The organism is Shewanella sp. WE21 (genome assembly GCF_002966515.1).
GTDB classification, from domain to species: domain Bacteria; phylum Pseudomonadota; class Gammaproteobacteria; order Enterobacterales; family Shewanellaceae; genus Shewanella; species Shewanella oncorhynchi.
Genome location: NZ_CP023019.1, coordinates 3,863,986 through 3,979,328, shown reverse-complemented (window position 1 = coordinate 3,979,328; position 115,343 = coordinate 3,863,986). Strand labels below are relative to the sequence as shown.

Annotated in this window: 92 protein-coding genes, 12 tRNA genes and 2 pseudogenes (2 of these 106 only partly in view); 36 read left to right on the top strand and 70 right to left on the bottom strand. The window is 44.1% G+C overall.

What is annotated here, in order from left to right:
• The 7 genes from CKQ84_RS17695 to dapA all read right to left on the bottom strand — a co-directional run.
• Window positions 1–561, bottom strand: the 5' portion of a protein-coding gene (locus CKQ84_RS17695; RefSeq protein ID WP_028759654.1) for a tetratricopeptide repeat protein. 303 nt of this gene lie to the left of the window's left edge; only the first 561 of its 864 coding nucleotides appear in the window; its start codon is at window positions 559–561; the stop codon falls past the left edge of the window.
• 184 nt (window positions 562–745) lie between these two features.
• On the bottom strand, window positions 746–2,659 hold the full coding sequence (htpG, locus tag CKQ84_RS17690; RefSeq protein ID WP_028759653.1) for a molecular chaperone HtpG: 1,914 nt from the start codon (window positions 2,657–2,659) through the stop codon (window positions 746–748).
• Between the two features lie 181 nt (window positions 2,660–2,840).
• Window positions 2,841–5,936, bottom strand: coding sequence for an efflux RND transporter permease subunit (locus tag CKQ84_RS17685; RefSeq protein WP_028759652.1), 3,096 nt, complete (start codon window positions 5,934–5,936; stop codon window positions 2,841–2,843).
• Window positions 5,933–7,015, bottom strand: coding sequence for an efflux RND transporter periplasmic adaptor subunit (locus tag CKQ84_RS17680; protein WP_105252218.1), 1,083 nt, complete (start codon window positions 7,013–7,015; stop codon window positions 5,933–5,935). Before CKQ84_RS17680 ends, CKQ84_RS17685 begins: the two co-directional genes overlap by 4 nt.
• 256 nt (window positions 7,016–7,271) lie before the next feature.
• Window positions 7,272–8,030, bottom strand: a complete 759-nt coding sequence (locus CKQ84_RS17675; protein ID WP_011071076.1) for an IS5-like element ISSod6 family transposase — start codon at window positions 8,028–8,030, stop codon at window positions 7,272–7,274.
• A 234-nt stretch (window positions 8,031–8,264) separates the two neighbouring features.
• Entirely contained in the window at window positions 8,265–9,362 is a 1,098-nt protein-coding gene (gene bamC, locus CKQ84_RS17670; protein ID WP_105252217.1) for an outer membrane protein assembly factor BamC, read from the bottom strand.
• A gap of 3 nt (window positions 9,363–9,365) precedes the next feature.
• Entirely contained in the window at window positions 9,366–10,250 is an 885-nt protein-coding gene (dapA, locus tag CKQ84_RS17665; protein WP_028759649.1) for a 4-hydroxy-tetrahydrodipicolinate synthase, read from the bottom strand.
• Window positions 10,251–10,422: 172 nt separating this feature from the next.
• Between dapA and CKQ84_RS17660 the strand changes: the two genes are divergently transcribed.
• Window positions 10,423–10,974 (top strand): glycine cleavage system protein R, encoded by a 552-nt coding sequence (locus CKQ84_RS17660; protein WP_028759648.1) that lies wholly within the window; start codon window positions 10,423–10,425, stop codon window positions 10,972–10,974.
• A 3-nt stretch (window positions 10,975–10,977) separates the two neighbouring features.
• Window positions 10,978–11,445, top strand: coding sequence for a thioredoxin-dependent thiol peroxidase (gene bcp, locus CKQ84_RS17655; protein ID WP_028759647.1), 468 nt, complete (start codon window positions 10,978–10,980; stop codon window positions 11,443–11,445).
• 245 nt (window positions 11,446–11,690) lie between these two features.
• Here the strand turns inward: bcp and CKQ84_RS17650 are convergent, their stop codons facing one another.
• Window positions 11,691–12,308, bottom strand: coding sequence for a LysE/ArgO family amino acid transporter (locus CKQ84_RS17650; RefSeq protein WP_028759646.1), 618 nt, complete (start codon window positions 12,306–12,308; stop codon window positions 11,691–11,693).
• 125 nt (window positions 12,309–12,433) lie between these two features.
• Here CKQ84_RS17650 and CKQ84_RS17645 point away from each other — a divergent pair, with 125 nt between their 5' ends.
• The gene (locus CKQ84_RS17645) at window positions 12,434–13,369 is read left to right on the top strand and encodes a LysR family transcriptional regulator ArgP (RefSeq protein ID WP_028759645.1); all 936 of its coding nucleotides are present in this window, start codon (window positions 12,434–12,436) and stop codon (window positions 13,367–13,369) included.
• A 208-nt stretch (window positions 13,370–13,577) separates the two neighbouring features.
• Here CKQ84_RS17645 and htpX read toward each other — a convergent pair whose 3' ends face one another.
• Complete coding sequence (htpX, locus tag CKQ84_RS17640; RefSeq protein WP_006082065.1) at window positions 13,578–14,441, bottom strand: protease HtpX; 864 nt, start codon at window positions 14,439–14,441, stop codon at window positions 13,578–13,580.
• Window positions 14,442–14,877: 436 nt separating this feature from the next.
• On the opposite strand from htpX, the gene pepE reads away from it, so the two are divergent.
• Both pepE and CKQ84_RS17630 read left to right on the top strand, forming a co-directional pair.
• The gene (gene pepE, locus CKQ84_RS17635; protein WP_105252216.1) at window positions 14,878–15,591 is read left to right on the top strand and encodes a dipeptidase PepE; all 714 of its coding nucleotides are present in this window, start codon (window positions 14,878–14,880) and stop codon (window positions 15,589–15,591) included.
• Between the two features lie 452 nt (window positions 15,592–16,043).
• Complete coding sequence (locus CKQ84_RS17630) at window positions 16,044–17,627, top strand: glucan biosynthesis protein G (protein WP_049821685.1); 1,584 nt, start codon at window positions 16,044–16,046, stop codon at window positions 17,625–17,627.
• A 465-nt stretch (window positions 17,628–18,092) separates the two neighbouring features.
• On the opposite strand, the gene CKQ84_RS17625 is transcribed toward CKQ84_RS17630, so the two are convergent.
• From CKQ84_RS17625 to CKQ84_RS17575, 11 genes are all read right to left on the bottom strand, one after another.
• Window positions 18,093–18,179, bottom strand: a tRNA-Leu gene (locus CKQ84_RS17625).
• Window positions 18,180–18,316: 137 nt separating this feature from the next.
• Window positions 18,317–18,403: transfer RNA gene (locus CKQ84_RS17620), tRNA-Leu, on the bottom strand.
• A gap of 49 nt (window positions 18,404–18,452) precedes the next feature.
• Window positions 18,453–18,526: transfer RNA gene (locus tag CKQ84_RS17615), tRNA-Cys, on the bottom strand.
• Window positions 18,527–18,569: 43 nt separating this feature from the next.
• Window positions 18,570–18,645, bottom strand: a tRNA-Gly gene (locus CKQ84_RS17610).
• A 214-nt stretch (window positions 18,646–18,859) separates the two neighbouring features.
• Entirely contained in the window at window positions 18,860–19,408 is a 549-nt protein-coding gene (gene pgsA, locus CKQ84_RS17605) for a CDP-diacylglycerol--glycerol-3-phosphate 3-phosphatidyltransferase (RefSeq protein ID WP_028759642.1), read from the bottom strand.
• A 47-nt stretch (window positions 19,409–19,455) separates the two neighbouring features.
• The gene (uvrC, locus tag CKQ84_RS17600) at window positions 19,456–21,285 is read right to left on the bottom strand and encodes an excinuclease ABC subunit UvrC (protein ID WP_105252215.1); all 1,830 of its coding nucleotides are present in this window, start codon (window positions 21,283–21,285) and stop codon (window positions 19,456–19,458) included.
• Window positions 21,286–21,388: 103 nt separating this feature from the next.
• The gene (gene uvrY / locus CKQ84_RS17595; RefSeq protein ID WP_006082070.1) at window positions 21,389–22,033 is read right to left on the bottom strand and encodes a UvrY/SirA/GacA family response regulator transcription factor; all 645 of its coding nucleotides are present in this window, start codon (window positions 22,031–22,033) and stop codon (window positions 21,389–21,391) included.
• 479 nt (window positions 22,034–22,512) lie between these two features.
• Window positions 22,513–22,603 (bottom strand) — tRNA-Ser (locus CKQ84_RS17590).
• A 190-nt stretch (window positions 22,604–22,793) separates the two neighbouring features.
• A tRNA-Ser gene (locus CKQ84_RS17585) sits at window positions 22,794–22,884 on the bottom strand.
• Window positions 22,885–23,062: 178 nt separating this feature from the next.
• Window positions 23,063–25,060, bottom strand: a complete 1,998-nt coding sequence (locus CKQ84_RS17580; protein WP_105252214.1) for a methyl-accepting chemotaxis protein — start codon at window positions 25,058–25,060, stop codon at window positions 23,063–23,065.
• A gap of 545 nt (window positions 25,061–25,605) precedes the next feature.
• Window positions 25,606–25,696, bottom strand: a tRNA-Ser gene (locus tag CKQ84_RS17575).
• A gap of 222 nt (window positions 25,697–25,918) precedes the next feature.
• Between CKQ84_RS17575 and CKQ84_RS17570 the strand changes: the two genes are divergently transcribed.
• Both CKQ84_RS17570 and fabA read left to right on the top strand, forming a co-directional pair.
• Window positions 25,919–27,652, top strand: a complete 1,734-nt coding sequence (locus CKQ84_RS17570; protein ID WP_105253105.1) for an AAA family ATPase — start codon at window positions 25,919–25,921, stop codon at window positions 27,650–27,652.
• A 74-nt stretch (window positions 27,653–27,726) separates the two neighbouring features.
• A complete protein-coding gene (gene fabA, locus CKQ84_RS17565) occupies window positions 27,727–28,242 on the top strand; it encodes a bifunctional 3-hydroxydecanoyl-ACP dehydratase/trans-2-decenoyl-ACP isomerase (protein ID WP_028759638.1) in 516 nt (171 codons plus the stop codon).
• A gap of 122 nt (window positions 28,243–28,364) precedes the next feature.
• Here fabA and rmf read toward each other — a convergent pair whose 3' ends face one another.
• From rmf to rlmKL, 5 genes are all read right to left on the bottom strand, one after another.
• Window positions 28,365–28,541 (bottom strand): ribosome modulation factor, encoded by a 177-nt coding sequence (gene rmf, locus CKQ84_RS17560; RefSeq protein WP_006082074.1) that lies wholly within the window; start codon window positions 28,539–28,541, stop codon window positions 28,365–28,367.
• A gap of 187 nt (window positions 28,542–28,728) precedes the next feature.
• Window positions 28,729–30,561, bottom strand: coding sequence for a DUF3466 family protein (locus CKQ84_RS17555; RefSeq protein ID WP_028759637.1), 1,833 nt, complete (start codon window positions 30,559–30,561; stop codon window positions 28,729–28,731).
• Between the two features lie 28 nt (window positions 30,562–30,589).
• On the bottom strand, window positions 30,590–32,515 hold the full coding sequence (locus CKQ84_RS17550; RefSeq protein ID WP_028759636.1) for an ABC transporter ATP-binding protein: 1,926 nt from the start codon (window positions 32,513–32,515) through the stop codon (window positions 30,590–30,592).
• A gap of 1 nt (window position 32,516) precedes the next feature.
• A complete protein-coding gene (locus CKQ84_RS17545) occupies window positions 32,517–32,771 on the bottom strand; it encodes a glutaredoxin family protein (protein ID WP_028759635.1) in 255 nt (84 codons plus the stop codon).
• Complete coding sequence (gene rlmKL / locus CKQ84_RS17540; protein WP_028759634.1) at window positions 32,764–34,893, bottom strand: bifunctional 23S rRNA (guanine(2069)-N(7))-methyltransferase RlmK/23S rRNA (guanine(2445)-N(2))-methyltransferase RlmL; 2,130 nt, start codon at window positions 34,891–34,893, stop codon at window positions 32,764–32,766. The genes CKQ84_RS17545 and rlmKL overlap by 8 nt, the downstream gene beginning before the upstream one ends.
• A gap of 257 nt (window positions 34,894–35,150) precedes the next feature.
• On the opposite strand from rlmKL, the gene CKQ84_RS17535 reads away from it, so the two are divergent.
• The 5 genes from CKQ84_RS17535 to CKQ84_RS17515 all read left to right on the top strand — a co-directional run bounded on the left by CKQ84_RS17535 (window position 35,151) and on the right by CKQ84_RS17515 (window position 36,033).
• Window positions 35,151–35,227: transfer RNA gene (locus CKQ84_RS17535), tRNA-Met, on the top strand.
• Window positions 35,228–35,268: 41 nt separating this feature from the next.
• Window positions 35,269–35,345: transfer RNA gene (locus CKQ84_RS17530), tRNA-Met, on the top strand.
• Window positions 35,346–35,501: 156 nt separating this feature from the next.
• Window positions 35,502–35,578: transfer RNA gene (locus CKQ84_RS17525), tRNA-Met, on the top strand.
• A 156-nt stretch (window positions 35,579–35,734) separates the two neighbouring features.
• A tRNA-Met gene (locus CKQ84_RS17520) sits at window positions 35,735–35,811 on the top strand.
• Between the two features lie 145 nt (window positions 35,812–35,956).
• Window positions 35,957–36,033: transfer RNA gene (locus CKQ84_RS17515), tRNA-Met, on the top strand.
• A 385-nt stretch (window positions 36,034–36,418) separates the two neighbouring features.
• On the opposite strand, the gene CKQ84_RS17510 is transcribed toward CKQ84_RS17515, so the two are convergent.
• The 11 genes from CKQ84_RS17510 to CKQ84_RS17460 all read right to left on the bottom strand — a co-directional run bounded on the left by CKQ84_RS17510 (window position 36,419) and on the right by CKQ84_RS17460 (window position 46,206).
• Window positions 36,419–36,832, bottom strand: coding sequence for a hypothetical protein (locus CKQ84_RS17510; RefSeq protein ID WP_028759633.1), 414 nt, complete (start codon window positions 36,830–36,832; stop codon window positions 36,419–36,421).
• 233 nt (window positions 36,833–37,065) lie between these two features.
• Window positions 37,066–37,557, bottom strand: a complete 492-nt coding sequence (locus tag CKQ84_RS17505) for a GNAT family N-acetyltransferase (RefSeq protein WP_028759632.1) — start codon at window positions 37,555–37,557, stop codon at window positions 37,066–37,068.
• A gap of 440 nt (window positions 37,558–37,997) precedes the next feature.
• On the bottom strand, window positions 37,998–38,597 hold the full coding sequence (gene recR, locus CKQ84_RS17500) for a recombination mediator RecR (RefSeq protein ID WP_028759631.1): 600 nt from the start codon (window positions 38,595–38,597) through the stop codon (window positions 37,998–38,000).
• A gap of 12 nt (window positions 38,598–38,609) precedes the next feature.
• Window positions 38,610–38,939, bottom strand: coding sequence for a YbaB/EbfC family nucleoid-associated protein (locus CKQ84_RS17495; RefSeq protein ID WP_028759630.1), 330 nt, complete (start codon window positions 38,937–38,939; stop codon window positions 38,610–38,612).
• Window positions 38,940–39,162: 223 nt separating this feature from the next.
• On the bottom strand, window positions 39,163–42,384 hold the full coding sequence (gene dnaX / locus CKQ84_RS17490) for a DNA polymerase III subunit gamma/tau (protein ID WP_028759629.1): 3,222 nt from the start codon (window positions 42,382–42,384) through the stop codon (window positions 39,163–39,165).
• A gap of 118 nt (window positions 42,385–42,502) precedes the next feature.
• Entirely contained in the window at window positions 42,503–43,054 is a 552-nt protein-coding gene (gene apt, locus CKQ84_RS17485; RefSeq protein ID WP_105252212.1) for an adenine phosphoribosyltransferase, read from the bottom strand.
• Between the two features lie 268 nt (window positions 43,055–43,322).
• On the bottom strand, window positions 43,323–43,691 hold the full coding sequence (locus CKQ84_RS17480) for a YbaN family protein (RefSeq protein WP_105252211.1): 369 nt from the start codon (window positions 43,689–43,691) through the stop codon (window positions 43,323–43,325).
• An 81-nt stretch (window positions 43,692–43,772) separates the two neighbouring features.
• Window positions 43,773–43,895, bottom strand: a complete 123-nt coding sequence (locus CKQ84_RS24150; protein WP_006082086.1) for a hypothetical protein — start codon at window positions 43,893–43,895, stop codon at window positions 43,773–43,775.
• 150 nt (window positions 43,896–44,045) lie between these two features.
• The gene (locus tag CKQ84_RS17470) at window positions 44,046–44,792 is read right to left on the bottom strand and encodes a DUF2063 domain-containing protein (protein ID WP_105252210.1); all 747 of its coding nucleotides are present in this window, start codon (window positions 44,790–44,792) and stop codon (window positions 44,046–44,048) included.
• Complete coding sequence (locus CKQ84_RS17465; RefSeq protein ID WP_105252209.1) at window positions 44,792–45,661, bottom strand: DUF692 domain-containing protein; 870 nt, start codon at window positions 45,659–45,661, stop codon at window positions 44,792–44,794. Before CKQ84_RS17465 ends, CKQ84_RS17470 begins: the two co-directional genes overlap by 1 nt.
• Window positions 45,662–45,777: 116 nt before the next feature.
• The gene (locus tag CKQ84_RS17460; protein WP_028759624.1) at window positions 45,778–46,206 is read right to left on the bottom strand and encodes a hypothetical protein; all 429 of its coding nucleotides are present in this window, start codon (window positions 46,204–46,206) and stop codon (window positions 45,778–45,780) included.
• A gap of 267 nt (window positions 46,207–46,473) precedes the next feature.
• Here CKQ84_RS17460 and CKQ84_RS17450 point away from each other — a divergent pair, with 267 nt between their 5' ends.
• Window positions 46,474–47,424 carry a tRNA-dihydrouridine synthase gene (locus CKQ84_RS17450; RefSeq protein WP_105253104.1) on the top strand — a complete coding sequence of 317 codons (951 nt, stop codon included), beginning with the start codon at window positions 46,474–46,476 and terminating at the stop codon, window positions 47,422–47,424.
• A gap of 187 nt (window positions 47,425–47,611) precedes the next feature.
• Window positions 47,612–47,971 (top strand): TraR/DksA C4-type zinc finger protein, encoded by a 360-nt coding sequence (locus CKQ84_RS17445; protein WP_105252207.1) that lies wholly within the window; start codon window positions 47,612–47,614, stop codon window positions 47,969–47,971.
• Between the two features lie 89 nt (window positions 47,972–48,060).
• Here the strand turns inward: CKQ84_RS17445 and CKQ84_RS17440 are convergent, their stop codons facing one another.
• The 4 genes from CKQ84_RS17440 to CKQ84_RS17425 form a co-directional block, all read right to left on the bottom strand.
• Window positions 48,061–50,721, bottom strand: coding sequence for a TonB-dependent receptor (locus tag CKQ84_RS17440; RefSeq protein WP_105252206.1), 2,661 nt, complete (start codon window positions 50,719–50,721; stop codon window positions 48,061–48,063).
• Between the two features lie 421 nt (window positions 50,722–51,142).
• The gene (gene ushA, locus CKQ84_RS17435; protein ID WP_105252205.1) at window positions 51,143–52,861 is read right to left on the bottom strand and encodes a bifunctional UDP-sugar hydrolase/5'-nucleotidase UshA; all 1,719 of its coding nucleotides are present in this window, start codon (window positions 52,859–52,861) and stop codon (window positions 51,143–51,145) included.
• A gap of 363 nt (window positions 52,862–53,224) precedes the next feature.
• Window positions 53,225–53,896 carry an alpha/beta hydrolase gene (locus CKQ84_RS17430; RefSeq protein WP_105252204.1) on the bottom strand — a complete coding sequence of 224 codons (672 nt, stop codon included), beginning with the start codon at window positions 53,894–53,896 and terminating at the stop codon, window positions 53,225–53,227.
• Window positions 53,897–53,988: 92 nt separating this feature from the next.
• The gene (locus CKQ84_RS17425; protein WP_006082094.1) at window positions 53,989–54,216 is read right to left on the bottom strand and encodes a DUF3389 family protein; all 228 of its coding nucleotides are present in this window, start codon (window positions 54,214–54,216) and stop codon (window positions 53,989–53,991) included.
• Window positions 54,217–54,484: 268 nt separating this feature from the next.
• Here CKQ84_RS17425 and CKQ84_RS17420 point away from each other — a divergent pair, with 268 nt between their 5' ends.
• Complete coding sequence (locus tag CKQ84_RS17420; protein WP_105252203.1) at window positions 54,485–56,428, top strand: M1 family metallopeptidase; 1,944 nt, start codon at window positions 54,485–54,487, stop codon at window positions 56,426–56,428.
• Between the two features lie 194 nt (window positions 56,429–56,622).
• Here CKQ84_RS17420 and CKQ84_RS17415 read toward each other — a convergent pair whose 3' ends face one another.
• Together CKQ84_RS17415 and CKQ84_RS17410 are read right to left on the bottom strand one after the other, a co-directional pair.
• Window positions 56,623–57,111 carry a peptidylprolyl isomerase gene (locus CKQ84_RS17415; RefSeq protein WP_105252202.1) on the bottom strand — a complete coding sequence of 163 codons (489 nt, stop codon included), beginning with the start codon at window positions 57,109–57,111 and terminating at the stop codon, window positions 56,623–56,625.
• Window positions 57,112–57,258: 147 nt separating this feature from the next.
• Window positions 57,259–58,563 (bottom strand): lytic murein transglycosylase, encoded by a 1,305-nt coding sequence (locus tag CKQ84_RS17410; RefSeq protein ID WP_173913196.1) that lies wholly within the window; start codon window positions 58,561–58,563, stop codon window positions 57,259–57,261.
• Between the two features lie 419 nt (window positions 58,564–58,982).
• Between CKQ84_RS17410 and CKQ84_RS17405 the strand changes: the two genes are divergently transcribed.
• Together CKQ84_RS17405 and CKQ84_RS17400 are read left to right on the top strand one after the other, a co-directional pair.
• Window positions 58,983–59,342, top strand: a complete 360-nt coding sequence (locus CKQ84_RS17405; protein WP_028759614.1) for a DUF2750 domain-containing protein — start codon at window positions 58,983–58,985, stop codon at window positions 59,340–59,342.
• 51 nt (window positions 59,343–59,393) lie between these two features.
• Window positions 59,394–60,035, top strand: coding sequence for a hypothetical protein (locus CKQ84_RS17400; protein ID WP_105252201.1), 642 nt, complete (start codon window positions 59,394–59,396; stop codon window positions 60,033–60,035).
• Window positions 60,036–60,218: 183 nt separating this feature from the next.
• Here the strand turns inward: CKQ84_RS17400 and CKQ84_RS17395 are convergent, their stop codons facing one another.
• Both CKQ84_RS17395 and CKQ84_RS17390 read right to left on the bottom strand, forming a co-directional pair.
• Window positions 60,219–61,163 carry a chemotaxis protein CheV gene (locus tag CKQ84_RS17395; protein WP_105252200.1) on the bottom strand — a complete coding sequence of 315 codons (945 nt, stop codon included), beginning with the start codon at window positions 61,161–61,163 and terminating at the stop codon, window positions 60,219–60,221.
• Window positions 61,164–61,452: 289 nt separating this feature from the next.
• Complete coding sequence (locus CKQ84_RS17390; RefSeq protein ID WP_105252199.1) at window positions 61,453–62,067, bottom strand: class I SAM-dependent methyltransferase; 615 nt, start codon at window positions 62,065–62,067, stop codon at window positions 61,453–61,455.
• Window positions 62,068–62,168: 101 nt separating this feature from the next.
• Between CKQ84_RS17390 and CKQ84_RS17385 the strand changes: the two genes are divergently transcribed.
• The 5 genes from CKQ84_RS17385 (at window position 62,169) to CKQ84_RS17365 (ending at window position 65,704) form a co-directional block, all read left to right on the top strand.
• Window positions 62,169–62,720: an LON peptidase substrate-binding domain-containing protein gene (locus tag CKQ84_RS17385; protein ID WP_028759610.1), complete on the top strand. Its 552-nt coding sequence runs from the start codon at window positions 62,169–62,171 to the stop codon at window positions 62,718–62,720.
• Window positions 62,721–62,865: 145 nt separating this feature from the next.
• Window positions 62,866–63,528, top strand: coding sequence for a sigma-70 family RNA polymerase sigma factor (locus CKQ84_RS17380; RefSeq protein ID WP_028759609.1), 663 nt, complete (start codon window positions 62,866–62,868; stop codon window positions 63,526–63,528).
• On the top strand, window positions 63,521–64,243 hold the full coding sequence (locus CKQ84_RS17375; protein ID WP_105252198.1) for a ChrR family anti-sigma-E factor: 723 nt from the start codon (window positions 63,521–63,523) through the stop codon (window positions 64,241–64,243). The genes CKQ84_RS17380 and CKQ84_RS17375 overlap by 8 nt, the downstream gene beginning before the upstream one ends.
• Window positions 64,244–64,969: 726 nt before the next feature.
• The gene (locus tag CKQ84_RS17370) at window positions 64,970–65,143 is read left to right on the top strand and encodes a hypothetical protein (protein WP_006082106.1); all 174 of its coding nucleotides are present in this window, start codon (window positions 64,970–64,972) and stop codon (window positions 65,141–65,143) included.
• 300 nt (window positions 65,144–65,443) lie between these two features.
• Window positions 65,444–65,704 (top strand): hypothetical protein, encoded by a 261-nt coding sequence (locus CKQ84_RS17365; protein ID WP_105252197.1) that lies wholly within the window; start codon window positions 65,444–65,446, stop codon window positions 65,702–65,704.
• Between the two features lie 157 nt (window positions 65,705–65,861).
• Here CKQ84_RS17365 and CKQ84_RS17360 read toward each other — a convergent pair whose 3' ends face one another.
• From CKQ84_RS17360 to CKQ84_RS17345, 4 genes are all read right to left on the bottom strand, one after another.
• The gene (locus CKQ84_RS17360; RefSeq protein WP_105252196.1) at window positions 65,862–67,334 is read right to left on the bottom strand and encodes a nicotinate phosphoribosyltransferase; all 1,473 of its coding nucleotides are present in this window, start codon (window positions 67,332–67,334) and stop codon (window positions 65,862–65,864) included.
• 10 nt (window positions 67,335–67,344) lie between these two features.
• The gene (prs, locus tag CKQ84_RS17355) at window positions 67,345–68,232 is read right to left on the bottom strand and encodes a ribose-phosphate diphosphokinase (RefSeq protein ID WP_105252195.1); all 888 of its coding nucleotides are present in this window, start codon (window positions 68,230–68,232) and stop codon (window positions 67,345–67,347) included.
• Window positions 68,233–68,589: 357 nt separating this feature from the next.
• Window positions 68,590–69,303: an NUDIX domain-containing protein gene (locus CKQ84_RS17350; RefSeq protein ID WP_105252194.1), complete on the bottom strand. Its 714-nt coding sequence runs from the start codon at window positions 69,301–69,303 to the stop codon at window positions 68,590–68,592.
• 61 nt (window positions 69,304–69,364) lie between these two features.
• The gene (locus CKQ84_RS17345) at window positions 69,365–70,414 is read right to left on the bottom strand and encodes a pyridoxal-phosphate dependent enzyme (protein WP_105252193.1); all 1,050 of its coding nucleotides are present in this window, start codon (window positions 70,412–70,414) and stop codon (window positions 69,365–69,367) included.
• A gap of 267 nt (window positions 70,415–70,681) precedes the next feature.
• Here CKQ84_RS17345 and CKQ84_RS17340 point away from each other — a divergent pair, with 267 nt between their 5' ends.
• Window positions 70,682–71,089 carry a YccF domain-containing protein gene (locus CKQ84_RS17340; RefSeq protein WP_105252192.1) on the top strand — a complete coding sequence of 136 codons (408 nt, stop codon included), beginning with the start codon at window positions 70,682–70,684 and terminating at the stop codon, window positions 71,087–71,089.
• A 35-nt stretch (window positions 71,090–71,124) separates the two neighbouring features.
• Here CKQ84_RS17340 and CKQ84_RS17335 read toward each other — a convergent pair whose 3' ends face one another.
• From CKQ84_RS17335 to CKQ84_RS17315, 5 genes are all read right to left on the bottom strand, one after another.
• Window positions 71,125–72,015 carry an alpha/beta fold hydrolase gene (locus CKQ84_RS17335; RefSeq protein WP_105252191.1) on the bottom strand — a complete coding sequence of 297 codons (891 nt, stop codon included), beginning with the start codon at window positions 72,013–72,015 and terminating at the stop codon, window positions 71,125–71,127.
• Window positions 72,012–73,052 carry a M14 family metallopeptidase gene (locus CKQ84_RS17330; RefSeq protein WP_105252190.1) on the bottom strand — a complete coding sequence of 347 codons (1,041 nt, stop codon included), beginning with the start codon at window positions 73,050–73,052 and terminating at the stop codon, window positions 72,012–72,014. Before CKQ84_RS17330 ends, CKQ84_RS17335 begins: the two co-directional genes overlap by 4 nt.
• A gap of 165 nt (window positions 73,053–73,217) precedes the next feature.
• Window positions 73,218–73,964, bottom strand: coding sequence for an ABC transporter substrate-binding protein (locus tag CKQ84_RS17325; RefSeq protein ID WP_105252189.1), 747 nt, complete (start codon window positions 73,962–73,964; stop codon window positions 73,218–73,220).
• A gap of 353 nt (window positions 73,965–74,317) precedes the next feature.
• On the bottom strand, window positions 74,318–76,030 hold the full coding sequence (locus tag CKQ84_RS17320) for an AMP-binding protein (RefSeq protein WP_105252188.1): 1,713 nt from the start codon (window positions 76,028–76,030) through the stop codon (window positions 74,318–74,320).
• Window positions 76,031–76,169: 139 nt separating this feature from the next.
• Window positions 76,170–76,550 carry a DUF6508 domain-containing protein gene (locus tag CKQ84_RS17315; RefSeq protein WP_105252187.1) on the bottom strand — a complete coding sequence of 127 codons (381 nt, stop codon included), beginning with the start codon at window positions 76,548–76,550 and terminating at the stop codon, window positions 76,170–76,172.
• Between the two features lie 277 nt (window positions 76,551–76,827).
• Between CKQ84_RS17315 and CKQ84_RS17310 the strand changes: the two genes are divergently transcribed.
• The 3 genes and pseudogenes from CKQ84_RS17310 (at window position 76,828) to CKQ84_RS17300 (ending at window position 79,374) form a co-directional block, all read left to right on the top strand.
• Complete coding sequence (locus CKQ84_RS17310; protein ID WP_105252186.1) at window positions 76,828–77,289, top strand: EVE domain-containing protein; 462 nt, start codon at window positions 76,828–76,830, stop codon at window positions 77,287–77,289.
• A 109-nt stretch (window positions 77,290–77,398) separates the two neighbouring features.
• On the top strand, window positions 77,399–77,737 hold the full coding sequence (locus CKQ84_RS17305; protein WP_105252185.1) for a hypothetical protein: 339 nt from the start codon (window positions 77,399–77,401) through the stop codon (window positions 77,735–77,737).
• A 369-nt stretch (window positions 77,738–78,106) separates the two neighbouring features.
• Window positions 78,107–79,374: pseudogene (locus CKQ84_RS17300) on the top strand (lipopolysaccharide biosynthesis protein).
• Window positions 79,375–79,486: 112 nt separating this feature from the next.
• Here the strand turns inward: CKQ84_RS17300 and CKQ84_RS17295 are convergent.
• Together CKQ84_RS17295 and CKQ84_RS17290 are read right to left on the bottom strand one after the other, a co-directional pair.
• Entirely contained in the window at window positions 79,487–80,281 is a 795-nt protein-coding gene (locus CKQ84_RS17295; RefSeq protein ID WP_105252184.1) for a TIGR00266 family protein, read from the bottom strand.
• Between the two features lie 256 nt (window positions 80,282–80,537).
• A complete protein-coding gene (locus CKQ84_RS17290; RefSeq protein WP_028759592.1) occupies window positions 80,538–81,452 on the bottom strand; it encodes a LysR family transcriptional regulator in 915 nt (304 codons plus the stop codon).
• A 207-nt stretch (window positions 81,453–81,659) separates the two neighbouring features.
• On the opposite strand from CKQ84_RS17290, the gene CKQ84_RS17285 reads away from it, so the two are divergent.
• Together CKQ84_RS17285 and hppD are read left to right on the top strand one after the other, a co-directional pair.
• A complete protein-coding gene (locus CKQ84_RS17285) occupies window positions 81,660–82,820 on the top strand; it encodes a homogentisate 1,2-dioxygenase (protein WP_105252183.1) in 1,161 nt (386 codons plus the stop codon).
• A 76-nt stretch (window positions 82,821–82,896) separates the two neighbouring features.
• The gene (gene hppD / locus CKQ84_RS17280) at window positions 82,897–83,937 is read left to right on the top strand and encodes a 4-hydroxyphenylpyruvate dioxygenase (RefSeq protein WP_105252182.1); all 1,041 of its coding nucleotides are present in this window, start codon (window positions 82,897–82,899) and stop codon (window positions 83,935–83,937) included.
• 124 nt (window positions 83,938–84,061) lie between these two features.
• Here the strand turns inward: hppD and CKQ84_RS17275 are convergent, their stop codons facing one another.
• The 6 genes from CKQ84_RS17275 to CKQ84_RS17250 form a co-directional block, all read right to left on the bottom strand.
• On the bottom strand, window positions 84,062–84,616 hold the full coding sequence (locus CKQ84_RS17275; protein WP_105252181.1) for a sugar O-acetyltransferase: 555 nt from the start codon (window positions 84,614–84,616) through the stop codon (window positions 84,062–84,064).
• 169 nt (window positions 84,617–84,785) lie between these two features.
• Entirely contained in the window at window positions 84,786–85,268 is a 483-nt protein-coding gene (locus CKQ84_RS17270) for an Atu1372/SO_1960 family protein (RefSeq protein ID WP_254053117.1), read from the bottom strand.
• Window positions 85,268–86,257, bottom strand: a complete 990-nt coding sequence (locus CKQ84_RS17265; RefSeq protein ID WP_254053116.1) for a glycine betaine ABC transporter substrate-binding protein — start codon at window positions 86,255–86,257, stop codon at window positions 85,268–85,270. The genes CKQ84_RS17270 and CKQ84_RS17265 overlap by 1 nt, the downstream gene beginning before the upstream one ends.
• Entirely contained in the window at window positions 86,244–86,720 is a 477-nt protein-coding gene (locus CKQ84_RS17260) for a VOC family protein (protein WP_028759587.1), read from the bottom strand. Before CKQ84_RS17260 ends, CKQ84_RS17265 begins: the two co-directional genes overlap by 14 nt.
• A 133-nt stretch (window positions 86,721–86,853) precedes the next feature.
• Entirely contained in the window at window positions 86,854–88,020 is a 1,167-nt protein-coding gene (locus tag CKQ84_RS17255) for a major royal jelly family protein (RefSeq protein ID WP_254053115.1), read from the bottom strand.
• Window positions 88,021–88,031: 11 nt separating this feature from the next.
• Window positions 88,032–88,607 (bottom strand): YbhB/YbcL family Raf kinase inhibitor-like protein, encoded by a 576-nt coding sequence (locus CKQ84_RS17250; protein WP_105252179.1) that lies wholly within the window; start codon window positions 88,605–88,607, stop codon window positions 88,032–88,034.
• Between the two features lie 255 nt (window positions 88,608–88,862).
• Between CKQ84_RS17250 and CKQ84_RS17245 the strand changes: the two genes are divergently transcribed.
• Complete coding sequence (locus tag CKQ84_RS17245) at window positions 88,863–89,345, top strand: hypothetical protein (RefSeq protein ID WP_105252178.1); 483 nt, start codon at window positions 88,863–88,865, stop codon at window positions 89,343–89,345.
• Window positions 89,346–89,570: 225 nt separating this feature from the next.
• Window positions 89,571–90,194, top strand: a complete 624-nt coding sequence (locus CKQ84_RS17240; RefSeq protein ID WP_105252177.1) for a LysE family translocator — start codon at window positions 89,571–89,573, stop codon at window positions 90,192–90,194.
• A 74-nt stretch (window positions 90,195–90,268) separates the two neighbouring features.
• Here CKQ84_RS17240 and CKQ84_RS17235 read toward each other — a convergent pair whose 3' ends face one another.
• Entirely contained in the window at window positions 90,269–91,609 is a 1,341-nt protein-coding gene (locus CKQ84_RS17235; protein ID WP_105252176.1) for a GNAT family N-acetyltransferase, read from the bottom strand.
• A gap of 108 nt (window positions 91,610–91,717) precedes the next feature.
• Between CKQ84_RS17235 and ggt the strand changes: the two genes are divergently transcribed.
• Window positions 91,718–93,457: a gamma-glutamyltransferase gene (gene ggt / locus CKQ84_RS17230; protein ID WP_105252175.1), complete on the top strand. Its 1,740-nt coding sequence runs from the start codon at window positions 91,718–91,720 to the stop codon at window positions 93,455–93,457.
• Window positions 93,458–94,338: 881 nt separating this feature from the next.
• On the opposite strand, the gene CKQ84_RS17225 is transcribed toward ggt, so the two are convergent.
• Both CKQ84_RS17225 and CKQ84_RS17215 read right to left on the bottom strand, forming a co-directional pair.
• Entirely contained in the window at window positions 94,339–95,370 is a 1,032-nt protein-coding gene (locus tag CKQ84_RS17225) for a DUF5677 domain-containing protein (RefSeq protein WP_105252174.1), read from the bottom strand.
• Between the two features lie 667 nt (window positions 95,371–96,037).
• Window positions 96,038–96,239: pseudogene (locus CKQ84_RS17215) on the bottom strand (hypothetical protein); the annotation flags it as partial.
• 253 nt (window positions 96,240–96,492) lie between these two features.
• On the opposite strand from CKQ84_RS17215, the gene CKQ84_RS17210 reads away from it, so the two are divergent.
• Window positions 96,493–98,685: a M3 family metallopeptidase gene (locus CKQ84_RS17210; RefSeq protein ID WP_105252173.1), complete on the top strand. Its 2,193-nt coding sequence runs from the start codon at window positions 96,493–96,495 to the stop codon at window positions 98,683–98,685.
• A gap of 83 nt (window positions 98,686–98,768) precedes the next feature.
• On the opposite strand, the gene CKQ84_RS17205 is transcribed toward CKQ84_RS17210, so the two are convergent.
• The 5 genes from CKQ84_RS17205 to CKQ84_RS17185 form a co-directional block, all read right to left on the bottom strand.
• Window positions 98,769–102,200 (bottom strand): hybrid sensor histidine kinase/response regulator, encoded by a 3,432-nt coding sequence (locus CKQ84_RS17205; RefSeq protein WP_105252172.1) that lies wholly within the window; start codon window positions 102,198–102,200, stop codon window positions 98,769–98,771.
• A gap of 24 nt (window positions 102,201–102,224) precedes the next feature.
• The gene (locus CKQ84_RS17200) at window positions 102,225–102,896 is read right to left on the bottom strand and encodes a response regulator transcription factor (RefSeq protein WP_105252171.1); all 672 of its coding nucleotides are present in this window, start codon (window positions 102,894–102,896) and stop codon (window positions 102,225–102,227) included.
• A 495-nt stretch (window positions 102,897–103,391) separates the two neighbouring features.
• Window positions 103,392–105,998 (bottom strand): fimbria/pilus outer membrane usher protein, encoded by a 2,607-nt coding sequence (locus tag CKQ84_RS17195; protein ID WP_105252170.1) that lies wholly within the window; start codon window positions 105,996–105,998, stop codon window positions 103,392–103,394.
• A 92-nt stretch (window positions 105,999–106,090) separates the two neighbouring features.
• A complete protein-coding gene (locus CKQ84_RS17190) occupies window positions 106,091–106,825 on the bottom strand; it encodes a molecular chaperone (protein WP_105252169.1) in 735 nt (244 codons plus the stop codon).
• A 61-nt stretch (window positions 106,826–106,886) separates the two neighbouring features.
• Window positions 106,887–107,432 carry a fimbrial protein gene (locus CKQ84_RS17185; protein WP_105252168.1) on the bottom strand — a complete coding sequence of 182 codons (546 nt, stop codon included), beginning with the start codon at window positions 107,430–107,432 and terminating at the stop codon, window positions 106,887–106,889.
• 478 nt (window positions 107,433–107,910) lie between these two features.
• On the opposite strand from CKQ84_RS17185, the gene CKQ84_RS17180 reads away from it, so the two are divergent.
• From CKQ84_RS17180 to CKQ84_RS17170, 3 genes are read left to right on the top strand one after another with little or no spacing between them, the layout of a single operon-like run.
• Window positions 107,911–108,972, top strand: coding sequence for an EAL domain-containing protein (locus tag CKQ84_RS17180; RefSeq protein ID WP_105252167.1), 1,062 nt, complete (start codon window positions 107,911–107,913; stop codon window positions 108,970–108,972).
• 59 nt (window positions 108,973–109,031) lie between these two features.
• The gene (locus CKQ84_RS17175; protein WP_105252166.1) at window positions 109,032–110,000 is read left to right on the top strand and encodes a fimbrial protein; all 969 of its coding nucleotides are present in this window, start codon (window positions 109,032–109,034) and stop codon (window positions 109,998–110,000) included.
• 54 nt (window positions 110,001–110,054) lie between these two features.
• On the top strand, window positions 110,055–110,390 hold the full coding sequence (locus CKQ84_RS17170; protein ID WP_105252165.1) for a hypothetical protein: 336 nt from the start codon (window positions 110,055–110,057) through the stop codon (window positions 110,388–110,390).
• Between the two features lie 146 nt (window positions 110,391–110,536).
• Here CKQ84_RS17170 and CKQ84_RS17165 read toward each other — a convergent pair whose 3' ends face one another.
• Window positions 110,537–112,681: a M3 family metallopeptidase gene (locus CKQ84_RS17165; RefSeq protein ID WP_105252164.1), complete on the bottom strand. Its 2,145-nt coding sequence runs from the start codon at window positions 112,679–112,681 to the stop codon at window positions 110,537–110,539.
• 707 nt (window positions 112,682–113,388) lie between these two features.
• On the opposite strand from CKQ84_RS17165, the gene CKQ84_RS17160 reads away from it, so the two are divergent.
• On the top strand, window positions 113,389–115,343 hold the 5' portion of the coding sequence (locus tag CKQ84_RS17160) for a bifunctional 2',3'-cyclic-nucleotide 2'-phosphodiesterase/3'-nucleotidase (protein WP_105252163.1). It continues 91 nt past the right edge of the window; the window shows 1,955 of its 2,046 coding nt (coding positions 1–1,955); it begins with the start codon at window positions 113,389–113,391; the stop codon falls past the right edge of the window.

Here is a 115,343-nt window from a genome sequence, read left to right as displayed (position 1 = left end):
CTGGTAGTAACCATCTTGGTCAGCAAGCCCTACCTTCTCAAGCATGGCTTGTGCTAACACTAATTCGCCCTGCATAAGATACACATCGGCAAGCACTAGACTCACCTCACCCGCTTGATTTGACCCTATATGTGCTTCTTTAAGCAACACAGCCGCTGTAGCAAGATCTTCTGCACTGACTTGACTCAAGGCGAGCAATGCTTTGGCCTGTGCTAACTGTAACTGCCATATAGGCGGCAAATGTTTATCCAGCATAGCTGTGACTTGCGCCGCATCTTGCAGGCCAGCAAAACCATCGACAGGCTGACCTTTATCCAATACTAACGTGGTCGGTAGACTTTGAATGCGAAAGTAATTGGCAATTTCTAATTCGGCTTCACAGTCGACTTTAGCGAGCACGAATCGACCCGCATTTTGCGCGGCAATTTGCTCTAAGGTGTGCAGCATAGCCACACTTTGTTCCTGCGGCTGTGCCCAAAATGCTAACACCACGATCTGTTGCATCGAGGCGTCAACCACTTGCTGAATGTTGTCTTTAGTCAGACTGAGGATATTATCCATAGTATTCCCTTAACGTTTAAGGCCTCAATCATGGGAGGCCTTATTCTTTTAAAACTAAGCGTTAGAACCAAGTCTTAAAATCGAGTCTTACCGCTAACGAATTGAGTGACAGGCTAGGCGCAAACCACTCTTCCTGCACTAGAAACAATATCGGGGCCGTTCAAAGAAGGGCCCCGATAGTCATTTACTTCATGTTAGCCAGTAACATTTGGTTCATCAGCTTGATAAAGGCCGATGGGTCCGCAAGGCTACCTTTTTCAGATAATTGCGCCTGTTGCAGCAGCAGATTTGACCAATCCGCGAAGGCGGCTTCATCTTGAAGATCATTTAAGCGCGATACTAATGGGTGCGCTGGGTTGATCTCAAATGTCGGCTTCACTTCTGGCACAGGTTGACCCGCAGCTTGCATCAGCTTAATCATCTGAGTCGACATTTCGCCTTCACCCGCCACCACACAGGCTGGGGTGTCAGTTAAGCGTGACGTAACTTTCACATCCGCAACGGTTGAGCCTAATGCCGCTTTAATGCGTTCAACTAAAGCTACCGATTCTTGCTCAAGCTTTTCTTGCGCTTCTTTTTCAGATGCATCTTCCAGCTCACCAAGTTCTAAATCACCACGGGTCACTGAGTGCAATTGTTTCTCTTTATACTCAGTTAAGTGGTTGATTAGCCACTCGTCGATACGCTCTGACATCAGTAAGACTTCAATGCCTTTCTTACGTAACAACTCTAAATGTGGGCTGTTAGCGGCGGCTTCATGGCTGTCGGCAACAATGTAATAAATCTTAGTTTGACCTTCTTTCATGCGGCTGATGTAGTCATCGAGTGACACAGTCGGCGCAGCACTGCCCGTGTGAGTCGAGGCAAAACGCAATAAGCCCGCGATACGTTCACGGTTGGCGAAATCTTCCGCAGGCCCTTCTTTCAGCACTTGACCAAATTCAGCCCAGAACTGTTGATATTTTTCCGCATCGTCTTTCGCCAGTTTTTCCAGCATGCCAAGCACACGTTTGGTGATACCCGTACGCATCGCTTTGGTCACGTGGTTATCCTGCAGAATTTCGCGGGATACGTTCAGCGGCAGATCGTTTGAGTCAATTAAGCCCTGCACGAAGCGCAGATAAGATGGCATAAATTGCTCAGCGTCATCCATGATGAACACACGTTGCACAAACAGTTTTAGGCCGTGTTTACGGTCGCGATTCCACATATCCCAAGGCGCTTTTGCAGGAATATACAATAGGTTAGTGTATTCTTGCTTACCTTCTACCCGATTATGACTCCACAGTAGTGCGTCGGTGTAATCGTGGGAAATGTGTTTGTAAAACTCTTGATACTCTTCATCACTGATGTCAGCTTTATTGCGCATCCACAAAGCCGTGGCTTTGTTCATGACTTTCCATTGACCTTCGGTCGCAGGAATTTTTTCGCCATCAGGACCATCACGCTCTGGCGAGCCTTCTTGCCACATTTCGACTGGCACAGAGATATGATCTGAGTATTTAGTGATTATCGAACGCAGGCGCCAATCATCGGCAAATTCTTTTTCTTCGTCACGCAGGTGCAGCGTAATTTCAGTACCACGGCTCGCCTTGGTGATGGTATCAACGGTGAAGTTACCCTCGCCTTCTGATTCCCACAATACGGCTTCATCGGCCTTATGACCGGCAGCGCGAGTGCGAACAGTGACTTTTTTAGCCACGATAAAGGCTGAATAGAAACCGACACCGAACTGACCGATTAACTGTGAATCCTTTGAGGATTCGCCCGATAGATTCTTAAAGAAATCAGCGGTGCCTGATTTTGCGATTGTGCCTAAATGCTCAATCACGCCGTCGCGGGTCATACCCACGCCGTTGTCTTCGATGGTCACAGTGCCTTTTTCTTTATCGGCACTGATACGGACTCGCAGTTCACCGTCGCCTTCATAGAGTGCGTCATTGGTCAACGCCAGATAACGCAGCTTGTCCGCCGCATCCGCAGCGTTGGAGACCAGTTCACGCAAGAAAATTTCTTTGTTGGAATACAAAGAATGGATCATCAAATGCAACAGCTGTTTGACTTCTGTTTGAAAACCATGAGTTTCTTGTTGTGACATGAAATTTTCCTTTATTTGTTACGCAATTTGGTAAAAGTAACGCTTAGTGTTTACTAAATGGGGCTCCAAATTTGCTTTTCAAGGGCAAGGGCTAAAACGAGGTTCGAATGGCGAAAAATAAGGCGCTTGATGAATACCAAGCGCCTATATGTATGCTTTCAACATCAACCTGCACGAGGCGTTAGTCTTGGGCTAATTCTTTTTCTAACTGTTGGGCGATAGCTTCGGGCGATCCGCTGTTGCGGGCAAAGAGTCCATAAGCGGCGGGGATCACGAAGATAGTGAATAAGGTTGCCAGTAAAATCCCCGACAACACCACTACACCAATCACAAAACGAGTTTCAGCACCCGCGCCTACCGCCAATACCAATGGCACGGCGCCAGCAGCAGTGGTGATCCCTGTCATTAAGATAGGTCGTAACCGCTGCGCTGACGCTTGAATAATGGCCTTATCAAAATCAACGCCTTTATCCCGCAATTGATTAGCAAACTCGACAATCAAGATGCCATTTTTCGCGGCTAACCCGACCAGCATAATAATGCCTATCTGACTGTAAATATTAAGACTCTGCCCCGTAAGCCACAAACCAATTAAGGCTCCGACGGTAGCCAGCGGCACAGTAAGCATGATCACCACAGGGTGGATATAACTCTCAAACTGCGCCGCGAGCACGAGGAATACAATCCCCAGTGCGAGGATGAATACGAAGTACATAGAGCTACCCGACTCTTGATAATCGAGGGATTGGCCCTTGTAGCTAATCACCGCTTCCGCTGGCAAATAGGTACGCGCCAATTGATTCATATAATCAAGGGCTTCACCTAGACTATAACCATCTTCTAAACTGGCTTCTATGGTGATCGCGCGCATACGGTTATAACGATTCAGCGAACTGGCGTCGGCAAACTCCTCCACAGTCACTAAGTTAGACAGCGGAATAAGTTCTTGAGTGCGCTCGGAACGAACATAGATATTTTGCAGATCCGCCGCGGTATTTTGATTATCGCGCTCACCTTCAACGATCACATCGTATTCTTCACCGTCACGCATAAAGGTCGTGACTAAGCGTGAGCCCAACATGGATTCCAGCGTACGGCCTATATTTGAAATCGACACTCCAAGGCTCGCGGCTCTGTCTCTGTCGATGACGACACGAAGTTGAGGCTTAGTCTCTTTATAATCGTGATCTAATCCTAATAATTTAGGATTCTGTGCCGCCTTTTGCATCATGATATCGCGCCAGCGGGCAAGCTCTTCGTAGCTAGGTCCACCAATCACAAATTGCACAGGTTTACCTACGCCGCGACCAAAGGCTTGGCGCATTACAGGGAACGCTTGCACTCCGGCGAGATTGGCAAGACGCTTATTAATGTCGACGATAACTTCCTTTACTGGACGACGTTTGCCCCAGTCTTCCAGTACTATGATTGCCATACCGTTAGAGAAATCCGCCGCGCGGCCAAAGCCACGGGGGGCACGAATGAGCAGACGTTTGATATCACCCGTTTCGACCAATGGCATCAAGCGGTTTTCCACTTCATTCATATAGGATTCTATGTATTCGTAACTCGCGCCCTGTGGCCCATTGACCATCAAGAATAACGAACCACGGTCTTCCTGTGGCGCAAATTCTTGCGGTACTTTTTGGACTAAATAGACACTAGAACCTAATGCGACTAACACCAGAATCGACACCAATATCGGGTGGGCCATGGCGGATTTTAAGGACAATTGGTATCGGTTGGACACTTTTGTCATTATGCCGTCGACCTTACGCACCAACCAAGAATCCTGCGAGCTCGGCTTAAGCAACTTAGAGCACATCATGGGCGTGAGTGTGAGCGCCACTAGGCTAGAGAACAGCACGGCCGCACTCATGGTCACGGCAAACTCTTTAAAGAGTTTACCTAAGTCACCCTCAAGGAAAGTGATTGGCATAAATACCGCGACCAACACGAGTGTGGTCGCGATAACAGCAAAAGCCACTTCACGCGCACCGAGGAAAGCAGCTTTGAGTGGGGAATCTCCTTCTTCGATACGTCTATGAATGTTTTCCAACATCACAATCGCATCGTCTACCACCATACCGATGGCGAGGATCATTGCCAATAAGGTCAAGAGGTTAATGGTATAACCTAGCGCATACAGCACAATAAAGGTGCCGAGCAGAGATACTGGCACAGTGATAGCGGGGATCAACATAGCGCGCACGCTGCCAAGGAACAGATAAATCACGATAATCACTAAGATCATCGCAGTGAACAGGGTTTGATACACTTCTTTAATCGAGGCTTCGATAAACACTGAGCTATCGTAGCTGCGTTTAATCGACATCCCCGCTGGCAAGGTCGGGTTGATTTTGTCAACCAGCGCGTTCACTGCGCGCGCCACTTCTAACGTATTGGCGGTTGATTGTTTAGACACGCCTAAACCTATCATTGCCTCTTTGTTGCCACGGAACATAATCCGCTCTTCATCAGAGCCAATTTCCACCCGTGCGACATCGCTCAGTTTGACTAAATAACCGTCTTCCCCTTGGGTGATCACTAAGTTTGCGAAATCTTCGGCAGTGCGATAACCCCGCTCCAGTCGCACTGTAAAGTGCCGCTCCTTCGACTCTATCGAACCTGCAGGTAACTCGACGTTCTCAGCTCTGAGCGCGGCCTCAACATCGGCAACCGTTAAACTGCGAGAAGCCAAGGCTTGTCTGTCAAGCCAAACGCGCATGGCGTAAACCTTACCGCCACCAATACGCATCCGCGCCACACCATCGACCACCGAAAAGCGGTCCGACAAATAACGGTTGGTGTAATCGGTCAATTCTAGGGTCGTCATTTGATCCGACACGAGATTGAGCCACATGATCACTTCATCACTGCCATTGGCCTTTTGTACTTCTGGGGGATCAGCTTCATCGGGTAAATTGTCGAGTAAACCTGAGATCCTGTCGCGCACATCGTTAGCTGCATCTTCAATATTACGACTAATATCAAACTCTAAGGTAACCGATGAGCGGCCATCACTGCTCGATGAACTCACGTGACGAATGCCTTCGACGCCACTGATCCTGTCTTCAATCAATTGGGTAATGCGGCTTTCCACCACGGCAGCACTGGCACCGCGGTAATTCGTGTCGATAGATACCACTGGCGGATCTATGTTTGGGTATTCGCGCAGGGGCAATTTATCAAAGGAGACAAGCCCGAAAGCGACCAGCAGCAAGCTGATCACTGAGGCAAATACGGGACGTTTTACCGAGAGATCAGTAAGAATCATACACTTGGCTCCGCGTTCGTATCGGCAAGATAACTAAACTTTTCCGCGAACTCAGTTTGCACTTTATCCCCAGGATGAACTTTCAGTAAGCCGCGGATCACCACGTTTTCGCCCAAGGCTAAACCGTCTAAGATCTCCACCCAGCCACGAGTGCGAATACCAATAGTGACTTGTTTACGTTCAATCACCTTGTCAGCATTGACGCTATAAACATAATGGCTGTTTTGGATCGGGATAATGGCAGATTCAGGCAACATCAAGGCCTCGCGGCTACGCTTGATGAGTTTGACCTTCATCAACATGCCCGGTAATAAACGCAGCTCAGGATTGGGGATTTCGGCGCGAACGATCACTGTACGCGTGGTTGGATTCACGCGGCTATCAATCGATGTCACCACACCTTTGAAAGTCACATCAGGGAAAGCGACCGCTTTGGCTTCAACCTTTTTACCTGGCTCTAAATCTTGAATAAAGCGCTCTGGCACTGAAAAATCGAGCTTAATGGTAGAAATATCATCCAATGTCGTAATCACAGTGCCGGGCGACACTAAGCTGCCCACACTGATTTGACGTAAACCTAAACGGCCATTAAAAGGCGCCAGAATACTGCGATCATTGAGTGATGATTGTGCCTGTTCGAGCTCAGCACGGGTGGTATCAATAAGGGTTTGTAATCTGTCGCGTTCTAACTCGGCCACAGTGCGGCTAGTCACCAACGAACTGATCCGAGCTAATTCACGTTGATTATCACTGACTTTGACTTGCGCGGCTTTAACCTTAGCGATCTGCTCAGCATTTTGCAGTTGGACTAATAACTCGCCCTTTTTAACGATATCGCCGTCGTCAAATTTAAGCGCTATCACCATGTCGGTAACTTTAGGCGTTATCGTTACAGATTCTGTGGCTTTATTGCTACCAATAGCTTCAACTTCATCGCGAATGGGCGCCATAGCGGCAGTGGCAATCACTACATTAGGTATGAGTTTAATCTGGGCTGCAGCAATCTCTTGCGGTTGCATGGCTTGGTATCCAAACCATGCCGCGGCCAATAGGGCGATTATTAGAATAATTTTTTTCATCGGGCTTCCAAGGAATGACTCGCATTAATGACGGCTAGTTTACTCACTCACATCATCGCATCAATACGTTTTACTTTTTCTTACAAATTACGCTGATAGCGCAAAATATGTATGATTAAGTGTCTTTGGCGATATCAATGGTTGAGTTGCCAGAATGCAGTACGATAACAAGGTTGTTAAGTGATTAATTTTACTTATCACCACTAAATCAACATTTATCACTAGGGTCTGTTGATCTTTGCTGTACAAATGTTGTTCAGCAATACATCGGCAGCCACATTAACATAAACGCCAGTGACACCATACTGGCGTAATTTCTTGCTAGCTTGTCATATCTTGTTGATATTGCTCGATAGTGCTTAATTCTTCCAAAAGCATTCTCCACTAAATGTCGATACCGATATAAGCACCAATCGACTCTTTCTTGAGGTGTATTCTTATAGCGGCGCCTTGGAATAACAGATTTCCCGCCTTTATTTGCGATAAGTTCACGAAAAGCATCGCTGTCATAACCTTTATCTGCAATGACGGTATCAACCTGCTTCAGGTGCTCAATTAAGCTGGGGGCGTGTGTAATATCGTGTTTTTGGCCTTCTGATAATTCGAAATAAATCGGTAATCCTCCGCTGTCGACGGCTAAGTGAATTTTGGTTGAATTACCGCCTCGACTTTTACCAATACTCTCATTACTTAGCGTCGCTGCACCTGCACTGTGCTGGTGAGCCCGCACTATCGAGCCATCAATAAAGACCCATTCTATATCAGCAAGGTTGGCTAAGGCCTTGAATAAATGTGCTAGAACGCCTTTCTTAGACCATAAATGAAACCGTCTAAAGACCGTGCTCCAATGACCGAACTCTTTAGGTAAATCTCGCCAAGGGATACCTGTTCTAAGGCGGTAAAGAATACCTTCGAATGTTTGTCTATGTTCAGGTTTGTCATAAACACGGCCTGTGCTTTTCATTAAATGAAATAGCTTTTCCCAGCGTGCATCGGTTAGCATAAGTCTTGGCATGGCTTGAGGTTATGGTTACTTTTGGCGAAGCAAATTATAACGTCTTGCCATGCTGTCTAAAAATCACTCTCGAAAGATCAACAGACCCTAAAAACATTTGAAAAAAATTGGTATATAGATAATTAAATCCTGAAACACAGATCGCCTAGATAATCGACAACTCCCAGCTTAAAACTCAAATCGCAGCCAATAAAAAAGGGCGATAATTCGCCCTTTTCTAGTCAACTGCTGAAATTAACGTATTTGACGTTCTTCTTTCATAAGGTTTGACAGTGACTGGTACACATTGCTAACCACTTCATCGCTTAATGGCTGATCTTCGCCATCGCGAAGGAAGATTTTCGTTTCTTCTGGAGTATCACCATCTTCAAGCAGTAAACGGTAGCTACCTTCTTTCAGTGCTAACTTATCTTCGCCCCACAATGAACTCCAGAAACCAGAGTTATCGTCAAACTTGATAAAGTACAATCCTTTAGCACTATCCATATCGGCAATTTCAAAGCCCATTTCTGGTAGCACTATGCGTAGACGATCCCACACTTGCTTGTAAGAGGCTTTAGCAGACCAGTAAGCTTTACCTTCTTCAGGCGTCACGAGATCAACATTAATACCTAAGGTTTGCTTCAAACGATTCGATTGGATTGCTTGGTCGCGCTTAACGCTGATATACGCAATGGCGCTGTTCAGCATATCAATAGTGTATCTTTGCTTATCTTCACCGCTTAATAAAACTTGTTGCGCTTTATCGTCGTAGAACTCTTCGTGTTCAACTAAGTGAATAACGATATTGGCAGTACGACCATGTGGACGCGTTTCCACGTCAAAACGATAGCGTTGGCGCAACAGATAAACTTTATCCGCACCCCACATGCTCGATTCAATCACTTCACGGCTTTCAATCCAATCGGTTTCTATGTTGCCTTTGTCAAAATCACGGCTACGAACAGCAATACCTTTTTGAGCAAAGAAACCATCTAAGTTCATGAAGATTTCTTGTTTCAAATCCACAGCATTGTCGATGGATTCAACCACGATTTTAATGTTGTCACTGCCCTCTTCCACATGAGTACCTTCCGCCATTGGCAGTACTTGCAGTGGCGGACGGATATCTAAGTTTTTGCCATACAGCGAAGCATTCACTTTAGAACCCAGTGCTGGTACATCGAATTCTTTATTGTAGGGTGGCGTTTTTAATCCCGCGGGGATCTTAAGCAAAGGCGCTTGCTCGGCCTGAACATAGTCGTCGTTACCGTTCGCTTGGCGGCGATCAAGTGGCGAACTACAGGCTGCAACCGCAGCAACTAAGATCAGTGGAGTGACTTTCTTTAACATTAATTATTTAACCTCTATCTGGGCACGAGTCATTGCTTCTATCAACAGACCATGACATTGCTCAGAAAGTTCAGTCAAAGGTAAACGAATATGGCCACATTCAATCAAACCCATACGATGGGCAGCCCATTTTACTGGGATAGGGTTGGCTTCACAAAACAGTGTGCTATACAAACCGCGCAGCGGGGTATCTATGCTCTGAGCCAACTCGGCATTGCCAGCGAGCGCCGCATCACACATAGCTTTAAAAGCCTTTGGTACTATGTTGTTAGCCACAGAAATTACGCCATTTCCACCTAAGAGTAAAAACTCTCTGGCAGTGGCATCATCACCGCTATACAAGAGGAAATCGTCGCCGCACAGTTCGCGCAGACGTTTTACACGGGATAAGTCACCGGTCGCCTCTTTTACACCAATAATGTTGCTTACGCTAACAAGCTCGGCAACAGTTTCTGGCAGCATATCAACGGCAGTACGACCTGGAACATTATAAAGAATTTGTGGAATATCTGTGCTAGCGGCCACGGCTTTATAATGCGCAATCAATCCCTTAGGCGTTGGCTTATTATAATATGGCGTTACGCCAAGCATAGCGGCAACACCCACCTTAGATAAGGACTTGGTGAGCTCAACGGCTTCAGATGTGGCATTGGCGCCATTGCCACCAATGACAGGAACACGTCCCGCAGCAAATTTAACGGTTTGTGAAACGACCGCTACATGCTCAGGCATAGGCAGAGTCGCTGACTCGCCAGTAGTACCAACGGCCACAATGGCATCTGTGCCTTGGTCAATATGGAATTCGACTAACCTTTCAAGACTTGCAAAATCTACTGAGCCATCACTGTTCATTGGCGTGATTAAGGCTACGATGCTTCCGTTTATCATCTGACTTTCCCCAAGATTTCAGGATTCGCTATGGTACTGATGCCAACCACTAATGACAAGCATTAACGGGGCTCTCAAATTGAATTAGTTATGGTAGCATTACATCCCGCACAAAAACTCAGCTTTAACCCTGAGTTTTCGCTCTATGATATCGAAAAAGTGAGGAAAATTCATGACCAATTTCCTGGTCGTAACAGCGATGGGTCTCGACCGTCCTGGACTTGTAAGTAAACTAGCTCGACTTGCCAGTGACTGTGACTGCGATATCGTCGACAGCCGTATGGCATTATTTGGTAACGAATTTACCCTGATCATGATGTTGTCTGGCTCGTGGGCATCAATAACGAAAATTGAAAGTATGTTCCCCAGTCTCAGCGTTGAGTTAGAACTGTTGACGGTGATGAAACGCACCTCTAAACACACACCACAAAACTACCTTTCTCGCCTCGAAGTACGCTTCACGGGTAAGGACCAACGCGGCACCATTAAACGCATTACCCAGTTCCTTGCTGACAGGTCATTAGATCTTGCCGCAGTACGTTCATTTTCTGAGGAACTCCCAGGTGGTGAACAAACGCAAAATGTGTCGCTAACCATTAATATTCCTGAAAAAGTTGAACTAGAAAAGCTCGAACAGAGTATCTATCAGCTCGCCCAAGATATGACCTTAGATTGTACTATTCGTCGTATGGAAGGCACTGCCATCTTAGAGGACAGAGGATAATAGATGAATACCTTAACGGCTGGGGCAAAAGCGCCTCACTTTACACTGCAAGATCAACATGGCAACTCAGTATCGCTGGCTGACAGCCTTAAGCAAGGCCCTGTTTTAGTGTATTTTTACCCGAAAGCATCAACGCCGGGTTGCACAGTTCAAGCCTGCGGTCTACGTGACAGTAAAGCCGAGCTCGATAGTCATAATGTCACTGTATTTGGCATTAGCCCAGATCCTGTGGCTAAACTGGCTAAATTTGCAGAGAAACAAGCACTCAACTTCACTTTGCTGAGCGATGAAGACCACAGTGTCGCAGACGCTTTTGGGGTCTGGGGTGAAAAGAAATTCATGGGAAAAACCTATGATGGCATTCATAGATTAAGCTTCCTTATCAATACCGACGGCGCCATCGCCCACGTATTCGATAAGTTTAAAACCAAAGATCACCATGAAGTCGTACTCGCGCAAATCGCGGGTTAATGACTAATATGACGACGAATACAAGGCTTCAAGCTGCTGCTTTAATCGGCACAAAAGTGTAAACGTCGTGAGTTGAACTTGGCAGCCTGAATAAATAATCGGCAATCGATAACGAAAAGGTCCTGAAATCAGGACCTTTTTCATGAAAAATTTTCACTTTCATATCACAAGATGCAGTCAAACCGAGCAAAAAATCCGCAAAAGTATTCAGCTATGCCCGTATTCTATGGCATCCCAACACCGGTTTATCCTGCCACATAGGGCCAAATAATCGCAGCGGCAATGCTCCACATGGTTAACCAAATAAAACGGTCAAGATAACGCCATGCGGCTGGGCGAGTAAAAATGGGCGCTAACAAACGCGCACCAAAACTTAAGCCAAAAAACCAAATAAATGATGCCAGTACGGCACCCGCGCCAAACCAAGGCCGATCGAAATCATCAAATTGAGTGCTAATACTGCCGAGCAACACCACAGTATCAAGATACAAATGCGGATTAAGCAAACTGATCCCAAGCGTCGTCAGTACGGCTTTCTTAAATGTGTCCGCATTATCGGCCTGATCCATCTCAATGCCCTTAGCCACAAACGACGCCTTTAGCGCATTCGCACCATACCAAAGTAGAAACGCGGCACCACCGAAACTCGCCACATGCTTAATAGTGGGAAACGACTCAATAATATGTCCTAGCCCCGCGACACCCGCAGTGATCATCAGCGCATCAATAATAGAGCAGAGCAAGGCAATCGGTAACGGGTATGAGCGCTTAATGCCTTGCTTGAGCACAAAGGCATTTTGCGCGCCCACAGCAATAATCAAACTCCCACCAATCCCCATACCCTGTATAAATGCCGCTTGCATAACCACCTCTCATGTTCAAAGAAGGCGCTAGCATAGTCAAAACAACAAAATTAATATAACTAATGTTTTTTATGTATCATAAGTAAAATTAATAACGGTCCAAACACACTCATTTGAGGATGACTATGCTGGAATACGCGAATCTCAAAGCGCTCGCCGTTGTGGTCTCGGAAGGCGGCTTCGACCGCGCTGCCAAAGTGCTGCACATCACCCAGTCGGCTGTATCACAGCGCATTCGACAACTTGAAGAAAAAGTCGGTCAGTCACTGCTTATTCGCTCCAATCCTGTGGTCGCAACGCCCACAGGTAAGCGCCTGCTGCGTCACTATTCACAGGTACAATTACTCGAGAGTGAATTAAGAGCCGAGATGGACGCCGACGATCCCAACCATCCAACTACAGTGCGCATCGCTGTGAATGCCGACAGTTTGGCCACGTGGTTTTTACCTGCGCTAGCAGGCATGTTCAGTCGCCACGCTTGGTTATTGGAATTAATTGTCGATGATGAGTCTTACACCCATCATCTATTGAAAAATGGTGAAGCGGTCGGATGTGTCACCACAACCGAAGTACCAATGGCGGGTTGCAGCAGTGAATTTTTAGGCACCATGGAATATTTGTGTGTGGCCACGCCCGAATTTGCCGCACGCTATTTTAGCGATCTGAGCGATACTCCATCATTTAGTGACACCTCGTCATTCAACGCCATCAACCAAGCTCAGTTAGCAAAGGCGCCAGCAGTAGTGTTCTCCACCAAAGATAAGTTGCATGAGAAGTTTCTCGCCCAGTATTTCAATATGACCCCAGGGCAATGGTGGCAACATACGATCCCCTCTTCCGAGAGCTTTTTAGAAGCGATTAACTTGAGTTTAGGTTATGGGCTCGTTGGGCATTTACAAGCTAAACCATTAATCGATAAAGGGATACTGATTGAGATCACCCCAGAACGGCGCATGCGCGTGCCGCTGTTTTGGCAGCATTGGAATATCAAAGCAAAACAAACGACACTGGTCTATCGCGCCCTTGCGGCAACCGCGCAGCATAATTTGCTGCAGGTATGATTTGTTGCATCAAGACAGAACGCACAACCCGCATGAATCTACAGCGATTTACCCGCGATGGTATTTAACGCGGTGTGATGATTCTCATAGCGGCGTCTTTTTGCTTCATCAAATGTGAGTTAAATGGTAGGCATAAAAAATCGGGCTCAAACCAAAGTTTGAGCCCGAAATTGTGAGTCTTAAAACTTAAAATCTAACTCACTATCTATTAGCTTGCTCTTAACGCAGCAATACGTTTCTCTAATGGAGGATGACTCATCATCATTTCCGCCATTGAGCGTTTGCCGTTAATACCGAAGGCTGACATTTGTGCAGGCATTGCCGTACTTTCAGGGCCTTGGCGTAAACGCTCAAGCGCAGCAATCATCTTACCTTTACCCGCTAAACGTGCCGCACCTTCATCGGCTTTGTACTCACGAATACGTGAGAAGTAAGCGACGATGATTGAAGCCAAGATACCGAATAGCATATCCAGTACGAAAACAACGGCCATGTACGCGAACATACCTAAACCTTCGCCTTCTTCATCATTACTCGACACGAAGTTGTTGATAATGCCAGCAACCACACGGGCCGCGAAGATCACGAACGTGTTTACCACACCTTGGATCAGTGTCAAGGTCACCATGTCACCGTTAGCAACGTGGCTCACTTCGTGGGCTAATACGCCTTCAATTTCATCTTGGCTCATGCCATATAACAGACCCGTACTGACAGCCACTAATGAATTGTCTTTACTTGGACCAGTAGCGAACGCATTCATGTCAGGCGACTGATAAATCGCCACTTCTGGCATTTTAATCCCCGCTTGCTTAGCTTGACGGGCAACCGTCTCCACTAACCAACGTTCGGTACTGTCACGTGGGGTGGTGATGACTTCACAACCCATGGTCTTTTTCGCCATCCATTTTGAAATGGCTAAGCTGATAAAGGCCCCACCGAATCCAAAAATGGCAGCGAACACCAGCAGTCCACCCATAGTAGACGTGTTCACGCCTAGAATAGACATCACAATTGAGGCTACTAGCAACACAGCTAGGTTAGTCGCAATCAATAGAAATATACGCTTCATTTCAGCTCCTTTAGGGCAAGAATAGGCCATTTAACTTTAGTTCAAAGACATAATATGTCCAAATCATCGAAATTCAAGTGGTAAAAGAAAAGAGTTTTTAAAATAGGTTATCTTTCTCGTATATAGACACTGCCTTTCATGGCCGAGAGTCTAGGGACAGTATATTAATCGAAACTTAAACTTATGCCCAAGCAACCTCAAGAGACGAGTTTCATCGCGTTCTGAGAGCTTTAATTCAAGGCGCATCAATCACTGACTTTTGCATTGATGCCACACAGAAGTAGAATGCCCCGAACGCTCCATCTTGGTGGGGATCACTATCTTGAAAAACACCGCTGCTAGCCGTGCTAGAGCGCAATTCTGCTTTAACTCTCTATGTTTATCGGAATTAATCTTTGTTAACATACCAATACACTCCGAGATTTCAGGATACAAAATGACAATCAACGCCCTACTACTGAGCAGCTCTCGTGTCGGTGATACGCCTTATCTTGCCCACGCGATCCCTTTTATTAAACCGCTCACCGTCAACGCACAAAAATGGATTTTTATCCCCTATGCAGGGGTTAGCATGAGTTATGACACTTATTTAGCGTCTGTCGTGACTGGGCTAGCTGAGCTTGAACTCGATATCAGTGGTATTCATCAGCATCCAGACCCTAAACAAGCAATAAAAGATGCCGATGGAATTTTAATCGGTGGGGGTAACACCTTTCACCTGTTACACCAACTATATCATTATGATCTGGTCGCGCTTATTCGTGAGCAAGTCGCCCTTGGTAAACCTTATATCGGCTGGAGCGCGGGTTCAAACGTATCGGGACTGAGTATTCGCACCACTAATGATATGCCGATCATCGAACCGCCTTCGTTCAACGCATTAAACTTAGTGCCGTTCCAGCTCAATCCACACTATTCCAATTACCAAGCACCGGGCCACAATGGTGAAACCCGTGCCCAGCGGTTATTAGAATTCACTAAAGTCGACCCATTAACCCCAGTGATCGGCATAGTTGAAGGCTCAGCTTTGTGGCGACAAGGAGACACACTATCACTCTTAGGTGACAAACCTGCGTATTTATTCTGTGGTGAGCAGCAAGAGATCCTAATTCCTGTGGGCAGTGACCTATCGCACTTACTCAAGTCATAATATCCACGTTAGCATATCTAAATGGGCTCACAGTTAACACCGTGAGCCTGAATCACTCATTAGCAATAATTAAGATTAACCATTTGATATTGTAAGTTTTTAATTAACACTCTCGATTCAACTGCGCCAATTTTGTGTAAAAACGCCACTGAATTCAATGAGAACAGTGTTAGCTCAGCCAAGACAGTTTTTACTGCAGTACCAATTGCGATTACTTATCGAAAAATCACACCGCAAAGTATTGAGAACGGCACCTAAAATAGCGCCAAGCATAATTTATGTTACAAATATCTAGCTACGCAGGTAAAATTATCCCTCACCTCAGCTACTCGAATCCCACGACTGAGGATTTTATAGCAGACAAGTTATTAATATTTAGGGATTAGATAGACTGAAGCATACATTGTGCCTATGAATCAGCGTCATTTTAGTAAGGAGTTTCCATTTTGCGAATGAATCTTATGATGAATTACCCTACCGGTTATCCGGCATTACTCAAAAAACTACCTTTTGTCATCTTGACCGCCATCGTCTATGTCGTCGGCATAAACAACGTCAATGCCGCAGCGGCAGAGACAACACCAACGCCTGCACCAGAGAAGAAATCTAAAAAATTCTCCCAAGACACAGTTATTGAACTCGCCCAACAACTGTCGCAAAAGCCATTTAAAGAAGCGAAAAAAGCACCTAAAGAGCTGGTTGATCTCGATTTCGCGACCTATGGCAAAATCAATTACCAAGAAAATGCCGCGATTTGGGGCGGAACACCGACCAAATTTTCGGTACAACTTTTTGCTCCAGGCTTTCTCTATAAAAACCTTGTCGATATCGACGTGGTCGAAAACAGCAAAGCTATTCCAATTGAGCTAACAGAAGCTTCGTTCGATGTCCCTAACGACACCATTGAAAAACTCATCACTCAAGTGGGCCAATACGCGGGTGTGCGTTTACATTACCCTATCAATGATGATGAAATAAAAGATGAATTCATCATGTTTCAAGGTGCAAGCTATTTTCGCGTGCTCTCTAAAGGGCAAACCTATGGCTTGTCTAATCGTGGTTTAGCGATTGATGTCGCCCAGCCAAAAGGTGAAGAATATCCCCTGTTTAAGCGTTTCTGGGTTGAGCGCCCATCTAAATATCAGACGGCAATTGTGGTTCATGCTCTGCTAGATAGCCAAAGTGTCACTGGCGCCTATCGTTTTGGTATTTATCCTGGTGCACCATCACGTGTCGAAGTGGATGTAACCTTATTCCCACGCAAAGATATCCAGCATGTGGGTCTTGCACCGCTGACCTCTATGTTCCTCTTCGGCGGACTCGATAACTCAGATAAACCCGATTACCGCCCACAAGTACATAACTCCGACGGCCTACAAATCGATCGCGGTAATGGCGAGCGCCTATGGCGCCCATTAAATAATCCTAACAAACTGCAGATCAGTGCTTTTGGCGATGAAGATATAAAGGGATTTGGTCTTATACAGCGCCATCGTAAATTTGAAGACTATCAAGATCTGAGTGCAAACTATCAACTTCGACCTTCTGCATGGATTGAACCCCTCAATGATTGGGGAAAAGGCCAACTGGTGTTGCTTGAAATTCCCTCTAATGCTGAAACCAACGACAACATAGTCGCCTATTGGGAGCCGCAAGGCGGACTGAAAAAGGATCAGCCCTATAAATACTCCTATCGCATAACAGCCTCAAACGACAGCCCTTCTACGGCGTCAAAAGCACGTGTTGTCCGCAGTACTAAGGGGCAAGTGTTAGCAAAAGGCAAAGAATTACTTATTGATTTCAGTAACATCAAGCCGCAAGATATTGATAAAATTATCATCGATGCCAGCATCAGCAAAGGTAAAATCCTGTCGTCTCGGATTGTCACCCACCCGGACATCAATGGCGCTCGAGTATTTATCAGCTTCGAACCAGAAAGTACCAATGTAGCCGAACTGAGAATACAGCTTAAGAAAGACGATAAACCACTTGCAGCGACTTGGCTGTACCGCTGGAATAGCGATGATTGGCAATAAGCTGATATTCACGAGTATCACTGTCTAACAAGCATAAACTGACCGAGTAAATGAATAAAAGCGCCAGTTTTTACTGGCGCTTTTTTATACCTAGGATTTTATTTATAGGCTTACTATTTATAGGTTTTATCTCTAGCATAAATAGAACAAGCCAAGGCTAAAAACTCACGACCTGCTTTTCAGCAAACATAATCCCATACCTTATCGCCCGACTTCTCTGCCAACATAACTACAGGCTTAATTCAAATGACACTATCAGCTTAAAACGTAGCACTATTGTGTGATTTTAGGGTTATTAGCCTCTCCTGATGTGCGTCGCCGCAAGGACCTCTGCGAACTAAAGTAAGCAGTACGTTAAGTGTGTCAGTCAAGTTTGACCTTAAACCCCTCACGAAGAATGCCGACTAAAAGTAGAAATCTAAATGCAAAAAAGCCTCGATATAAATATCGAGGCTTTTTCTTTTTTGGTACCCGAGGCCAGACTTGAACTGGCACGCTGTTACCAGCGAGGGATTTTAAATCCCTTGTGTCTACCGATTCCACCACTCGGGCAAACGCTGAATATTCATGACGGGAATCATGTCAAAAATATTATTAACTCTAAATCATTAACGCTTAACACTAATAAATCTATTTAATAAAGCCTATTGAAGATTTTGACTTTATTTTTACCATCACTATCAAAATAATGGTACCCGAGGCCAGACTTGAACTGGCACGCTGTTACCAGCGAGGGATTTTAAATCCCTTGTGTCTACCGATTCCACCACTCGGGCAAACTCTTGATATTAACGACGGGAATCGTGTCATTAATACTTTAATCTATGGAGGCGCGACCCGGAGTCGAACCGAGATCGACGGATTTGCAATCCGCAGCATAGCCATTCTGCCATCGCGCCATAGTTGCTAACTCATGTTGATAGAATTAGACTTCAAAAATATTGGAGCGACATATCGGGTTCGAACCGATGACCTATACCTTGGCAAGGTATCGCTCTACCAACTGAGCTAATGTCGCATCTTGTTTTACTATCCACTCAGATAAACAAAGCATTTCACTTTATTACCTAGCTAATATCAAACATCAATATTGGGTAACGTTAAGACTTTGTTTGCACATTGCCTCTTGTCTACGGGGTGGCATTCTACCGATTTACCACCCAGTGTCAACCGCTGTTTTATCGATAACTTACTGCTTGCACACTAAATAATCTCTTTGATTTTTTATTGCACTATTCAGCGGTTAGATCTTTCCAAGCGGCTAAAATGTAACTCATCATTGACCAAAACGTTAATACAGCGGCGATATATAACAGTACAAATGCGGCATTCGTCATTAAAGGATTGTATTGCCAAATCAGCCCAATAATTGCCACCATTTGCGCTGCCGTCTTATATTTACCAATCCAAGACACGGCGACAGTACCACGTTTACCAATTTCAGCCATCCATTCCCTCAACGCTGAAATGACAATCTCACGACCTATCATAAACAGGGCGGGCAATGTCAGCCAGATATTCGCGTATTGATCGACCAACAAAACTAAAGCTGTAATCACCATCAACTTATCAGCGACTGGGTCTAGAAAAGCGCCAAAACGAGTTAATTGTTTCAATTTACGGGCAGCATAACCATCTAATGCATCCGTTAACGCCGCGAGCCAAAAGGTAAATGCGGCAACAAAAGGGGTCCAGTCATAGGGTAAATAAAACAGCACCACAAAAATGGGCAGTAAAAAAAGCCTGAAAAGAGTTAATGCTATAGGTAAGTTAAACGGCATGATCAAACCAGTTAGTCAAAAGCAGCGCCAATCTTGCCTTAATTTTATCACCCTCGCAATGCATCATGAATGGTTTGTGCCATTTCTATGCTGATCCCTGGTACTTTGACTAATTCCGCCACACTTGCCCCTTTCACTTCCTGCAAGCCTCCTAAATGCTGTAACAAAGCTTTACGACGTTTAGGACCAATACCAGGAATAGATTCCAGTGTTGAAGTATTACGGGTTTTCTGGCGACGGTTACGGTGGCCAGTGATTGCAAATCGATGGGATTCATCACGAATATGCTGGATAAGGTGCAGTGCTGGCGAATCCCCTTCGAGGGAAAAGCTGGTTTCAGTATCCCCTAAGATCAAGGTTTCAAGCCCAGGTTTACGGCCCTCACCTTTCGCCACCCCAATAAGCTGCGGCGCTTTATCTAAATGGACAAACTTTTCATCCACTATCTTTTGGGCAATACGCAACTGCCCGAGTCCACCATCGATAAACAGAATGTCAGGGATTTTACCGCCTGCCTCAATCTTATCGAAACGGCGACTTACCGCTTGCTTCATTGCCGCATAATCATCACTCGGTGTAATACCATCAATATTATAACGACGATACTCGCCTTTATGCGGCCCTTCTCGATTAAATACCACACAGGAGGCAACGGTGCTCTCTCCCATGGTATGACTGATATCGAAACATTCCATTCGCTGGATAGGCCCACTCAACTCTAAGATTTCTTCGAGTAACACAAAACGCTGTTCGACTGTGTTCTTATGGGACAGGCGCGTAACCACTGCATTCGTCGCATTGGTCACGGCTAAACGTAAGAAGCTCGCCCTGTCGGCGCGAACATTGGTCTTAATCGAAAACTTTTTATCTAACGCCTCTGAAATCGCCGCTTCAAGTTCATGTAATTCTTCAAAATTATGGCTAATCACCACTTCTTTTGGAATAGTGCGTTGAATATCTGCATTTAAATAAAACTGTAGGATAAAGGAGCGCAGCACCTCATCCATATCAGTTTGGGCTGGCACTGAAGGATAATAACTACGACTGCCAAAAATTTTACCTTCGCGGATAAATAGCAGGTGGAAACAGGCGATGCCTGACGCATAATACACCCCAATAACATCCATATCGCCTTTATTATTAGAGACTTCCTGTTGCTCGGCAACTTTACGCAGCGCCATGATCTGATCGCGAAATCGTGCAGCCTGTTCATAGGCCTGCTGCTCGGCCGCAAGTTCCATTTTATCAACCAAGGCGCTGATCACTTGCTGATCTTTCCCCTTTAAAAACAGGCTGGCTAATTTCACTTGCTCATCATAATCAGCGTTACTAACTTTGCCCACGCAGGGCGCGCTACAGCGAGACAGTTGATATTGCAAACAAGGGCGTGAGCGCGATTTGTAGTAAAGATCGTCACATTGACGAATAGGAAACAGCTTCTGCATCAAATGCAGGCTTTCACGCACAGCACCGCCATTGGGATAAGGACCAAAATAGTGGCCTTTTTCCCGCTGCGGACCACGATGATAGGCAAGTCTTGGGTGCTCATGCTGGCTTAATAAGATGTAAGGGTAAGATTTGTCATCACGCAACAACACATTGTATTTTGGCATGTATTGCTTGATGTAATCATTCTCAAGCAACAGAGCATCCGTTTCACTGTGGGTCAGCGTCACATCAATATGGTGAATATGTGAAACTAAGGCTTGGGTCTTAACATTACCGAGGTTTTTACGAAAATACGAGCTGAGCCGTTTTTTAAGATCTTTGGCTTTACCCACATAAATGACGTCATTCTTGACGTCATACATGCGATAAACCCCAGCGGAGGATGAAACAGTACGTAAGAAACTTTGGGCGTTAAATTCATTAGACATCATTCACACCCACAGTTTTGGAGACTTAACACAAACAACATAGGAACATGTAACCCAAGAACTCGCTAGATTAAAGTCATCGACCAACGCAATCCACTTTCCATTAAAAATGTCCAGCATCCAACATCTTATAGCGAATAGCTAACCGCGTTAGTTCGACATCACCACTGATCCCCAGCTTAGCAAATAAACGATAACGGTAACTGTTAACGGTTTTAGGACTTAAGTTCAGTTGCTCAGAAATATCGTTAACCTTCTCGCCATTGGTGATCATCAACATGATCTGTAACTCGCGCTCGGACAAAGACTTAAACGGGTTTTCATCGGCGGGATTAAACTGACTCAGCGCCATCTGTTGGGCAATTTCTGGGGACAAATAACGTTGTCCGCGAGAGACCTGACGTATCGCTTGCAATACTTCCGGCGGCGTCGCTCCTTTTGTTAAATAGCCCGAAGCACCAGCCTGCATCACCTTACTTGGGAACGGATCTTCCGTGTGTACAGTTAATACAATAATTTTTGCATGGGGTTGATATCGTAAAATTTTTCGAGTGGCTTCCAATCCGCCCATCCCAGGCATATTCATATCCATTAAGATCACATCCGCTTCATTCTGGCGAGCCCACTGCACCGCAGTCTCACCATCAGGGGCTTCGCCCACGACTTTGATCCCACGTTCATCTTCCAAGATGCGGCGGATCCCAGTTCTCACAAGCTCATGATCGTCAACCAAATATATCGAAATCAACTTAACCCACCTTTTACAATTTACAGCTCGATCCGTGTGTTAAACAAAGCAACATGGCAAACGGATAACGAGTTCATAGGGCTAATTTAGCCCAACAACCCCATTTCGCAAAGCATAAATTCAACATTGTTAACTAGATGATATTTAAAGGAAGGATTCCAGAATAGCATACCAATAAAAAGCGTTTAAAAACGAAGCAATAACCCCAGAATGACCAGCCTAAAATCCCTGTTAAATCGATATCAAAGTATCTAGCAAATATTGGCAATTTTTCAGTTCAAGAAAAACAAAAAGGCCATCATTACTGATAGCCTTTCACGTGAAAATAGCAGAAGAGATACGCTTAGAATCAGGAACCTAAGGTTTTTAAATAGCTTAAATGCAAAAAAGCGTAGGAGCTACGCTTAAAATGAAGAACCCTAGTTCAAATTTCACACACAAAAAAGGCCATGAATAAACATGGCCTTTTTTGTAAAATATGGCGGAGGAGCAGGGATTTGAACCCTGGGTGGGCTATAAACCCACGCCGGTTTTCAAGACCGGTGCATTAAACCACTCTGCCACCCCTCCGAACGAGCGAGATAATAGCTATCTCTGTCGCCACTGTAAACTCAAATTTATGGTTAATAGTGTTGATTGACTATTTCATATTCACTTAAATCGAAAGCAGTGAACAACAAAGGGCTTAGGATGAGAAAACTGAAATGAAAATTGCACAAACAAAAAAGGCCATCAGTAATGATGGCCTTTTCCGTGAATATGGCGGAGGAGCAGGGATTTGAACCCTGGGTGGGCTATAAACCCACGCCGGTTTTCAAGACCGGTGCATTAAACCACTCTGCCACCCCTCCGAACGAGCAAGATAATAGCTATCTACTACTCTGCTGTAAACCCTTAATTTAAAGAAGCGATCTACATGGTCAATCTACATCCAATCCGCTTAAAAATATCGCGTTATTCAACTTATCTTTGACACCCTTGTCAGTTGAAGCGCCATTTTAAGGTGGCACACTTCACACTATATTAAGACTAAGCTCGATTGATATTGATTAAACGGTCAGATAGTTTCTGCATCTCAAGGCTTAACACATCAAGCGCCGTTGCATCGAGAGAGTTATCTTCACTGATGCTATTTATTCGCACCGCCAACTCATTAATTTCTTGAGTGACTTGGCTTTGCTGCTGAGCAGCTAACGCGATTTGTTGGGCACGCTGTGAAATATCATCGAAACTTTGTACGGTACTCGATAGAGAATTGGCAGCGCCCTCAGCCTCCGCAACCGCATGGACAGTGCGGGACTCCCCAGCTTGCATTGCTTGCACAGCGAGCCGCGAAGCCGATTGCAAAGCGTTAATCATGGTACTAATTTCATTGGCCGAATCTTGAGTTCGCCCCGCAAGGGTTCGAACTTCATCAGCAACGACTGCAAAACCACGACCCTGATCGCCCGCTCTAGCCGCCTCAATTGCCGCATTGAGAGCGAGCAAATTAGTCTGCTCAGAAATCGCCTTAATCACATCTAATACAGCGCCCACCTTTTGACTGTCTTGGGCCAATTGGGATATCACCTTAGTTGCGTTGGCAATTTCTCCTGATAATGCCTCGATGGAAGTATTGCTGGCTGCAACACGAGTTTGCCCTTCTCGCACTACAATCAAAGACGATTGCGCAGTTGCAGCACAATCATTGGTATTATTCGCAACTTCCATAGCGCTTGAAGACATTTGCGTTATCGCAGCGGCTAATTGTGCACTCTCCAGCCGCTGTTGCTCTGCGCGCTGAGCTAACTTACGGCTAAGTCCGCTTAATTGCGTTGCCTCAAATTGAATTTTCTTTGCTTCTTGAGTGATCAGATCTAACATTGCCCTTAACGTCCCTGCATAGATGTTTACGGCTCGGCGCAAAGCGCCAATCTCATCATCTCGCTGAATTTGCAGCTCAATATTCGCCCCCAAACTACCGCTCCCAAGGGAAGCAATTTGATCTGTGGTTTCCTCAAGTTGCGCCAACAGTTTTTTACCCGATAACCAAGCCAGAGAAAGTAAAATGGCGAGTAATGGTAATAAAAACAATAAAATATCAAATGTTAGCTCACGGGCAAGCCCTGTGACTCGCGTTTTAGGCGTCACAAGGCCAATCACCCATTCGGTATCAGGCATCACAAAAAGACTCACCTCACTCGCCTGATTAAGTCTTCCATCCTTATTTAAGCTTACAGACACCACTTTGTTGATTGAGGTTTGCTTAAGTGCAGCTTCAACGGGGGAGAGCCAAGGTAACTGCCCGACGAGATCCGTAAAACGTAACATAGTGTCGGACTTATTCGTTTCAGGAAAATGTAAGATATTACCCGCTTGGTCTAAAGCGAAAGCATAACCGTCAGTTACATTGCCATGTTCTGTTAAAAATTTGGCTAAATCATCAAGTTTTAAATCTATCGTTGCGACCCCTGCAAATGTCCCCGTGAGACGATATGGCACACTGCATGTCACCATAGCCACCTTTGTAACCGGATCTTGATAAGCCTCTGACCATAAACATTGAGATACTGAGCTAGTCCGCGCGCCCGTATACCAAGGATCATTATGATACCCAGGGCCAGATGGCGCATTATAGTCATCCGAATAAGCCAGTAGATTATCGCTACCACGGGCCCAGAAGAAACTGTGGCGGATACCCCCAGCGACGAATTTATCTGGCTCAGGCCAGATCCCACCGCCAGCAATAGTGAGATCGCCATTGTTATCAATCAAATTAGGTAAAGAATTAAGATAAAGAGCTTGCTCGTGGGGCAACACTTCGGCGAGGTGTGCAAGGCTTAAAGTAATCCCCTCAATGCTTGCCAACTTAAGGGCGAGTTGCCTTACGATACTGCTACCCGTTTGCTCAATTAACTCTTGACTCGCCGCCACCACTCGAGGTTGCCCTCGAAGTGACATCACACCAAAAACCGCGAGCCCAGTCAGTAGAAGCAGCACTACGCTGCCCATTGTGAGCCGCTGCGAAATACGTGTAGGTAACAACATAGCTTTCTCTACTTAAAATAAGTCACCCTGATGGGAGAATTGTTCGGCCGTATGATCCAAGACTGTCGAGAATCATACGTCGCACCATCCTAGTGCAAATTTTAAAGGCCATAAAAACCATTAACTTGGCCACAAACTTAGTGTAGACCATAAACGAGAAGCGCGGATAAAAAAGCCCATTAATCAGTAGCCGTCACTGATATCAGAATGAAGAATCTAGGTTAACACAATGAACAATCATGACAGATAGTCTTTCCCTAAAGCATGGCACTGACGCCACGTTTAAGGTCAAAACCCAAGAGCGGAAATAGCACAAATGCAAAACGCCGCTAATTGCTTAGCGGCATTTTGACTAAATATGGCGGAGGAGCTGAACTTAGAATGAGGAACCTTGGTTCAAATTGCACAAACAAAAAAGGCCATCATTACTGATTGCCTTTCTCGTAAATATGGCGCAGGAGCTGCGCTTCAAATCAGGAACCCAAGGGTTCAAACTGTATAAATGCAAAAAGCCGCTAATTGCTTAGCGGCTTTTTGACTAAATATGGCGGAGGAGCAGGGATTTGAACCCTGGGTGGGCTATAAACCCACGCCGGTTTTCAAGACCGGTGCATTAAACCACTCTGCCACCCCTCCGAACGCCGAAAATAATATAAGTATACCGCTAACTTGTAAACCTCAATTTTTAAATATCGAGTCAAATGCTCAACTTATGTTCACCCCGATGTTTTTTTACAACAAATACATGCCCAGTTTCAAGGAATAATCGAGTAAACAGAGGTAAAAACACCTATACAGTGAGAGACTTGTCGTCTTGGTATGGTAAAATCACTGCAACTTTTCACGGTAAATGCTTATATGAATTCACTCTTGATACCCACGTCTTCACTCGCACCTGAATTTAGCCTGCCAACCCTTCCCGAAACGGCTGACAATCTAAGCGCATTACTCTTAGGACAAGAGCGTGCTGTGGATGCGTTTAAACTCCACCAAGCTATTGTCGATCAGCACTTGTATCTGGCTGATTTCCCGAGCATTGACCGCCAATTAATGATCCAAGCCTGTATTGATAGCCTAGCGCCGTTATCTCCAGCTTATTTAGTGGCAACACGCCCGACTGACAAAGCGGCAACATTTCAGTGGCAATCAGAGAAACCACTAGAAAATCAGATCAGTATTGCCGAAAAAACGACTCGCTATCGCTACCTCAGTGGTAATATTCGCCGTGTAGACCTCATTGGCCGTATGGCACAAACAGGAACAACAAGTCAATATCAAGCTGGTGCTCTGGCCGAATGTCATTATGTATTTATTTGCGCCGAGTCACTGTGGAAACGTGAAGGTTTATGGGAATTAGTGATGCAAATCCTCACCCATAAAGCGTATCAGATTAGCAATAACTTAAGTCCTATCCCGCTCAATTGTAAAATTGTCCTTATCGGTGCAGGAATGATTTATAGCCAAGTCAGAACTGAAGATTGGCAATTTCAACGTCACTTTACCCTACTAGCAGAACTCGCTAGCGAAATCGACTTGGTCCGTTATACAGAGTCACAATACGTCGCATGGTTGCAAGCGGTTGCACAAAGTGTCGAGGTCACTCTAGAACAATCAAGCCTAGCGCCACTTTTTCGTTATAGTGCACGGTTAACCGAACATCAGCGCCGCCTCAGTTTGTCTATGCTCGAGTTTGCCCAACTGATGGTGCAAGCTAAAGCCTATTGTGGTAAACCGAGTATCAATGCGAGCAGTATTGAGCTCGCGTTAGCCCAAGCCAACTATCGTCATAACAGCTCGGAAGAGTATTCAGGTCAAAGCTTCGATGACAACTTCATAAATCTGCCAACTTCGGGTGCTATGGTAGGTCAGATCAATGGCTTAACTGTCATTGATGCCATCGATTACAGTTATGGTGAGCCTGCGCGGATCACGGCATCTGTTCACTATGGTGATGGTGAAGTCGCCGATATCGAAAGAAAATCTGAACTTGGTGGCAATATACATGCCAAAGGAATGATGATCCTTTCTGCCTGCTTGTACCGTATCTTTGGGCGAGATGCACCATTACACCTAAATGCCAATATCGTTTTCGAGCAATCCTATCAAGAAATTGATGGTGATAGCGCATCACTCGCCGAATACTGCTGTTTGATGTCAGCGATTGCCGAACAACCCATTATTCAGTCACTGGCAATAACTGGTGCATTGGATCAATTTGGTAATGTGCAAGCGATTGGTGGCATCAACGAGAAAATTGAAGGCTTTTTTAATCTGTGTGAACGTCGTGGTCTCACGGGAGAACAAGGCGTTATTATGCCCAAGTCGAACGTGTTACAGCTTAACCTCAATCCCAAAGTGATTACAGCTGTAGGCAAAGGCTTATTTCACCTCTATGCAATCGAGCATATGGACCAAGCTGTTGAGCTATTAATGCAAATGCCTGCGGGTGTAGCCGATGAAGATAATGATTTTCCACATGATTCATTATACGGCCTTGTGCAGGAACGATTAGACAAGCTCGCAGGAAATGGCGAGGAGGAAATCGGCATAATCACGAGATTACTCGCAAAATTAGGATTTTTTCGCCGCTAATTAGCTGATCGGAGTTGTTTAGCTTACACGTGTTCGCTAATCTTGGCGGCTCTTATTGCTGGAGTAGTAAAACAATGAACAAAGCAAACAGTTTCAATAAAGAAGAACTCATCGCCTGTGGCCATGGGAAATTATTTGGTCCAAACTCACCTCGTCTGCCTGTCGATAACATGCTGATGATAGATAGAATCGTTACTATCAATGATAATGGCGGTGAGTTTGGCAAAGGTGAAATTGTCGCTGAACTCGATATTAATCCAGACTTATGGTTTTTTGACTGCCACTTTATTACCGACCCGGTAATGCCTGGCTGTTTAGGGCTTGATGCCATGTGGCAACTCGTTGGCTTCTATTTAGGCTGGGAAGGCGCAGAAGGCAAAGGGCGTGCTCTGGGTGTAGGTGAAGTAAAGTTTACTGGTCAAGTATTACCAGGCGCTAAGAAAGTCACTTATAAACTCAATATCAAGCGTACTATTCACCGTAAACTGGTGATGGGTATTGCCGATGCAATCCTTGAAGTTGATGGCCGTCAAATCTACAGTGCAACCGATCTTAAAGTCGGTGTCTTTAGCGATACGTCTACATTCTGATCAGTCTTACTCCAATACACTGAAGATATCAGTACTGCAGATATAAAAATGCCCTCATCTGAGGGCAATATGCTGCATTACTTTGCTTGTTCTGGGCTATTTAATTAATGAGTAAAACTCAATTATTTATTAAATAGCCCATTAACTCGGCCATCCACACCTTCACGCCAACCGCCTAACCACTGCGATCGCGAATCAAGATTTGCATATGGACAGAGCTCCTTAGAGCGTCCACCAACCCCAGCTTGGAATCCTTTTGAAAAAGCTCTGTCTAAACGATCTCGTTTTTGTCTTTTCATGCAAGCGTCCTCTGTTCTACATAAAATAGAAGCAAAAGCTTCACCCATAGAAATAGTGCTTTTTGACGCCAAGATCAATCAAAAAATCGGCTATTATACTGACTATTTATTAAACTATTGAGATCTTAGCGAAAAAAAATCGAGGCATTTCGCCTCGATTTTTTTAGTCTGAATTGAAGCTTAAAACTTAACGAATTCGACGACGGAACCACACCAATGGCAAGGCAAATAACCAAGCTAACGTTGCCGCACCAGAACGCTCAAAATTACCGGTATCGGTACTATCTTCAACAGTACAAGCTTCACCACTGGTAGCCGGTTTAAGTACAACCATACGTGGAACATAAGCCGTTACAGGCTCGCCACTACCACTCAGCTCAAATAGCGGTAAGCCATTTTCACCAATAACTATGTTGCCATCTTTATCAAATTGATAAGAAGGTTTACGAATAAAAGCCGTACCTACGATAGTGCCATCTTCATTGATACTCGTACCTTCAACCACTAAAATATCAGCGTTATATTGAAGAATTTTACCCGAGCCATCCTGAACTTCGACCTGATGACGTGCCCAGCTACCGTCGTTTGATTTTTCATAACCCTTAGACTCGCAGGTCAGCAATTTATTGATATTGCTAAACTCACCCGTCGACTTCTCATACAGGAAACCCGCTTTGGGGCGTGGCTTCTCTTTATCGTAAGTCGTTTCAACGTAACCAACTACTTGACCTTTATTGTTAATATCCTTGGGTTTACTCGAAAGATCAGTTGCCGTTGAGGCAAAATCATTAGGGGTTACATAGCCAACATCGGGTGTATTAGTATCAAAATAGAAAAACTTGTCGCGCAAATAACCTTGAATATAGCTACGATAACTACCGACAAGAATACCACTATCATTGATGTCATAGGCAATGGAACTTGAAATCGATTCGCCCATTGGGATCCAGTGGTATTTATAATTACCTTCGGCATCCTTAGCCCAATAAGCCGCATCTTGGTGCAACTTATCTGTATTGTTGTTACGATAAACGTGCGAGCGACCAACAACCACGCCGTTATCATTCACGCCGAGCGCCTGAGCAGTAAAGGTTAAGGTGTTATCAGCTTTAGGCGTTAACCCTAAAGGCAACTCAATTCCCGTAGCGATATTATTGTCGATTTGCCATACATAGGCACGCGTCTGGTACTGAATGTTACGCGTACCCGTAGAGTTCGGATATTGCTCACGTTGTACACAAACATCCAACGGCAAAGTATTATCCGAGCCTAAACAATAATTAACACGATCACTACCATATTTACTGATAGCAGTACTGGCATAACCAGCCACTAAGTTATTATTATTAATAGCTGTAGCAGCAGACCATCCACCTAACTCTGCGGTTTTAGTCTTATCAGCATTAACAAATTGCGTGTAGGGAGGAACTAATGGAATTTCAGTGCTACCCACTTTTACAACACCGCGGAACTCATAGTCGCGGTAATACCAATAATCATCGGTAACATCAGTAGTTGCAGTGTTCTCTGTTTTCTTTTCAGGCGCAGTCATGCTGCCCACTTTAATACTGGCATCATTAATACCGTAATAAAAGGTATCAACAGAGTTAATCACAGCAGTATCATTTGGCGGTGTAGTACCATTAATGCTGTCGAATGTCGGTAACCAAGCCCCAGCTGCACCATTTTCTGCAGCAATAAAAGCAAAGTTATTTGCAACAATGGCAGCGGTAATAGAATAAGTAATGGTTTCTTCTGGTGCGATACCGTCGGCAACATCAATCACGCCGCCTTCGACATCTGAACTGCTGAGTTTTTTCTTACCCTTTGAAATACCGACTAATTCACCACTAGCATTTACACCTAAAGCATAACCGTTACGAGTGCCTTCAAGCGTGCCCTGCAGGTCATAATTATCGATATTAACGATTTCATAGACAGGTGCAGCATGGGCACTGTTTAATACACCAAGGACACCTAAGGCAACCAAGGAAAGGGCTTTATCCAACTTTGACTTCATTAATTCTATTCCCATTTTTATTATTGGTTTACTTCAGTGACTCAAGCTCTTCCCAACGCTCGAAGCAAACTTCCAATTGCTTTTCTTTATCAGCCAACTGACTCAATACCTGATTGACTTTATCCTGCGCCTGACTATAAAAGTCTGAATGTCCAATAGTGGTCTGCAATGCGAGAATTTCTGCCTCCAATTGCTCCATCACATTAGGTAGCGACTCTAACTCACGCTGTAGCTTATACGACAGTTTTTTTACCGCTTTCACAGGTTCTGCAGTTTTAACTTCAACGGGTTTAGTTTCAACCGCAGGAGCTTCGACCGCCTTTTGTGAACTAGGTTCCTCAGAATAAAACTTTGCCCCTTGGTTCACGGCATCTTGATAACCACCTACATACTCGCTCCAATGGCCATTACCCGCATACCACCAGCTACTGGTCACAGTATTGTCGATAAATGCCCTATCATGGCTCACTAGCAACAACGTACCTTGGTATTCAGTGAGCAACGACTCTAGCAATTCTAAGGTCTCAATATCAAGATCGTTAGTTGGCTCATCGAGAATGATTAAGTTTGCTGGGCGAATTAATAACTTAGCCAATAACAAACGGTTCTTCTCACCACCCGACAGCGCTTTCACTGGCGTTCTGGCACGCATAGGCGAGAACAAGAAGTCCTGCAAATAACTTAAAATGTGGCGGTCTTGACCATTGATCGTGATGGTCTTTTTACCTTCACCAACGTTATCTTCAACGGTTTGCTCAGGATCTAACGCTTCACGATATTGGTCGAAATAGGCGATTTCTAACTTAGTACCAACTTTAATTTCGCCCGATTGCGGTTGCAACTTCTCGATTAACAGCTTGATCAAGGTTGATTTACCACAACCGTTCGGCCCAATCAGCGCAATACGGTCACCGCGGATCACTGTGGTATTAAAGTTTTTAACCAGATTTTTATCGGGCAGATTGAAGTTAAGATCGGTCACATCAAACACTAACTTACCAGAACGTTCGGTATCCGATACTGCCATCTTAGCATTACCCTGACGATTCAAACGTTCACTGCGCTCATCACGTAGCGCCTTAAGTGCGCGCACTCGACCTTCGTTACGGGTACGTCTGGCTTTCACGCCTTGACGGATCCACACTTCTTCATCGGCGAGACGCTTGTCAAACAAGGCATTTTTCTCGGCTTCGACGCGCAGCCATTCTTGCTTACCATCAAGATACATTTGATAGTTGCCCGGCCATGAGGTCACCACGCCACGGTCTAAATCGACAATCCGCGTCGCCATACGAGCAATAAAGCCCCTATCGTGACTGATAAAGACGATAGCGCCTTGATAATCGAGTAAAAACTTTTCAAGCCACTCGATAGTGTCTATGTCTAAGTGGTTGGTCGGTTCATCGAGTAACAACAGATCTGGCTCGCTCACCAGTGCTCTGGCTAACGCCACTTTACGCTGCCAACCACCCGATAACTCGCTCAAGGATTTGTCAGGATCGAGTCCTAATAATTCGCAGTTTTGTTGGATGCGCGAATCTAGCTGCCAGCCATTATAGTGGTCTAAGGTTTCTTGCAGACCTTGCATTTCATTCAACATACGATCCATTTGCTCAGGCGAGGCATGGGCCACATCGTGGGACAGTTGATGATAACGCTCAAGCGCCTCACCCACTTCCTTTAATCCCGCCGCAATATAAGCGTATACCGTGCCTTGCTCAGCCTTTGGTGGATCTTGTTGTAGACGGCTAACGGTCACATTACCGGCAATGTTGAACTCGCCTTCATCCAGCAGTACATCACCGGATAACACTTTTAATAAACTCGACTTGCCGGCACCATTACGGCCAACAATACACACGCGCTCGCCGCGTTGAATAGTAAAATCCGCTTTTTGTAACAACGGAGTGTAACCATAGGCTAAAGAGCCACTATTGATACGAACCAGACTCAAACTAAGCTCCTGTAAACTCTTGTAATTGCGTTGCGTTAAATGGCCAATGTAATTCTCTATCATCCCAAGCTTTAAGCACAGGGATCGATACGCCATAACGCTGCGCGAGGTATTCATCGTCACAAATATCTATGGCCCGATAGCCAATGTCGGCCGCGTCCAGTAAGGCTGCGGCCAGTTCACACAGATGACATCCCTCTGTGTGATATAGCAGATAATGCCTGCTATCTAATTCTGCTTGAGTCGACTCAGGCATGGGTGATAAGCCAGGTATTATGGATATGTGGATTACGTTTGTAGTCCATAGGCAAAGTCACGTCATCAATGTTCTTCACATTAATGTTCATCTTTGTCAGCGTCTCTATGTCCATCTTAAACTTACGTTTATTGTTAGAGAACACTAGCTCGCCCGTTGGGCTGAGCAGTTTCACTAAGGATGCCAGTAAGTTCACATGGTCCCGCTGCACATCGAAAGAATCTTCCATACGCTTAGAGTTTGAGAAGGTCGGCGGATCGATAAAAATCAGATCGTACTGTTCACGGCAATCACGGATCCACTGCATGCAGTCAGATTGAACAAACTCATACTGCTTACCTTGCAGTCCATTGAGTGCAAAGTTGTCCTTCGCCCAAGCAATATAGGTATTTGACATATCCACCGTCGTCACCGACTTAGCCCCGCCAAGCGCCGCATGCACAGAAGCAGAACCTGTGTAAGAGAACAGGTTAAGTACCCGGCGTCCCTTAGATTTTTGACCGACTAAACGGCGTGTCAATCTGTGATCGAGGAATAAACCTGTATCCAAATAACCAGTTAAGTTCAGTTTGAACTTAGCGCCATATTCAGTGGTGATAAGCTCTAACTTACGCTCATCCAGCTTTTGATACTGACTCGTGCCCTTTTGACGCTCACGGGTCTTCATGATCATCTTGTTCGGATTAATACCAATGGCCGACGGCAGTGCTAACAACACATCGCTTAAACGACGCTTGGTTACGGCTTCAGGTATAGTTGCTGGCGCCATATATTCTTGAATAATCACGTAATCTAAGTATTTATCTACTGCGACGTTATATTCAGGAATGTCGGCATCATAAATACGATAGCTGTCGATGCCTTCTTTCTTGGCCCATTTCTCTAATAACTTGGCATTTTTCTTAATGCGGTTAGCAAATGCAGGGGCGATATCGGCAATGTCGACGCCGTCTGGCAGCACTGGTGTATCACGACGCGTACTGGTCGCATGCAAGGTATAAATGTTAAAGGCACATTCTAGGGCACCGTTGAACATCTTCATCTGTTTGTCGGCTTTAAGCTTAAGTGATGATACCAGCTCGATATCACTACACAGCATAGCCACTTTCCAGCCGCCAAACTCTTTCTTAAACTTGTCACCTAGCTGATAGTAAAGCTGCAATAACTCAGACACATTGCCTAAACGTTCACCATAAGGTGGGTTAGTGATCAAATATCCACTTTCTGCAGGCGGCGTTATCATCAACGCATCTGCAACTTGAAACTCGATTAACTCGAGCACACCGGCATTTTCGGCGTTACGTTTGGCTAACGCGACTAAGCGCGAATCGATATCTGAGCCGTAGAATTTAATCTCGCAACGTTTCACGCCTAATGAGGCACGCGCTTTTGCTTCTTCAACAATTTCTTGCCACACAGCTTTATCATGACGACGCCAATGTTCAAACCCAAAACGGCTACGCTGTAAGCCTGGGGCAATATCGGCCGCCATTAAAGCCGCTTCAATCAGCACAGTTCCACTACCACAGAAAGGATCGAGCAAGGTCGAAGGCGCTGCTTGCCAGCCACTGCGTACTAACATGTTGGCGGCTAAGTTTTCCTTCAGTGGCGCTTCACCAGTAGTAGAACGATAGCCACGTTGATGCAGTGATGGACCAGAGAAGTTCATCGCAATCGTGATTACGCCATTACGAAAATGGGCATCAACTTTAAAGTCAGCATCGACGCGTGACACATTTGGGCGCTCAACGTCATCGTCCCGAAATCTATCCACAACCGCGTCTTTAATCTTGAGTGCGCCGAACTGGGTATTATTAATAAAACCACCCGTACCATGAAAATCGATACTAAAAGTGCTTTTATTGGAAAAGTGCGCCGGCCAATCGACACAATAGGCGGCATTATAAAGTTGCTCTGCCGACTCGCAGCTACCTTTATAGATAACCAACACGATACGGCTGGCTAAACGTGTCCATAAAGTAATCCGATACGCTAAAGCTAAGGGGGCAGTGAAATACACACCAGCAACACTCTCTTTTACTTCAGTCGCACCAAATTCTGTCAGCTCTTGGGCTAAGCTATATTCAAAGCCCTTAGGGGCGGCGGCAAAAAAATTAAGCATGGGATAATCAGTACGCAGTCAAAATCAAAGCGACATTATACCTGCTCGAATACATAAAAGATAAACAGTTATTAGTCGAAACCCCATTTAGTCTCATCCTCGACCTAAGATAATCAACGAAAAATCCCTAACTTATGTTTAAATTGTATGAAAGCCCCCCACTCCGCTTTATATTTAAGCGTTCACCACCTTTTTCGATCTTCGTCCTTGCAATGCCAAGGCGCTGCCGTTATAGTCTGCCCCGCTTTGAAGACGGACGCGGGATGGAGCAGCATGGTAGCTCGTCGGGCTCATAACCCGAAGGTCGTAGGTTCAAATCCTGCTCCCGCAACCATTTAAAAGCAAAATAGTAAAGTAATACAGATAGATATCGGACGCGGGATGGAGCAGCATGGTAGCTCGTCGGGCTCATAACCCGAAGGTCGTCGGTTCAAATCCGGCTCCCGCAACCAATTTCTATATGTGTTTATAACGAGAAACAGCCTATCAGGCTCAACTCCTTGTAAACAACAGGCGAAGGTCGTCGCTGATTTAACATTAGCAATCTGGCTTCCGCTACCAATTCTTAGATGACAGAATTAAAATAGTTATTAACAGCAACAATCGGACGCGGGATGGAGCAGTATGGTAGCTCGTCGGGCTCATAACCCGAAGGTCGTCGGTTCAAATCCGGCTCCCGCAACCACTTTCAATATGTGTTTATAAAGAGAAACAGCTTATCAGCCTCAACTCCTTATAAGCAACAGGCGAAGGTAGTCGCTGATTTAACATTAGCAATCCGGCTTCCGCAACCAATTCTTAGATGACAGAATTAAAACAGTTATTAACAGCAACAATCGGACGCGGGATGGAGCAGCATGGTAGCTCGTCGGGCTCATAACCCGAAGGTCGTCGGTTCAAATCCGGCTCCCGCAACCACTTTATATATGTGTTTATAACGAGGAACAGCTTATTGGGCTCAACTCCTTATAAACAACAGGCGAAGGTAGTCAGTTCAAATCCTGCTACTGCAACCAATTCTTAGATGACAGAATTAAAACAGTTATTAACAGCAACAATCGGACGCGGGATGGAGCAGCATGGTAGCTCGTCGGGCTCATAACCCGAAGGTCGTCGGTTCAAATCCGGCTCCCGCAACCACTTCTCTTCATGAAAGAGAAAAATAACCAGCACAAGCTGGTTTTTTCGTGTCTGAAATTCATAGAAAACCACAGTTAAATACAGGACAGAGCAACAGGCTCACTCGTCGGGCTCAATTCTTTATAAACAAAGGGCGAAGGTCGTCGCTGATTTAACATTAGCAATCCAGCTCCTGCAACCAATTATCTTTAATGAAAGAGAAAAATAACCAGCACAAGCTGGTTTTTTTGTATCTAAAATTCGTAATAACCCTCTGTAAAATCCTAACCAGATCACCATGGTAGCTCATCGGATTCAACGACCTATAAACAACCGATGAAAGCCATCAGTTCAAATCATCTTCAACAACAGCGTCCAAAATAAGATTTAAACTGTTCAGCTGACATCAATGCATTTTTTGGATGTCAAATTTCGCTATAAAAGTGTCGGACAATATGACTCCTGCCATAGCACCAAAGGAAACGGTGAAAATCATGATGAAAGGTAGAGGTTTCAAATAAGCGGAAGTGAGAACACCTTGACCGAACCAGTGCAGTATTAGACCAAGAATCATGATGCCAAAAGCGAACTTATTCGCGGCAAAAAACATCGAGATTTCGAACGCCCACAACTCTTTATTTTCCTTAAATTGAGCGAAACCGAAATAGAGATAAAGCAGTAATGCCACTATAGCGAGAGTGCAAACACTGAGTGCATAGCTTAATTGAGAAGCCCCAGCCAATACTTGATAGCCGATACGTATGGCATAAATACCGACACCCAACCAAAGTATCAGCAGCGGCAATAAAATGAGTCCCATTTTTATCCTTAAAAGTTGAGATAAACATACACTTAGCACCTAAAGCGAGCTCTGAAAATGAGCGCTTAATGCTATTCCAAGACCTCGGTCCGTAAAGTGAGCTCTTGAAGTAAGTTCTTAAATTGAGCGCTTAGAGCAAATTCTTAAAGTTAGTACTTAGAGTGAGTATTTAAAGTTCGTTCTTAGATTAAGAGCCTTAAAAGCAACAGATAAAATACATAGAGATCAGAATGTTATTTTAACCGCGCCATATGATACACACTGACAAACTCACCATTTCTAAAAGCAAAATCCTTCGACTCACCTTCCATTACAAAGCCAAACTTTTTATATAGACCAATGGCGGCATGATTATCGGTATAAACCGTTAATTCAATTCGTTTTATATTCATCCATTTATCGGTAAGCTCAAGCATCGCGTTAATCAAGGCACTGCCTATACCGCGGCCTTGCCAACTGTCTTTTACACCCATACCAAAGGAGGCAACATGCCTACGGCGAGGTTGCTCATACACTTCAAAACCCAACTCACCGACAATTTCACCTTCAATCTCTGCAACATAACGATGAACATGATTCGATGTTGCTGCAAGACGCGCCTCCCATTTATCGGTCGATGGCAAAGGTAATTGCAAGGTACCGGCATAGGCATTTGGACAGGCATATACTGCTTGAATGGCTGCAGCATCACTCTTCTCTGCATGCCTAATCGTAATATTTCCCAATGAGTCCCCTCCCTAGTTTTCAAATAAAAAAGACGTGACCAATTCAACGTACACAAAGCTAAGCACACAGGTCTAAGCCCAACGAATTGACTTAGGCATGCTGTGGATCACTGTGATTATGCAACTCAACCCGATTATTATTAAACCGACTTTACGGATGAAGCTCACATAAGACAAGTATGAAATTTAAAAAACTATTGATAAACATGGCTTTTATACAGATAGATATCAACCAATATAGGAATTGAATCAACCACAGCCTATCTCCATAACCCAGCCTCAACACCTTGGTTGAAACTCTAGGTAAATAAAAACCCGCTCAAGATAGGATCTTGGCGGGTTTATAAGATTCAGGCACTAAGGTGATAATCGAGTTGAATACTTCAACCTTCAATTAATCCAATACAATTAATAGCATGGATCTAATATAAACTGTTTAATTAGAGTGGTAAACGGCCATTAAAGGACAGCGCCAACGTAGTGCTATCCACGTATTCCAACTCGCCACCTACGGGTACGCCATGGGCAATGCGGCTTATCATCACTTTGTGACGTCTGGCCATATCGGCAATAAAATGCGCTGTAGCCTCACCTTCTACTGTTGGATTTGTCGCTAAAATCAGTTCGGTGACATCACCCGATGCCAAATGGCGCTCGAGTAACGCTAAGCCTAACTCTTCTGGCCCAACACCATCGAGGGGCGATAAATGGCCTAAAAGTACAAAGTAACGGCCAGTGAAATGTCCACCCGCTTCAATGGCTAACACATCAGCCGGCGTTTCCACCACACAAATGGTGGAGGAGGTTCCGCGTTTATGGCTAGCACAGATCGGACAGAGGGTTTCTTCAGTGTAGGTTCGGCAAGACTGACAATGACCGACGTCACTCATCGCACTGGACAGCGCACTGGCTAACTTAAGCCCTGCTTTTCGGTCGCGTTCAAGTAACTGAAACGCCATACGTTGCGCCGATTTAGGCCCAACCCCAGGTAAACAACGCAGGGACTGAATTAACTCATCTAACAATGGACTAAATTTCATCGGCTATCTCAATTAAAATGGCATTTTCATGCCTGGTGGTAATTGCATGCCACCAGTAACTTCAGCCATTTTAGTTTTTTGGTTTTCTTCGATTCGACGGGCAGCGTCATTACAGGCCGCAGCAATCAAATCTTCCAGCATTTCTTTGTCGTCTTCCATCAGACTTGGGTCGATTTCGACTTTACGCACTGTGTGCGCGCCTGTCATAGTCACTTTCACCAAACCAGCACCAGATTCACCCACCATTTCCATACGGGCGATTTCTTCCTGCATTTTGGCCATTTTTTCTTGCATCATCTGGGCCTGTTTCATCAAATTGCCCATACCGCCTTTTCCAAACATAGTCATTTCTCTTCTATTAGGGTTAGTCGCAAGCATTAACGCGGCTAATCTTACTTAAATAAATGGGATTGGCAATCAATGCCGTTATCTTGTTAATAAACTTATGATCTCGATGCAGAGTTTCTCAGCAGCATCACTATAAATATGCACTCGAAGCCTAAATTTAAACCACAGCGTTACAAATTAACGATGAAAATTTTACCCAAAGACTCGCCAATAATGGCTAACTCGCGGCATCAGTTAACTCAGGTAACGCTTGTATTTGCTGACTGCGTAAATTCAACAACTCTGGCGGATATACTAGACTATCGGCATCGAGTTCGGCGCCCATACGTTGGATCAACCATTGCACATTGTCATCATGAATCAATGATTGATGCGCTTGTTGCAGCAACTCTTGGTGGAAACGCTTACGTAACTCTAAGGGCGTTTCCCGCTGTTCATCGATTCCTATGACCACTTGTACCCGTCTTGGGTTCCCGAGCGCGGTAGTTAAGGCTTGCTCAAGCTGCACTATAGCAACATCGGCCGCTAGATGCTTCTGGTTTGGTTTAAGCAGCAACGGCAAAGGATCGCTCAAAGTTTGACAGACAGAATTAACCGCCAGTTGCCGCACTCGCCCGCCGATCTCTAAGCTCGCCATCAACTTGTACCAATGTAAATCTAATGGATGACCGCTAATAGGTTGAGTCGAACTGAGCGCGACTTGTGTCTCCTGCGTGTGCTCCACTGTATTCGACGCATTTGTCAGTGCTGTTGTGCTAACCGAAGCAAACTCTGAGGCGGGTATTTCTTCTTGACGTACAACGTGAGTTTGAAGTATCTCCGACTTCAAACTTGATGCTGCGACCTGCCCGTCACTCAGGGATAGAGTGTCATCTTGTGCATGATTAGGTGCGTAACTCTCGCCTAAAAGCTCTTGAGCATGACTAACTTGAACATTATTTATATCAGTAGCTTGCGCGCTCACAGGCTGAACACTGTCAGTCTTATTGCTATCGACTTGCGTCACTTCGATAGATTCAGCTTCAGGCGCTGCCTCCCAAGGCGGACGATCATATGTAGCAGACGGTTTGGCAGGCTTCTCAGAGACAATTCCAGTTGAGATGACGACTGAAGATACTGCTTGGTGCAGCTCGATAGGCTCAAGATCTAAGTCGAAGTCATCATCAAAATCTATCGCTAAATCAGGGTCTAAATCAGATGCTGGATCAACAGAAAATGCCACACTTGGCTGACTCGCTTCAATTTTAGTAACCGATTTAGGTAAGGTTACACCATGTGATTTAGTGTTTGGCGTCTTAAGTTTTGAGTCCAATGACGACTTTTTTTCATCACCGTCCTTAGCACTTAAAGCATCAAGATCCGATAACAGCGAATCCCGCGCTGCCAACACAGCTGAAAGAATATCGTCGTCGGCTAAGGATGCGGAGGCTAGTGTTGGAATTGATGTCTGAGGAGACACTTGAGCAATTAATACTGAGTGACTATCAACTGAGCCTTCCATGCCTACAGCGCTTTGAATATCAGCAGAATTTTGAACATTATCTAAGTGTTGAACATCATCAGGCACAGCATGAGAGTCAAAGCTGTGATGAAAATCATCGTCATTGTAAGAGCCGGAGGAGAATTCAACATAAGCATCTTGATAGGAATCGAGCGGCGCTGACTCTTGGGCATAAGCTCCCATCGCTGGATAAGAATGCTCGACTTCAGTTCCATAGGGACTATGTTCATCAAGCCCCTTTTGCTCTAGCGTACTATTAGTAAGAGTATGGTTAGCGAGGGAGTCAACAGCAGTGTTTTCATCAACAGTCTTTTGAACAGCACTGTCTTTCTCTGCAATGTCACTACCAACAGCCACAGCGCTTGAACCAACAACCATTTCAGCCGCTGCTGGATTAATAATACTCGACTCGGCAGTTGCCCCAATGAATTCAGGAACTTCACTATTCTGAGCATCTAAACTCGCAACCGATGCCTCAATGTCAGCAGCAGCTTCAGTAACTTGAGAAGGCGCTTGAGCGGTTGATACTGTTTGAGTTTGTGGCTCGACCTCAGCATTCACTATCTCAACGTTTAAGCTGCCAGCGTTAAATCCCTGACTCTGCGCCTGACTTAGAATCACCGCCTGTTCGGCAATTAATGCCGCATCCGCTTGGAGCTCAGCATCAAGTGCCTGCTCTGCGGTATCGGCAGGCTCAATTAATGCTGTTTTTTTTTCAGCAGGCAGTTGTTCCGCAGTATGTGGCTCAGCAAACTTTTGTTCATTTACATCAGGAGCTTGCGCTATCGCAACTGGCGTTTGCCCTTCGGGTAAACTGATCTCAGCGACCGCATAAGGCTGCCAGCGCTTTACTGGCTTTTCCGGCACAAACGCCACAGCGCGTAATAGCGCCATCTCAAGACCCGATTTAGGATCCGGTGCATGGGGTAAGTCTTTGCGGCCTGTTAATAAAATCTGATAATAAAGCTGCACTTGTTCCGGCTTAAGCTGTTCGGCAAACGCGCGAATTTGTGCGCTATACAAGGATTGCTGCGCGCAAGCGGGGGCAAATTGGGTCAAGGTAATTTGATGTAACAACTCAAGTAAACTGCGTAGCACTTCTTGGGCATCTGCGCCGTACGCGAGCACTTGGGCACAGGTATGCATTAGCACACCAATATCGGCATCAGTTAAGGCGTTAAGCAAGGCAACTACATGCTGCTCATCAATGCTGCCAAGCATGGTTTGCACTTGGCCAAGCATCACATTACCGCCACCAAAGGCGATGGCTTGATCTGTCAAACTCAAGGCATCACGCATACTGCCATTGGCAGCTTTAGCCAACAGTTTTAGGGCCTCTGCATCAAAGGGAAACTGCTCTTGGGTCAAAATATGATTGAGCTGAGTGCCAATTTCAGCTTGGGTCAGGCTTTTTAAATTGAACTGCAAACAACGGGATAACACAGTCACTGGCAGTTTCTGCGGATCGGTTGTCGCCAGAAGAAATTTAACGTGCTCGGGGGGTTCTTCTAAGGTTTTTAGCAGTGCGTTAAAACTGCTGCGCGACAGCATATGCACTTCGTCGATGAGATAAACCTTAAAGCGGCCACGGGTTGGACGATACTGCACATTGTCTAACAGCTCACGGGTATCATCGACCTTAGTGCGAGATGCGGCATCGACTTCAATCAAATCGACAAATCGGCCTTGGGCGATTTCCACACAGCTGCCGCAAACACCACAGGGAGTCGCTGTCACGCCTTGTTCGCAGTTTAAGCCTTTGGCAAAGAGTCGCGCTAAACTGGTTTTACCAACACCGCGCGTTCCCGTAAACAGGTAAGCATGGTGTAAGCGCTGCTGGCTTAACGCATTGGTCAAGGCATGCAAAACATGGCTTTGGCCAACCATTTGATCAAATGTGGCAGGGCGCCATTTTCTGGCTAACACCTGATATGACATGGAACTCCCCAGAGTATGTGATACAAAAGCGGGAGCATGCGCCCCGAGAACTTTGAAAGATAACATGTCATGATTTGACATGCCATCAAACTATCCCAAGGCGCCTTTAGCTGCAGATTTATTCGCCTTCAAACTCACAAAGTTTAACCAACTCAAGCCCTAATGCGGTTAAACGTGCTTCACCACCTAAATCAGGTAATGAGATCACAAAGGCCGCATGTTTAACTTCACCGCCGAGTTGGCGGATCAGTTTAACGGTCGCTTCGATAGTACCGCCAGTGGCGAGTAAATCGTCAACAACGAGCACTTTGTCATTTGCGCTAATCGCATCAGTATGAATTTCTAGGCTATCGTGACCGTATTCCAGTTCATAGCTTTGGCTGATGGTTGCACGCGGCAATTTGCCGGGTTTACGCACAGGTACAAAACCGATACCCAATTCTAAAGCCAACGGAGCACCAAATAAGAAACCACGGGCTTCAGTGCCCACAATTTTGGTAAAGCCTTGACCACGATAATGTTCAACTAACAAGTCGATGGTCGCTTTATAGGCTGCTGCATTCTCAAGCAAACTGGTGACATCTCGAAATAAAATCCCTTCCTTAGGATAATTAGGAATCGTTTTAATGCTTTGCTTTATCAAGGATAAGGTTTCTGTATTCATAGCCATCATATTTGCTTAATAAGTTACTTAATCAATTCACCAACCTAGCGGTGGCGGTATAAAACAAAACGTCCACACTGGGTGGACGCATTGTCGAAAGTCGGACAAAGCTTATGCCGCTTTAGTTTTAGTTGCAACAATCACAATGCACAAGTGATGGAAAGGTTATCAATTTGTGCCTTAGATCAAACCCTGTTGGCTCTCAGTTAAATAGCCTCAACAAGAACACGACTAAACTTTCAGTCACAGCACTTGAGCCCATCCAATCACTCAATCATCCCTCTATTTCAGGTATACCTTTAAGATACCAAAGTAGGAACAACGCCATGACAAACAGCAGACCTTTTACCCAAAGGATAGGGACCACAATAATACTGACACTAAAACTGAGTGCGCTAACTATCATGGCTTTGCGTTTCAATCCCTTACGCATTGCTCGCTGCTCTTGCCACTGGGTTAAGGCGTCGGCAAACCAGGGATGTGTCATCAACCAATGGTGTAAACGTTCACTCGAGCGGGCAAAGCAGAAGGCAGCAAGCAAGATAAAAGGCACGGTCGGCAATATCGGTAGCACGATACCGACTAAACCTAAGACTAAAGCGGTTAAGCCTAACAGTAAAAATAATCCGCGCTTTAATACCATAGGTTTAAATGCCCTTTATCGGAAAAACAAAAGCCACTCGAAGAGTGGCCAATAGGCTACGCGCTAGAGATTAACGCTCGCTTAAATTAAACCTAAATGCTTTAACCAAGACAGACTTGCTGGCAGAGTCGGCAACAGTAAAACTAAAATAAAACCAATAAAATACAAAAAATTAAATGGGTCTTTGAACGGCTGACTACTCATTACAGCTCCTCTAGTATGTGCAAGTATAAGTGCGCAGGAATCGTACAGTGATTGAGATCACAAAACGGCCGACATTGTAGCGGTTTGTCAAATTAATAAAAACCCTTTAACTGTAGGGTTATTGCATTTATTTCGGCAATAATCCCACCCTTAAGACTGACGTCCGCGCACTATCCCTTTGGCCGCTAATTGCTCGAGTAACTGCATACAACCTTGCTCAACAATCTCTGGCACCATTTGAGGATAAGTGATTGTTAACCAATCAACTATCTCTTTAAAACCCGCTTGGCCTTGAGCTTGAAGAAATGCCAGCACCTGTGCGCTTAAGGGATTTAACTGTAAGAAGCACACTTCACAATCGGCATCTTGATAGAGACAAAAAAACACTGGCGTATCGAGTCGTTGCTGCGGCCGATAATCCTGACGAATGTGCTGCACCTCAAAATGATACTGCGCCACCCTCGCCGTCTGCGACAAACATAAAGCCTGCGTCGACATTTGCGCTAGGCTAAGTTGAGATTCATCCCCACTCGCCTGTGCAACCGCAACGGCCAACTCCAGCCATTCATAGTGCGCTAATTCGAGCATAAAAACAGGATCATTTGCCGTGGGCTGATATTCCTGCTGTAAAAAATCTAAAAACTCACCCGCGATATCGATAAAGATGGGCGATTGGCAATCATGTTGACTGAAAAAACGCTGCACCAAAGTCAGCCAATCCTCCTCAGAATACAAACTTTTCAGCACGGGGAAGCCGTTCGACACAAATCCCAGCACATTATTAAAAAATAACTCGCGGTAAACCTGCATACGCCGAAAATCAGTATCCACGGGCAATGGCGAAGAGGGATCGCGGATATAATCGATAAAGGATTGCTGCACTTGCTTAAAATCCATTAGGCGATCCTCTTTACGGCATGAGCACTATTTTGGGCATGGGAGCTGGACGCCGCCATTTGATAACCGTGAATTTGATTTATCTCGAGCAACAATTCAGCGGTTGTCGGCAAATTAAAGTCACGCTCAAGCAAGGTCGGTTTTACCCCATGCAAAGCATAACAGCGCTGTAATAATGTCCAGACGGGATCGTTAATGGCGGCGCCATGGGTATCAATGAGCAGATCTTCAGCTTGTTTGTAGTGCCCAGCAATATGTAGATAAGCGATGCGCTCCGTCGGCATGGCCTGTAAAAAGGCATCGGCATCGTATTGATGGTTTATCGAGTTCACATAGATGTTGTTCACATCCAGTAGCAGTTTACAATCGGCTTCTTGCAGCACGGCATTAACGAATTCAAGTTCTGTCATTTGCGCACCTGGAGCGGCATAAAAAGACACATTTTCTAAAATAAGCGGCCGCTCTAGAATATCTTCTACTTGCTTGACCCGCGCCGCCACATGCTTCACCGCAGCGTCGGTAAAAGGGATAGGCATTAAATCATATAAGTGACCTTGCCCTGAGCAATAACTTAAATGTTCTGAATAGACTTGGATTTGATGTAAATCCATAAAGGTTTTGATATTTTTTACAAACGCGAGATCTAAGGGTTCAGGGCTACCAATGGATAAACTCAAACCGTGGCAGTAGAAAGTATGTTGCTCAGTCAACTCACGAAATTGGCGGCCAAATTTACCACCTAAGGTCATCCAATTCTCAGGCGCCACTTCAAAAAAATTAATAGCATCAGGCACCTGTAAACAAAATTCACTGAGCATTTCTCGCCTTAACCCCAGCCCTACCTGTGCCGTATTTTTTTGATCATTCATAGAACCTCACGAACGCTAACCTGTAATCGCTTAAGAATAAAACACAAGAGACCAGCGCTGGCTGGCCTCTTTAAGCTCAATTATCCCAATAACTGCAGGGATAAAACAAATCCGCTTTACTTCACTTCTTTTTTAACGGCTTCGACTTTAGCATCCACTTTTTCGGCGGTTTTCTTCATATCAGCGCCACATTTCGCTTCACCACACTTACCTTCATGGGCCTTATCAGCGGCTTTCTTCATGTCAGCACCGCATTTCGCTTCGCCACATTTCCCCTCATGAGCTTTATCTGCAGCCGCTTTTTTCATCTCAGCACCGCATTTAGCCTCACCACACTTGCCTTCTTTGGCTTTTTCAGCGGCGGCTTTCTTCATGTCTGCGCCGCATTTGGCTTCACCACATTTGCCTTCTGAACCGACAATTTGATAGCCCGCATCCATAGCTTCAAAACCAAATGGGTTAGTTTGAGCATTGACAGCAAAAGCTGAACTCATCACAACTGAACCTAACGCTACTGCAACTGCTGTTTTTTTAACTGAATTCATAAATAATCCCTTCTTGTTTATTGAGTAATAATGACCAACAACAGTTTAAGTAGCTGGCTTACAACAAAAGACCTGCCTTATTTCGATTCTATTGCAAAAAATATCACTAAGTCACAGAAATGGTCAAAATATCCTGCTAGGATAATCAGTTTAGCTTGGATTTTAGTTATTGGCGCACCTATTCATCCTCCTTCACTAGGCCACTTTGTAACTTAGGGCTGATAAGGTAGAATGCTCGCCCTTTGCAACAGATATGGGTTTACTGCAGTGCGTGTGATTTTGGCTCCAATGGAAGGCGTAGTAGACGCTTTGATGCGTGACATCCTATCGACCATCAATCCCTACGATTTGCTCGTCACCGAATTTGTGCGAGTGGTAGACCAACTGCTGCCTGAAAAGGTCTTTCTCAAACTGTGTCCTGAACTGCTCAACAACGGCAACACCCCTTCAGGTACGCCAGTACGAGTACAATTGCTTGGTCAAGAACCCCAATGTATGGGCGAAAATGCCCTGCGTGCCATTGAGTTAGGCTCACACGGTGTTGATGCAAACTTTGGCTGTCCAGCAAAAATTGTTAACCGCAGTAAAGGTGGCGCCGTATTATTGCAATATCCTGAGAGTGTGCACGATATTGTCAAAGCCATGCGTCAAGCAGTACCAAAAGAGCATGCCGTAACGGCCAAAATACGTTTGGGCTACGAAGATAAGTCACTGTTTATGGAAAACGCCATTGCAGTGTATGAAGCCGGTGCAACTGAACTTGCCATCCATGCGCGCAGTAAAGTCGACGGTTACAGACCGCCAGCCTACTGGGAATACATCACCGAAGTGCGCAAACGTTTGCCGATCCCAGTGATCGCCAACGGTGAAATTTGGAACAGTGACGATGCTAAGCGTTGTATCGAAGTCACGGGCTGCGATAGTATCATGATCGGCCGCGGGGCAATTTCATTGCCGAACTTGGCTGATACTATCAAGACAGGAGCCACTCCTTATACTTGGGCGCAAACCTTAGGGCTCATGCTCAGTTATACCCAAAGGGAACTCAATGGCCGTAAGAGTGACTATTATCCAGCCCGGATCAAACAATGGTTTACCTATCTCAACCGTCAATATCCCGAAGCCGATACCTTGTTTAGGGAACTGCGAGTCTTTAAAACAACGGAAGAAATAGTCCGCGTATTAGAAACGGCGCAACGGAACTTATGCGACGAATAATCGCGACGATATGTGTGATAAAAGGGCTTTTGCCGTAGCACATATAATGCGATAAGAATGAAGTACTTTTTCGATTTTTAACGGCTAAAAAACCGAAAATGTGGCAGATACTTGATCTTTATCATAGTCGTTGATAGTGGAACTATTAGACTGGACGCCTAGAGTCAAATGAAATAGGCGATTTTACGTGAGCACCACCCATATCAGACATGAATTGTCAGAGCTTGAAGCTAATCTAAGGAAAGAAATAGGCGCGCTCCCTCTGTTCCTCGAAGCCATAGGGGAGCATTACGCTAGCCTGAGTCTGGCAGAATTAATTGATAAATTGGCTCAGACACCACTGGCTGAACACCCACTATTTTGCCGATTAAATAAACTTGATGCCGCCTTTTGCCAGCTCGACTTAGGTCTCTACGGTCTTTGCTCGGATTGTGAGGCAGAAATTGAAACCGAACGCTTAAGCCAAGATCCCACCGAACAACGCTGCACCTCCTGCGCCGAGCATTATCAGCATGAACACCGCCACGAACTGCGCCTCACGCATTGATAGCGCTCATTCGACATCCAGTAAACTGCCTTATAAGCAAAAAAACCTCCGCAAGCGGAGGTTTGAGTTATCCAGGGAGGGCGGACAACCTAAAACTTCTGGTTTATTCTCAGGTAATACGTTCTACCTAACACATCATATAAACCCACATTCACATCGCGATAATCGGCGTAGGTGTAATAGTTTGGTGTTTCAGCATCAAACACATTATTCACCCCAACTGTGATAGAGCCGTTATAAGCATGGGTATAACCAAACTGAATGTTATGTTTAAAGTAATTATCGTAATCAACATAACGGTCGGTTTCTTCTAACTCGTTGGAATAACTTGCTGATTGACTACCGATATAAACAACTGTCCATGCGGCAGAAAAATCATCGTATTTCCAACTGGTCGCAAAGTTACCGCGCCAATCGGGCGAGTCAGTCGACCCTGCGTAGTCGATCATGTCTGCTTCAGCGTTATCCTGCTTTTTAAAATCAAGCACATGAGTTAAATCCAATTTGAAATTGAAATCCCCAAAGCCTGTTTCTAAGTTATAAGCCGTAACAAAATCGATACCTGAGGTCTCAACTGTAGCTAAGTTACGAACTCCGGCTTCAATATATTCAATCTTGCCATCAGGGCCGCGAGTCACATAGGGAGAAGAACCATTCTTGATTTCATCACGCAGGATATCATCCACATCAATTGACTCAATTTTGTTGTCATAGGTGATTGAGTAATAAGATAATTCCAAGTTCCATGCGTCAGTGACATTCCAAACGCCGCCAAAGGTTAACGAGTTACCCTCTTCTGCCTCTAGATCAGGATTTCCTCCATACCAGGTTTTATGTTGATTATTAGTCGCGCAATATATGGCATCCACGTTACCAGGTTCATTACACCATAAAGAATCAACACCCTTCTCAAAACTCAAGGATTGAGACGAGAACATTTCGCTCATATTCGGCGCGCGGAATGAGTCACCATAGCTAGCACGCAGTAATAACGTGTCTATAGGACGCCAGCTTAAACCAAACTTAGGCACCACGGCATCGAAAGTCGATGAATTAACGACTTCCCCCTGAGGCCCTGTGAGAGTTCCTTCCTGCTCATAGCGCTCATAACGTACTGCGGCAGAAAACTCAACATTGGCAGGTAAGCCTACTTGGAGTTCCAAATAAGCAGCGCTACGGTCACGCGTGGCATCCACATCATCACCACCCGAACCGCCGGAGATAATACCCGCGGCCGATTCTGGATCACTAGTTTGCTTAAACTTGATCATTTCATATTCAAGACCGCCGACCATAGCGACCGAAAGATCACCGTCATCGAGCAGTAAGGTCGAAGCAAGACCATCCAATTGAGTACTTTCAAATTTTCCCTGATAAACCCCAGTATGCGCAGCTTTACGATACAGATCTGTCATCTGTTGATCCCACTGCTCATAACTCATTCCAGAGGTATTGAAAATATCATATTGCTCTGAATCAATTTCTTGCTGAATAATATCGTCGTTCAGTAAATTATAATTAAAACTATTTGTCGTCGATGTTGCGTGCTGGGCATTTAATTCCCAGTCGATACCATTCCCTGAATCTATTGTACCAACAAAGCCACCTAGAATATCAAAGTTGTTGGTTTCAGTTAATGTATCTCGCTCGCCAAGTTGCGCGCCTCGCATAGAAATCACTAATTCTTCGCCAACTGGATTAAACTTATTATCGGCACTCATCACAGGGGTATTCGTTGATACTGGCGTACCCGCATAACGGGTTTCAGTTTCTGCTAATGAAGCAGAAGCTCGGCCTCGGAATTTTATATTCTCTGAAATCTCATAGGAGAAATTAGATAACAGCGAATTACGGGTTTGATCGCCAAATAACTTAGTGACATTACCATGATTATATAAACAACGACCATCACCTGAGTCTATGGTATTTTCCGTTTTTTCACATATATCTGAATTACTATACCAGCTACCGTTGCCTGGTCCATATTTACCGTTTGGTGCTGAGCTATATCCACTATATGCGTTATAACTTGAATCGTCCATTCGCCAAATATCACGATCCATTACAGCTTTAGTATCATAATATTCATAGGTTAGCGTGATATTGCCTTTATCAGTATTAAAGCCCGTTGCAAGTGATAAACGGTTGGCATCTCCTCCTTCAACACTTGGCTGCTCAGTGCTGTAATCGAGTTGAAACCCTTCAAACTCCTTCTTAGTGATAATGTTTATCACGCCCGCAACCGCATCGGAACCATATACTGCCGAGGCGCCATCGCGCAGGATTTCAATACGCTCCACGATAGCCATAGGGATAGAAGATGTATCGGCCACAGAGCCAGAGCTCGAACTCGTGCCCGGCATACGGCGTCCATCTAATAACACTAATGTCGCAGACGATCCTAAACCACGTAAATTGACATCACTGGTTGAGCTTGCTCCTGATCCATAGCCAGAAATACCACGCCAAGAACCAAAGCTGTTTATCGCAGAGTTATTCAATACGTCAGCAACGGTTTTTTCACCCGTCATGGCAATATCAGCAGCATTAATGACAGTCACGGGTGAAACAGTTTCCATATCAACTTGTTTAATACGAGAACCCGTCACTTCAATGCGTTCAACTTTCGCATTTTCTTCTGCTGCATTTACCGCTGCAGAAAAGCCTATTCCAGAAAAAACCACACTGCTTGTCGCCACTGTAATTAAACTAGTACGAACGGCTTTGGCCGTTAAACTTAAATAGCGCATTAATCTCTCCTTGAGGTAAATAAAACCCTATGTTTGTTATTTTTATATTTGGCAAGCGAATTCTATTTCGCTGTAGGGATAATGTTAATGCGCAACATCTAAGTCAACCATTAAAAACAATTAATCTCAAATTAAAACAAATTGACACAAAATAAATCAACTTGAATATAAGATATCCGGATATACATCATGGGGTTAAGCAATGCAGACCTGTTGAATATATTAAACATTTAATTTGATACAATAAATCTCAATTGTTAACCAAAAGAACACCGAGAAACTCACGCCACAAATGAATAAAAGTGTATCGTAAATAAAATGCTGAATATTAATTTATACTTAGTTCAATATTAATTAACCATAAAAAATGCCACTCATTTGAGTGGCATTAATATTGAAACACTGAGTAATGATTGATTACTTAAAGTTGGCAACCTTCAACACTTTTTGAGTTCTCATAAACAATATCGCCTACAGGATTGTAGTCAGCAGCTTTAATCACTTGTTTCTCTTTCAAGAAAGAATAGAGTAAATCAGCATCAACAAAACCCGTTTGAATTGGGCTGGTTAGTTTAGGATAACCGTCACCACCCGCAGCATTAAAGCTAGGTACAGTGAACTTATAAGTGGCTGTTGGGCTAAAATCCTTGCCACCGATGTCGCTGATGTTGGCTGTTTTAGCCACACAGTCAATGGTCATTTTCACACCTGTGATTTGTGCATAACCACCAGAACCAACTTGAAGACTGCCGACTGCGCCTAAATAAGCCGCAACTTCAGTACCCGTCATTTCGTTAAGGGTAACCATATTACCAAATGGCTGAACAGTCAGCACGTCACGGTAACTAATGTTGCCTGGTTGGATAGATGCACGTACACCGCCTGAGTTCATTACACCAAAATCAGCAGTCACTTTAGCACTTTGTGCCATCGCTAACATACGGCCTAAGTTAGTTTGCTTATTACGCACGTTTGCACGCTCACCATCTAACAGGGCATCCGTTGTCGCAATGACTTCGTCTAACTTAGCTTGACCTTTCTCTTGATAGTAAGAAAGCAGCTCTTTTAACTCTGAATCCGGTTCAATTTTAGTGCCAGCTAAGTCAGCAGTTTTCTTACCAGCATCATCCAGTTTGCGCATATTTACAGGGACAAGCTTGTAGCTCGCTAGATGGAGTTCACCGTTAAAGTATTCAAAATCTGCACGGCCAACATATTTACCCCATTCATGGGCTTGCATGATCCAAGTGCCATTTTGTTTATCAGGTGCACATGCATCACCAGGCTTAAAGGCTGCATAGGCTTTGTTGTCAGTTCCCGGTTCCATACACACTGGATTCTGTGAATGACCACCGATAACAACTTGTAAATCCCCTTCTTTCAATGCGCGAGCCATAGCCACATCGCCAGGGGCATTACTACCATTTTTACCATCTGCGTAATGACCCATGTGCGTGGTAGCGAAAATGATATCTGCTGCTTTGGCATCTTTAATTTCTTTAATCACTTTAGCAACTTCCACCTTGGGATCGGTGAATGTTAGATCGCTAATGTATTCTGGGTTACCAATCTTAGCAGTGTCTTCTGTCGTTAAACCAATAACAGCAACTTTAAGACCATTAACGTCAAATACTTTATAGGCATCAAAGTAACGCTCACCAAGAGTACCATCGGCATTTTTACGGTAAATGTTCGCCGCTAACATAGGGAATTCAGCAAGGCGACGCTGCATATCAAGTACTGATAACGGATTGTCAAACTCATGGTTACCAACAGCCATGGCGTCGTAACCAATTTTATTCATGCCCGTAAAGTCTGGTATGGCATCTTGAAGATCAGATTCTGGTACACCCGTATTAATATCACCACCAGATAATAATAAGGTTTGACTGCCATTCTTACTCACTTCTGCACGAATTTGATCAACCAGAGTTTTCTGAGCGGCTAAACCGTATTCACCATCACTGTTTTCCCAGAAACGGCCATGGTTGTCATTGGTATGTAAAACGGTAAACGTTTTACAAGCACTTCCCGCTTCAGCACACGTTGTTGGAACTTTATCGTCATCACTATTATTACAACCCGCAAGTGCAGCGAGAACAGCAGTTGCAACTAATCCTTTAATAAGCATATGTCTCATTACATCAACCCCTTGATTTTAATTATTTTATCATAGAAAGATTGCCGTGAACTCCATCAAGTTCAGCGTCACGGATAATAGCAAATAATAAAGATAAATTGTGTCATTTTTATTAAAAACTTGACATTTATATGAAATTTGGCGGGCATTTTAAGAAGGATTTGTTTCATATAAAAAATAAGCTGAATGACTGATTTTTATATATTTAGAGAATACAAAATAAAAATGGAATAAATGGATTTTAATCGTTTGTTATAAATAACTTAGGAAATATGAAAAAACATCGCGATTGTTCCTTTAAAAAAACAAGCATGGGTAAATTTCAACTTACCGCATGCTGCTTTTATCAGCAATTAGACTTATCTACATTTCAAATCGCTGTAATAACCATTTAGAAATCGCTTTCAATTGTTCAGGAATGACAGAATGAGGCATTGGATAACTCTGCCACGTAACATGATAGCCGCCCGCCGTTAAGGCTTCTTTTGCTAACATTCCAGCGGATAATGGTACAACATCATCCTGTAGACCGTGTTGCTGTAATATGGGTGTATTGCGATTCGCCGCACTTAATTCAGCGGGTAACACATCGCCCGTCGGCAAATAGCAAGACAACGCCATAATCCCTGCAAGTGGCTCAGGGAAACGCAGTCCAGAGAATAAACTCATTACTCCACCCTGACTGAATCCCGCTAATACGATACGTTGACTCGCAATACCCGCCGCGATTTGTTCATTAATTAATGCGGCAACCCTTTTTTCCGACTCAAGCACGCCTTGCATATCGGCTCTGTCATGCAAATCCATGCTTTTAATATCGTACCAAGCGCGCATAACGTAGCCACCATTAATGGTCACTGCTTGCTCTGGTGCATGGGGAAAAATAAATCGAATAGCATGATCTACAGGTAAGCCTAATGCAGGCACTACGGGAGCAAATCCGGCCCCCGAATCCCCTAATCCATGTAACCAAATAACCACAGCCGTAGCAGGAGTCTTAGGTTCGACAACAATACGCTCAAGAGAAACTGACATACTAAAAATTCCCAATTCGATATTAAACACTCATCAACTAAAAAATGATGATAAATCTATACGTTAAACACTCATCACCACTCGGGCACAGGTTATTCAGCATCCATGCCCAGCACATCTTGAATCGCACGTAACTGAGCATTTGAGTCCAATACTAAGCTCCAACGTACACCGCCACCATCGGCGATCAGCATAGGAGGCTGACGTCTCAAGCCGATATCCTCAGCACTCGCTTGCAGTACGATACTGGCAACGTTGAGGCGCACTTGAACCTCAAACTCAGTAACGATTAACTTACCCTGCGAAAAATCTAACACCATTATGATAACCGCCCTATGTGAAAACGCCGTCATCATAGCAAACTTGTGCTCTTTTACCGATGGCATTTCCTGACCAGCATTCAAGCCATTAAAGTTTGATTACATTTGAGCTAACAGTGAGATAACAAATCCAGTGAATTATCAGGTAAACTTTTGCGCTATATCTTTTGTGCTATATAGAGTGGGTTAACAGAAAACCAAGCTGAATTGATGGTCTTATCACCCCAAACTCGAACTAACATACTTCATCATTAGGCTACTATAAATAATGCTTTCACTTCGCCGAACCGTCCTTTGCAGCCCCCTAGTCTTTGCCCTGCAACTAATTCCCTGCGCTTATGCCAATAGCACTCCAAATACCTTAACCACTGAGCCTACTGCCACTGTTGCACAAGCTGATACGCAGCAGAACCAAGATGCACAGACCTACGCCAATTACACTGAAGTCAGCGTGAGTCATTTGGAGCTTGCCCTTACCGTCGATTTTAAGCAAAACCGCTTATCCGGTGAAGCCACCCTCGATTTAGCTTGGCATAAGGCGGGGAAAGAACTCATCTTAGATACTCGAGATCTGACGATTAACAGCGTAAGTGCTTTAAATACAGCTGGGAAATGGCAAAGCGTGCCCTTCACCTTAGCTAAAGCGAACGCTGTAAAAGGCGCGGCGCTGACCATCAAACTTGCCGATGAAGATACCCAAAAAATTAAAATCAATTACCACACATCGAATAATCCGTCTGGTATTCAATGGTTAACTCCAGAGCAAACCCAAGGTAAACAGTTGCCTTTTATGTTCAGTCAGAGTCAGGCGATTCATGCTCGCAGTTGGATCCCACTGCAAGATACGCCAGCCGTTCGCCAAACCTATAGCGCCACAATTACTGCCGATAAAGCCATCACTGTGGTCATGAGTGCCGATCGCAAAACCCTGTCGAGCACTCAGACCCAATTCACTATGCCGCAGGCTATTCCAGCTTATTTGATTGCCATTGCGGCCGGGCATTTAAAGTTTGCTCCCTTAGATAACATCTCGGGCATTTGGGCTGAGCCAGAGATCCTCGACAAAGCGAGCAAAGAATTTGCCGACACGCCAGAAATGATCAAAATCGCCGCTAAACGTTATGGCGATTACCCTTGGGGACGTTATGACTTACTTATCTTGCCACCAAGTTTCCCCTTTGGCGGCATGGAAAACCCGCGTTTGTCTTTTATTACACCCACAGTGATCGCGGGTGATAAAAGCTTAGTGAGCCTCATCGCCCACGAACTTGCGCACTCGTGGTCGGGTAATTTAGTGACCAACGCCACTTGGCGCGATCTCTGGCTTAATGAAGGTTTTACGACCTATGTTGAGAATCGCATCATGGAAGACCTCTATGGCCGAGACCGAGCACTAATGGAGCAAACCATCGGCTACTCTGAATTGCTTGCAGAGCTTGCAGAACTTACTCCTGCCGATTCAGTGCTACATCTCGATCTCGGTAAACGTTCGCCCGACGAAGCCTTCAGCGGTGTCCCTTATATAAAAGGCCAGTTGTTCTTAATATTTTTAGAGCAAAAATTTGGCCGTGAACGCTTCGACACTTTTGTGAAAAGCTACTTCAATCATTTTGCATTTCAGAGTATTACTACGGCGCAATTCCGTGAATATTTATCTTTGAATCTATTAAACAAATATCCCCATCTTGTCAGTGAAGGTGAAGTGGATACTTGGATTGAAGGTCAAGGTTTACCGTCATTTCTTGTGCCGCCCAATTCCCATGCCTTCGATGATATCGATGCTCAAAGACAAACTTGGCTCGAGGGTAAACTCAGTGCAAGCGAGTTGAAGACCAGCACTTGGACAGTCCACCAGTGGTTAAGATTCATCAATGAAATGCCAAGAGTCAATCTTGACCAAACCAAACTTGCCGAGCTAGATAAGGCGTTCCATTTTACGGGCACTGGCAACAGTGAAATTGCTTTCGCATGGTATTCACTCGCCCTAGACAATGGCTATTACGCAGTACTACCCGCATTAATACAACACTTAACCCATATTGGCCGCATGCGCTTAATCGTGCCTTTATATCAAAAGCTAGCAAGCTCTGATAAATACGACTGGGCCAAAAGCGTCTATCTCAGGGCTCGCAGCGGCTACCATCCCCAAACCCAAGCAAGCCTAGATATGATGTTTGCCGACAAACCACTCGAGCATGAACATAGCCATTAGCGAGATAAAGAGCCATTAGCGGTTGCGACAATCATTAAGCCATTAGCACCATAAAAACAAAAAGCCCAAACCTAGGTTTGGGCTTTTGCTATTTAATCTTTAGCCTCGATTCATTCAACTCATACTGAACTTATACTCATCTCACATTGAGTCAAATAGAAGCCAAGTTCGAAGCCGAACCCGAAGCCTAAAGATTAGTGGTGATGACCACCTGCACCATGGGCATGACCGTGGGCGATTTCTTCATCACTCGCATCACGTGCACCTACGACTTCAATATCAAATGTCAGTTCGCGGCCGGCTAATGGATGGTTTACATCCACAGTCGCCATAAACTTACCCATTTTAACGATAGTCACTTGGCGCTGACCTTGATCGGTATTAACCACAGCAGTCATACCCGGTTTCCACACAGTCGCACCCAGTAAATGCTTAACCGACACACGTTGATGCGCATCCGCATCCGCTACGCGCTCACCGTAGGTTTCAGCGGCAGGCAAAGTCACAGTGAACTTTTCACCTATGGCTTTACCGTTTATCGCGTTTTCTACACCTGGCATCATGTTGTCATGACCGTGTAAATAGGCAATCGGATCGCGACCTTCGTTCGTCTCGATCACTTCACCTTTCTCGTCGCGCAGTGTGTAGTTAAACTGCACAACCATATCGTCTTTAATGCTCATCGAATATCCTTTGATTTTCTTCGATTTCAATTGTGGGCCGAGCTTAACAAAACTGCGCTTTTCACTCCACTTTTTTATCCGGCCTCAAAGCACTCAGAACCTGCAGCGAACGCTCTTTGGCTACAGTGGCTACAGTGGCTACAGTAACTAAAGTGATAGTCCTAAAGCAGTAAACACCTCTGGGCTTGGGAAGCCATCGGCAATCATCTGTTTGCTACGTTGAAAGGCTTGCAACCCTGCCATAGAGTTACGTCCCAACACGCCATCAGGCTTACCAACATCAAATCCAGCCTCGTTCAGTTTTGTTTGCAGTTGCTTTACTTGCTCGCGACTTAGGCGTGGTTGCTCAGGCGGACTGACTGTCAAGGGTTGTCCACCATTAATACGATCGGCCAAGTGCCCTACCGTAATGGCATAAAATTCGGAGCGATTCCAACGCATGATCACATTAAAATTCTCATAACCTAAAAAGGCTGGGCCTGTGTGTCCCGCAGGCAAATACAGCGCAGCTTGAATATCGACGGCAGGCAAAGGTTGCCCATTCGACTGCGTTACATTGAGCGCTGCCCATTCAGATAACGACAAGGGCTGTTTCGCACCTAAATGACTGTAACTAAAATCCTTTGGCAACAAGACTTCACGCCCCCAACGCTGATTACGCTGCCAACCCAAGTGCTGCAAAAAGTTCGCGGCAGACGTGAGCGCATCTGTGATGCTATTCCATAAATCGGCCTTACCATCCCCATCACCATCGACCGCATATTTGGCATACGCAGAAGGCATAAATTGCGTATGTCCCATAGCACCTGCCCATGATCCCACCATAGTGTCATCATCGAACTGATACTTTTCTTTCAGTTTTAAGGCTTGCATCAGCTCTATGGTGAAATAATTGCTACGGCGTGGCTCACAAGCCAAAGTCGCCAGCGAATTCAATACCGACATTTTGCCTTTATAGGAACCGTAGTTCGTTTCCAGTCCCCAAAAAGACAAGATATATTGCGGCGGAACGCCGTATTTATGCGCTAATTGATTGAGTAAGACACTGTGCTTTTGCAGTAAACGGCGGCCTTCATTGACGCGCCATTCGGTCGCGCGCTTACTGAAATAATTATCAAATGTCTGGCTGAATTCGGGTTGCTGTTGGTCCAGCTCAATCACTCGAGGGACAAATTTCAAGTTCGCAATGGTAGAGTTTATCGTCGCCTCTGACAGGCCTTCTGCACGTGCTCGCGCTTGCAGTCCAGTCAAGCACATTGGAAACGCCTCTGCATTAGATTGTACGCTAGCACTGATATCGGGCATTTGATTGGCTTCAGCAGCAATGTCACTTGCGTTAGTGCTGGTTGCGTTAGCACTGGCACTCGCCGTTGGCGCACTTGAACAGGCACTCAGACTGACACAGGCGGCAATACTCGCAAACAGATAAGTTAACCCTTTAATTTTAATCAAATCAACAACTCCAATATTTGATCTCACAACAATCACACTATTGTGGCTAAACACGACAATATTCCGTCTTCAAGAGGGAATTGCCCTAGAGAGATATTCGCCTTGGCATAACGAGTGAAAGGTTAGAATCCAAAACACCTTTAACGGCCAAGAGCATAGAAGACATGTTTCTCCGCCACGTAAAGCCCCTATCTGAGCCACATTTAGTCAGTAAAATAGCCAGTACCAAGGCGACTCATTACCAATAATCCTGACCCATAGTGACACGTAACACAATCCTTATCGCCATAAATACCTTGCGGCATAGGCTTATTGCTCAGTTATCCAACACAAAAAAATTCTTAACAAAGAATCCCTTGGTATCGCAGCACGTTACCGTATAATGGATAAGTTAACAGCACACATCAAAGAGACCTATCATGACTGAAATCAATGCGGCTTTGGCTGGCTTTATCAAAAATGTAAAACAACATCAGACGCTTTGGGGTCTAATGGATGAAACTGGCGAAGGCTGGGTCGTTTGTGATTCTTCAGAATTTGAAGACACAGATGTGATGCCATTATGGTCAAATGAAGCTACTGCAAAATCCCATTGCAGCGACGAATGGCACGACTATCAACCCGTTTCTATTTCATTAGAAGAATTTCTAGAATATTGGGTCTCAGATCTAAACGACGATGGTGTATTAATCGGTGTTGATTGGCAAACCGATGAAGATTGTCTTGAACTTGATCCGATTGTTTTAGCAAAAGATTTGGTTGATGTTGAAGAAGTTTAATCGCTTCAGTATGCCATTGATGACATCAAGGACTGAGGTGCTCATTCCTTGATGTCTGCTATTCCGCTTATCGATATTCCCTTCGACAAACGCCATACCTGCTGGTTTTGTGGCGAACCGAGTCATCAACACTTCGAATATATCGCACACACACATACACCACATGCTTCGTTAGCTGTGCCCGCCTGCAGCGAATGTTTGCGATTAGCCAAACAACATACTCTTAGCTCCATTTGGGATTGTCGTATGGCCGTCAAAGATGCACTGATGCGTATTTATGCGAAACACCTCGCCATTGGGATTAATTGGACCGAAGAAGAGCTTGCTGAGTCCGAATTCTCCTGCAAAGTGTTTGAAGGTTTTAAAAAAAGTGCTTGGATGATGTACCAAATTGCCCGCGACCGTATCAATGCGCCCGGTTGGCCACTGGTATTAGAGGGCGAAGAAATTGACGACCAAGGTTATAACGCAGGTTTTGAATTCGATGGCGTGACTTTTAATTCAGTCAATGCCGCTATCCAATACTATTCGACGCAATTCACTTTAGATCCACAGTTTTTTGCCGAACTGGTAAGCCTCGTCGGTCGAGCAAGATTCAACTATGCCTTAAGGCTCGCCCGTATCCATATCGCCGCCGCCAAAGAAATGAAGCACCAAGTATTACACGATGTAGCAGCCGAATTAGCGTTATAATCTAGCGGGTTATAGGTAGTGGGTTGGCAGATGTTTGCAGAAAAGCAGTTGAAAAGGTAGCAGTTAAAAGAATGTGATTCAAGACCGTATTAAAAACTGTTATTAAAGCGTTCATTCAAAGCGCCGAACCTATCGATGATCGACTCAAGGTCAATCACCGATAGTTCAAATCTCAAAATGCGATCAGTGATTGATCACTTGTCTTAATCTTTCTTGCACCACTTCCACCAGCAAATCCGGTTGGAACTTAGAAATAAACTTATCACAGCCCACTTTTTCAACCATGGCATGGTTAAAACTGCCACTCAACGAAGTATTTAAGGTGATGAATAAATCCGACATAGCTTTATCGCTACGCACTTCAGAAGTGAGCTTATAACCGTCCATTTCGGGCATTTCGGCATCGGTAATCATCATCAATAATTCTTTGGCAACTTGTTTACCTTCATCACGCCATTTCTGCAATAACGTCAGCGCTTGTAAGCCATCAGATGCCTCAATAATTTCAATACCCAGTTGGCCTAACGTTTCACGCACTTGACGTCTGGCGGTCGACGAATCATCCACAATCAGGATTTTTCTGCCAGGCATTTCATGGACTAAGGTTTCGTCAAGTACACCTTCAGATAAACGGATATCGTAGTGAATGATCTCCGCCAAGACTTTTTCTACGTCGATAATAGACACTAACTGCGACTGACCTTGATGCTCTATGCGAGTAATTGCCGTTAGATAATTATTACGCCCAGCCGTTTTCGGCGGCGGCATAATATCGCTCCAAGTCATGTTGATAATGTGTTCAACCTTACCGACTAAGAAACCCTGCACACTGCGGTTATATTCTGTGATGATCATATTGGCATCTTCGTTAGGCGGCACGGGCTTAAACCCTATGGCCGAACGTAAATCAATCACGGGGATAGAAATTCCGCGAATATTAGCAACACCAGAAATATGCGGATGACTACCCGGCATCGCATTCAAGGGAGGAAGCTTGACGACTTCTTTGACTTTAAAGACGTTAATGGCAAATAACTGCGTGGAATTAATGCTAAAGAGCAACAACTCAAGTCGGTTCTCACCAACGAGTTTGGTACGCTGATCTACGGTTGCAAGTACGTTTGCCATAATGCTGCTTCTCTACTCTTGAGGAAAATCCTTTCCCCACATGCGACGGATTAGCTCAAATTATAGCGGTAAACTCCCATGAAGAACCATGCCGAGAGTCTATTTTATCTAAAAATTACAACCACTCTCGCAAAGTTCGGCCATAAACTTCGTTTAGCGCATCTCAGATATCTGCATCCCTAAGCTGATATCTTCAGATAATACGCGGCATTGCTAATATTTGGTCTTAGTGCTAGCGCAATCATTTAATCCTAACGATTCAATTTAGGTTAAGCATCAACTCTAACGCCTAACGCAATATTTTCTGGGCGAGCACCATACCCGCAAGATTAAAGGCATTTCTATCGCGGACAATCTCAAATCCCAGCTGGCGCAATACCGTTAACAAATCACTATGATTAAAGCGATTCTGCTGTGGATGCTCAAATAAGCGCCGGCTCAATGGGTTACAAATTGCGGCACGATATAAATCCTCTATCACAAAGTATCCGTTCGGTTTCAGCACCCTTACAACTTCCTTAATGGCCGCTTGCCACTCTGGAATATGGTGAAATACGGCAAAATCAAACACCATATCAAACTCGCTATCGGCAAAGGGTAAACATGTTGCATCAGCAACCGAGAAACTCAGCCCTTTTACCCCTTGCGGCCGAGATTGCCAGTGGGATTGTGCGGAGGCAACCATGTCAGGGTCGATATCCACTGCCGTGATATGTCCCGCGCCAAAATGTTCGCGGATCAACTGAATACCGTTACCAAACCCACAACCTATTTCTAATGCGCGTTCGCACAAAGCCATAGGTTTTGGCATCATAGACGTTAGTAAAGGCGCTTCGAGATGATTTTGTAGCCAAAAACGTAATGGATGCTGAACGATCTTTTTCTCAAATGGATTTAATTTCATGCCATCCTCTCACTATGGGTAAACTACTGTTGAATAATTTTACTGATCGAACTGCCATTATGGTACGTAATGATAGGAACATAAGTTCACCAGAGGCCACGATGAAATTACCTCTTTTTCCATTACCCATTTGTTTATTGCCCGAAGGTTACACACAACTGCGGGTATTTGAACCTAGATATAAGCGCTTGGTCGCCGAATCATTAAAGTCAGGCCAAGGCTTTGGCTTATGTATGCTTGAAGAGGATGGTAAAACCATTCAGCCCATAGGCACCTTAGTGCATATTATTGATTTTGAAACCTTACCAGACGGACTATTAGGGATCAGTATTCAAGGTTCAAAACGCTTTAAACTTGATAAAATCAGTGTCGAAGCTGATGGTTTAAAGCGCGGAGACGTCAGTTTAATCGACAATTGGCCTGCTGTACGTATTGCGACCGATGAACGTTACTTGAGTCAAATGTTACAAAACATTCTTAAGGAATATCCGCAACATCTCAAGCACTACCAAACAGAACAGTTCGATGATATTGCTTGGGTCTGCCAGCGCTGGCTAGAAATATTACCCGTACAAGCATCCGAAAAGTACACCTGCATTAATGCCTTAGATCATATTATGACCCGAGATCTATTGCGGGCCGTCATTAAATAATGCTGTGAATGATCCTTTATTTAAGCCACTTCGTATTGATTGAAAGTTTGACAGCAAAACTGGGCTCAGAAGTACAACACACTTCTCAATTTTGTCGTTACTGATATCACACTCAGCACTCACGACTGGGATAAGAGCGAAAATAATGGAAAATATTCAATCACAAAGCAGGCAAACTCGGTATCATGTCCCAATCACGTCTCTGACTAATTCGGCTATGGATAACGAAATTCCAGCTTCCCAAACCTGCGAGCCTCAAGCGGATGCTTTAATCACGTTTATGCTACAAGTAGCAGACAACCGAGACAGAGCCGCCTTTGGTCACTTATTCCAGCATTTCATGCCCAAGATCCGAGCCTTTGGTTTACAAAGACTGAATCAACAAGGGTTGGCGATGGATTTAGTACAAGAAACCATGACCAGCGTTTGGACTAAGGCTCATTTATATAATGCAGAAAAAGGGTCAGTAACAACTTGGGTGTTTACCATCATGCGTAATCAATGTTTCGATATGCTTAGACGGGTACAACACAATAGAGAAGATACTTTCGGTGATGATATTTGGCCGCTGTGTGATGCGACCATGGCTCAGGACACACTCACTGATCACAAGTTGACGGCTAAATTACTCCAACATCTTGATGCCCTTCCCATAGCACAAAGACAAGTTGTGCAAGGCATTTACATGCAAGAACTCACTCAACAAGAGCTAGCCGATGCCCTAAAGGTACCAATTGGGACCATAAAGTCCCGTTTAAGATTAGGGCTAGAAAAGTTGAAAAGCTTCTTGGAGACACACAATGATTAAACATCATCCCCAACAAGAATTACTCGTGAGCCATGCTAATGGGAACTTACCTTTATCAATGGCGATAGCAATATCCGCACACTGCGACCTATGTGAGACTTGTCGAGAGCAGCTTGCCCTATTCACAGAACAAGCTGCAAATTTAGCATTAAATCCTGATGGCGGTCATGCTGCAAATGATACGGGCGAAGAGTTGATGCACAGAGAGTATGTTGAGGTGCAACACTCAGGCGACAATCAAGAATCGGCATTGGACATTGACGCTATGATGGCGCAAATCATGGCTCAACCGGCAGCGACAAATGTGCCTAATAACGCCCCTATCGATGTCGACATAAAGCAACAGCATTACACTGTGCCCTCGGTGTTTCGTCAGCATTTGGCCCGTCCATGGCAAATATTAGGCAAAGTCAGTCGCATGCGTTTTGATGTCGACGAAACGAACACCCGCGCTAGCCTATTGCATATAGATGCCCAAGGCGAAATCCCCCAACATACCCATAAAGGTTATGAGCTAACACTATTACTAGCCGGAGAGTTTTCCGATCTAAATGGTGACTATGTCCCAGGTGATTTTATCGTGCTTGACGGCCAACATCATCACTCACCGAAAACCATTAACGGTTGCTTATGCTACACAGTATTAGATGCACCGCTGCATTTTACCAAAGGTCTGAGTAAGCTACTTAATCCCATAGGTGAACTGATTTATTAAACCTTTTGACTGAGTTTTTAAACAAGAGCAAACGCATAGATTCATTTATAAATTCAGTTTAACGAGTCCATTACATAACTGACTACGATTAATCCCATTAAAATGACCTGTTTTAGTGGGATTTTTTATAACATTTACCTATAAAACGGCAATATTAACCTTAGTCAATTACCACAAAAATAAAAACGAACCCATAAATAGGCCTGACAATTCCTCTTTAAATCAAGTGAATAGTCACGAAAAACACACTTTAATTCAACATTAGCAAATAAATAATGACATCGAATAAAAATTAAACTTGCATAAGCCATTTTTATTGATATACTGCACGTCGTTTTGAGATACACCTTGTTGTTTACCTTTTTAACCCAGCCTGATATTTAGCAATCAGAGTTCGGTCCTCATAAAGAAAGCCTACTACAAGCAAAACCCCATAAGCTCAATCATTCGATATCACTAAAATCATGTGGTTATGTCTGTGAACTTACCGTTCTCCTTGTTGTCATAGTATTGTCATTAAGCTATGGTCAACTGGTTGAATCGAGTTATTCCATTGACGTAATCGACAACATGAAATATTTATCGATTAAGCATCTCTTGATTAATGAATCAAAGATGGGGTAACCTCGATACTCAATAGAACGAATCTTTCGCACAATTGCTAAGGATATTTTATAGTTACAACTATCTCACCTATGGGTGAATTAACAAAAAGGAGTGTGGCATATGTCATACAAAATTAATGGACATGAAATTACAGTGAACTTCCCTGTAGATTCAATCTCAGTAAATAAAACCTCAATTGCTTTTACCGATCGTCAAGGTAAAAACAGACAGACTTTTTCTAAACGTACAGAAGCCATCAGCTTTATGAAATGGTTATTGTCCGCGAACAAATAAGTCAAAAAGTAAGTAAAACGATAAGTTAAAAATTAATACCGCAGTACCCGTTTACTCAAGTGTATTTAATCGGTTTCCATTATCTTCGCAGTACCGAGCACTTAAGTAAACTGATAGCCGAATGTCACGAACACGCTATCCTTTTTTACGTCATTATGACGAGCACATTTGGTTCAGGCTGTATCTCTCTCACACAGATACCTGCCGAACCAAATGAGTCAAATCCAGCGTTAGATCACCTCTTTCCATTGCAGCATCCGCTAATATTCATACACATGAATACTGTTCAGCACATCATCTATGCCAAAACCCAATACTCAAATTGCCATGCAAACCTTGATAAACCAGATCAAAGAGACTATTCCACTCAATTTAGAAGAAGCACAACTGTGCCAAGGACAATGTTTAGGTTGTTCGAAGAAAATGCTGGAAATGTTAGATGCCGAAATCAGTTATTGGCAATTTAGTGAGGTGACGCCTAGCCTAAAAGATTTAAAAAACCTCGAAAACATTGGCCGTCGTACCTATAAAATTCTTAAACGGAACCAGTTACTGTTTTAATCGCTTGTATTTGCATTTGACTATTTATGGGGCGTTTTACTTACGCGACTTAAAATAAATTCAAAACTTAACTGACAATATGACCCTAATAGAAATCACATTGCCAGTTTTATCTTCGCTATTGTCGATAGCCGTTAAAAATCACAAATCGATAGGCTCAACTTCTAGACTCTGCCAACCTTGCGCGAATATCTGCCAAAGAATATTCCGTTAATAGTTCACCATCGGCAAATACGGGAACAAACTCGCAATTGTTGACATCTTGCCAGCTGGCTTGATCTTTAAGATAAAATTGACCCTGCTCATCTTTAAATACCGCCACTAAACCCTTAGCGGATTTTTTAGTGCCATCATCTGTTTTAGGATCTTTAAATATTTCTCTGTCTTTACCATCAACTTTCGCAAAGGTCGCTTTCACGGCATAACCGTCAGTATCTCGGGTCACGTGTTGATAGGTAAAACTGCCTATCCCAAACACAATATTAGTTGACGCAAAACCTTTAGCCTTTAATCCGGCACAAATGGCTTCAGCACGTTCAATGGTGATTGAATCGCCATAAATCAGTCCAACATGGCTATTCAGCGCTTTGTAACCTTTGGCTGTTGTGCTGCCCCCAAAGACGTCCCACAGACACTCAATAGCGCCTTTATATTCGGGACTCCCGATTGGAGCTTGTGGATCGCCACAAATGATCTTCACAGGGCAACCTGTATCAGGCCTAAACACCACTTTGCCATCGCGGGCAAGAATGCGGTCTTTTAACGCTAAGGTGAATTCTGTCATCACCTGCCAAAAATCCCAAGAATCTGAAACAATGCTGACAATGCCCGTTGGGTAAATATCTTCAATCAAACGGCGGAACGTCTCTAATTCATTCTCCATGCCACCCGCGCACATGACACTGTGCTCCGTTGCGGGCACACTGCCACCGACAAGTTCTTTATCACTATCGGCAAGGTAATATTGCTCAAGAAAATCAATGGCGGGTATGGTATCAGTCCCAGTAAAACTGAGTAAATGTGCGGCGCCGCTCATGATCGCGGCCTCTGCACCATACATGCCACGGAAACTAAAATCGTGCCCCTGCCAATCAACAAAAGCGATGTCACCATCGGTTTCTAGCGCGTAAGTCTCAAATATTTTGCGGTATTGCAGCGCGGTAGTAGCACTGGTACACATACCCCACACATTAGCGGAAAGGATGGTTTCGAGATAATTGGTCAACCAAAAGAACCGCTCATCGGTATTGTACAAAATCAAGCAAGGCACTTTTAATGGATACACTGAGCCTTCAGGTAATGCCATAATTTTAATTGGTAAATAACCTAAATCATGTAACTCCTCAATATGCTGAGTGCCGACGTTATTCGGCCCGAGATAGTTATTGATACGGCGGGAGAATTGGCGAATGACCTGCTCTTTAGGTTGTTGAAAGAAATCACGGTTCCAACTGTCGATCAAGAAATGCTTGATAAAATATTGCAAGCCAAAAAACACCATTTGGTCAGTGTAACCACGACGGGATTTACGGGCGGTCAGGTTACTAAAAATCACTTGTGTATTATCGGGATATTGACGACGGTGATCGACTTTGTAGCCATCAATGGCAGTAACGGGATTCAAGTACATAATATTTTCCTTAATGATTCATATAACTCAAAACAGCATGACAATGACAGAACTCGCTCGAAATATGTGTGGGGACACCTAAACTATCGGTACAAAATAATCTGTCTATGCCCGCCTCGCGCAGTACCAACTCGCTGGCCTTATCTTCATAATGTGACACGATCAAAATAACGCTTTGTGCACCCTTTTGCTTTAATTTGATGGCAAGTTCAATAAAGGTTCTGCCACCCGCGCAAATATCGTCAACGATTAAGCAGGTTTTACCCGATAAGTCATCACAGAACACTTCGGTAGCGATAATATGGCCATTGACCACATCACGATGTTTATCGGCCCTGATTACCGGCATTCCCTGTAACGCTTTAGCTAAGCCGAATACTTTCTTATTCGCCCCCGCATCGGGCGAGACTAACACTAGCTCACCCGATAATTGGGCAGTGATAGCGGCGACAAAGCTGTGATTGTCTATAACCTGAACTCGGTCTAACAATGCGGCGGTGACATCGCTGTGAGGGTCAAAAACGGTGACCGAAGCATATTGCTGCTGATTAATTAGGCTAGCATAGACTTTTACCGACAAGGCCTCACCGGCATTACACACTCTATCTTGGCGAGCACCCGGCATATAAGGCAGTAACAGATCAATTTGCTCTGCACCACTGCGACACAATGCATCAGTTAACAACAAGAGCTGCATGATGGAATGATCACCACGATAACCGAAGAAAACTGTGACGCGTTTCGCTGGAGGAACCAGTAGTTGAACATGGTTCTCCCCCGCACCAAATTGAAATAAACGGTAGTGAGTCTCATCGCTAGCTGCGGGTAACCGATAAAAATCGGCTTGCGAACGTTGAGCGTGAGAAGCATCTTGAGACGTTTGAATACGTTGAGACATAGTAACCTCCTGTCTGTGGCAAGATTGCCGAAATTGACGGCGCCCTTGTTGTCTACATGAACAATAGTGTCTTAAAGACATTATTATGTAAAGTCGATTTTTAGACTATTTCAGACGCCGCAACCTAAAATGTTATGCTTAAATGTCATATAGTGTCTTTTAGACACTATTGATAGGCGCGACAACTAAGAAGCCACAATATGGGTATCGAGTAATACAAGAACCGGAGACATTAGGGCAAAATCAGTAATTAAACAGCCTTTACTGATTCAAAGTCACCATGAATAAGACATAAGCAGTCGCCGTTACTCATATTGAGCAAGGCGAATATCTGGCCTAAATCCACATTCACTGTAATCAACATTCTAAATTTCTTAAGAAACGATACGATGCGGTATTGGGTTTCAAGCGGTATAAATTAGCAGGACGACCACGTTCGGTGCGCTTTAATCCCGTATCGATCAATAAATCAGCCTGTTCAACCCGCCGACGAAAAGATTTACCTTGGATAGGCTTGCCCAGTAAAACCTCATGTACATGCTGCAGTTCTGGCAAGGTAAAAGGTTCAGACAGTGCAAATCCTGGCACTAAAGAATATAAGGCTTTTTGTGTTAAGCGTTCCCGCGCTTGCTCAATTAACTGCAGATGATCAAACGCCAAGGGCATCTGCAACACATCTGCTAATGGCCACCACTTAACATCACTCACTGAATCAATCTGAATTTGGCAAGCTTGATAACTCATCAAGGCGGTATAACACACAGTCACAGACCAGCCTCTTACATCGCGACTACGATTACCCACAGTGCATAGCTGCTCAATATAAGGTGGCACTACTGCGGTTTTCTCATGCAGTTTACGTAATACAGTTTGCTCAAGGGATTGATCGCAATTTTCATCGATAAACCCTCCAGGTAATCCCCATAAACCTAAAAATGGATGATTTGAGCGTTGTACTAGGAGTACTTTAAGCTGCTGATCATGGTAGGTAAACAATACGGCATCCACTGTCAGTAGCTGAGCCTTGAAAGCCTTAGGATCGTAATTGGCAAGATATTCCGCTTCAGTCATGAGTATTCCCCATCATTCAATGTCATAAGCTTAACTTAGGCATGACACAGCTTCAAACACATTATGTCTTAGCGTCACTAAGTAAATATCTGGCACCGTGGGCATAGCTACTTTGGCCAAATTTACGCTGATAACGCGGCAACATGGTCTCGTTCCCCAATAATCCGCCTTGATGCAAATACATCACATGACCTGGTTCACTACGTTGTAAATAATCTTCAAGCACAATAAAACCTAAGGGATCGTAGAGTAATTCAAACTGCACGCCTGAGGCGCAGACCCGCTGCCACATGGCATAAAATTCGGGATAAAGTTTACCAAAATGATATTTCTTGCCGACATTAACAATCTGTGGATGCTCACTGGTATTGGAATTAAGTAAGGAAAATTGCAAGCGCAAATAATCATCGCCACCGACAACAGCACAAGTCACGACGCGAATATCCGTTTGCTGACGGATAAAATACTGATTTAAAAATAACGCAGTCGTTCCCGTCCCCGATGGTAAAAACACCGTTAAATCAACCAATCCATTCGCATTCGCAAACAGTACTATCTCTTGCGCCAATCTATTAACCCCGTATTCGGCGTAAGCACAGCGACCACCCTCTGGGATAAAAAGCGCCGTCGGCTCATTCACGAGTACTTGAGCCTCGATATAATCTGGGCAACTCAGTCGCACATCGCCCACTTGCGCAGTAGGGTCAGGCCTAGCATTAAGATTTGACAAAACGTGAGGCTCAGATTGCGACTGAGTGCACGCCTGCTTTTGTGCTATTAACACACTTAAATCGATAATATTAGCGCCATTCGCTAAAGCGGCAGCGTAATTGCCCGTAGGATGTTTAACCACTTGACTGGCAATATGATCTACATAAAAATCACATTGCCAGCCTTTCATCTTCGCTAATGTTGACAATGAATACAGTGAGTTAGCCAATGGCGAGCCGTGACCTATCACCTTGCTGATGCCTGCAAACTCATGATCTAAAAAATAGCCGAATTTGCGAGCTTTATTGCCACTAAACGCCGGATGCAGTAAATCATCACGTTTTAGGAATATGTCTCTGCCAGCAAAGGCAAATGTATCGACAGGGGAATTTGCAAACATCAAGCAACTCAAACGATTAAATTCTCTGGTTTTTAAACCAGTTAAGGGAAGGCTAGTGTAACTCCGCCCTTCCTGTTACGCCCTTAAGAAATTATCAATTTGGCGAAAAACTAGTGAAAATGACACATGAATCTCGAATACATATAATTAACCAATTGATTATGAACAATTTAAATAGTTGGCATAGTTATCGCTTAGACATTGACATATATTCAATTTATCGAAGCTAACGATAAAGGCTAACAGGGTAAACATAAGGAGCTTTCAATGGCTGTATTACGCTTAATATTCAACATCGCTTGGTTTGTACTCGGCGGATTTGTGATGGGACTCGCTTGGTGGCTCGCAGGTATCCTGTGTTTTATCAGTATCATTGGTATTCCCTTCGGCCGCGCCTGTTTTGTTATCGGCGAAATGACCTTTTGGCCCTTCGGCCAAGAACAAATGAACCGTCGCCACTTAACTGGACGTGAAGACTTGGGCACAGGTGCACTAGGCATGGTAGGAAATATCATTTGGTTCTTACTGTTTGGGATCTGGTTAGCCATAGGGCATTTGGTCCACGCCTTCGCTTGTTTTGTGACGATTATAGGTATTCCCTTTGGGATACAGCATCTTAAGTTGGCTTTACTCAGCCTCACACCGATAGGCCAAACCGTAGTGGCTAAAGCTTAATAAGACTATGCGTTAACTGCGCTATTCATTCTCGATTATTTGGTTTCAAGAGTGGATAGCGCTTTGTCATCCCATACAGCAAATATCGCTTCGTTTAAGGCTATTTCTTCCTCCAATAAATCGTTGCAATCATATTGAGTATTGGCAGGCTCGCTATCCGCAGAAAACTGCACTTGCGGCTTAGTCGCCCCCACAATGTCCAACAGATAATGCGCCAGTTTTGCGGGTGCATCTATAGCGGCATCGTGACCACAATACGCGAGTACAATCAAATCGGTGTCAAAATGCCGTGCTAACGCCTTACTCGATGCCATACTCACCAGCGCATCACGGTCACCGCAGAGTACAGTTATCGGCACTTCCACAGTCAATGGACATTGGTATTGAAAAGCCGCCCAAAGTTGTCGCCATACATTGCGTCGACTTGGTGTGGTATCGCGGCGAAACTCACTCCACTTGACAATTAAATCTCGATCTCGCCGATGACGAAAACTGGTTAAACGCACTATAGTCGACTCGATTGGATGTAAAGCGTTACCCCGAGCCCGCATGAAAAAAGCCTTCAATGCATTCAGCGGGTTAAATCTTTGATACCAAGACGATAAATTCGCCGCACTGCTGTTTAATACAAAGACATGCCTTATCTGCCAAGGTCGCTGGCATGCCATTTCCAGCGCCAACATACCGCCCATAGACAAGCCGAGGAGATAAATAGTCTCCCCTTCCTGTGCCTGCTCATCCAATTGCTGCCACACGGCATGGGCATAATCGGCAATCTTAAGCGGACTTAATTCGTGGGATAGCGTCCCATTGCCCGGAAGATCCGGTGTCAGCACTCGCAATCCCTTTTGTCGCAGACGCTGATCGAAACCATTCCAATGGCGCTGATCACGCATTAATCCCCTTAATAACACCCAAGTTGTCATGACTGAGACTCCCGATACCAATAATGCCGTGCGCACTCTGTCAGCTCAGTCAAACGTTCAGGTGTTAACTGCTCTAACGATTGGGCATAGGCCGCTTCCATCATAAATTGCATGAGTACTGTATGCCTGCGTAAAATCCTATGGTGACGATGTGTTTTTTGTGGATTAAAAAAGCCAGCAAAATTAAATATTTGTCTAGGATTCTTCTTTATCCATGCCCAAGATCCCATCTCTAATGTCAAAGGTAAAAATGGCACCTGAGCAGAAGGATCAGCCACTTGGTGCTGGCGATAGAGATAATCCCAAATATCACCATGAGTGCGATAAAACTGGCTCTGCGGCGCCAACCGATAATGGCCGTGATGGGGATAACTCTGTTCAAATAATTGTTTTAGATGAAAAATATAATTGGCATTTTCGAAGGCGGTACGGGTATGGGCGTAGGGGAACCAGATATGATCACTCAAGCCAAATCCCGAGTGGGCATCGAGCGAAATCAAACTTGTGCTGCGACTCAACAGTTGTTGTACATAGGCAACTAAACCCGCAGTTTCCAGCTCCATTCCCCCAATACCGCGATACCAGGGCAGCCGTGACGATATACGCTGTCCTCCCACCATAAAGGACACTTTTTCACGGGATTCTATCGGAGCGTTACGCATCAAATCCACTTGATTACCATTGCCCCGCGTTCCCATGAATAACCCAACAGGATTCACTACAGGTACAAAAGCTAACCGCAGGCCCGTTAACATCTGTTGTAGGTGTTTATCCCAAACAAGCCGCTGCAATAAACTGTTTAACAATGCCAAAATAACTTGAGATCCAATACGCTCAACCCCATGCACGCCCCCCACAAAGAGTACTGTCGGACAAGGCGTATCTGTACCACCTAACTCAACACTGTAAAGGGGGAAATGCTCTTGGCGGAATGGAATGTCGGCAAGGATCTGATAATCTAACTCAAGATGATGAGTATCAATGAGTTGCTGCAGCGTATCTAACTCAAATGGAAGCTCAAAAGGAAGTTTCTTCATGTCACCTTAATCAATAAAATGAGAGAACAACTCATGCCGTTAAAGTGATACTAATAGTGAACAAAGACAAAATGATGACAAACTGCATATCAGAAGTGACTGTACGGGGAAATAAGCGGAAAAATAACGAGTAAAACAAAGAATAAACTATCCTAAAACCCTACATTAGTCTTCACGATAAAGTAGCTCTCCAATGATGGTTTCTACGTCAACCTGCGCTAAACCTTGGTCAACAATATCTCGCCAACGCCGTCCCTCTTCTGTATTACGAAACGCGATATAGAGCTGCTTATTCGCCAGAATTTGCCGATTGATTTGCAACTTTGTCGCCAGCGGCTGTAAGGGCTTTTGCTTGAGTAAATAGTGCAGAACGTTGACATCAATCACCGCGGCATCAATCCGACCCGCGGCAACTTTTTTAACATTATGCTCATCCGAAGTCACAGCTTCAGTCTGCTGAACACCGGAAACGATCATGCGATCTAAGGCCTGAGTATTCACATAATCTTTCACCACACCTAAGGTATAGCGATTAAGATCTTCAATATAATTCCAACTTACTGGATGGGACTTTTGCTCCACCAGCCCCAATGGACTTTCGCCAATCGGTTTTGAAAAGATAAACTTTTCAGTTTCTACATAGTATTCAGGAAAATAACCTATGTAGTCAGAGTTCGGCATAGTCGTAAGTTTGACAGCACGGCTCCACGGATAGAAATCCACGTCTAATTGATGTCCCATAACGTTCAGCGCCGCCCGAACTACGGCAATACTGGCACCCTGCTCCGTTAATTGCTCTCCTGAATAAGGCGGCCAAAGTAAAGAAGTGAGCATTAAGGTATCCGCTTTAGCTACGCTCAATCCCATAAAGGAAAGACAATACACAAGGAGCATTGAACGCCATCGAACCATTTAGTACTCCTTTGCCTGCATGGATTTACGACTACATCATCGACAACTTAACGCTTTCGTTTTTATCTGCCGAGATTTTATGACTGGTTAGATTTTATGACTAGTTTTAGTATAGCCATCAAGCCACAGCGGGGAAGTGAAGTTTTATTACAATTAGAATAATGATATTAGCAGCGAAAGCTAACTCAAAGTGCAGCTTGGCTTGATGGTATGACTCGCCGACTTTTTCGTGAGCCAATTAGCTTGTTCGTTTATCTGCTAACCGAAATAGCTAGATAGAATAAAATTCAAGCCGCATTACGCGGCTTGGAAGTCAAATATCAATAGTATTAATCAACTCAAAGCCAAATGACTTAAGCATTAATATCTTCATATAACTCTTGATACATCAGCTCGCGCATTTTGAATTTCTGAATTTTTCCCGTCACTGTCATTGGATACTGATCCACAAACTTGATATAACGCGGCACTTTAAAGTAGGCGAACTTCTCGGTGAGAAAATGACGAATATCAGCCTCTGTAATCGCGGCTCCTGATCGGACTTTGATCCAAGCACACACTTCCTCGCCGTATTTATCGCTTTGAACGCCAAAGACAGCCGCATCCTGTACATCTTTATGGGTGTAAAGTTTCTCTTCAATCTCACGGGGATAAATATTCTCGCCGCCACGAATAATCATATCTTTAATGCGCCCCACAATTTGCACATAACCTTGCTCATCCATTTGGCCAATATCGCCCGAATGTAGCCAGCCTTGACTGTCTATGGTTGCCGCCGTTTTCTCAGGATCATTCCAATAACACTGCATAATGCAATAACCACGACTACAAACTTCGCCGGGTTGATTAATTGGCAGCACTTCGCCAAATTCATCGACAATTTTCACTTCGGTATGGGGTAAAGCACGGCCAACGGTGAGAACGCGTTTCTCTACGGGTGAGTCGATTTCAGTAATGTGATTGAGCGGACTGCATTCGGTCTGACCATAGCCAATCAGCACTTCCTTCATATACATCAGGTTTTGTACTCGGCGCATCACTTCTTCAGGACAAGTTGCCCCCGCCATCACGCCGGTACGTAAGGAACTCAAATCAAAACGAGCAAACTCTGGGTGTTCCAACTCGGCAATAAACATGGTCGGTACGCCATGCAAAGCGGTGCAACGCTCTTGCTCAATCACTTGCAATGTCGTCAGTGGATCAAAGGATTCTCCGGGGAACACAGCAGTTGCGCCTTTAGCTAAGCAGACTAAACTGCCGAGTACCATGCCAAAACAATGGTATAAAGGCACTGGAATACAGAGTTTATCGTGACAGGTAAACTTCATCGCCTCTGCGACTAAATAGCCATTATTCAATATGTTATGATGTGATAAGGTCGCACCTTTCGGACTGCCCGTCGTGCCAGAGGTAAACTGGATATTAATCGCATCGTATGGGCTTAATTCCTTAGTAATCCACTCGAGCATTATCCTATCAGCGGCGGTCACATCAACGATCAAGTCATCAAAATTCAACATACCGACTGATTTCTCTGCGCCCATACGGATCACAAATTCAAGCTCAGGTACGGCTTTAGCTTGTAATTTACCCGCTGGGCAAGAGGTTAGCTCAGGCGCCAATTCATATAGCATCTCAAGATAATTGCTGGATTTAAACTTATCAGCACAAATTACCGCGCGGCAACCCACGTTACTCAGCGCGTATTGCAACTCTTCAGGACGATACGCAGGATTAATACACACCATGATGGCGCCAATTTTAGCGGTCGCATATTGAGTTAAACACCACTCGATATTGTTAGGCGACCAAATCCCTACCCTATCACCAGACTTAATACCGAGTTTTAATAGTCCTGTGGCGAGCGCATCGATTTGGGCAAGATATTGGCGGTAATTCCAGCGGATATGTTGATGGTGTACGACGACAGCTAATTGGTCGGGATACGTTGCCGCAATCTCATCAAGATATTGACCTATGGTCTTCTCAACGAGTTTAGGTGATGACTCGCCTCTAAACTCGCTAACATTGAGCGGGCTTATAACTTGGCTTGTAGGAACTGACATTAAGGCCTCCGTGCATTTATTATTATGGTTAGCGAGGTCCAAACTAACCAATCCACGGATCATGTCACAAGTAAAAAAGCACTTTATTAGACTAAAGAGTAAGACAAACGATTAGATAACAATCCATTAAAGCCCAGTGCTAACGGCTGATAAACTCAAAATGAGTACTCGACTTAGGCACATTTAAGCTTTGTAACCGCTCAACAATGGCCAGTAACACCCCTTGGCGACGCATATTTTCTAACACGCCGGGGCTAAAAACCTCGAGTCGCGTCATGGCCGTCAACAGCAACTTACATTGTGCGATGCTCGCATCACGAATATAGGCTGGTTTATCGACTAAGTAACTGTTGTTATACCAATAGTCCCAAGTGAAATTAGCCAATAACCAACCTTGCGTTGTCAGGTCATTAATAAATTCCAGCATACGCTCATGACTTAAGCTCACATCACCCGCCGTAAAATCCTTAAGATATTTAGTGTATAAGCCACAATCGGATGTCATTGTTGAAGTCCCCATAACACACCTCACAGGTTTTGGTTGCCTCTGCTGCCACAACTTGCACTACACCAGTCACACACCGAGATCGAATTTGACGCTTTGCCTTAGAAACGAGAATTTGCATAAGGCATACCAAATAAGATTGCTGTCAACAGGCTAAGCCACGTTATCTGAACGGAAACTTAATCAAACTCACAATGTTTGATATGGGTGACGAACTGGGGTATTCGACAAAATTCAGATAAACTCAGCGGTATTGAAGCGCTTAACGGCAACTATGAGTAAAGGAAACAAGATGAACTACTGGCTTATGAAATCGGAACCCGACGAATTCAGCATAGATGATCTTAAGGCTTGCCCTAACCAAACCGAAGCTTGGCATGGGATCCGTAACTATCAGGCGCGTAACTTTATGCGCGATGAGATGCAGATTGGCGACAAGGTATTTTTTTACCATTCAAGCTGCAAAGTGCCCGGTATTGTCGGCATAGCAGAAGTCGTGACAAATGCGTATCCCGACAGCACAGCCTTCGATCCCGAATCGAAGTATTTCGACCCTAAGTCAGATCCAACCAAACCAAGATGGCTGCGAGTGGATATCCGCTTTGTCGAAAAATTTAACGAGATTATTCCCTTAAGTTTGATAAAAAGTTTACCCCAACTGGCGGACATGTATTTAGTCTCTAAGGGGTCAAGACTCAGTATCCAACCTGTGACCGCCGAACAATGGCAAGCCGTACTTATGTTAACCCGCTAGAAAGCAATCTTGAGCTAGAACGTTCAGCTATAGTTCATTTAGCATCGCCTATTGTTGGCCACATCCAGCATTGGACACAACATCAACTCAATGCCCCTTAGGAGTACAGATGAATAAATTGACCTCAGTGGTAATCACAGGACTTGTCCTCAGCTTAACGATGTCCATCTCAACCTTTGCTAAAGATGACCATGAGCACCACAAAAAGGATAAAAGCCTACCGCCGGGATTACAGAAAAAAATTGACCAAGGTCAGCCACTGCCACCCGGTTGGCAGAAAAAACTCCACCGTGGTGATGTGCTTGAGCATGATATTTATGATCGCGGCCGCATCGTAGTCCCCTTAGACAGAGATGGCATCATTAGCATTCAAGTCGAAGGTGCACTAATCAAACTCGATAATAACAGCCGTAAAATCCTCGATATCGTCAATATCATTACCGATTAACTTCCCATGACAAAATGGCATTTATAACTGACACATTTACAACTACGCCCAGCTCTTATCTGGGCGTAGTTGTACTTCTTAATACTGCTTTCATCTATCAAAAAACGTTGTCTGTAAGACAATTTATCACCCCAGTCCTCACTCAATAACGTTCTAACTTACAATAAAGCAACATATTGATATTTATCATATCTTTACTATCTGGCTATTGGTCGTAAATTGGCTAAATGCTAGACTCATGCAGGGTGAAAAGATATCGAACAGAACAAGATAAGTGTCACCTAAAAATACTCATGCGGCTAAGGCAAAATCTTAATTGAATTCATAGCATCCCGATAATGACCGTAGACTAACGCTGGATTTTTGATAATGGAAAACACCTCACTTCAACGGGTTAAGCAGGCAATTATTGCGGGGTTCTGGGCATCACTCGCCAGTATTTCTGTGGGGTTTCTATTTAAACTCTGGCTAGCACAATGGGTTGCCAAAGCCGATCTAGCGCTCTATCACACAGTGATCGACATTATTTCACTGTCGCTAATCCTAATGACGGGATTTCGCTCCTCTATGGTGGTGACCTACTCCCAGACCAAGCAAGATGTGGATATCACCAATATATTCCGCTATAGCTTGATCGCTATGGTACTACTGACATGGGGCTTAGTTTTACCCTATATCAAACACAAACTTCAGCTCAATGTAGAATATTTTCAATTGGTTGGCATTATTTTGAGTATGGGGCTCAAGGTCTATTTTACCAATCAAATTGCCATGTACCGGCTATATGCCATCTCCAATAGAGTCACTTGGTTAGAGCCGCTCGCGCAAGTGACTAGCTTTTTATTATGTTTCTATGGCTTAAAACAAACCGCCATTGCATCACTCTTTTACGGCATGACACTGTCATCGCTCATTGTTGCCTTATATATGTACTTAAAACGGCGCAAAGATATTGCCACTCCGCCCTTAAGTGCGGTGCATTTTGATACGGGTTTACGCAGTTTTATGAAGAAAAGCCTGACGGCGTCCATGGAAGCGGGGCCAGTATATTGATGATTTACATCACCGTACTGCTGACTATTGCCTATTTCAGCATAGATGAACTGGGTGATTTCCAAGTGGTGGTGCGGCCGATGATCACTTACCTCACCCTGCTTTTTGTCTTTCCCATCTACCGTTTTGTGCTGCCCGAAGTCGCAGTGTGCGTACGAGAAAAACGTTTTGCTGAAGTTCAACAAATTAAGTCATGGCTGACGAAAGTTTCTTTGTGGATCAGCGGTATTTTTTTTGTCATTATGGTCTTTGCGAGCAAGCCGTTAGTCGCTTGGTTATTCCCCGAGCAATACATTAAAGCGGCCCCAGTATTAATGCATTTCTCCATATTTTTTATATTTATGATGCTCAATGGCTACCAGCTAGCTTATATCAAAGCTCATGGCTACTTTACTCAAAGCCTACTTATTCGCCTTGCTGGTATCGCAGTACTGGTCGGTACTTTCTACGCTTACCGCCTGTATACGGAGAATGTCGTCGCGGTGATTTTAGCCTTAGGCACGGGCTATTTGATGATGTATCTCATATCTAAACTAGTTGAAAGACGCATTCAGCAAAGCCTTAACAACCAAACGCGGCCTTAGCAACAACTAAAGACGCTTAAAACGTTGAAGGAAATGACAGGCTTCAACTAAAAAGGCATCCCAGAGGATAGTCTGGAATGCCTTAAGAGAAGACAGCATGTCAGCTTATCATTTAGCGCCCATCGAGCATGCGACCAAGACCTCCGAGTACAGAGCCTTCACCGCGATCACTGCCACCCGCTGATGGGGCATGGGCGATAATGCGGTCTGCCATACGTGAGAATGGCAAGCTTTGTAGCCAAACCGTCCCGTGGCCTCTGAGTGTGGCTAAAAACAAACCTTCCCCGCCAAAGACCATAGACTTTAATGAGCCTGCACGCTCTATGTCGTAATCAATCCCAGAGGTAAATGCAACAAGACAACCGGTGTCAACTCTTAAGGTTTCACCTTTTAGTTCTTTTTTCACTAAGGTGCCGCCCGCATGGATAAACGCCATACCATCGCCCTGTAGGCTTTGCAGAATAAATCCTTCGCCACCAAAAAATCCCGTACCTAAGCGGCGATTAAATTTCATCGTCACGCGTGTACCTAAAGCCGCAGCCAAAAAACTGTCTTTCTGACAGATAAGCTCACCACCATGTTCGGCCAAGTCGATCGCTAGGATAGTGCCAGGATAAGGGGCGGCAAAGGCGACTTTACGTTTTTGATTGCCTTGGTTGGTAAAGTGAGTCATAAAAATGCTCTCACCCGTCAATGCCCGTTTACCCGCGCCCACCAACTTGCCAAAAAAGCCAGACTCAGGCTCAGAGCCATCGCCCATTTTGGCCTCAAAGCTAATATCTTGCTCTAGGTAATTCATCGCGCCCGCTTCAGCGACCACGGTTTCGTTGGGATCGAGTTCCACTTCAACCAACTGCATACTGTGGCCGATAATTTCATAATCCACTTCATGACAACGTCTAGACATACTGTTCCCCTTAACTGTCAGTTCCTTGTTACTATCCTTTAGATTGACCCCGATGGACGACTCTTTACCTATCGCGGCTCAATTTCACTCTTCATCTCGACCCTAATCTAGATCTAAGCTCAATCTGAATTTAGGCCTTATTTTAACTCTCAATCTAAACCTTAATCTGACCTAGGCATTAATCTATGACATAAAATGTCAAAATGCGATTATTTTATGCGGTAACTTGTATCAAAAGATGACAAGCGAAGACTTATCAACCCAAACCCACACCATTAAACTGCTCAGCCTTAGCAAACTCCTCTAATATCAACTCGGTAAAAAGTTGTCCCGCACGGCCTAACGGACGCTCTAAGGTCGAGACGAGCTGTGGAATAAACGTAAAACGACTGCCACCGACGAAGTCGATTTCAACTAATTCGCCCTTAGCTAACTCTTCTTGCACTAAAAAATCCGGCAACCAGCCAAAACCTAAGCCTTTTAACAAGGCGTTCTTTTTCATGATAAAGCCAGAAAGATAAAACACTTTATCGCCGCCAAATTGCATTTCATCGCGGTAACTTTTATTGGGTGAAGAGTCTTCGATAGTTAATTCCACATGTTGCTGCAGCTCAGACAAACTAATTTCGCGAATAAAAGATAAAGGATGCGAAGCACTGGCCACCAGTACGCTAGTAATTGCAGGCAACGGCTGCGGATGATAATAGGGGCCAGTGCGATAATCTTTCACTAACATCAAGTCAGCATTATCACGCTCGAATCTGTGTTGTACACCGCCTAAAAACTCCATATTCAGCTGAATTTTAGTGGGGATCTGATGCTCAGCCATGCGCTTTAAAGCCGTCATAATTGGCTCCATTGGCAAGGCTCCATCTATCACTAGCTCTAACTTTGGCTCCCAGCCTTCACTGAAACGGCTGGCAAGATGTTCAATGTTTGCAAGGTGTTGCAGTAACCTTTGTCCCTCGGCCAAAATCACGCGGCCCTCTTGCGTCAGCTCAGCACGATATTGCTCACGGCTAAAAAGCGGCACGCCTAAGTGCTCTTCTAACTTTTTAACTTGATAACTCACCGCCGATTGCGCTTTGTGTAATCGCTCCGCCGCCTTGGCAAAACTGCCCTCTTCCACCAGCACTTGCAGCACATTAAAAGCATCAATATCGATGCGCATGGTCACTCCTTGGCTCTAATGAACATGTCACGGAAACACTACGATTCGTAAAGATTAGAATACCATCTAATTTTTAGATTGAGATAACGGATTTATTATTCTTTTTTTTGTTCATTCAAGCAACTAAATTGATAACAAGATCACATAACCATAACGACAAGCGAAGTAGAGCTAATCTCACGCCGCTATAAAAACCAAGGATCCTCCATGCCATTTTATGTGAAACAAGGCCAGATTCCCCATAAGCGCCATATCGCATTTGAAAAGGAAAACGGCGAGCTTTACCGTGAAGAGCTGTTCTCAACCCATGGATTTTCCAATATTTATTCCAATAAATATCACCACAACATGCCAACCAAAGCATTAGAAGTGGCGCCCTATAGCCTAGGCCATGGTGCCAATTGGGAAGACTCGCTGGTCCAAAACTATAAACTCGATTCCCGCGACGCCGACCGTGAAGGTAATTTCTTCAGCGCCCGTAACAAGATTTTTTATAACAATGACTTAGCACTGTATACCGCCAAAGTCACCGCCGATACCGACGAGTTTTACCGTAACGCCTATGCCGATGAAGTGGTTTTTGTCCACGAAGGCGAAGGCACACTCTACAGCGAGTACGGCACGATTAAGGTCCAAAAGTGGGACTATCTCGTGATCCCACGCGGTACTACTTATCAACTAAAATTCAACGATTACAGTAATGTGCGACTTTTCGCCATCGAGTCATTCTCTATGGTGGAAGTGCCTAAGCATTTCCGTAACGAGTATGGTCAGCTATTAGAATCAGCACCTTACTGCGAGCGCGATTTGCGCGTACCTACATTGCAAGATGCTGTGGTTGAGCGCGGCGCCTTCCCCTTAGTGTGTAAGTTTGGCGATAAATACCAACTCACCACTCTTGAATGGCATCCCTTTGATTTAGTCGGTTGGGATGGCTGCGTTTACCCTTGGGCATTCAACATCACAGAATACGCACCAAAGGTAGGCAAAATCCATCTACCTCCTTCTGATCACTTAGTCTTTACCGCCCATAACTTTGTGATTTGTAACTTCGTACCGCGCCCCTACGATTTCCACCCTAAATCGATTCCGGCGCCTTATTACCACAACAACATAGATAGCGACGAGGTCTTGTATTACGTCGATGGCGACTTTATGAGCCGCACGGGCATTGAAGCGGGTTACATGACCTTACATCAAAAAGGTGTGGCCCACGGACCACAACCGGGCCGCACTGAAGCCTCAATTGGCAAAAAAGAAACCTATGAATATGCAGTGATGGTGGACACGTTCGCCCCACTGAAATTAACCGAACATGTACAAAATTGCATGAGCAAAGACTACAACCGCTCTTGGCTAGAAGACTAGCCCCAAGCCACCAACACTCCCATGCGGGAGTCATTAGAGTGACGGCGTGTTGCACTAAAATAACGAGGAAAACATCATGGCAAGCGAACTAAATCCACTGGGCTTATTAGGTATCGAATTCACTGAATTCGCCAGCCCTGATACTGATTTTATGCACAAAGTCTTTATCGACTTTGGTTTTTCTCTGCTGAAAAAAGCCAAGAACAAAGACATCCTGTACTACAAACAGAATGACATTAATTTTCTGCTCAACACTGGGCGCGAAGGTTTCTCAGCTAAGTTTGCTAAATCCCACGGCCCAGCCATTTGTTCTATGGGCTGGCGTGTAGAAGATGCCGGCTTTGCCTATCGCGTTGCCGTTGAACGTGGTGCAAAACCCGCCGATGATGCCAACAAAGATCTGCCTTATCCTGCGATTTACGGCATTGGCGACAGCTTAATTTATTTCATCGACACCTTTGGCGCAGGTAACAATATCTATGCCGCTGATTTTGAAGATTTAGACGAGCAAATTATCACCCAAGAGAAAGGCTTTATCGAAGTCGATCACTTAACCAACAACGTCTACAAAGGCACAATGGAACATTGGGCTAACTTCTATAAAAACATTTTTGGTTTTACGGAAGTGCGCTACTTTGACATCAGCGGCGTACAAACCGCGCTAGTGTCCTACGCCCTACGTTCGCCAGATGGCAGCTTCTGTATCCCGATTAACGAAGGTAAAGGCAGCGATAAGAACCAAATCGATGAATACCTGAAGGAATACAATGGCCCAGGTGTGCAGCATTTAGCCTTTAGAAGCCGCGATATCGTAAAATCTCTGGATGCAATGGAAGGCAGCTCAATCCAATGCTTAGACATTATCCCTGAATACTACGACACTATTTTCGATAAGTTACCGCAGGTTACAGAAAATCGTGAGCGCATTAAACATCACCAAATTCTGGTGGATGGTGATGATACAGGCTATTTATTGCAGATATTTACTAAAAACCTGTTTGGACCGATTTTCATCGAAATCATCCAACGTAAGAATAACTTAGGTTTTGGTGAAGGCAACTTTACTGCCCTGTTTGAATCAATTGAACGGGACCAAATGCGCCGCGGCGTACTGTAAGTATTCATCCTGCTAATAAAAAACGGTACGCACTGCGTACCGTTTTTGTTTCTACGACGATCTAAATCGTCATTTAAATCAGCATCAGCATTGACGCCAATCACTCGGCATCGACCTTCCTGCATTATTCCACATTGATAGGTTTGATAACCTTACAAGGGTTACCTGCCGCCACACAGTTCGCGGGAATGCTCTTATTCACGACACTACCAGCACCAATGACACAATTATCACCAATGGTCACACCGGGTAACACAGAGACGTTTCCGCCTAGCCAGACATTATTACCGATTTGAATTGGCGCGCCGTATTCCGTCGTTTGCCGCGCAATGGGATTAATAGGATGCGTTGCGGTAGAAATCATCACATGGGGACCAAACATCACATTATCGCCAATCGAGACGGAGCAAACATCTAATATGGTTAGATTATGATTGGCGTAAAATTGTTTGCCAATATGGATGTTATAGCCGTAATCACAAAAGAAATTAGGCTCAATATGGGCACAGTGTTGAATATCAAGCAGGCCACGAAGATGCTCCATTCGGGCATCAAGTAAAGTCGGTTCGGCCAGATTAAACTGATGACAAATGGATTTCGCCCGCATCCGCTCAGCCAATAACTCATCATTCCAAGCCTTATAGGGCTGGCCCGCCAACATTTTTTGTTTCTCAGTCATCGTATTGTCAACATTCAGTCCATGATGACCTAACCCTAACAATCGATTGATGAAAGTTCAAGAACTGCCTCATATGCTCTTGAATGAACTACCCGTCTTGCTGACAGAACATTTAGCTAATAGCCAATGTGAGTCACATTCAAGCATTAAATCTCAATCGAGACAAAGGTCATTGCCTTTGTTCGTCATCACAATAGAGTTCTGCAAATAAATACACTAGACACAAACTGTTCAGCGGCATGACAGGATTTGTCCAAATCATCCGGCTGTGACGCCCTGCTTCACCGAAGATTTCAAGCAATAAATCCGAAGCCCCATCGAGTGCTTTAGGATGTTCAAAGCAAGATTGATGCACATTTAGCACTCCTTCCAAGCGGTAAATTTGTTTTATCCGCGAAAGCTCACCGCAAGCCTGTTTCAATTGGGCAATGGCATTTAGGGTAGCAAGACGACAGGCAGCGTAGCCTTCGCTCACAGTATGATCGGCGCCCAATTGTCCTTGATACTGAAGCTCGCCCTCTAAATAGGGAAACTGACCCGAGGTCATTAACTGACTGCCAACAATTGAATAGGGTTCATAATTTCCAAGAGCCGCAGCAACCTCAGGTAGTTCAAGCCCTGCCGCCACTAGCCGCGATTCAGGTGTGCTCATCATAATGTCACCTCCTGAGATGAGACATTCGCAGGATTAAGCAGCGGGGCTAACCAGGTCGTCAAATGCTGAGGATTGACTGTCAGCCAGTTCGCAGCGGCCTCATCTTCCGTCATTCCTTGTCGATTAACCGCATAATCGAGTTCTGCAACCATTTGATTCGATAATACTATGTTATCCAGCACCTGAATTTGTGCTGGCGAGAAATTAACCGCCAACTCGCGTTCACGGGCGAGCAATACCGCTTTATCTTTCCCCCCGAGTAAACCTTTGGGGTCCTGAAGATCGCGAATACCGTATTGATGGTGTAAAAATTGTGGATGCCACAAAGGAACGACCACCCAATCGTTTACCGCTACGGCAGACTCAAAAGCGGCGACACAGTCGGCCTGAGTGCCTGTTCTAAATTGATAACCCGCCGCCGTTAATCCATATTGCGTCATAATATTTTTAGAAAATCGCGTGATCCCCGCCCCCTCACCAATCCCTTGAATGATGGGCCGCATACGTTGCTGCACGTCAGGTTTGAGTAAATCCTCAATGCTCGACACTTGCTCAGCAGGCACATAATCGGGTACGCCCCAGAGCGCATAGGGCTCATAATGTAGCCCGAGTTGCCGCGTAGCAACTCGCTCTTCGACACCTTGTCGATAAATCCCATGGCTATGGGGCAGCCATGCTGAACACAGCATATCCACTTTGCCTTCACCTAGCTGCTCAAAATTAGCCTCGTGCAATGCATAGCTTCGTTGCACCTCTTTGCCCATAATCCCTATCACATGGGCCACCACAGCGGCGGTGACGCGATGAAAACTTAAGTCCGTCACTCCCATGCGAATCATCGGCTTACCCTGTGAGCTCTCCATATTTGTACTCTTATTCAATGAATTCATACCTATCGCACCTCGAGGAAATAATGCCAATGATGCCAAACTGCCCAATCCCAACGTTTGCAATAATTGCCTTCTGAAGACATTAATCTCCGCCATGTTCAGGCTCCTTGGTGTCTAAAATAGTGAGCCTATCCATCACAATCCCTACGATGGCGTTGTCCTTTGCATAGGGGAATATCATCTCTACTTTGATGCCATTCGGATCTTCAAGAAACAACTGATGTTCACCAATTTCAGGCACTATTCGTTCCTGAAAAATCATCCTCTGCTGGCATAAATGCTGCTGCATCTGGTGTAAATCCGTGCCACGAAACGACAAATGGTCAACACGTCCCGAGCCATAAATATTTCTGCTTTCCCCTAAGTAGGCATCTAGCGCTTGATCGCCCGCTTCCACTAAATGCAAAATGGGCTTATTTGAGGCATAAAGCCAATGTCCAGGAAAACCAAACTGTGGCCGCCAACCTAATTTCAATCCAAGGATAACTTGATAAAACAACAGCGTTTCAACCAGTTTGGGCGTTCTGATGGTAAAGTGATCCAATCCGATTATGTTCATATTGTCATCCTCTGGCAGTACTGACTCGGTATAACCAAGTGCGAATCCAAACCGTTTTAATCCGCAAAAATCGTGTGAATAAATTCAGTTAAGATAAGCACTTGACGTAAGGTTATAAGATTAATGGTTAAGGTTAATTACCACGAACGCCCGCCGCTAAGGGCTTAAAACGGAAAATATAATAAGGTGGACTGTTTTCAGCTTTGCCATTGTTTAATGGTGCCGATAACGGTAATTGCGCAGCCCCAGAGTACAAATAACCTTGCTTGCCATAACTCACACCGTCGGGCCAAACCATACGTTCATCATGGACATATGTGCGATACTGGCGAGAATCAGCAGGGATCACACCAATGGCCCGCTCTCCCACTTCTGTTAGATACAAATTATTCGCTTCATCAATACTTAAGCCACCGTTGTCGGGTTTATCGGCATAAGCCTCCACTTTGGCAGAGAGTGCCGCAGGCGTTAACGAAGGATTGATGAGATCGGTCATCCGCACACGGTAAACTTTGTCTTTATTCATCGGGGCAAAGTAGAGCCATGTTTGGGTTTTATCTAAAGCAATACCATCGGCACCCACATAGACTTCAATCTGCTTTCTACCTTTTGAGTCCTTATCGATAATCAGTGGCCGCTGTAAATCTGGCATCACACTGTTATCACCCTGTAATAGGCGCCGACTTTTCCCTGTATTTAAGTCCACAACCACCAGCGCAGCCTTTTCACCAATGGGACCCGTGCCAATCCCCTCATCGGCAATCACAATCGCTTGATGTCGAGATGAGATAACAAAGTCATTATGTTGTGACTCAGGAAGAGAGACTGGCGCGGGCAAATGAATAATGCGATCTAATTGATTTTTCTTGGTATCCCATGCCACTAATTTAGGCTCAATACGTGGCGCCTGCTGGCCAGAGTCTAATAGCCACACTCTGTCTTGATCGTCGGTTCGCAGCCCCAACACCCAATTAAGGCAAGTGTCAGGTTCTTTCGCTTTACCCTGCGGATCATGGCATTGCTGCCAATCCGAATTAGGAAATGGCTTAGTACTACCATCCGCTAAAAGCTCTGCCACCTTAATGTTAGGTTGATAGAAAGGGTGATAACTGAAAATCAATCGCTCATCTGATGTGAAAGTAATACCGCCCACAGCCCCATCAAGTTCGGCAAAGACGTCCATTTTTGCCAGCGGCTCAGTCTGTGTCGCCCATGAGTGAGAACACAACAAACTGGTTGCCAGTAGAGTAAAAGCCTTTGATAACATTGGGTATGTAATGCGCGTAGATAATATGGTCATCTTCATTCCTCCTAACGTGGGCCAGCTAAAAGCGTTAAACTTGCTTCGCCTAATCTATGCTGCCAAAGATAGAATCCCACCAAAGCGGGTGTTGATCCCTTGTCTATCGGCAACTGCGCCACATCCAAAGCATGCACTGTCCATACATAACTGTGTTCACGTCCCTCTGGTGGACAAGGTCCAAAGAATCCAGGTTTACCTAAATCGGTATTAGCTTCAATGGCACCACTGGGTAGCGCTCCGCCATTCACACCACCTGCGAGAGTCGACACCTGTGCCGGAATGTCATACACAACACGGTGCCAAAAACCACTGCCAGTAGGCGCATCTTTGTCATATAAAGTGACAGCAAAGCTCTTGGTACCGGCAGGTACATTTTGCCAAGTTAAACGCGGCGCAATATTTTCGCCCGAACAACCAAATTGATTCCAATAATACTCAGGAGGAAACCTTGAATTATCAGCTAAATTACTTTCGAGACTAAACGCAGAGGCACTGTCGTCAGCCATAACGTAATTAATACTGGCGGCCAAAGCGACAGTCACTAAGAGAGTCTTTTTAAAAGAGGAGAAATAAGGCGATTTCATAATGTGCTGAACCCATTTTTGAACTGTCCTAGAACAGTCATTAACCATTGATTTGAGAATGTGGGTTAGCATATCAATCAAATTATGATTGATAAGGCGTATTTGGTTGATATGAGTTTCAAAAAATATTGGATAATCTCAACATGCTTCTCAGTTATTTTTAGGTTATGGTAGTTTCAGCAAAGATAATGCAAAAAAGTAACAACCAAACGACTAAGATATGTTCTTAACACAATAATATAACGAGGATTAGCTATGATTAAAGCGGCTTATCAACCTTGGTTTCCCGTGAGCAGAAACCTAAAGCCACATCCGAACCTGAGTTGCAGATTAGACCATTTATCTTTAACCATTCTGTGGCAGGAACTTGATAACGATGCATTCACAATGGAATTATATTTCCCAACGATATCTGGAATACAAGTAATTGATGAGTCAAGTTATCAAACCTTCTTAGATAACATAAGTGATAACTTTAGCGATATTCAACATCATGATAAATGCAATACGCCATTCCCTATTGATTCAGATTTAAATATCACGAATCAATCCAATGTCGATTATTTTTCTTTACCTTGGCCAATATGGAAGTCGGTAAAAAATGCACGCCGTCCTTATTATGGTGAATTAGGCGAACATATTTACCAAGACCTATACAGTTATTATATGGTGGGCGCCGATAGTGTCTACTTGATCGATACTGATGTAGAACCTACAGTCAATGTCTTATCTTGTTAACTATGAAGTTAATCGCTGTTAACCGAACAACTGCAGAATTAATCACAATGGGGTTAGTGAGCATATTGTTAATAATAACTACAATATGCTTTTTGCGTGAAATATCGCCAGCCAACACAACCGATTACATTTAAAGAGAGCAAGTTCAAAATAAGCAGATTGGCTAAATCCTCCGTTTTCATTACACTATCGGCCTTCTCATCTTCACCCAAGAATGACCAAACCATGCCTGATTTTGCCTTACTCGCTGTGTTTATCCCGACTTTTTTCTTTGTTTCTATCACGCCGGGCATGTGCATGACACTCGCCATGACCCTGGGCATGAGTATAGGTGTGCGCCGCACCCTGTGGATGATGCTGGGTGAACTGGTAGGCGTGGCGTTGGTGGCGACAGCCGCCGTGATGGGCGTGGCCAGTATCATGCTCAACTATCCCGAAGTCTTTCAAATCTTCAAATGGGTTGGCGGAATTTATTTAGGCTTTATCGGCGTACAGATGTGGCGCGCGCGCGGCAAGATGACCATATTAAGTGATGATGACACTAACCCCAGAGCCAGCAATGTTACCTTGATCTCTCAAGGCTTTATTACCGCCATTGCCAATCCAAAAGGTTGGGCATTTATGGTGTCGCTACTACCCCCTTTTATCAATGCCGAGCGCGACGTCGCGCCGCAGCTCCTCGCCTTACTGAGCATTATCATGGTGACCGAATTTACCTCTATGCTCGCCTACGCCAGTGGTGGCAAAAGCCTGCGCATCTTCTTGAGCCGTGGCGATAATATTCGCTGGTTAAACCGCATTGCAGGCAGCCTAATGATAGGCGTAGGAGTTTGGTTAGCCATGAGCTAACGGTTTGAACTAACCGCTTAAATGTAACCCGTTCTACCTAAAATGAGCCCAATAAAGTCCCGTTAACTCGGTCTTTATGAAGGCTCTTTTTTGTAGGGCAACACATCCTGCATCTGCACCATATATTGCTGCATTTGCAGTGTTTCTTGCTCAACAAAGTCCGTAATCGCCGCCTTAAATCCCAAATGGGCGATGTTATGGTAGGAATACATTGCTACGGGTTCAAAGCCACGCAGCACCTTATGTTCCCCCTGCGCGCCCGCATCAAACACTTGAAACTCATGTTCAATACAATATTGAATACCTTGATAATAACAGGCCTCAAAATGTAAACCGTCGAGCTCAACCGTCGTCCCCCAATAACGACCATATAAGCATTTCTGCCCTCGGGTATTCTCACCTTTTAAATACAAGGCACCAGCGACCATCTCGCCCTTTGCATCTTCGACCACCAAGAGTAGGACTTGCGCAGCGAGTTGCGCCCCCAACTGCTGAAAAAAGGTTGGCGTTAAATAGCCGCGATGACCAGAGCGCTTAAGGTAAGTTAATTGATAACACTGGATAAAAGTCTGCCATTGCGAAGCGGTGATCTGCTCCCCTTCGACAAACTGAAACTTAAGATTAAAAGGCTGTAACTGCGCCCGCTCCTTCAAGATATTTTTACGCTTACGGGAACTAAAGCCCGCCAGAAAATCATTAAAATCCCGATAACCGCGATTATGCCAATGGAACTGAGTGCCTAAGCGTTTTAACAGCGAATTTGGCAAACTTTCAAATAACGGCGTTTGTGTTGGGGTAACAAACAGGCTGTGCCATGAGGAAATCGGGGTATTGCCCTGCTCTGGCTCATTAAGAATAGCTTCCTTAGGTACGAGATTATCCCGCGCTGATATTAGTCGGCGATTCAATGTCATCAGCAGTAATGCCGCCACGCGCAGTTGCTCAGCGCGCTCCAATGCGGGATGAATGCCCATCCGTTGACCTTGCACTGGGGTAAAAGGGATCGCATTCACCCATTTGGGATAGTAATCGAGCCCATGGCGCTCATAGGCTTCGGCCCACGCCCAATCGAACACATACTCACCGTAGGAATGGGATTTTTGGTACAAGGGCATGACGGCAATAAGTGGGAACTGATTGAAGTGCTTAGCCGTTTGCACACTGATAAACCCTCCTTCAGCCAAAGGCGACAAGCTTTTATCCTTGCTGGCAACATCATTTAATGTGTCACCCGCATCGAACACGCATAAATGTCGAGGCGTCCAACCGGTTGCAGTGCAGGCGGAACGGCTTTGCTCAAGTGCCAACAGAAACTCATGGCGGCAAAAGGGATTCGCCTCACCCATGGCAGCATTCCACGCACTGGCCGAAATATCCGACATTGAGCTCGCAAAAGCCAAGATAAGCTGTCTCATTGGGTAAATTATCGTCCTTTACTGGTGTGAACAAGTATACGAGGTTGCAATTAAGCCTAATTCTCGGCACATTGCATAGCCATAATTAAAATAAATTCAGGATTGAGTATGCGTCCAACAAGACCTTTTAGACCTCTTATTCTCGCCATTGCGATGGCGCTTCCCTTACTATCATCTCCCAGTCTGCTTGCCGATGAATCGCCAATTTTCAGCCAGATGGCCACCGCACAACCTGTGTGGGCTAAGCATGGCATGGTCGCAAGCCAAGAAACTCTCGCCAGTCGCACCGGCGTTGAGATCCTAAAGCAAGGCGGTAATGCGGTTGACGCCGCCGTGGCTGTCGCCTTCAGTTTGGCAGTCACCTTACCCCGTGCTGGCAATATCGGCGGCGGCGGTTTTATGCTGGTGCATATTGCCAAAGAAAACAAAACCATCGCTATCGATTACCGTGAAATGGCGCCGTCTAAAGCCAAGAAAAACATTTTCCTCGACGAAAATGGCGACGCAGTTGAAAAACTAAGCCGCGAACACGGTCTTGCAGTGGGTGTGCCAGGTACAGTGATGGGCATGAGCTTAGCCCTTGAAAAATATGGTACTATGACTCTCGCCCAAGTTACTGCACCCGCGATTAAAATGGCGCAGGAAGGCATCAGCATCACGCCAGATCTTGCCCAATCCCTTGCAGGCCTAAAACGCCGCATGGCCCAATGGCCAACCACGGCCGCTATCTTCTACAAAGCCGACGGCAGTGACTATCAAGTGGATGATATTCTTAAACAACCTGAACTTGCCCATTCGTTAAGTCTTATCGCTGAAAAAGGTACCAAAGGATTCTACGAAGGTGAAACCGCCACTAAGCTCATCAATGCGGTGAAAGACGCTGGCGGCATTATGACCTTAGACGACCTTAAAAATTATAAGGTTGTGGAACGTGAACCCGTGCGCGGCGAGTATCGTGGCTACGAGGTAGTGTCTATGCCACCGCCATCATCGGGCGGCGTACACATCATCGAAATGCTCAACGTATTGCAGCAATTCCCGATAGACAAACTCGGCCACAATACCGCCCAGACGATTCATCTGATGGCAGAAACCATGAAGTACGCCTATAGCGATCGCAGCGAATACTTGGGCGATCCCGACTTTTATAAGGTGCCCGTCACAGCCTTAACCAGTAAGGACTACGCCCAAAAAATCGCCAGCCAAATTGCGGTGAATAAGGCAACACCGAGCGCTGAAATCAAGCCCGGCAAGCTCGCCCCCTATGAGAGCGATCAAACCACTCACTTCTCGGTAGTCGATAAATGGGGTAATGCAGTTTCAAATACTTACACCTTAAACTTCAGCTACGGCTCAGGTTTAGTGGCTAAGGGAACAGGGATTCTGCTCAATAACGAGATGGATGATTTCTCTGCCAAACCCGGCGTGCCAAACGGCTACGGTTTAGTAGGCGGTGATGCCAATGCGGTCGAGGGCAATAAGCGCCCACTCAGCTCAATGAGCCCAACAATAGTGATGAAGGATGGCAAACCCTTCCTCGTCACTGGCAGTCCAGGTGGTTCGCGCATTATCACCACCACACTGCAGATCATCATGAATGTTGTTGATCATGGATTGAATATCGCCGAAGCCAGTAATGCGGCGCGGGTTCACCATCAATGGCAACCCGATGAATTGCGAGTCGAGTCCAGCTTTAATCGCGATACCATTTCCCTGCTCGAAGCCAAAGGACACAAAGTGAAAGTACAATCCGCTATGGGCAGCACACAATCAATCATGGTGACCGAACAAGGAATTTTTGGTGCGTCTGATCCACGCCACTCCGGTAGCGAAGCCATCGGCTACTAGCATCTCCATGATACCGATTTTAGTGGAAAGGGATGAGTTAATGAGATAAGTGGAAGAGAAGATATGACCTATTCGATATAGGTCATAAACCCTGAGTAAAGCTTGTCCTTCCACTCAACGAATGCAAACTCTCGCTTAAAAAGCCCTGCTATACATCACTGTATAAGCAGGGCTTTTTATTATTTTTAATTACACCTTATCATGCTGATTTACATTAACTTTTAATTTGATGAAGCGACAGGTGAGTCATGAAGTATCTACTGAGACCTAACGCACTTATGTACAAAATCCATTGCTAAACTGTAATGTCAGTTATTGGGATCTTAGCGTTGGCTGGTATCCACTCATATAGGCTTGCCATGGCATTCACTCTCCGACTCGCAGCCAGTCCGTCCGTGGATGCTCGACCGCCCCGTCCATGGGGCGGACGGTCGTCTCGCTAATCACCATGGCTCACCTTTCGAGCATTCGCGTAACCTGTCTGTATGAAGGAGATACCCAGCACGCTTTTGGACAGAAATGTGTTGGAAAGTAGTGTTTGGAGTGCGGTAATTTCAGTTGTTAGAAGTTTAGCGTTTACGGGTATCCACTAGCACAGGCTTGCCATGGCATTCGCTCGTCGACTCGCAGCAAGTCCGTCCATGGGGCGGACGGTCGTCTCGCCAATCACCATGGCACACCTTTCGAGCATTCGCGTAATCTGTAGATTTAAAAGCGTTACGCAGCACGCTTTTGGACAGAATCGTTTTAGATTTTTAACTCTACTCGGTGAGTTACGGATTAAATTTTCTATGGTTTTATGTGCAGTTCAACTGCCGACTGCTGGCGCTATTTTGGGGAACCAAAATTCGTGACAGTACGAGGTTAATCGGAACGTGCTATTATAAATCAGTATAACGCGAAAGTTTAAGAAACTCTTCACCAACTTTATCGGAATACTGTTTAGCGATTTCCATAATTACAATACTATCTATTGATGGATTGAGTTGAAGTAAAGTACATGTTACCTGCATTAAACTAATTGCCGTTGCGTGTGCTGGATCTACCATACCTGAATTACTTTGGCCAACAACAAGTATATCTTCATTACATTCAGCAAGAGCTAATCGATTTCTCAAACCTTTAGAACCAGCGTGGATATTTTGACTTGCCCATTTATAGTAGGGCCTCATATGGTCTAAGCCAACATCCTTTTCAATAGAGCCAAAACCAACACGTTTAATCTGAGGGAATAAATACGCCGCCCAGCCATAATGGCCTGCATAACTTTTTCCATATTTACTAACGATATCGTCATAAGCTCGTTTTATGTTTTCTAGATCGCCGACTGTCGGACCTTTAGCTTGAAGTCTATCTTCATATTTATGGTGCTCATTCATTCCATCATAAGAATCGATTATATCGTGAAAATAAAAGCGTTCTGCACACTCTTGCCCGTGTTTAAAAATAAACATTATAGTTGCATTAAGCTCGTGCAAAGCTCTCCAACGTGAATGAGCGGCATCAGGAAAACCATTTTTCAATAGACACAAAATTTCATTTGCAATATGACAAGATCTAGCATGGTGACGTACTAATAAATCAAAAACTAAATCACATTTTTCAAAAGCTTGAGCACGATATTCCGAATTGATTTTTTCTCCTGCTTCGGTACAAATTGCAATATGAGTCTCCAACAAATCAAATCCAGATTGCCACCGTTGAATATTTCTATTAGCAAATGAACAATATTCATCCCGTCGCTTTGAAAGCATTTCATTTCTTGAATTTTCTAATGAGTCAGCAATAATCCTTGTGAACTCAGGGATTTTTTCTGATATTAATTTTTCAATATCGAGTTCTGCGGTTTGTTCTGGATTTTCAGCTATTAAATCTTCAATTAACTTATCAAACTGATCTTGAATAACTCTCATAACCATTCCTGATTTATAACGATCGTGACGTTGAATAGTCACCATTACACTAGTCACTCTGTAGCATTACCCAAATTGGGTCAACATGTTCGAACTAGATCGCTTAAGTATGTTTGGTTGCAATTCGCAATGGGGCAATAGCTTTTTAGCAGAACGGGCAGCGAGAGGGTTGGTTAGGATTGGCATTGTTGCAACAGTGACCGTTGGCGGCATGGATGCCGCCGTCGAGCCTATAGGGATATATTTACGACGAGTCACTGTTGCAACAATGACAATTCATGCTGCACTATTGACGACAAAGTTATCTTGCTTTGTGCATTAGCTTTTTAGCTAAACGAACAGCGAAAGGGTAAGTGAGGATTGGCATTGGTGTACCAGTGACCGTTGGCGATATGGATGTCGCCGTCGAGCCTATATGGATATATTTACGGCGAGTCACTGGGGAAACAATGACAATTCATGCAGCACAACTGACGATATAACTCACTAGCCTTTAGCCTTTAGCCTTTAGCCTTTAGCCTTTAGCCTTTAGCCTTTCAGTATTTAGAGTTGAAATGGCGAAAATCTAAGATTTAACCGCCGTTTCCGTATGAACCTTTTATATTCAGAACGGCTTTATTGCTCCCTACACTTTTATGCCATTCCAAAATCACTTTCACAAAGAGCACTATTTCACCGCCGATAGCTCGATAAATGCTGCGGTGTACATTTTTAGGTTCAGCATAAATTGCTTATGGGTGATGAACTCTTTTTCAGTATGGCCTGTGTATTCCACGCCCAGCATGGCTGGTGCTAAAACTTAAAGCAATGGGGAATAATTTACTGTTCGTTGAGCCGCCAATTGCAATGAGTTTAGGGTCGACTAAGCCAAGAAAACGTGCCTGAGACGCGATAATATCCTCGCCCAGTTTGCCATCATTTTTTGCTTAAAAGCCTGAAACAAAACATTTGTTACAAACTAAACACAAAATCGATGGAACCCCTAGTCCGATACATGTTAAACAGTCACATTAAGCTTAATTTAATGGTTTTAGCCGCACGTAGACTTCAATTTTTTCTTGAAATCCAAGGCCATCATCATGCAAACATCCATAACAATATCGACCTAACGGGGAACAAATAATGAAGGGACTAACCCTCAAACCGCAAGCACTCACGCTAAGTGCCATCGCTTTAGCCTTAACTTTGGGCGCTTGTAGCACACAACAACCCGATGCCAGTGTTCAAGCAAATGCGGCGCCAAATGCCGTGTCAGCACAAATTATCAGCCAGAATGCGACTAATCCATTCTTTAAACCCTATGATACTTTTATGGAAATTCCGGCCTTCGATAAAATCAAGCCTGAGCATTTCCTCCCCGCATTTAAAGCGGGAATCGCCCAACAACATGAACAAATTCAAGCAATTGTTGATAATAAAGCCAAACCCACCTTCGCCAATACGATTGAAGCCATGGAGTTTTCTGGCGATCTAGTGACGCGCGTTTCTAACGTCTTCTTTAACCTGACGGGCGCGGATACGAATGAAGCATTGCAAGCACTCTCGAAAGAAGTGTCGCCTATGTTATCGTCCGCCGAAGACGATATTTTGCTTAATGACAAACTGTTTCAAAAAGTTAAAGCTGTCCACGACGCAAAAGACAACCTGAAGCTCAGCACAGCCCAAGCCAAATTACTGGAAGATACCTATAAATCTTTCACCCGTGGCGGCGCGAACTTAAGCGAGCCAGATAAAACCAAACTGCGCGCGCTGAACGAAGAGATCGGCAAACTCAATTTAGCCTTTGGTGACAATCTATTAGCCGAAACCAATGCCTTCGAATTAGTGGTTGATAGTAAAGCCGATCTCGCGGGTTTACCCGCAGATGTGATTGCCACTGCCTTTGAAACCGCAAAAAAACGTGGCCACGAAGGCAAGTGGGTATTTACCACGTCTCGCCCTTCTATTACGCCTTTTTTGACCTATGCCGATAATCGTCAGTTACGTGAAAAGCTCTACAAAGGCTATATCGAGCGCGGTAACAACAATAACGCCAACGATAACAAGATTATCCTCGCTAAGATTGCTGCCCTGCGTGCTGAACGTGCTCAACTGATGGGCTATAAAACCCATGCGGATTTCGTGTTAGAAGAACGCACAGCTAAAACACCAGAAAACGTCTACGGTTTACTCAATAAAGTATGGCCAGCGGCATTGGCCCAAGCCAAAAACGAAGTGGCTGATATGCAAGCCATGATTGACGCTCAAGGTGGCAATTTTAAGCTGCAAGCGTGGGACTGGGATTACTACGCCGACAAGATCCGTGTCGATAAGTACAGCTTTAACGAGCAACAAACTCGCCCGTATTTCTCCCTCGACAGTACATTAAAAGGCGTGTTCTACACGGCTAACCGTTTGTACGGTTTGACCTTTAAAGAACGTACCGACTTACCCAAATACAATGCAGAAGTCCGTACTTGGGAAGTTTACGATAAAGACGGCAAACTGATGGCCATCTTTATGGGTGACTATTTCACCCGTGACAGTAAACGTGGCGGCGCTTGGATGAACTCCTTCCGCAAGCAATACAATATGAATGGCGTTGATTCTAAACCTATTATTGTCAACGTATTAAACTACCCTCGACCAGCGGGTAATGAGCCAGCGTTGCTGACTTTCGATGAAGCCAGCACACTATTCCACGAATTTGGCCACGCACTACACGGCATGTTATCGAACGTCGAATATCGCTCACAGGGCGGCACCGCCGTACCTCGCGATTACGTTGAGTTCCCATCGCAAGTGAATGAAAACTGGATGACTCAGCCAGAGGTGTTAGCCCAATTTGCCAAGCACTACAAAACCGGTGAAGTGATCCCGCAGGAGCTAGTGAAGAAAATCCAAGCGGCCAGCAAGTTCAACCAAGGTTTTTCTACCGTTGAATACATGGCGGCCACTAAACTCGATTTAGATTGGCACACACTGACCGACACTAGGCCAATGGATGCGGCCAAGTTTGAGGCGGACTCGTTAGCGGCAATGGGACTGATTGAAGAAATTAGCCCACGCTATCGCAGCACTTACTTCTCGCATATTTTCGCAGGCGGTTATTCAGCAGGCTACTACAGCTACCTCTGGTCGGATATTTTAGGTGCGGATGCTTTCGAAGCCTTTAAAGAAAACGGCATTTTCGACAAGGCCACAGCGGACTCCTTCCGTAACAATATCCTTTCGAAAGGCGGCAGTGATGATCCTATGCTGATGTATAAAAAATTCCGAGGTAAAGAAGCCGGTATCGAGCCGCTACTGCGTAGCCGCGGATTACTGGCTGAATAGCATCAAAAATAACGGTTTGCTAAAGGTAAGATCAACAACGGGAGCCTAAGCTCCCGTTGTTTTATGCTATTACCCGTAGTAACTCATTTGTCACTCGAACAGAACTCAGGTAACGCCTTATTTTTACTGTACAAAATAACTAGTGATCTTAGCTTTTCCATAAATACATCTATATGTACTACGTTTTGCGCTAAGCCTTGGGACTCAATATGCCGTCTCAGAATATCAATACTTGCAACTAAAGATTTTTCGTCCAATGCCAGTAGTGCACCTTTTAGCCGATGCAAATAACCAAGAAAGCGCTTACCGTCATTCGCGTCCAATGCATCAAGCAAGCCTTGTTCGTCACTGTTCCAGCCAGCAACAAACAGCGCTTGCATATCAATAAGTGTCACTGTCGATAATGATTTCATACTTATTTCTTGACTATCCGACATCACCTTTCCAAGAACGTGTTCAAGAGCTCTATTCAATCTCTCGATGGTAATGGGCTTATGTAACACCTCAGCAATACCTGCAGCTTTAATTTGAGTAATACCATTAATATCTGCCGTACTGACAATCACGGGTGTATTAATTCCTTTAGCTCGTATTGCTTTAAGAAATTCAAATCCATCCATCTGCGGCATGCCAAGATCAGTCACTATAATGTCATAAGGCTTGGTCGAGCAGTATTCTAAAGCCTGTTGCCCATCCCCTACGCTATCAACGTAATGATAACCAAGTGCGGCAAGTTGATGCTCAAGTAAGGTTCGGTTAAGCGGATCATCTTCAGCAATTAATACCTTGGCATAATGATGAATTTCTGATCTTTGTTGGCGAACAGTTAAGGGTTCAAGAACTTCATCATGCTTACCACATGCAGCCAAAATAAGTTTGAACATTGATGTCGAGAATGAGGTTACACATAGATCTTGGTTTCGACGTTCAGGGTATAGAGGGCCGTCGCTGGATAGGATCACAGTATCAAGATACGTATATAAGATATCTCGCCATGGCTCTGATATTGCTATCCCTGAAGTTGCAAAGACAACTACAGCGTTTGTCCTTGGTGCGGGCAAAGGCTTTAACAAGCTTGCTTCAATGATTTCAACATCGGGGATCCAGCATTTAAATTGCTCTATCAGATTAAACTGCCAAAGTGGTGAATCACATACAATTACGACAGTGCTAAAACGATATTTATCTGCAAATTGGGAACGGTTTTCGTATGAAAGGTTATGACGTAAAGGCACATTGATCGTAAATATAGACCCCTCTCCCTCCTCACTATCAACTGTAATATTGCCCCCCATTAACGTCATGATCCGTCGACATAAAGTCAACCCTAACCCTGTGCCACCAAAACGACTGTTAATAGATCTGTCTGCTTGTACGAAAGGTTCAAATACTTTGTTGATATGTGCGTGCGAGATACCAATTCCTGTATCGCTAACAGAAATGCGCACCCAGCGGATATCATCCCTAACTTCACCAGGAATAGCCCTGATAGTAATAGACCCCTCCTCAGTAAATTTTCGAGCATTACTCACTAGGTTCATCAATACTTGGGATAATCTGTGCCCATCTCCACTCCAAGTGCCTGTAAGTTCAGGATCAATTAGGCAGAAAAAGCGCAAATTCTTGTCCAGAATCACAGGTGCAAAAGTCTGTGCACAGCGTTCAACCAGCTCAATAAGTTGAAATGGCTCAGGATGCAATTGTAATTCCTGAGCTTCTATCTTAGACAAGTCCAAGATATCGTTGATCAAAGCCAATAACGCATCAAATGCACGGTTAATTGTCGAAACTCGCGCCTTTTGTTCTAGCGTTAAGGGCTCTAACGCTAACAACTCCAAATTACCCAATGCACCGTGCAAAGGTGTACGAATTTCATGGCTCATCATCGCGATGAACATCGACTTGGCCTGATTAGCTTGGTCAGCCATCTCACGCGCTTGCTCTAACAAACGGACCGTGGTCTTCTGAGCACTAATATCGGTCAAGCTAAACAAGATGACTTCGCGTTGTTGGTAACGAATATGAGAATAAGCCACAGATATTTCCCGTTGCTCGCCACATGCACTTAGCACTGATGCTTCTGTTATCTGCACCTCATGGACGTTTGACTGCACTTCGGATTGATTTTTATGGCGATTCAACTGTGCTTTAACTAATATTTCTCTATAAAAATTCACACATTCTGAGGGTAAAAGTAAGCATTCGGCAGCTTCGTTTTGCATAACCACTTTATTGCTAAAAGGATCATAAATGCTCAAACCTACTGGTGCAGTATTCAGCACGGCATGATTGAATGCATCACTTTCATATACAAGACGCGACTGTATTCGTAGTGGCGCAAGTATTAAACGGTCGAGCAAAAGAATAAAGCCCCACAGGATCCCCAGCACTAAAAATGTCAGTATAATTAATGTGATTAGTTTACTTTTTAGTGCATGAAAAATTGTAAACCAGTCAAATACATAGACTGCAATCCAGTTTGGTCCTTGGATAAATTGTGACACGAAAAACATGCCATCACGATAAGTTATATCTCGGCGCAAAGCCGTATTTTGTAATAATCCAGGATATTCCAAGATATATTTCGCCCATTGACTCTCACTTGAGCTGTAATTGTCTACACCGAATATATGCTTACGATCACTGGAGACAACAAAAAAACCTGTCTCATGAGTCGAACTCTGAAAGAGCATAGAGAATTTACTGATAGGAACGTTTACGACAATAACAGCGATAAGCTTACCATCACAATAAACCGGGGCGGCATAATTTGTAGTTAATTCATCAGTAATAGGCGATTTATAAAAGGGTACCCAGAACATTCTCTCATCATATAATTTATTCACATTGGTGGTTGCTATCACAGCATCGACCCTAGTTACAGCATCATTGATAAATTTATTAATGCCAACTTCCTTCACATTATTCAATTTAGTTAATGCCAATGGTGGCCACAATGCTAGCAATCGATGATCAGATGAATATATATAACCGCCAAGGTAATGCCCATTTTCTCGCTGACGTAACAAAGGTGTTGGCGACACCTCACGCATTAAGCCTAAAAAATCAGCCAGTTCATGCTCAGTTACGATATGACTAGATGAAGATAAGATCATCGCAGGGGTAGCGGTTACATCAGTATCGGTAACTATGACACCATTTTTTTTTAGTAACTCTTGACGATAACGCAACACGGGTAAATTTTCCCCATCACGTAAGCGCCACAACATCTCATAAAATTCAACCCTTTGTTTCAAACGAGCCTGGGTTCTATCAAGATTTTCCTTGATGATACCTCGCTGAATTTGAAACAAATGTACACGTTCGTCTAAAAAACGTTCAGATAATATTGTAATTTCTACAACTGATATAGTAAGCACAATTAAACTGATAGCTAATCCACCACTAAATAATAACCAACGGGAATAACGTCCGGGTAAGTCAGGATCAGAGAGCGGAGTGCATTTCAAATATTTGCATAATAAATTTCGTAGATTGAATTGAGAAGATTTCATTTAGGCGGACCACTGAGAAGATGTTCAGAATAGTTTGTTAAATATATTCACCAATTCTATATCATTACTTGCGCCTAATTTTTGCATCGCTTTTTTCTTCTGAGTGCTTATCGTTTTAATACTACGATCCGTATGTTGTGCAATATCAGTAACTGACATACCACGCACAAACATTCGAACAACTTCAAGTTCCCTCGCCGTCAGTTGCGAAATCGATAACGTTGGGCTTGAGAGATGATTTGACATCATGTGTTTCACTAACGCTTTTGATGTTAGGGGGTCAATATATTTTTCGCCTTGTAGAACACGAGTAATCACTGTCGGTAAAATAGAAATATCATCACTCGATTTACTTAAGAAACCACAAACACCAATCTGCATCGCTTGCTGCATAATAACTAAATCATCATGTGCAGTTAGCAAAATAATTTTTATACTTGGATATAATCTATGAATACGTCTAAGTAATAGTAAACCATCTGGCTCATCATCATTTTCAAAGGAATAATCACAAATCAAAACATCGCAAGGATCATTAGCGATTGATTCAAAAAGTGCTCGAATGGAAGTCACTGTCCTAACTAGACTAAAATTTTTAAATTCATTTATTATTTTACCAATCCCCATCACAACAACAGGGTGATCGTCAGCCACTATAATATTAACTTTAGACAAGTATCCGTGACTAAAGGGCATGTATAAACTCCAAATACGTTAATTGATAATAAGTAGTAAAACATCTAACCGTTACACATCAAACATGTTAAATTATTGTTCAAAAACCAGAGGCTATAATATATAGCTATAAACTTAGAGATGTGGAATGAAAAAGGAATTAACAGAAGGAGCTTAATTATGAAACACTTAATTTCATAAGGTATTATATTTCATAATTTCTCTTGATAGCAATAGCAACTCATGTGACTTAAATCAAAATTTTACATTTTATAGATTATAATACCCACATAAATTATGCGCTTAAATTCATATTTAAAAATATCACTAGTCATGACACTATAACTAGTTGTAAAAAATTTTATTCATTCTTTATAATTGCTCACGCAATTAATTGCATATGATTTTTAATATTAATAACTACCTTCTATAACTAGGGTTTTATCAGAGTAACCTATAAAAGGTTACTCTGACTCAAACCCCAAATATATCACTATTTTTCCTACTCAAACTGATTTACTTAACCTGTGAACAAGGAGTGTTTAAGCGCTCAAACTTAGTAGGCTTATCCTCTTTATTATGTAATTCAAGAGCATAGTTAATTTTGCATTGTTGGGCTGATGATTCACCCCACTTAATCATCAAGGTGCCGCTGTTATCTAAACCGCGTGCAAGTACACGACCACCTTGTCCAACGATGCCAACAATATTGCCATTATCGGCAATAACTTCACTACCAAAGGGAACACTTATGTCTTGACTAAACTCCAAATCGATGAGGACAACTCTTCCTTTATTAGCAGTTTCAAATTTAGCAATCACCACCGCGCCAGTACTTGGAGTGACTTGTTCACTGGTTGATTTCAGCTCAATTTCGGTCGACATATTGTGTGGATCTATATCTATTTGATTACGACGATAGGGATCTAAGTACGGCATAATGGCATAACCGTCGTCATCTATCGCTACACTTGGGTATGAGGAAAGGGAAGCACCAACAGCATCAGGTGCTTCAATTATCCCGAAAGTATCGCTTACTTGCTGTCCAAAGGTAACGCCACCAGCATGAGCAACCACAGCACCTCTTGCCCCCAAAGAGACTTGATGATAACCAGAACTGTAACCCAAAGATCCATTAAGAGTACCGTGAGATCCATGTACGTTTCCGTAAAAGTCTACAGAAGGATTATGATTACGCTCTTCTTTGGAAATGCTTGATCCCCAGTTATATTGATTGTTTTTTCCAGAGGTACCATTAATTGCGGTACGAATACTATTATTCTCATTCGAGAAATTAACGTTCGATGTTGCACTGACACTCGCGCCTAATGGAATAGATAGCGTAGCGTAAATTTGATCAGAATCAGAACCATATTCATCCGATGTGCGCATTGCTGCAATAGAATAGTTAAAATACCGCGTGCTACTGGAGAAACCAACTTGAAACTGAGTCGTAGAATGAGAGTTATCCCAATAATCCTGCGTTCCACCAGTGAAATACATAGATCCTATACTGCCCAATGATTGATTCAACGTAACTTGGATGCTACTACGCTGACGTTTTGGCATCATCCAATAACCTTGATCAAACGAGCTATAAAATAATCCATTTATAGTGTCATCAAAATCAAACGGATTATTTTCTACTTGGTGTTCATCATTCGCAACTGCCATTGCATCTTGTAGATTATAATAACCGTTGGTGGAATAACGATATGCAGCAACAGAAACTGAACTCCCCATTTTTGGCAACGATTTACTAAAAGACAAGCGCACACTTTGACCGCTAGACGTTTTATTATCTGCTATTTTCTCATGTGTAGGCACTTCTGTAGAGGCATGGGCAATATCTAAACCGAACGCACCAATACCTGTATTCATGGCCACCCCCACTAAGGGTGAAAAGTAACCGTCGGCAGCTAATACACCAGTGTAGGCAGTAAACAAATTACTCAAGCCGTGCTCATAGGTCAGTTGACCTACAATGGGTTTATCATTACTACTATAAAAGCCACTACGATATTGTCCAATTGCCGCACTATATCTACGAGCACCAGGGCGTAACATGCGCACAACTGCTGAATATGGAACTGAAAAAGTTCGGCTCTGGCCATTAGCCTCAGTCACTATGACTTCAAGATCGCCGCCATAACCTGAAGGATATAGATCGTCAATTTCAAATGGACCTGGTGCCACAGTGGATTCATATATAGTGTATCCGGCTTGACGAATAGTCACTTTAGCATTGCTATTAGCAACGCCACGCACTATCGGCGCATAGCCTATTTGTGAATCTGGCAACATACGTTCATCGCTTGCTAACTGAATCCCACGTAATGAGAAGGTATCAAATATATTTCCACTGGTAGAAGAATCACCTAATGTTAACTGTGAGCTAAAAGGCACAATATCACGCTGAGCATAAAGTGCTCGATTCTCCCAGTTACGGTTATCATCATTCCAATCTAATGACGATTTCGATCTTAAACGCCAGTCCCCTAAATTCACTCCACCGTCTAGGCTTAAAAAGTGTTGAGTACCAAATTGTTGTGCGGAACTGTAATAGCTGGTGTAGCCATAATTAAGCATGCCAGCCGTTACACCGCGATCCCATTCTGATGGATCAACATATCCCCGCACATTTCGCCTTAAGCTCAACTGAGGTATGCTCAGATCTAAACGAAGTTCACTAGGATCAAAAAGTACAGATGCTGAGGGAATATTCGTTTGAAGGTCAACACAAGCATGCTTATCTTTGATATCAACATCTTGTAGTTGGAGTGTGTCAATGCCAAAACGGTCAAGCAATTCAATACTCAAACATGGTTCAGCATTTTGCATTCCAGGCCTAACCTTAAACAAAACTTCCTCGCGCCCCACAGCAACTTCATTAAGATAAATATCGCTCAAGTAACGCCCAGGTAATATGCTATTACCTTTAGAAAATCGGCTAAGATCAGCAGAATCTGTTCCTCCTTGAAGAAAAGAGGCATCGAACTCTTCTTCAGCATGTACTCCCTGAGCAACAACTAAATATAAAGTAACTAGAACTGAATAAGGAATAAGACAGCATCGTTCGCTCGCATTGTTGCGACTATTACGTGAGGGTGATTTAGTCATCATGTGAATCCGATTCGAAATAAAAGGGTATGCATCACTTATTTACAATAGTGACAGCACTACTTCCTTGTATATTGTTAAACCAATTTAATTAGTTACTTGACAAGTGAATATGAATGCTCTCGTATTGCACCATAATCATCGATAGATTTAAATTTAACTTCTTTTGTTTCATTCGATATGGCATTAACAGGTATATTTAACTTACCACCTGGAGCAACCATTCCATCACCAACAATATGAGCATGACTACCCGTCGATAATGCAACCTCACTCATAGAGACATGATAAGAGCTTGGGTTTGTGCATTCTAAAACCCAACTGGCATCTCCTTTAATCAAATTCCAAACTAATTGTTGAGGCGCTTCAACTTGAGTGCCTTTAATATCATTAGGCCGAAAAAATACTTTAATTCGAGTTCTCAAAGCAACTTGTATAATATTTTTATCGGAAGATGTATCCGCTTTAGGTGGAATTTCCTGCACATTGAGATAAAAAACAGATTCATGTTCCTTCGGAAAAGTATCTCCTGTATATATTAGCCTTAAGGTTTGCCCTTTATTAGAGTCAATCCGTGAAATTGGTGGCATAAGAATAAAGGGAGATTTAATTAAACTCGAAGATGTGTCTAAGTCACCATCATCAATCCAAGATTGCACTACTAAGGGTTGCTGGCCTGCATTAGTTAACTTAACATTTGCCTCACCTTCGCTCTCTTCATAAACCACACGGGTATTACTAAGTACGATCGAGGCATTCGCAGAAGAGGCAATAACACCTCCCATGATCAATACACTCATTGCCAAGTAATGCACTAAAAACGGTTTCATATCACGTTCTCTAGATGGGGGTTAAAGGGGAGGATGACCTCCCCCTTCGTACAAGCCTAACTTACTGGTATACGATACTGTAAGTTACAGCGCTATTTGCAGTACCTGGTGTAGCAGCATTTGTTGCGTAGTAACCTACTTGGTAGGACAACACTGCGCCACCAGCGTCAAGAGGTGTGCCAGTTACCGTACTGTTATCGCCAATCTTGATAGGTGAACTGTCACTGTTGCGCAATTGTAGTTGAACGTTTTCTGCAACACCGGCAGTGCCCGCGCCAATTAAATTCAGACGACCACTCACTAAGTCTGTATTTGGACCCGCTTCAAAGCCTGCTTTTACTGTCGACGCAGCAGAACAGCTACTCAGAGTAATATTAAAAGGCTTGAATCCAGCAGTTTCGCCTTGTGCTGCAAGTGCGTGAGTACTTGCTGTATCCAAAGTCACAGCCACATCCCCATTAGCTCCACTACCTTTTACTGTGCAAGTCGTGCCAGTAATTTCACCAGTGATATTAATGTTGCCATCCGCAGCAAACACTGTGCTGGTAAGTAAACTCGAAGCAGCAACAATCCCAGTTAATGCGAAAGAGTAAATTTTATTTTTCATAGTAATGTTCCATTTAATTGCTGTAACTCAGGCTAATTCGCCTGCATTATTGTCATTTTGATGTGCATTGATTACGACATACATTCGACGAAAGCCATTATGAATAGAAATCAACAATGAATATATTGCATAAACACCTATTATTCCTAGGCTAGAAGTCTTACTTCTCAATAAGATTAATCCTATCAGCAGAAAATAATTTAATTATTTATTATGTAAATAATAGTAAAACCAACCAATTCATTTAGTCCACCACCATTTATAGGATAATTCCTAATCACTATATAAGAATTGAAGCGTTGCCAATACAGCGCCAGCAAACTAGCATAGTTAGTAACAACTATTTAATAAATAGTCTCTGGTATTTTTTGAGTGTTTGGGTAGAAAACGTCTATTAGAATGATTTTTATCTGCATAATTTTCATGTAGATAATTGATAGTTTACATTTAAATTTCCTGAATCTATAAATGCGCAACAATGAATACGACACAGGCACAAATAGCACTATATGACCAACCTTGGTACATATTGATTTATGGCATGGGAATATCTGAAATAACGGAGTTAACATTGTTTAATCAATCTGCTAAACCCAGTTCCAAAGCCCCATTATTACTAACGGACAAAAACCAACCGTCGACATTCGCTATAAATAAAAAATATGATTGCAAAAATGTTAATAACGACATTGTTAACGATGACACATCAATTTCGTATAAAAAAGAAGAGTGCTTATGTGGACAGCCCGTAAATATTAACACTTTAATGAATAAAGCACAGTGGGATAGTTTATTATCTGGAAAATCTGCAGAAGTTTTAATTGATACTGTTGCCTATTTTCAGCCTCAGTTCCATGTAACAAGTGGAAAACTTTATGGAGCAGAGGCATTGGCCCGTTGGAATCATCCAAAACTGGGTGTACTTGGCCCTGAATACCTATTGCCCAGAATGCATTCGAACATAATGCGCAATGCGTTGTGGAAGCAAATGTTAGATTACATCATCAACATGTTGAAACATTTGCAAGGTTCAGGTTTAGATTTAGATTTATGCCTCAGCGTTAATATCAGTGCAGATATCGCAAGTTCCGCTCGCTGGGCAGAAAATACGATACATAGGGTAGCGCAATCTGGGATCAACTCCTCCCATATCGGCATAGAAATCACAGAGGATTATGCAGGATTCGAAGTAGAACTCGCGGCTGCAATTAGTAAATTAAGATTACAAGGATTTAAATGTGCTATTGATGACTTTGGCACTGGTTTCTCTTCATTACAGCGTCTAGCCCTGACTCCTTTTAATCTTTTAAAAATAGATAGAATTTTCGTACATCAAGCAAGAGAAAGCCTTGTCAGCCATAAAATATTAGCCAATACAATTCTCTTAGCCCATGACTTAGGGTTAAGTGTCATCGCGGAAGGGGTAGAAACTGAAGCTGACCTTGAGCGCATAACGAATTTAGGAGCAGATATTGCCCAAGGATATTATTTTGCAAAACCGATATCTGCTGATAATTTTATCCAATATGTAAGAAACTGAGCACTTTAAGAAACGAATTAACCAACAGCTATTGGCTAGCTATAAATAAAGGATTAGAAATGAATTTAAATAAAAAACCAATCTATAAATATGTAAAACATCTTTTTTTAGGTGCATTTATCTCTGTTATTACGATTGACGATGCGGCAGCGACTTGCTCTGTGAGTTCAGGAGTTGCAGCTCTTGTGAACTTTACACTTAATGGAAATATAAATATTCTCCGAGACACGCCAATTGGAACAAGGGTTTATCGTTCTAACGCTACCTACCCTAATTCCGAACCTCAATATCAGTGCACTGCTAATGATAATATAGGTATACAAAATGCTATTGGCGCCCCATCCAACGGTTCAAATATATTCCCTATTGGCACAACAGGTTTAGGCTTTAAGTATATTTGGAGTGACAGAGATATTTTAAAAGACTATTATAATACAGTTAGCACCTATAATAACTGGGTGAAATTCCCGACTTCAATACCATATTATCTTGAGATATATAAGATTGGCCCTACCCAGACTATTATTGAAATTCCGGTTGGGGATATAGGATATTATAGTGCTGGACATTTAAGAGTAACTTACTTCAGAAATGCAACTAAAATGGTCATAACACAGCAAACATGCACTGTTTCAAATATAAACGTGCCTATGGGTGTTCAACCAGCATCAGGATTTCAAGGGATTAATACTCGAATGACACCAACAGCTTTTGCAATTAATCTTAATAACTGTCCGAGTGGTATAAACTCTATAAAATATCGGCTCGATCCAACGACAACTATTATCAATCCAACGAAGTCAGTTGTTACGCTACAATCCAGCTCCACTGCCAGTGGTGTTGGTGTACAGATACTCGATGCTTCCAGTAACCCTTTACCTTTGGGTGTTGATAATGTCTTTTCAGGTTATGCTGCAACAGGTGGAAATTACTCTATTCCCCTTAAAGCTGCTTACTATCAAACCGGTTATATCGCCAAAGGTGGCAGTGCAAATACGTCGTTAACATTCACTATGACATATCAATAAACTAAGAGGCAAAGAAATTCCTCAAGTTCAAATCTAGTATTAAGAGTATTCCATATGTCTAAAAAAATTTTGCGGATTATTATTGCCGATAAAAAACATGATAATCGCCTATGTATTGAAAAACAACTTAACTCATTAGGCTACTTTAGAATAATCACGACGGCTTCATTTGCAGAGGCATCTCGTTTAGCACAAGTTGAAAACTTTCAAGTTGGGCTAGTGATCATTGAAGAAAGCCTTATTCATACGGAACATTTTAATCAGCTACGTACTCAATCGGCAACACCCAACATTTTGGTCTATCGAACTCAAATGTTCACTACTTGGGACCAAACATTGATTGGATTACCCGATATAGAAGCATTAAGAACAGTGATGTCAAACTTTTAATTAAATATATTGACTAACAAATTATGTGATTTAAAAATTAACAACATTTTTGTAAATGCTCATTACACTTTTAAATATAATAGCTGCATATTCTCCCCCCCAAAGGGCTTGTTAAGTTTCCCTAACAAGCCTTTATCTTATTACAATTAATCGACTAAACCGCGGCGCTTTAACAGTGCCTCTGTTGTCGGTTTTTTACCCGTAAAGTGAATATAATCTTGCATGAGATCTTCACTGTTACCTTTAGATAAGACTTCCTTACGGAATTTGTCACCATTATCGGCTTTTAAGCCACCTTGCTCACCCATATAAGCAAAGGCATCGGCGGCAAACACTTCGGTCCACAAATACGCGTAATAACCTGCGGAATAACCACCGGAGAAGGCATGGCTAAAGTAGCTCGATTTATAACGGGGTGGAATTGGCGCAAAATCAAGACCATGTTTAGCTAGCACTTGGTGCTCAAACTTCTCTACATCGCTAATTTGAGTATCGGCGCTGATAGAGTGCCATTCCATATCTAACAAGGCCGCTGACAGGTACTCAACGGTATCAAAACCTTGGCCAAACTTATTTGCCGCTAAGATTTTATCGAGCAGCGCCTTAGGAATTGGCTCACCCGTTTTATAGTGTTTGGCATAGTTAGCAATCACAGCAGGATCGATATTCCAATCTTCGTTAACCTGTGATGGGAACTCAACAAAGTCACGTGCGGTTGATGTGCCAGCCACGCTTGGGTATTTCACCTGCGAGAATAAACCGTGTATCGCATGGCCAAATTCATGGAACAGAGTGGTCACTTCATCGAAGGTCATTAGCGTTGGGCCATCGGCTGGCTTAGGAATATTAAGCGCGTTATAGACTACGGGCTTAGTGCCGAGCAGACCGCTTTGGGTGACGAACTCATCCATCCACGCGCCGCCGCCTTTGCCTTCACGGGCATACGGGTCTAGATAGAATAAGCCAATAGAACTGTTATCTTTATCAAAGACTTCAAAAGCTAAAACATCGGAATGCCACACGGGTAAATCAGTACGCGGTTTTAAGCTGATGCCATATAATTTATGCATAGCGAAAAACAGCCCGTCTTTCAGCACAGTATTAAACTCGAAATAAGGCTTGATACTGCTTTCATCGAGGGAGTATTTCTCTTTACGCACTTTGTCGGCGTAGTAAGCCCAATCCCAAGGTTGCAGCTCAAAATTACCGCCCGCCTTTTTGATTTCAGCTTGAATATCAGCCACTTCCACTTTGGCGCGAGCTAAAGCTTTTGGCGCTAAATCATCGAGGATTTCATACACAGCGGCTGGTGTTTTCGCCATTTGATCGGCAACCGCATAGGATGCCCAAGTATCGAACCCCAGTAAATTGGCTTTTTTAGCACGTATTTGCGCCATTTTGACAATCAATGGACCATTGATTGCGACGGCTCTGTGCGCCGAGGTTTCCCATACTTTTTGGCGCAGTTCACGGTTACTCAGGCTAGAAAGCACAGGTTGGCGTGTCGTGTTGACTAAAGTAATCAAATAGCCTTCTTTTCCCGCAGCTTTGGCCGCTGCGGCTAAAGTAGCAATTTCGCTGTCGGATAAACCGGCTAACAGGGCTTTATCAGTCACAACAATCACATCATCTTTAAATGATTTTAAGCTGTTTTGTGAAAAGTCCGTCGCTAAGGTTGCAAGTTCAGCGTTAAAGTCGCGCATCTTAGCTTTATCTTCGGCCGACAATTTCGCGCCAGCGCGGACAAACTGCTCATAGTAGTATTCAACTAAACGCTGATCTTCCGCATTTAGGCTGCTCTTTTGCTGATATACGGCTTCAACACGGGCAAATAAAGTCGGATCGAGATAAATATTATCTCGGTGGGCAGATAGCTTAGGTGCAAGATCCGCTTCGGTTTTCTGGAAATCATCATCAGAAATCAGACCTGCGAGATTAAAGAAGGTACGCGATACGCGCGTTAACAATTCACCCGAGGTTTCCATGGCGAGAATGGTATTGTCAAAACTAGCCGCTTGTTTGTTATTCACAATCGCAGCGATTTCTGCATCGTGAGCTTTAATGCCCTGCTCGAAGGCGGGAGCATAATCTGCGGACTGAATAAGATTAAATTGCGGCGCTTGATCTTGCAGTGGACTCTTGCTCAGCAGCACATTAGTTGCTTGCGCTTTAGCAGCAGTTTGAGTCGCAACGGCATTTTTGGCTTCATTGGTGCTTACATCAGGCTTGTCTGAACAAGCGCCAAGTAACAATGCCGCAGCTACGGCTGTGGTAATAACGGACTTACGCATATTAACTCCCTTGGATGTTGCTGCCCTTTCGATTGTATTTTTAAGGTGAAAGGTGCGCGCAAACGGATTTTGGCTTTCGGTTTACAACAGTCTGTTTTAACGAACTTGTGTAGCTTCGTACGTCAATTTCGATGAACTACCTTAACAAGTTACGCGCATTTCAGCCAAGTTTTACCCGCCCAGAGCACAGCTAATTTGTATCACTTTATGTGTATTACCCGTCTAAATAAGCCTATGCCAACGCTACGCTAAACCTAACTCACCTCAATCAAGCCAAGAGACATGCGAGCATAGGTGATCAACATTGGCTAAAATTTGATGTAAAAGAATTATTTAAAACAATTCTACTGAAGTTTTACGTCAAATATCCCCGACATAGACAAGGGGCTGAGCAAATAAAATGCCATTCCAATAACAAATATTAATTCTTCTTAATAAACTGTTTACTGTAATTATTAACACATTAATGTAACAAATAAACAGGCTAAACGGCTCACTATTTAGGCAAGCAAACCTTGAGTCACAATTTGAAACAGCTTTTATCCGATTAATGTCACATTCAGATCATCAAATGTCTTTATAATTCCCGCTCGTTAACTTAGCAGCAAATTAACCTAACAGTTAAATTACGCCGAATTAACGGGATGATGGGCATGTTCTTTTACGGAACATGCATTGGGGTCAAATAAATATAAATAGAGATAACTATGTTAAATAAGAAAATACTCGCAGTGATGATCACTGCCGCCCTTGGTGTAAGCGCCTGTAATTCTGATGACGACAAAGTCGTTCAAGCCGATTTACGGGTACTCGAAACCACAGATCTGCACACAAATATCATGGATTTCAACTACTACAGTGGCAAAAATGACCCAACTATCGGTCTAGCCCGTACTGCAAGCTTAATCCACGCTGCACGCAACGAAGCCAAAAACAGCGTACTCGTCGACAACGGCGATCTACTACAAGGCAGCCCAATGGGCGATTACATGGCTAAAGTTGGCCTGCAAATGGGTGATATTCATCCAGCCTATAAAGCCATGAACCTATTAGATTATGAAGTCGGTAATATCGGTAACCATGAATTTAACTATGGTTTAGATTTCTTAAATAAATCTATTAGTGGTGCAGATTTCCCTTATATCAACTCAAACGTTTATTGCGCCGACGATAATGGTTGCTGGAATGAGGTTAAAAAAGGTGAGCATTTATTCACCCCTTATATCATCAAACAAAAAAACATCATCGACAGTGAAGGTAATAATCAAACCATTAACATTGGTTATATTGGTTTTGTGCCACCGCAAATTCTATTGTGGGATAAACAAAATCTGACGGGTAAAGTGACGGTCGAAGATATTATTGAAACCGCGAAAAAATATGTCCCAGAAATGAAAGCCAAAGGGGCCGATATCATTATCGCCATTCCTCACTCTGGCATTGGTTCAACGGAAAATCCTGGCGATCCTATGGCTGAAAATGCCACTTACGCTTTGACTTATGTTGATGGTATCAATGCGATTCTATTCGGCCACAGCCACTCTATCTTCCCTGATGCTAAGTATGCCGACTTACCCAATACCGACGTCACTAAAGGCCTACTGAACGGCGTCCCCGCAGTGATGCCAGGTCGTTGGGGTGATAACTTAGGGGTTGTTGACTTTAAACTTGAACGTAGAGATGGTAAATGGCATGTCCTTAGTGCGAAAACGCAAGCTCGCCCCATATATAATGGTGCGACTAAGGAAGAGTTAGTTAGCCAAGATCCCGCAATTAAAGATGCAGTCGCAGCCGAGCACCAAGGAACCCTCGCCTTTGTGGATGAACCTATCGGCGTTGCCGCAGCCGACATGTACAGCTTCCTTACCTTAGTGCAGGACGACCCTACGGTACAAATCGTTTCCGATGCGCAAATCGCTAACGTGAAAGCGAAATTACCTGCAGCATTAAAAGGTCTGCCAGTGCTATCAGCCTCCGCACCCTTTAAAGCGGGCGGTCGCCACGGTACAACCAGTGATGCCGATCAATTTGTGCAAGTTGATAAAGGCCCACTGACCTTTAAAAACGCCGCCGATCTGTACCTGTATCCCAATACTATGGTGGCAGTCAAAGCGACGGGCGCCGAATTGAAAGATTGGCTAGAGTGCTCAGCAAACCAGTTCAATCAAATCGACCCAGCAAAAACCACCCCACAAAGTTTAATCAACTGGGATGGTCATCCAACCTATAACTTCGACGTACTCGATGGGTTAACCTATAAAATTGATGTGACCCAACCAAGCAAGTTTGACCGCGATTGCGCCGTCGTTAATGCCAGCGCAAACCGTATCGTTGATTTAAGCTATAAAGACGAAAACGGCAAAGTCATGACAGGTGAAGAATTTGCCGCGAAAGAATTTATCGTCACCTCAAATAACTACCGCGCCTTTGGGGGTAAGTTTGCTGGTACGGGTAGCGACCATGTGGTGCTTGAACTGCCCGATACTAACCGTGAAGCACTAGCTGCCTATATCACAGCGCAATCTCAGTACAACGAAACCACAGGTAAGTACGAAGCTATGGTCAATCCAAGTGCCGATTACAACTGGGATTTCAAAACCATCACCACGAATGTCGCATTGGACGTTCGCTTCGAAACCCAAGACAGTGACAAAGCCGCTGC

Bases quoted from the DNA above. Each gene is read 5' to 3' on its own strand.
- CKQ84_RS17245 (WP_105252178.1), top strand. From the start codon at position 88,863: ATGATTAAAGCGGCTTATCAACCTTGGTTTCCCGTGAGCAGAAACCTA.
- uvrC (WP_105252215.1), bottom strand. From the start codon at position 21,285: ATGTCTAATGAATTTAACGCCCAAAGTTTCTTACGTACTGTTTCATCC.
- CKQ84_RS17425 (WP_006082094.1), bottom strand. From the start codon at position 54,216: ATGGTGTTAGATTTTTCGCAGGGTAAGTTAATCGTTACTGAGTTTGAG.
- CKQ84_RS24150 (WP_006082086.1), bottom strand. From the start codon at position 43,895: ATGAGTAGTCAGCCGTTCAAAGACCCATTTAATTTTTTGTATTTTATT.
- CKQ84_RS17180 (WP_105252167.1), top strand. From the start codon at position 107,911: ATGAATACGACACAGGCACAAATAGCACTATATGACCAACCTTGGTAC.
- htpG (WP_028759653.1), bottom strand. From the start codon at position 2,659: ATGTCACAACAAGAAACTCATGGTTTTCAAACAGAAGTCAAACAGCTG.
- bamC (WP_105252217.1), bottom strand. From the start codon at position 9,362: ATGTTAAAGAAAGTCACTCCACTGATCTTAGTTGCTGCGGTTGCAGCC.
- CKQ84_RS17310 (WP_105252186.1), top strand. From the start codon at position 76,828: ATGAACTACTGGCTTATGAAATCGGAACCCGACGAATTCAGCATAGAT.
- CKQ84_RS17255 (WP_254053115.1), bottom strand. From the start codon at position 88,020: ATGACCATATTATCTACGCGCATTACATACCCAATGTTATCAAAGGCT.
- CKQ84_RS17225 (WP_105252174.1), bottom strand. From the start codon at position 95,370: ATGAGAGTTATTCAAGATCAGTTTGATAAGTTAATTGAAGATTTAATA.
- CKQ84_RS17495 (WP_028759630.1), bottom strand. From the start codon at position 38,939: ATGTTTGGAAAAGGCGGTATGGGCAATTTGATGAAACAGGCCCAGATG.
- CKQ84_RS17385 (WP_028759610.1), top strand. From the start codon at position 62,169: ATGAAATTACCTCTTTTTCCATTACCCATTTGTTTATTGCCCGAAGGT.
- CKQ84_RS17205 (WP_105252172.1), bottom strand. From the start codon at position 102,200: ATGAAATCTTCTCAATTCAATCTACGAAATTTATTATGCAAATATTTG.
- CKQ84_RS17235 (WP_105252176.1), bottom strand. From the start codon at position 91,609: ATGAGACAGCTTATCTTGGCTTTTGCGAGCTCAATGTCGGATATTTCG.
- CKQ84_RS17340 (WP_105252192.1), top strand. From the start codon at position 70,682: ATGGCTGTATTACGCTTAATATTCAACATCGCTTGGTTTGTACTCGGC.
- CKQ84_RS17320 (WP_105252188.1), bottom strand. From the start codon at position 76,030: ATGTCAGTTCCTACAAGCCAAGTTATAAGCCCGCTCAATGTTAGCGAG.
- CKQ84_RS17365 (WP_105252197.1), top strand. From the start codon at position 65,444: ATGCCAAAACCCAATACTCAAATTGCCATGCAAACCTTGATAAACCAG.
- CKQ84_RS17465 (WP_105252209.1), bottom strand. From the start codon at position 45,661: ATGAATGATCAAAAAAATACGGCACAGGTAGGGCTGGGGTTAAGGCGA.
- CKQ84_RS17360 (WP_105252196.1), bottom strand. From the start codon at position 67,334: ATGTACTTGAATCCCGTTACTGCCATTGATGGCTACAAAGTCGATCAC.
- CKQ84_RS17260 (WP_028759587.1), bottom strand. From the start codon at position 86,720: ATGAACATAATCGGATTGGATCACTTTACCATCAGAACGCCCAAACTG.
- CKQ84_RS17545 (WP_028759635.1), bottom strand. From the start codon at position 32,771: ATGCCTGAGTCGACTCAAGCAGAATTAGATAGCAGGCATTATCTGCTA.
- CKQ84_RS17270 (WP_254053117.1), bottom strand. From the start codon at position 85,268: ATGAGCACACCTGAATCGCGGCTAGTGGCGGCAGGGCTTGAACTACCT.
- CKQ84_RS17460 (WP_028759624.1), bottom strand. From the start codon at position 46,206: ATGAATTCAGTTAAAAAAACAGCAGTTGCAGTAGCGTTAGGTTCAGTT.
- pgsA (WP_028759642.1), bottom strand. From the start codon at position 19,408: ATGCCGTTTAACTTACCTATAGCATTAACTCTTTTCAGGCTTTTTTTA.
- CKQ84_RS17480 (WP_105252211.1), bottom strand. From the start codon at position 43,691: ATGGTATTAAAGCGCGGATTATTTTTACTGTTAGGCTTAACCGCTTTA.
- CKQ84_RS17185 (WP_105252168.1), bottom strand. From the start codon at position 107,432: ATGAAAAATAAAATTTACTCTTTCGCATTAACTGGGATTGTTGCTGCT.
- CKQ84_RS17370 (WP_006082106.1), top strand. From the start codon at position 64,970: ATGTCATACAAAATTAATGGACATGAAATTACAGTGAACTTCCCTGTA.
- CKQ84_RS17285 (WP_105252183.1), top strand. From the start codon at position 81,660: ATGCCATTTTATGTGAAACAAGGCCAGATTCCCCATAAGCGCCATATC.
- CKQ84_RS17510 (WP_028759633.1), bottom strand. From the start codon at position 36,832: ATGGGACTCATTTTATTGCCGCTGCTGATACTTTGGTTGGGTGTCGGT.
- CKQ84_RS17630 (WP_049821685.1), top strand. From the start codon at position 16,044: ATGAATCTTATGATGAATTACCCTACCGGTTATCCGGCATTACTCAAA.
- CKQ84_RS17440 (WP_105252206.1), bottom strand. From the start codon at position 50,721: ATGCGCTATTTAAGTTTAACGGCCAAAGCCGTTCGTACTAGTTTAATT.
- CKQ84_RS17190 (WP_105252169.1), bottom strand. From the start codon at position 106,825: ATGAAACCGTTTTTAGTGCATTACTTGGCAATGAGTGTATTGATCATG.
- CKQ84_RS17175 (WP_105252166.1), top strand. From the start codon at position 109,032: ATGAATTTAAATAAAAAACCAATCTATAAATATGTAAAACATCTTTTT.
- CKQ84_RS17330 (WP_105252190.1), bottom strand. From the start codon at position 73,052: ATGAAGAAACTTCCTTTTGAGCTTCCATTTGAGTTAGATACGCTGCAG.
- CKQ84_RS17240 (WP_105252177.1), top strand. From the start codon at position 89,571: ATGCCTGATTTTGCCTTACTCGCTGTGTTTATCCCGACTTTTTTCTTT.
- CKQ84_RS17345 (WP_105252193.1), bottom strand. From the start codon at position 70,414: ATGTTTGCAAATTCCCCTGTCGATACATTTGCCTTTGCTGGCAGAGAC.
- htpX (WP_006082065.1), bottom strand. From the start codon at position 14,441: ATGAAGCGTATATTTCTATTGATTGCGACTAACCTAGCTGTGTTGCTA.
- bcp (WP_028759647.1), top strand. From the start codon at position 10,978: ATGAATACCTTAACGGCTGGGGCAAAAGCGCCTCACTTTACACTGCAA.
- dnaX (WP_028759629.1), bottom strand. From the start codon at position 42,384: ATGTCATATCAGGTGTTAGCCAGAAAATGGCGCCCTGCCACATTTGAT.
- CKQ84_RS17420 (WP_105252203.1), top strand. From the start codon at position 54,485: ATGCTTTCACTTCGCCGAACCGTCCTTTGCAGCCCCCTAGTCTTTGCC.
- prs (WP_105252195.1), bottom strand. From the start codon at position 68,232: ATGTCTCAACGTATTCAAACGTCTCAAGATGCTTCTCACGCTCAACGT.
- CKQ84_RS17555 (WP_028759637.1), bottom strand. From the start codon at position 30,561: ATGAAGTCAAAGTTGGATAAAGCCCTTTCCTTGGTTGCCTTAGGTGTC.
- fabA (WP_028759638.1), top strand. From the start codon at position 27,727: ATGAACAAAGCAAACAGTTTCAATAAAGAAGAACTCATCGCCTGTGGC.
- CKQ84_RS17210 (WP_105252173.1), top strand. From the start codon at position 96,493: ATGAAGGGACTAACCCTCAAACCGCAAGCACTCACGCTAAGTGCCATC.
- pepE (WP_105252216.1), top strand. From the start codon at position 14,878: ATGACAATCAACGCCCTACTACTGAGCAGCTCTCGTGTCGGTGATACG.
- CKQ84_RS17200 (WP_105252171.1), bottom strand. From the start codon at position 102,896: ATGCCCTTTAGTCACGGATACTTGTCTAAAGTTAATATTATAGTGGCT.
- CKQ84_RS17660 (WP_028759648.1), top strand. From the start codon at position 10,423: ATGACCAATTTCCTGGTCGTAACAGCGATGGGTCTCGACCGTCCTGGA.
- recR (WP_028759631.1), bottom strand. From the start codon at position 38,597: ATGAAATTTAGTCCATTGTTAGATGAGTTAATTCAGTCCCTGCGTTGT.
- CKQ84_RS17305 (WP_105252185.1), top strand. From the start codon at position 77,399: ATGAATAAATTGACCTCAGTGGTAATCACAGGACTTGTCCTCAGCTTA.
- CKQ84_RS17390 (WP_105252199.1), bottom strand. From the start codon at position 62,067: ATGAAATTAAATCCATTTGAGAAAAAGATCGTTCAGCATCCATTACGT.
- CKQ84_RS17325 (WP_105252189.1), bottom strand. From the start codon at position 73,964: ATGGTTCGATGGCGTTCAATGCTCCTTGTGTATTGTCTTTCCTTTATG.
- CKQ84_RS17195 (WP_105252170.1), bottom strand. From the start codon at position 105,998: ATGATGACTAAATCACCCTCACGTAATAGTCGCAACAATGCGAGCGAA.
- CKQ84_RS17430 (WP_105252204.1), bottom strand. From the start codon at position 53,896: ATGTCAGTTTCTCTTGAGCGTATTGTTGTCGAACCTAAGACTCCTGCT.
- CKQ84_RS17395 (WP_105252200.1), bottom strand. From the start codon at position 61,163: ATGGCAAACGTACTTGCAACCGTAGATCAGCGTACCAAACTCGTTGGT.
- CKQ84_RS17275 (WP_105252181.1), bottom strand. From the start codon at position 84,616: ATGACTGAGAAACAAAAAATGTTGGCGGGCCAGCCCTATAAGGCTTGG.
- CKQ84_RS17335 (WP_105252191.1), bottom strand. From the start codon at position 72,015: ATGACAACTTGGGTGTTATTAAGGGGATTAATGCGTGATCAGCGCCAT.
- CKQ84_RS17415 (WP_105252202.1), bottom strand. From the start codon at position 57,111: ATGAGCATTAAAGACGATATGGTTGTGCAGTTTAACTACACACTGCGC.
- CKQ84_RS17165 (WP_105252164.1), bottom strand. From the start codon at position 112,681: ATGCGTAAGTCCGTTATTACCACAGCCGTAGCTGCGGCATTGTTACTT.
- ggt (WP_105252175.1), top strand. From the start codon at position 91,718: ATGCGTCCAACAAGACCTTTTAGACCTCTTATTCTCGCCATTGCGATG.
- CKQ84_RS17580 (WP_105252214.1), bottom strand. From the start codon at position 25,060: ATGTTGTTACCTACACGTATTTCGCAGCGGCTCACAATGGGCAGCGTA.
- ushA (WP_105252205.1), bottom strand. From the start codon at position 52,861: ATGAGACATATGCTTATTAAAGGATTAGTTGCAACTGCTGTTCTCGCT.
- CKQ84_RS17380 (WP_028759609.1), top strand. From the start codon at position 62,866: ATGGAAAATATTCAATCACAAAGCAGGCAAACTCGGTATCATGTCCCA.
- CKQ84_RS17350 (WP_105252194.1), bottom strand. From the start codon at position 69,303: ATGACTGAAGCGGAATATCTTGCCAATTACGATCCTAAGGCTTTCAAG.
- rlmKL (WP_028759634.1), bottom strand. From the start codon at position 34,893: ATGCTTAATTTTTTTGCCGCCGCCCCTAAGGGCTTTGAATATAGCTTA.
- CKQ84_RS17250 (WP_105252179.1), bottom strand. From the start codon at position 88,607: ATGAAATCGCCTTATTTCTCCTCTTTTAAAAAGACTCTCTTAGTGACT.
- dapA (WP_028759649.1), bottom strand. From the start codon at position 10,250: ATGATAAACGGAAGCATCGTAGCCTTAATCACGCCAATGAACAGTGAT.
- CKQ84_RS17295 (WP_105252184.1), bottom strand. From the start codon at position 80,281: ATGTCTAGACGTTGTCATGAAGTGGATTATGAAATTATCGGCCACAGT.
- CKQ84_RS17470 (WP_105252210.1), bottom strand. From the start codon at position 44,792: ATGGATTTTAAGCAAGTGCAGCAATCCTTTATCGATTATATCCGCGAT.
- CKQ84_RS17645 (WP_028759645.1), top strand. From the start codon at position 12,434: ATGCTGGAATACGCGAATCTCAAAGCGCTCGCCGTTGTGGTCTCGGAA.
- CKQ84_RS17290 (WP_028759592.1), bottom strand. From the start codon at position 81,452: ATGCGCATCGATATTGATGCTTTTAATGTGCTGCAAGTGCTGGTGGAA.
- CKQ84_RS17265 (WP_254053116.1), bottom strand. From the start codon at position 86,257: ATGGCGGAGATTAATGTCTTCAGAAGGCAATTATTGCAAACGTTGGGA.
- CKQ84_RS17405 (WP_028759614.1), top strand. From the start codon at position 58,983: ATGACTGAAATCAATGCGGCTTTGGCTGGCTTTATCAAAAATGTAAAA.
- CKQ84_RS17315 (WP_105252187.1), bottom strand. From the start codon at position 76,550: ATGGGGACTTCAACAATGACATCCGATTGTGGCTTATACACTAAATAT.
- CKQ84_RS17400 (WP_105252201.1), top strand. From the start codon at position 59,394: ATGTCTGCTATTCCGCTTATCGATATTCCCTTCGACAAACGCCATACC.
- CKQ84_RS17375 (WP_105252198.1), top strand. From the start codon at position 63,521: ATGATTAAACATCATCCCCAACAAGAATTACTCGTGAGCCATGCTAAT.
- CKQ84_RS17685 (WP_028759652.1), bottom strand. From the start codon at position 5,936: ATGATTCTTACTGATCTCTCGGTAAAACGTCCCGTATTTGCCTCAGTG.
- hppD (WP_105252182.1), top strand. From the start codon at position 82,897: ATGGCAAGCGAACTAAATCCACTGGGCTTATTAGGTATCGAATTCACT.
- CKQ84_RS17675 (WP_011071076.1), bottom strand. From the start codon at position 8,030: ATGCCAAGACTTATGCTAACCGATGCACGCTGGGAAAAGCTATTTCAT.
- CKQ84_RS17170 (WP_105252165.1), top strand. From the start codon at position 110,055: ATGTCTAAAAAAATTTTGCGGATTATTATTGCCGATAAAAAACATGAT.
- CKQ84_RS17570 (WP_105253105.1), top strand. From the start codon at position 25,919: ATGAATTCACTCTTGATACCCACGTCTTCACTCGCACCTGAATTTAGC.
- apt (WP_105252212.1), bottom strand. From the start codon at position 43,054: ATGGCTATGAATACAGAAACCTTATCCTTGATAAAGCAAAGCATTAAA.
- rmf (WP_006082074.1), bottom strand. From the start codon at position 28,541: ATGAAAAGACAAAAACGAGATCGTTTAGACAGAGCTTTTTCAAAAGGA.
- CKQ84_RS17650 (WP_028759646.1), bottom strand. From the start codon at position 12,308: ATGCAAGCGGCATTTATACAGGGTATGGGGATTGGTGGGAGTTTGATT.
- CKQ84_RS17680 (WP_105252218.1), bottom strand. From the start codon at position 7,015: ATGAAAAAAATTATTCTAATAATCGCCCTATTGGCCGCGGCATGGTTT.